Source organism: Micromonospora sp. CNZ295, assembly GCF_004217535.1.
Genome location: NZ_SHKZ01000001.1, coordinates 793,952 through 907,165 on the forward strand (window position 1 = coordinate 793,952; position 113,214 = coordinate 907,165).

103 protein-coding genes, 3 tRNA genes, 1 other RNA gene and 1 pseudogene (1 of these 108 running past the window's edge) are annotated in these 113,214 nt (G+C 73.0%); 46 read left to right on the forward strand and 62 right to left on the reverse strand.

Going from position 1 to position 113,214, the window contains the following annotated elements; all coding sequences use genetic code 11:
• On the forward strand, positions 1-555 hold the 3' portion of the coding sequence (locus tag EV376_RS03730; RefSeq protein ID WP_130320757.1) for an FtsK/SpoIIIE domain-containing protein. 2,082 nt of this gene lie to the left of the window's left edge; the window shows 555 of its 2,637 coding nt (coding positions 2,083-2,637); its start codon lies beyond the left edge, outside the window; it ends in the stop codon at positions 553-555.
• On the forward strand, positions 552-1,280 hold the full coding sequence (locus EV376_RS03735; protein ID WP_130320758.1) for a hypothetical protein: 729 nt from the start codon (positions 552-554) through the stop codon (positions 1,278-1,280). Before EV376_RS03730 ends, EV376_RS03735 begins: the two co-directional genes overlap by 4 nt.
• 3 nt (positions 1,281-1,283) lie before the next feature.
• Here the strand turns inward: EV376_RS03735 and folE are convergent, their stop codons facing one another.
• From folE to EV376_RS30055, 4 genes are all read right to left on the reverse strand, one after another.
• A complete protein-coding gene (folE, locus tag EV376_RS03740; RefSeq protein ID WP_130320759.1) occupies positions 1,284-1,949 on the reverse strand; it encodes a GTP cyclohydrolase I FolE in 666 nt (221 codons plus the stop codon).
• A gap of 35 nt (positions 1,950-1,984) precedes the next feature.
• A complete protein-coding gene (gene ftsH, locus EV376_RS03745) occupies positions 1,985-4,003 on the reverse strand; it encodes an ATP-dependent zinc metalloprotease FtsH (protein ID WP_130320760.1) in 2,019 nt (672 codons plus the stop codon).
• A gap of 356 nt (positions 4,004-4,359) precedes the next feature.
• A complete protein-coding gene (hpt, locus tag EV376_RS03750; protein WP_130320761.1) occupies positions 4,360-4,932 on the reverse strand; it encodes a hypoxanthine phosphoribosyltransferase in 573 nt (190 codons plus the stop codon).
• A 101-nt stretch (positions 4,933-5,033) separates the two neighbouring features.
• Entirely contained in the window at positions 5,034-5,171 is a 138-nt protein-coding gene (locus EV376_RS30055; RefSeq protein ID WP_165437946.1) for a hypothetical protein, read from the reverse strand.
• Between the two features lie 151 nt (positions 5,172-5,322).
• Here EV376_RS30055 and EV376_RS03755 point away from each other — a divergent pair, with 151 nt between their 5' ends.
• Positions 5,323-6,285, forward strand: coding sequence for a helix-turn-helix domain-containing protein (locus tag EV376_RS03755; RefSeq protein WP_130320762.1), 963 nt, complete (start codon positions 5,323-5,325; stop codon positions 6,283-6,285).
• 54 nt (positions 6,286-6,339) lie between these two features.
• On the opposite strand, the gene EV376_RS03760 is transcribed toward EV376_RS03755, so the two are convergent.
• From EV376_RS03760 to dacB, 4 genes are all read right to left on the reverse strand, one after another.
• Positions 6,340-7,971 (reverse strand): gamma-glutamyltransferase family protein, encoded by a 1,632-nt coding sequence (locus EV376_RS03760; protein WP_130320763.1) that lies wholly within the window; start codon positions 7,969-7,971, stop codon positions 6,340-6,342.
• A gap of 62 nt (positions 7,972-8,033) precedes the next feature.
• Positions 8,034-9,026: a tRNA lysidine(34) synthetase TilS gene (tilS, locus tag EV376_RS03765; RefSeq protein WP_130320764.1), complete on the reverse strand. Its 993-nt coding sequence runs from the start codon at positions 9,024-9,026 to the stop codon at positions 8,034-8,036.
• Positions 9,027-9,036: 10 nt separating this feature from the next.
• Positions 9,037-10,107: a zinc-dependent metalloprotease gene (locus EV376_RS03770; RefSeq protein ID WP_130320765.1), complete on the reverse strand. Its 1,071-nt coding sequence runs from the start codon at positions 10,105-10,107 to the stop codon at positions 9,037-9,039.
• Between the two features lie 212 nt (positions 10,108-10,319).
• Entirely contained in the window at positions 10,320-11,747 is a 1,428-nt protein-coding gene (gene dacB, locus EV376_RS03775; protein ID WP_486482858.1) for a D-alanyl-D-alanine carboxypeptidase/D-alanyl-D-alanine endopeptidase, read from the reverse strand.
• A gap of 710 nt (positions 11,748-12,457) precedes the next feature.
• Between dacB and EV376_RS03780 the strand changes: the two genes are divergently transcribed.
• A complete protein-coding gene (locus EV376_RS03780) occupies positions 12,458-12,964 on the forward strand; it encodes an inorganic diphosphatase (protein WP_130320766.1) in 507 nt (168 codons plus the stop codon).
• Between the two features lie 29 nt (positions 12,965-12,993).
• Here the strand turns inward: EV376_RS03780 and eccD are convergent, their stop codons facing one another.
• On the reverse strand, positions 12,994-14,397 hold the full coding sequence (gene eccD / locus EV376_RS03785) for a type VII secretion integral membrane protein EccD (protein WP_130320767.1): 1,404 nt from the start codon (positions 14,395-14,397) through the stop codon (positions 12,994-12,996).
• 103 nt (positions 14,398-14,500) lie between these two features.
• Here eccD and eccCa point away from each other — a divergent pair, with 103 nt between their 5' ends.
• The 3 genes from eccCa (at position 14,501) to EV376_RS03800 (ending at position 20,700) form a co-directional block, all read left to right on the forward strand.
• Positions 14,501-18,457, forward strand: a complete 3,957-nt coding sequence (eccCa, locus tag EV376_RS03790; RefSeq protein WP_130320768.1) for a type VII secretion protein EccCa — start codon at positions 14,501-14,503, stop codon at positions 18,455-18,457.
• Between the two features lie 74 nt (positions 18,458-18,531).
• A complete protein-coding gene (mycP, locus tag EV376_RS03795) occupies positions 18,532-19,875 on the forward strand; it encodes a type VII secretion-associated serine protease mycosin (protein WP_130320769.1) in 1,344 nt (447 codons plus the stop codon).
• Between the two features lie 60 nt (positions 19,876-19,935).
• Complete coding sequence (locus EV376_RS03800) at positions 19,936-20,700, forward strand: phosphatase PAP2 family protein (protein WP_130320770.1); 765 nt, start codon at positions 19,936-19,938, stop codon at positions 20,698-20,700.
• Positions 20,701-20,715: 15 nt separating this feature from the next.
• Here the strand turns inward: EV376_RS03800 and EV376_RS03805 are convergent, their stop codons facing one another.
• The 6 genes from EV376_RS03805 to EV376_RS03830 all read right to left on the reverse strand — a co-directional run bounded on the left by EV376_RS03805 (position 20,716) and on the right by EV376_RS03830 (position 26,097).
• Complete coding sequence (locus tag EV376_RS03805; protein ID WP_130320771.1) at positions 20,716-21,894, reverse strand: MarP family serine protease; 1,179 nt, start codon at positions 21,892-21,894, stop codon at positions 20,716-20,718.
• Between the two features lie 63 nt (positions 21,895-21,957).
• Entirely contained in the window at positions 21,958-22,650 is a 693-nt protein-coding gene (locus EV376_RS03810; protein ID WP_130320772.1) for an NUDIX hydrolase, read from the reverse strand.
• A 46-nt stretch (positions 22,651-22,696) separates the two neighbouring features.
• Positions 22,697-23,302: a TlpA disulfide reductase family protein gene (locus tag EV376_RS03815; protein ID WP_130320773.1), complete on the reverse strand. Its 606-nt coding sequence runs from the start codon at positions 23,300-23,302 to the stop codon at positions 22,697-22,699.
• On the reverse strand, positions 23,299-24,078 hold the full coding sequence (gene nth / locus EV376_RS03820) for an endonuclease III (RefSeq protein ID WP_130320774.1): 780 nt from the start codon (positions 24,076-24,078) through the stop codon (positions 23,299-23,301). The genes EV376_RS03815 and nth overlap by 4 nt, the downstream gene beginning before the upstream one ends.
• 61 nt (positions 24,079-24,139) lie before the next feature.
• On the reverse strand, positions 24,140-25,297 hold the full coding sequence (locus EV376_RS03825; RefSeq protein ID WP_130320775.1) for a CapA family protein: 1,158 nt from the start codon (positions 25,295-25,297) through the stop codon (positions 24,140-24,142).
• Between the two features lie 56 nt (positions 25,298-25,353).
• The gene (locus EV376_RS03830) at positions 25,354-26,097 is read right to left on the reverse strand and encodes an adenosylcobinamide amidohydrolase (RefSeq protein ID WP_130320776.1); all 744 of its coding nucleotides are present in this window, start codon (positions 26,095-26,097) and stop codon (positions 25,354-25,356) included.
• 217 nt (positions 26,098-26,314) lie between these two features.
• On the opposite strand from EV376_RS03830, the gene EV376_RS03835 reads away from it, so the two are divergent.
• The 9 genes from EV376_RS03835 to EV376_RS03875 all read left to right on the forward strand — a co-directional run bounded on the left by EV376_RS03835 (position 26,315) and on the right by EV376_RS03875 (position 37,227).
• Positions 26,315-26,992 carry a Crp/Fnr family transcriptional regulator gene (locus tag EV376_RS03835; RefSeq protein WP_088981720.1) on the forward strand — a complete coding sequence of 226 codons (678 nt, stop codon included), beginning with the start codon at positions 26,315-26,317 and terminating at the stop codon, positions 26,990-26,992.
• Positions 26,993-27,165: 173 nt separating this feature from the next.
• Complete coding sequence (locus EV376_RS03840; protein ID WP_130320777.1) at positions 27,166-27,915, forward strand: metallophosphoesterase family protein; 750 nt, start codon at positions 27,166-27,168, stop codon at positions 27,913-27,915.
• Between the two features lie 80 nt (positions 27,916-27,995).
• Positions 27,996-28,601, forward strand: coding sequence for a TetR/AcrR family transcriptional regulator (locus tag EV376_RS03845; protein ID WP_130320778.1), 606 nt, complete (start codon positions 27,996-27,998; stop codon positions 28,599-28,601).
• A gap of 40 nt (positions 28,602-28,641) precedes the next feature.
• Positions 28,642-29,439, forward strand: a complete 798-nt coding sequence (locus EV376_RS03850; RefSeq protein ID WP_130320779.1) for a TIGR03084 family metal-binding protein — start codon at positions 28,642-28,644, stop codon at positions 29,437-29,439.
• Complete coding sequence (locus tag EV376_RS03855) at positions 29,436-31,121, forward strand: acyclic terpene utilization AtuA family protein (RefSeq protein WP_130320780.1); 1,686 nt, start codon at positions 29,436-29,438, stop codon at positions 31,119-31,121. Before EV376_RS03850 ends, EV376_RS03855 begins: the two co-directional genes overlap by 4 nt.
• The gene (locus EV376_RS03860; RefSeq protein WP_130320781.1) at positions 31,118-32,284 is read left to right on the forward strand and encodes an acyl-CoA dehydrogenase family protein; all 1,167 of its coding nucleotides are present in this window, start codon (positions 31,118-31,120) and stop codon (positions 32,282-32,284) included. Before EV376_RS03855 ends, EV376_RS03860 begins: the two co-directional genes overlap by 4 nt.
• A 55-nt stretch (positions 32,285-32,339) precedes the next feature.
• Complete coding sequence (locus tag EV376_RS03865; RefSeq protein WP_130320782.1) at positions 32,340-33,941, forward strand: carboxyl transferase domain-containing protein; 1,602 nt, start codon at positions 32,340-32,342, stop codon at positions 33,939-33,941.
• Between the two features lie 113 nt (positions 33,942-34,054).
• Positions 34,055-36,067, forward strand: coding sequence for an ATP-binding protein (locus EV376_RS03870; RefSeq protein ID WP_130320783.1), 2,013 nt, complete (start codon positions 34,055-34,057; stop codon positions 36,065-36,067).
• Complete coding sequence (locus EV376_RS03875; RefSeq protein ID WP_130320784.1) at positions 36,064-37,227, forward strand: acyl-CoA dehydrogenase family protein; 1,164 nt, start codon at positions 36,064-36,066, stop codon at positions 37,225-37,227. Before EV376_RS03870 ends, EV376_RS03875 begins: the two co-directional genes overlap by 4 nt.
• A 276-nt stretch (positions 37,228-37,503) precedes the next feature.
• On the opposite strand, the gene EV376_RS03880 is transcribed toward EV376_RS03875, so the two are convergent.
• Positions 37,504-37,695, reverse strand: a complete 192-nt coding sequence (locus EV376_RS03880) for a MerR family transcriptional regulator (protein ID WP_130320785.1) — start codon at positions 37,693-37,695, stop codon at positions 37,504-37,506.
• A 288-nt stretch (positions 37,696-37,983) separates the two neighbouring features.
• Between EV376_RS03880 and EV376_RS03885 the strand changes: the two genes are divergently transcribed.
• The 3 genes and pseudogenes from EV376_RS03885 (at position 37,984) to EV376_RS30690 (ending at position 39,060) form a co-directional block, all read left to right on the forward strand.
• The gene (locus EV376_RS03885; protein ID WP_130320786.1) at positions 37,984-38,202 is read left to right on the forward strand and encodes a hypothetical protein; all 219 of its coding nucleotides are present in this window, start codon (positions 37,984-37,986) and stop codon (positions 38,200-38,202) included.
• A pseudogene (locus EV376_RS30685) lies at positions 38,199-38,474 on the forward strand (hypothetical protein); the annotation flags it as partial. The gene EV376_RS03885 and the pseudogene EV376_RS30685, both read left to right, overlap by 4 nt.
• Before the next feature lie 97 nt (positions 38,475-38,571).
• The gene (locus EV376_RS30690; RefSeq protein WP_486482508.1) at positions 38,572-39,060 is read left to right on the forward strand and encodes a hypothetical protein; all 489 of its coding nucleotides are present in this window, start codon (positions 38,572-38,574) and stop codon (positions 39,058-39,060) included.
• A 44-nt stretch (positions 39,061-39,104) separates the two neighbouring features.
• On the opposite strand, the gene EV376_RS03900 is transcribed toward EV376_RS30690, so the two are convergent.
• The 5 genes from EV376_RS03900 to EV376_RS03920 all read right to left on the reverse strand — a co-directional run bounded on the left by EV376_RS03900 (position 39,105) and on the right by EV376_RS03920 (position 44,197).
• On the reverse strand, positions 39,105-39,677 hold the full coding sequence (locus tag EV376_RS03900; RefSeq protein WP_130320787.1) for a PIN domain-containing protein: 573 nt from the start codon (positions 39,675-39,677) through the stop codon (positions 39,105-39,107).
• 4 nt (positions 39,678-39,681) lie between these two features.
• Entirely contained in the window at positions 39,682-40,212 is a 531-nt protein-coding gene (locus tag EV376_RS03905; protein WP_130320788.1) for a helix-turn-helix domain-containing protein, read from the reverse strand.
• A 109-nt stretch (positions 40,213-40,321) separates the two neighbouring features.
• Entirely contained in the window at positions 40,322-41,371 is a 1,050-nt protein-coding gene (locus tag EV376_RS03910) for a hypothetical protein (protein WP_130320789.1), read from the reverse strand.
• Complete coding sequence (locus tag EV376_RS03915; protein WP_130320790.1) at positions 41,368-42,291, reverse strand: transporter substrate-binding domain-containing protein; 924 nt, start codon at positions 42,289-42,291, stop codon at positions 41,368-41,370. The genes EV376_RS03910 and EV376_RS03915 overlap by 4 nt, the downstream gene beginning before the upstream one ends.
• Before the next feature lie 136 nt (positions 42,292-42,427).
• Entirely contained in the window at positions 42,428-44,197 is a 1,770-nt protein-coding gene (locus tag EV376_RS03920; RefSeq protein ID WP_486482509.1) for an alpha/beta hydrolase family protein, read from the reverse strand.
• 224 nt (positions 44,198-44,421) lie between these two features.
• On the opposite strand from EV376_RS03920, the gene EV376_RS03925 reads away from it, so the two are divergent.
• Entirely contained in the window at positions 44,422-44,757 is a 336-nt protein-coding gene (locus EV376_RS03925) for a hypothetical protein (RefSeq protein WP_130320791.1), read from the forward strand.
• Here the strand turns inward: EV376_RS03925 and EV376_RS03930 are convergent.
• The 7 genes from EV376_RS03930 to EV376_RS03960 all read right to left on the reverse strand — a co-directional run bounded on the left by EV376_RS03930 (position 44,737) and on the right by EV376_RS03960 (position 52,595).
• Positions 44,737-46,188 (reverse strand): serine/threonine-protein kinase, encoded by a 1,452-nt coding sequence (locus EV376_RS03930; protein WP_207228502.1) that lies wholly within the window; start codon positions 46,186-46,188, stop codon positions 44,737-44,739. The two genes, EV376_RS03925 and EV376_RS03930, sit on opposite strands and share 21 nt — an antisense overlap.
• Positions 46,189-46,257: 69 nt before the next feature.
• Positions 46,258-46,725 (reverse strand): hypothetical protein, encoded by a 468-nt coding sequence (locus tag EV376_RS03935; RefSeq protein WP_130320793.1) that lies wholly within the window; start codon positions 46,723-46,725, stop codon positions 46,258-46,260.
• Positions 46,726-46,930: 205 nt separating this feature from the next.
• Complete coding sequence (locus tag EV376_RS03940; RefSeq protein WP_130320794.1) at positions 46,931-50,506, reverse strand: adenylate/guanylate cyclase domain-containing protein; 3,576 nt, start codon at positions 50,504-50,506, stop codon at positions 46,931-46,933.
• Positions 50,503-51,324, reverse strand: coding sequence for an MBL fold metallo-hydrolase (locus EV376_RS03945; RefSeq protein WP_130320795.1), 822 nt, complete (start codon positions 51,322-51,324; stop codon positions 50,503-50,505). Before EV376_RS03945 ends, EV376_RS03940 begins: the two co-directional genes overlap by 4 nt.
• 118 nt (positions 51,325-51,442) lie before the next feature.
• Positions 51,443-51,904, reverse strand: coding sequence for a RidA family protein (locus EV376_RS03950; RefSeq protein WP_130320796.1), 462 nt, complete (start codon positions 51,902-51,904; stop codon positions 51,443-51,445).
• Positions 51,901-52,056, reverse strand: a complete 156-nt coding sequence (gene sp36, locus EV376_RS03955) for a Sp36 family protein (RefSeq protein ID WP_013736319.1) — start codon at positions 52,054-52,056, stop codon at positions 51,901-51,903. Before sp36 ends, EV376_RS03950 begins: the two co-directional genes overlap by 4 nt.
• 47 nt (positions 52,057-52,103) lie before the next feature.
• Entirely contained in the window at positions 52,104-52,595 is a 492-nt protein-coding gene (locus EV376_RS03960; protein WP_130320797.1) for a hypothetical protein, read from the reverse strand.
• Between the two features lie 344 nt (positions 52,596-52,939).
• Between EV376_RS03960 and EV376_RS03965 the strand changes: the two genes are divergently transcribed.
• The 3 genes from EV376_RS03965 to bagB are packed head-to-tail and all read left to right on the forward strand — an operon-like array spanning position 52,940 to position 55,737.
• A complete protein-coding gene (locus tag EV376_RS03965; protein WP_130320798.1) occupies positions 52,940-53,527 on the forward strand; it encodes an Rv0361 family membrane protein in 588 nt (195 codons plus the stop codon).
• A gap of 26 nt (positions 53,528-53,553) precedes the next feature.
• Positions 53,554-54,531, forward strand: coding sequence for an ATPase BagA (gene bagA / locus EV376_RS03970; RefSeq protein ID WP_130320799.1), 978 nt, complete (start codon positions 53,554-53,556; stop codon positions 54,529-54,531).
• Between the two features lie 54 nt (positions 54,532-54,585).
• Positions 54,586-55,737 carry an ArsA-related P-loop ATPase gene (gene bagB / locus EV376_RS03975; protein WP_207228035.1) on the forward strand — a complete coding sequence of 384 codons (1,152 nt, stop codon included), beginning with the start codon at positions 54,586-54,588 and terminating at the stop codon, positions 55,735-55,737.
• A 28-nt stretch (positions 55,738-55,765) separates the two neighbouring features.
• Here the strand turns inward: bagB and EV376_RS03980 are convergent, their stop codons facing one another.
• On the reverse strand, positions 55,766-56,086 hold the full coding sequence (locus EV376_RS03980; RefSeq protein WP_130320801.1) for a WhiB family transcriptional regulator: 321 nt from the start codon (positions 56,084-56,086) through the stop codon (positions 55,766-55,768).
• Between the two features lie 401 nt (positions 56,087-56,487).
• Here EV376_RS03980 and EV376_RS03985 point away from each other — a divergent pair, with 401 nt between their 5' ends.
• Positions 56,488-58,908 (forward strand): transglycosylase domain-containing protein, encoded by a 2,421-nt coding sequence (locus EV376_RS03985; protein WP_130320802.1) that lies wholly within the window; start codon positions 56,488-56,490, stop codon positions 58,906-58,908.
• Between the two features lie 74 nt (positions 58,909-58,982).
• Here EV376_RS03985 and EV376_RS03990 read toward each other — a convergent pair whose 3' ends face one another.
• Positions 58,983-59,438 carry a GatB/YqeY domain-containing protein gene (locus EV376_RS03990; protein ID WP_130320803.1) on the reverse strand — a complete coding sequence of 152 codons (456 nt, stop codon included), beginning with the start codon at positions 59,436-59,438 and terminating at the stop codon, positions 58,983-58,985.
• 25 nt (positions 59,439-59,463) lie between these two features.
• Here EV376_RS03990 and EV376_RS03995 point away from each other — a divergent pair, with 25 nt between their 5' ends.
• Both EV376_RS03995 and EV376_RS04000 read left to right on the forward strand, forming a co-directional pair.
• Positions 59,464-60,357 carry a metallophosphoesterase gene (locus EV376_RS03995; protein WP_130320804.1) on the forward strand — a complete coding sequence of 298 codons (894 nt, stop codon included), beginning with the start codon at positions 59,464-59,466 and terminating at the stop codon, positions 60,355-60,357.
• 230 nt (positions 60,358-60,587) lie between these two features.
• Positions 60,588-60,664, forward strand: a tRNA-Pro gene (locus EV376_RS04000).
• A gap of 97 nt (positions 60,665-60,761) precedes the next feature.
• Here the strand turns inward: EV376_RS04000 and EV376_RS04005 are convergent.
• Complete coding sequence (locus EV376_RS04005; RefSeq protein WP_130320805.1) at positions 60,762-61,484, reverse strand: VOC family protein; 723 nt, start codon at positions 61,482-61,484, stop codon at positions 60,762-60,764.
• Positions 61,485-61,685: 201 nt separating this feature from the next.
• Here EV376_RS04005 and EV376_RS04010 point away from each other — a divergent pair, with 201 nt between their 5' ends.
• On the forward strand, positions 61,686-62,594 hold the full coding sequence (locus EV376_RS04010) for an META domain-containing protein (protein WP_130320806.1): 909 nt from the start codon (positions 61,686-61,688) through the stop codon (positions 62,592-62,594).
• A gap of 182 nt (positions 62,595-62,776) precedes the next feature.
• Here EV376_RS04010 and EV376_RS04015 read toward each other — a convergent pair whose 3' ends face one another.
• A complete protein-coding gene (locus EV376_RS04015; protein WP_130320807.1) occupies positions 62,777-63,670 on the reverse strand; it encodes a PHB depolymerase family esterase in 894 nt (297 codons plus the stop codon).
• A 117-nt stretch (positions 63,671-63,787) separates the two neighbouring features.
• Positions 63,788-64,261 carry a hypothetical protein gene (locus tag EV376_RS04020; RefSeq protein ID WP_130320808.1) on the reverse strand — a complete coding sequence of 158 codons (474 nt, stop codon included), beginning with the start codon at positions 64,259-64,261 and terminating at the stop codon, positions 63,788-63,790.
• Between the two features lie 453 nt (positions 64,262-64,714).
• Between EV376_RS04020 and EV376_RS30695 the strand changes: the two genes are divergently transcribed.
• Positions 64,715-65,371: a peptidase inhibitor family I36 protein gene (locus EV376_RS30695; protein ID WP_486482510.1), complete on the forward strand. Its 657-nt coding sequence runs from the start codon at positions 64,715-64,717 to the stop codon at positions 65,369-65,371.
• An 83-nt stretch (positions 65,372-65,454) separates the two neighbouring features.
• On the opposite strand, the gene EV376_RS04030 is transcribed toward EV376_RS30695, so the two are convergent.
• The 6 genes from EV376_RS04030 to EV376_RS04055 form a co-directional block, all read right to left on the reverse strand.
• On the reverse strand, positions 65,455-66,033 hold the full coding sequence (locus tag EV376_RS04030) for a hypothetical protein (protein WP_130320809.1): 579 nt from the start codon (positions 66,031-66,033) through the stop codon (positions 65,455-65,457).
• The gene (locus tag EV376_RS04035; RefSeq protein ID WP_165437947.1) at positions 66,030-66,599 is read right to left on the reverse strand and encodes an RNA polymerase sigma factor; all 570 of its coding nucleotides are present in this window, start codon (positions 66,597-66,599) and stop codon (positions 66,030-66,032) included. The genes EV376_RS04030 and EV376_RS04035 overlap by 4 nt, the downstream gene beginning before the upstream one ends.
• A 149-nt stretch (positions 66,600-66,748) precedes the next feature.
• Complete coding sequence (locus EV376_RS04040) at positions 66,749-67,888, reverse strand: hypothetical protein (protein WP_130320811.1); 1,140 nt, start codon at positions 67,886-67,888, stop codon at positions 66,749-66,751.
• Between the two features lie 143 nt (positions 67,889-68,031).
• Complete coding sequence (locus tag EV376_RS04045) at positions 68,032-68,556, reverse strand: SigE family RNA polymerase sigma factor (RefSeq protein ID WP_130320812.1); 525 nt, start codon at positions 68,554-68,556, stop codon at positions 68,032-68,034.
• Between the two features lie 385 nt (positions 68,557-68,941).
• Complete coding sequence (locus EV376_RS04050) at positions 68,942-69,616, reverse strand: hypothetical protein (RefSeq protein ID WP_130320813.1); 675 nt, start codon at positions 69,614-69,616, stop codon at positions 68,942-68,944.
• Positions 69,617-69,670: 54 nt separating this feature from the next.
• Positions 69,671-70,279: a hypothetical protein gene (locus tag EV376_RS04055; protein WP_130320814.1), complete on the reverse strand. Its 609-nt coding sequence runs from the start codon at positions 70,277-70,279 to the stop codon at positions 69,671-69,673.
• A gap of 592 nt (positions 70,280-70,871) precedes the next feature.
• Between EV376_RS04055 and EV376_RS04060 the strand changes: the two genes are divergently transcribed.
• Positions 70,872-71,675, forward strand: coding sequence for an AfsR/SARP family transcriptional regulator (locus EV376_RS04060; protein WP_130320815.1), 804 nt, complete (start codon positions 70,872-70,874; stop codon positions 71,673-71,675).
• A gap of 343 nt (positions 71,676-72,018) precedes the next feature.
• Here the strand turns inward: EV376_RS04060 and EV376_RS04065 are convergent, their stop codons facing one another.
• Together EV376_RS04065 and EV376_RS04070 are read right to left on the reverse strand one after the other, a co-directional pair.
• Positions 72,019-73,725 carry a bifunctional metallophosphatase/5'-nucleotidase gene (locus EV376_RS04065; protein ID WP_130320816.1) on the reverse strand — a complete coding sequence of 569 codons (1,707 nt, stop codon included), beginning with the start codon at positions 73,723-73,725 and terminating at the stop codon, positions 72,019-72,021.
• Positions 73,726-73,890: 165 nt separating this feature from the next.
• Entirely contained in the window at positions 73,891-74,670 is a 780-nt protein-coding gene (locus tag EV376_RS04070; RefSeq protein WP_130320817.1) for a phosphodiesterase, read from the reverse strand.
• 202 nt (positions 74,671-74,872) lie between these two features.
• On the opposite strand from EV376_RS04070, the gene EV376_RS04075 reads away from it, so the two are divergent.
• Positions 74,873-76,294 carry a diguanylate cyclase gene (locus EV376_RS04075; RefSeq protein WP_130320818.1) on the forward strand — a complete coding sequence of 474 codons (1,422 nt, stop codon included), beginning with the start codon at positions 74,873-74,875 and terminating at the stop codon, positions 76,292-76,294.
• A gap of 37 nt (positions 76,295-76,331) precedes the next feature.
• Here EV376_RS04075 and EV376_RS04080 read toward each other — a convergent pair whose 3' ends face one another.
• Together EV376_RS04080 and EV376_RS04085 are read right to left on the reverse strand one after the other, a co-directional pair.
• The gene (locus tag EV376_RS04080) at positions 76,332-77,393 is read right to left on the reverse strand and encodes an aspartate-semialdehyde dehydrogenase (protein WP_130320819.1); all 1,062 of its coding nucleotides are present in this window, start codon (positions 77,391-77,393) and stop codon (positions 76,332-76,334) included.
• A gap of 4 nt (positions 77,394-77,397) precedes the next feature.
• On the reverse strand, positions 77,398-78,663 hold the full coding sequence (locus tag EV376_RS04085; RefSeq protein WP_130320820.1) for an aspartate kinase: 1,266 nt from the start codon (positions 78,661-78,663) through the stop codon (positions 77,398-77,400).
• Between the two features lie 221 nt (positions 78,664-78,884).
• On the opposite strand from EV376_RS04085, the gene EV376_RS04090 reads away from it, so the two are divergent.
• The 3 genes from EV376_RS04090 to leuA all read left to right on the forward strand — a co-directional run bounded on the left by EV376_RS04090 (position 78,885) and on the right by leuA (position 82,337).
• Entirely contained in the window at positions 78,885-79,688 is an 804-nt protein-coding gene (locus EV376_RS04090; RefSeq protein ID WP_486482511.1) for a hypothetical protein, read from the forward strand.
• An 84-nt stretch (positions 79,689-79,772) separates the two neighbouring features.
• Entirely contained in the window at positions 79,773-80,321 is a 549-nt protein-coding gene (locus tag EV376_RS04095) for a nitroreductase family protein (RefSeq protein ID WP_130320821.1), read from the forward strand.
• Between the two features lie 261 nt (positions 80,322-80,582).
• Positions 80,583-82,337 carry a 2-isopropylmalate synthase gene (gene leuA / locus EV376_RS04100; RefSeq protein ID WP_130320822.1) on the forward strand — a complete coding sequence of 585 codons (1,755 nt, stop codon included), beginning with the start codon at positions 80,583-80,585 and terminating at the stop codon, positions 82,335-82,337.
• 49 nt (positions 82,338-82,386) lie between these two features.
• Here leuA and EV376_RS04105 read toward each other — a convergent pair whose 3' ends face one another.
• Positions 82,387-83,826 (reverse strand): MFS transporter, encoded by a 1,440-nt coding sequence (locus EV376_RS04105; protein WP_130320823.1) that lies wholly within the window; start codon positions 83,824-83,826, stop codon positions 82,387-82,389.
• Between the two features lie 98 nt (positions 83,827-83,924).
• Here EV376_RS04105 and EV376_RS04110 point away from each other — a divergent pair, with 98 nt between their 5' ends.
• Together EV376_RS04110 and EV376_RS04115 are read left to right on the forward strand one after the other, a co-directional pair.
• On the forward strand, positions 83,925-84,587 hold the full coding sequence (locus EV376_RS04110; RefSeq protein WP_130320824.1) for an HNH endonuclease family protein: 663 nt from the start codon (positions 83,925-83,927) through the stop codon (positions 84,585-84,587).
• Positions 84,569-85,015, forward strand: coding sequence for a hypothetical protein (locus EV376_RS04115; RefSeq protein WP_130320825.1), 447 nt, complete (start codon positions 84,569-84,571; stop codon positions 85,013-85,015). The genes EV376_RS04110 and EV376_RS04115 overlap by 19 nt, the downstream gene beginning before the upstream one ends.
• A gap of 207 nt (positions 85,016-85,222) precedes the next feature.
• Here EV376_RS04115 and EV376_RS04120 read toward each other — a convergent pair whose 3' ends face one another.
• From EV376_RS04120 to ffs, 9 genes are all read right to left on the reverse strand, one after another.
• Complete coding sequence (locus EV376_RS04120; protein ID WP_130328512.1) at positions 85,223-86,326, reverse strand: oligopeptide/dipeptide ABC transporter ATP-binding protein; 1,104 nt, start codon at positions 86,324-86,326, stop codon at positions 85,223-85,225.
• 38 nt (positions 86,327-86,364) lie between these two features.
• Complete coding sequence (locus tag EV376_RS04125) at positions 86,365-87,480, reverse strand: ABC transporter ATP-binding protein (RefSeq protein WP_130320826.1); 1,116 nt, start codon at positions 87,478-87,480, stop codon at positions 86,365-86,367.
• Between the two features lie 5 nt (positions 87,481-87,485).
• Positions 87,486-88,454: an ABC transporter permease gene (locus EV376_RS04130; protein WP_130320827.1), complete on the reverse strand. Its 969-nt coding sequence runs from the start codon at positions 88,452-88,454 to the stop codon at positions 87,486-87,488.
• Entirely contained in the window at positions 88,451-89,455 is a 1,005-nt protein-coding gene (locus EV376_RS04135; RefSeq protein ID WP_130320828.1) for an ABC transporter permease, read from the reverse strand. The genes EV376_RS04130 and EV376_RS04135 overlap by 4 nt, the downstream gene beginning before the upstream one ends.
• 77 nt (positions 89,456-89,532) lie before the next feature.
• Positions 89,533-91,197 carry an ABC transporter substrate-binding protein gene (locus EV376_RS04140; protein WP_130320829.1) on the reverse strand — a complete coding sequence of 555 codons (1,665 nt, stop codon included), beginning with the start codon at positions 91,195-91,197 and terminating at the stop codon, positions 89,533-89,535.
• A gap of 278 nt (positions 91,198-91,475) precedes the next feature.
• Positions 91,476-92,069 carry a recombination mediator RecR gene (gene recR, locus EV376_RS04145; protein WP_130320830.1) on the reverse strand — a complete coding sequence of 198 codons (594 nt, stop codon included), beginning with the start codon at positions 92,067-92,069 and terminating at the stop codon, positions 91,476-91,478.
• A 7-nt stretch (positions 92,070-92,076) separates the two neighbouring features.
• Positions 92,077-92,385 carry a YbaB/EbfC family nucleoid-associated protein gene (locus EV376_RS04150; protein ID WP_486482859.1) on the reverse strand — a complete coding sequence of 103 codons (309 nt, stop codon included), beginning with the start codon at positions 92,383-92,385 and terminating at the stop codon, positions 92,077-92,079.
• Between the two features lie 176 nt (positions 92,386-92,561).
• Entirely contained in the window at positions 92,562-95,432 is a 2,871-nt protein-coding gene (locus EV376_RS04155; protein ID WP_130320832.1) for a DNA polymerase III subunit gamma and tau, read from the reverse strand.
• 188 nt (positions 95,433-95,620) lie between these two features.
• An RNA gene (ffs, locus tag EV376_RS04160) (signal recognition particle sRNA small type) lies at positions 95,621-95,711 on the reverse strand.
• 82 nt (positions 95,712-95,793) lie between these two features.
• On the opposite strand from ffs, the gene EV376_RS04165 reads away from it, so the two are divergent.
• The 3 genes from EV376_RS04165 to EV376_RS04175 all read left to right on the forward strand — a co-directional run bounded on the left by EV376_RS04165 (position 95,794) and on the right by EV376_RS04175 (position 97,554).
• A tRNA-Ser gene (locus EV376_RS04165) sits at positions 95,794-95,878 on the forward strand.
• Between the two features lie 540 nt (positions 95,879-96,418).
• Positions 96,419-97,033 (forward strand): hypothetical protein, encoded by a 615-nt coding sequence (locus tag EV376_RS04170; RefSeq protein ID WP_130320833.1) that lies wholly within the window; start codon positions 96,419-96,421, stop codon positions 97,031-97,033.
• A gap of 32 nt (positions 97,034-97,065) precedes the next feature.
• Positions 97,066-97,554 (forward strand): hypothetical protein, encoded by a 489-nt coding sequence (locus tag EV376_RS04175; protein ID WP_130320834.1) that lies wholly within the window; start codon positions 97,066-97,068, stop codon positions 97,552-97,554.
• Between the two features lie 99 nt (positions 97,555-97,653).
• Here EV376_RS04175 and EV376_RS04180 read toward each other — a convergent pair.
• Positions 97,654-97,743 (reverse strand) — tRNA-Ser (locus EV376_RS04180).
• A gap of 75 nt (positions 97,744-97,818) precedes the next feature.
• Here EV376_RS04180 and deoD point away from each other — a divergent pair.
• From deoD to EV376_RS04195, 3 genes are all read left to right on the forward strand, one after another.
• The gene (gene deoD, locus EV376_RS04185; protein WP_130320835.1) at positions 97,819-98,526 is read left to right on the forward strand and encodes a purine-nucleoside phosphorylase; all 708 of its coding nucleotides are present in this window, start codon (positions 97,819-97,821) and stop codon (positions 98,524-98,526) included.
• A gap of 161 nt (positions 98,527-98,687) precedes the next feature.
• Positions 98,688-99,326: a TetR/AcrR family transcriptional regulator gene (locus tag EV376_RS04190; protein ID WP_130320836.1), complete on the forward strand. Its 639-nt coding sequence runs from the start codon at positions 98,688-98,690 to the stop codon at positions 99,324-99,326.
• Positions 99,323-99,778 carry an acyl-CoA thioesterase gene (locus EV376_RS04195; RefSeq protein WP_130320837.1) on the forward strand — a complete coding sequence of 152 codons (456 nt, stop codon included), beginning with the start codon at positions 99,323-99,325 and terminating at the stop codon, positions 99,776-99,778. Before EV376_RS04190 ends, EV376_RS04195 begins: the two co-directional genes overlap by 4 nt.
• A 47-nt stretch (positions 99,779-99,825) precedes the next feature.
• Here EV376_RS04195 and EV376_RS04200 read toward each other — a convergent pair whose 3' ends face one another.
• The 4 genes from EV376_RS04200 to EV376_RS04210 all read right to left on the reverse strand — a co-directional run bounded on the left by EV376_RS04200 (position 99,826) and on the right by EV376_RS04210 (position 101,747).
• Positions 99,826-100,263, reverse strand: coding sequence for a nucleoside deaminase (locus EV376_RS04200; protein ID WP_207228504.1), 438 nt, complete (start codon positions 100,261-100,263; stop codon positions 99,826-99,828).
• A gap of 214 nt (positions 100,264-100,477) precedes the next feature.
• Positions 100,478-101,002: a tRNA adenosine deaminase-associated protein gene (locus tag EV376_RS04205; RefSeq protein ID WP_130320838.1), complete on the reverse strand. Its 525-nt coding sequence runs from the start codon at positions 101,000-101,002 to the stop codon at positions 100,478-100,480.
• Between the two features lie 119 nt (positions 101,003-101,121).
• The gene (locus EV376_RS30060) at positions 101,122-101,289 is read right to left on the reverse strand and encodes a hypothetical protein (RefSeq protein ID WP_165437948.1); all 168 of its coding nucleotides are present in this window, start codon (positions 101,287-101,289) and stop codon (positions 101,122-101,124) included.
• 95 nt (positions 101,290-101,384) lie between these two features.
• Complete coding sequence (locus EV376_RS04210) at positions 101,385-101,747, reverse strand: hypothetical protein (RefSeq protein ID WP_130320839.1); 363 nt, start codon at positions 101,745-101,747, stop codon at positions 101,385-101,387.
• Between the two features lie 62 nt (positions 101,748-101,809).
• On the opposite strand from EV376_RS04210, the gene EV376_RS04215 reads away from it, so the two are divergent.
• Both EV376_RS04215 and EV376_RS04220 read left to right on the forward strand, forming a co-directional pair.
• Positions 101,810-102,532 (forward strand): M23 family metallopeptidase, encoded by a 723-nt coding sequence (locus tag EV376_RS04215; protein WP_130320840.1) that lies wholly within the window; start codon positions 101,810-101,812, stop codon positions 102,530-102,532.
• A 73-nt stretch (positions 102,533-102,605) separates the two neighbouring features.
• The gene (locus tag EV376_RS04220; RefSeq protein WP_130320841.1) at positions 102,606-103,679 is read left to right on the forward strand and encodes a PHP domain-containing protein; all 1,074 of its coding nucleotides are present in this window, start codon (positions 102,606-102,608) and stop codon (positions 103,677-103,679) included.
• A gap of 94 nt (positions 103,680-103,773) precedes the next feature.
• Here the strand turns inward: EV376_RS04220 and EV376_RS04225 are convergent, their stop codons facing one another.
• Positions 103,774-104,763: a DMT family transporter gene (locus tag EV376_RS04225; protein ID WP_130320842.1), complete on the reverse strand. Its 990-nt coding sequence runs from the start codon at positions 104,761-104,763 to the stop codon at positions 103,774-103,776.
• A 167-nt stretch (positions 104,764-104,930) separates the two neighbouring features.
• Here EV376_RS04225 and EV376_RS04230 point away from each other — a divergent pair, with 167 nt between their 5' ends.
• On the forward strand, positions 104,931-106,601 hold the full coding sequence (locus tag EV376_RS04230) for a DUF885 domain-containing protein (protein ID WP_130320843.1): 1,671 nt from the start codon (positions 104,931-104,933) through the stop codon (positions 106,599-106,601).
• Positions 106,602-106,666: 65 nt separating this feature from the next.
• On the opposite strand, the gene EV376_RS04235 is transcribed toward EV376_RS04230, so the two are convergent.
• The gene (locus tag EV376_RS04235) at positions 106,667-108,166 is read right to left on the reverse strand and encodes a DUF6114 domain-containing protein (protein WP_130320844.1); all 1,500 of its coding nucleotides are present in this window, start codon (positions 108,164-108,166) and stop codon (positions 106,667-106,669) included.
• Positions 108,167-108,268: 102 nt separating this feature from the next.
• Positions 108,269-108,880 (reverse strand): DUF6230 family protein, encoded by a 612-nt coding sequence (locus tag EV376_RS04240; RefSeq protein WP_130320845.1) that lies wholly within the window; start codon positions 108,878-108,880, stop codon positions 108,269-108,271.
• 425 nt (positions 108,881-109,305) lie between these two features.
• On the opposite strand from EV376_RS04240, the gene EV376_RS04245 reads away from it, so the two are divergent.
• Positions 109,306-110,040, forward strand: coding sequence for a methyltransferase domain-containing protein (locus EV376_RS04245; RefSeq protein WP_207228041.1), 735 nt, complete (start codon positions 109,306-109,308; stop codon positions 110,038-110,040).
• A 112-nt stretch (positions 110,041-110,152) separates the two neighbouring features.
• On the opposite strand, the gene pgfA is transcribed toward EV376_RS04245, so the two are convergent.
• Positions 110,153-111,208 carry a cell envelope lipid trafficking protein PgfA gene (gene pgfA, locus EV376_RS04250; RefSeq protein ID WP_130320847.1) on the reverse strand — a complete coding sequence of 352 codons (1,056 nt, stop codon included), beginning with the start codon at positions 111,206-111,208 and terminating at the stop codon, positions 110,153-110,155.
• A 147-nt stretch (positions 111,209-111,355) separates the two neighbouring features.
• Here pgfA and EV376_RS30700 point away from each other — a divergent pair, with 147 nt between their 5' ends.
• Complete coding sequence (locus tag EV376_RS30700; RefSeq protein ID WP_165437949.1) at positions 111,356-112,825, forward strand: acyltransferase family protein; 1,470 nt, start codon at positions 111,356-111,358, stop codon at positions 112,823-112,825.
• The last annotated feature ends 389 nt before the right edge of the window (positions 112,826-113,214 follow it).

The following is a 113,214-nucleotide window of genomic DNA, read 5'->3' on the forward strand; positions in this document are numbered from 1 at the left end:
GTGCTCGGTCCGGGCGCGGAGGCGGCCGGTCTGCTGGTCAACGCGGCGCGCAGCGTGGCCGCCCACCATCCGCCGGGCTCCGCGCGGTTCGTGGTGGTGACGCCCGAGGACGACAGCCGGCCGCTCGCCGAGGCGCTCACCGTCGAGTTGGCCGCGCGGCACCCGGTCGAGGCGGTCGGCCGCGCCGAGCTGGCGGCCGCCGTGGACGCGGGCGAACCGGCGTACCTGGTCGCCTTCGACCTGGACGGGCCGAGCGCTGAGCAGCTCCCGCCTGAGCGGCTCGGCGCGCTGCTCCGGGAGGGCCCGCCGGCTGGCCGGCACCTGCTGGGCCGGTGGCGCACGGTGCCGTCGTTCGCGTCCCTGCTCGAACCGGAGGGTGACGTGGCCAAACTCGCCGCCGTCGCGGTCGTGGACGTCCCCGGCGCGCAGCTCGCGACGATCTTCGGCCGGCCGGTGGACTGGCGTCCCCGGGAGGCTCGGGCGGCGCTCTGGGACGGGCACGGCGATCAGGGCGTCGTCCTGGTGCCGTTCGAGGTGGACGGAGCGCCGGCGTGAGCCGGGCACGCACCCGGGGTCCGGGGCCCGGCCAGCAGCGCACGGCTTCCGACGCAGCGGAGGACGTGGCGGAGGCGGTTCGCGAACCGGTCGGGGCGGCCTGGACGGACTACCTCGGGGCGGCCCGCCAGCTCGACGGCGTCCGCCGCGATGCCGCCACCGCGGCGGGCGAGCAGGCCCGCGCGGTCCAGGCCGCCCGGGAGGAGCTGGCCACGGTACGCACGCGGCTGGCGGCGCAGGAGGCGCGGTTGCGGGAGGCGGGCGTACCGCCGATCTCGCTGGTCCCGACGCCGCCGGAGCTGACCGAGGCGACCCGGTCGATGGCGAGCGGGCCGGCGGCGGTGCTGACCGCGCTGCGGGTTGCGCGCGCCCGGGTGGACGCGGCGGAGGCGGCGCTGGCCGCGCGTGGGCTGGTCGGCGCGGCCGGCTGGCCGACCGCCGCCCGCAACCTCCTCGTGTACGCCCCGCTGGCCCTCCTGGTGCCGGTTGTCCAGCTGGTGCTCCTTGTCGTCGCCGGGCCGGGCCCGGTGACCGTCGCCGCGCTGGTCGGCGGGCTGGCGATGCCGGCGGTGGCGTTCGGAGCGGCATGGTGGGGCGTCGGTCGGCTCTTCCCGCCGGGTGCCGGCGGCCGGCCGGACCGCACGCCGCGGCTGGGCGTCCTGGTCTGCCTGGTCCCGGCCGTCCTGACCAGCGCCGTACTCCTGCTGGCCCTGTTGGCCGGCTGACCGTCAGCGTGAGTTGATCAGGGCCATCGCCTCGGCGCGGGACTTCGCGTCCCGCTGCAGGGTGCCGCGCACCGCCGACGTGATGGTCTGCGCGCCGGCCTTCTGGATACCGCGCATCGCCATGCACATGTGCTCGCATTCGAGCACGACGATCACGCCACGCGGCTCCAACCGGTCCATCAGCAGGTCGGCGATCTGCGAGGTGAGTCGCTCCTGCACCTGCGGACGGCGCGCGAAGACCTCGACGAGGCGGGCCAGCTTGGACAGGCCGGTGATCCGGCCGTCCGGCCCGGGGATGTAGCCGATGTGCGCGCTGCCGCGGAACGGCAGCAGGTGGTGTTCGCAGAGGCTCATCACGTCGATGTCCCGGACCAGCACCAGTTCCTCGTGGTTGGCCTCGAAGGCCGTGGTGAGCACCTGGGCCGGGTCGACCCGGAGCCCGGCGAACAGTTCGGCGTACGCGCGGGCGACCCGGGCCGGAGTCTGCTGGAGCCCGTCGCGGTCCGGGTCCTCTCCGACGGCGATCAGGATCTCGCGTACGGCCTTCTCGATCCGGGCGAGGTCCATGGTCTCCTCGACCGGGCGGCCGGTGAGCTTGCCGCTGATGAGTCGGGCGGCGACGTAGTCCAGCGCCTCGTCGCCGTCCGGCTCGGTAGCGGAGGCGGCCAGCCCCCGGTGGGTGCTGGCCGCCGCGTCATCGGTGCTCAGTGTGGACCGTCCGAGTTGTTCGAGGCCGGGCCGCCGCCGACCGAAGCACCGTCGGCCTGGGCCTGCGCCTTGAGCGCCTCCTTCTCGGCCGGCGTGAGCACCGGCGGCTCGGTGGAGGGCTGACGCTTGCCGAAGCCGTTGTACGGGGCCATCGGCGGCCGCTTGGCCACCCGGGCGCAGATCCGGGCCATGTCCTGGGTGGACAGGGTCTCCTTCTCCATCAGCTCGAGCACGATGTTGTCGAGGACGTCCCGGTACTCGACCAGGATCTCCCAGGCCTCGTCGTGCGCCAGCTCGATCAGCGCCCGCATCTCGGCGTCGATCTCGGCGGCGACCGCGTCGGAGTAGTCCCGCTCGTGGCCCATGTTGCGGCCCAGGAACGGCTCGTCGCCGCTGGTGCCGTACTTGATCGCGCCGAGCTTGGAGCTCATGCCGTACTGCGTGATCATCGCGCGGGCCAGCTGGGTGGCTTTCTCGATGTCGTTGCCGGCGCCGGTGGTCGGCTCGTGGAACACCAGTTCCTCGGCGGCACGGCCGCCCAGCGCGTACGCCAGGGTGTCGACCATCTCGGCGCGGGTCTGGGTGTACTTGTCCTCGGTGGGGAGGACCAGGGTGTGGCCCAGCGACCGGCCCCGGGACAGGATCGTCACCTTGTGCACCGGGGCGGCGTGCGGCAGCGCCCAGGCGACCAGCGCGTGCCCACCCTCGTGGTACGCGGTGATCTTCTTCTCCTGGTCGCTCATCACCCGGGTGCGACGCTGCGGACCGGCGATCACCCGGTCGATCGACTCCTCCAGGGAGTCGTTGGTGATCGCCCGCTGGTCCTTGCGGGCGGTGAGCAGCGCGGCCTCGTTGATCACGTTGGCCAGGTCGGCGCCGCTGAAGCCCGGCGTGCGCCGTGCCACGGCGTCGAGGTCGACGTCCGGCGTGAACGGCTTGCCCTTGGCGTGCACCCGCAGGATGGCCTTGCGGCCCTCCATGTCCGGCGCGTCCACCGGGATCTGCCGGTCGAAGCGGCCCGGCCGCAGCAGCGCCGGGTCGAGGATGTCCGGCCGGTTGGTGGCGGCGATCAGGATGACGCCGCCCTTGACGTCGAAGCCGTCCATCTCGACGAGGAGCTGGTTGAGGGTCTGCTCGCGCTCGTCGTGGCCGCCGCCCATGCCGGCGCCGCGGTGGCGGCCGACGGCGTCGATCTCGTCGACGAAGACGATCGCCGGGGCGTTCGTCTTGGCCTGCTCGAACAGGTCCCGGACCCGGCTGGCGCCGACACCGACGAACATCTCGACGAAGTCGGAACCGGAGATCGAGTAGAACGGCACGCCGGCCTCGCCGGCGACCGCCCGGGCGAGCAGGGTCTTGCCGGTGCCGGGCGGGCCGAAGAGCAGCACGCCCTTGGGGATCTTGGCGCCCAGCGCCTGGTACTTCGCCGGGTTCTGCAGGAAGTCCTTGATCTCGTGCAGCTCCTCGACGGCCTCCTCGGCGCCGGCCACGTCGGCGAACGTGGTCTTCGGCGTGTCCTTGGTGATCATCTTGGCCTTGGACTTGCCGAAGTTGAGCACCCGGGAGCCGCCGCCCTGCATCTGCGACATGAAGAACAGCAGCAGGAGCACCAGCAGGGCGATGGGGAGCAGGTTGACCAGCAGGCTCACCCAGATGCTGTCGGACGACACCTTGGTGTCGGCCGGGCCGGTGACCCGGTTGTTCGCCTTGGCCTCGAGGACCTCGTTCCAGACCTCGTCACCGACCTCGTAGGGGAACTGGGCCTCGATCCGGTCGGTCTCGGTGTCACCGAACTTGACCTTCTCGGCCAGATCGAGCTGGATCGTCTGCTCCTTGTCCGCGAAGACGACCTTGTCGATCTTGGGCGTGCCGGTGTTGAGGTGGTCGAGCGCAACGGAAGTGTCCACCCGGTGGTAGCTGGGACCAGCGGTGAACAACTGACTGAGCACAACGGCGCCGAGGATGACCAGGATGATCCAGACCACCGGTCGGCGGAAGAAACGCGTACGTTCCATGCTGTTGTCGAGCGCCGTGACGCCCGCATCCTCCTGATCGACGTCCTGACCGTCTGATGGTGTCGCCGCCAGCGCGGCGGCCGAGCCGCCGTGCGGGCCGGCCTCGACCCCGGGGCGCCGAATCGCGCCACGGTTATTCGACGGTACACCGTTCGTGCCAGATGCGAGCTTGCCAGCCCGGCACTTACGCGTAGGGCGAACCAGGGTTTCGGCCGACGCGACGGGAGCTCCGCACCCGGCCACCCGACCGCCCGGTCACGCGGTTCGAGGGGTCGGGCGTGGAGGAAGCCTCCACGCCACCGGCCTCCACGGTAGTCCGGTTGCCTGAGAGTCCGCTGAACGTCGGCCGGCCCCCGCTACCGGGCGTAGACCTCGGGCTTGAGCACGCCGACGTAGGGCAGCTCGCGGTACCGCTCGCCGAAGTCGAGGCCGTAGCCGACGACGAACTCGGTCGGGATGTCGAAGCCGACGTACTTCACCTGGACCGGCACCTTCACCGCGTCCGGCTTGCGGAACAGCGCGACGACCTCGACGCTGGCCGCCGACCGGGACTCCAGGTAGCGCAGGAGCCAGGAGAGGGTCAGGCCGGAGTCGACGATGTCCTCGACCACGACCACGTGCCGGCCGGCGATGTCCCGGTCCAGGTCCTTGAGGATCCGCACCACGCCGGACGAGGTGGTGCCCTGGCCGTACGAGGAGACGGCCATGAACTCCAGTTCGGCCGGCGGGCCGTGCCGGCCCAGCGCCCGGGCGAAGTCGGCCATGAACATGACCGCGCCCTTGAGGACGCAGACGAGCAGCAGCCCGTCCTCGACGTCGGCGTAGTCCGCCGAGACCTGCTTGGCGAGCTCCGCCGTCTTCTCGCGGATCTGCGCCTCGGAGATGATCACGTGGTCGATGTCGGCGTCGTACCAGGAGCCGTCAGCCATGGCTCCTAGCCTGCCGTACGCCGGTTGGCCGTCGGCGGCGGGGCCGCCCCTTTCGGGCGCGGCCCCGCCCCGGATTTTTCGGACAACGGCCATCAGAACGCTCAGTGGGCCCGGGACCGCCAGCGGAAGCCGCCGTCGGTCGGCTTCCAGTCGGCCGAGTCCCGGCTGTCGGCGGTCAGGCCGGCGGCCGAGGCCGCCGCGAGCAGGACGAAGAAGAGCAGGAACAGCAAAAACTCCATGGCGGCGCTCACTTTCGCGAGGTTCGTATTGATTTCGCCGCCGGTGCGCACCGGACTGTCCCCAGTCTCCGCCGCGACCATCGCACCCGCCCAGTGGCAGGAATGCCACCCTGCCTCGAATTTCTGCCACCTCCTGGGTTACCCTCGTCACATGCTCCGTTCGGTCGCCGTCATCGCCCTGGACAACGTCGCCACGTTCGAGCTCGGCGTGCTGGCCGAGGTCTTCGGCACCGACCGCACCGCCGACGGCTTCCCCGGCTACCGGTTCTCCGTCTGCACCGTCGACGGAGGCCCGGTCCGCACCTCGTCGGGGTTCCAGCTCACACCGCACGCCGACCTGGCGCCGGTCGACGAGGCCGACCTGGTGGCCGTGCCGGCCCACACGCGGGGCACGCCGGTGCCAGCGGCGGCGCTCGACGCGCTCCGCCGGGTGGACGAGCGGGGCGCGTACGTGTTCAGTGTCTGCTCGGGCGCGTTCGTGCTGGGCGAGGCGGGGCTGCTCGACGGCCGGGAGTGCACGACCCACTGGAAGTACGTCGACGACCTGCAACGCCGGCACCCCGCCGCGAAGGTGCGGTGCAACTCGCTGTACGTCGCGGACGGGCGGCTGCTGACCAGCGCCGGCACCGCCGCCGGCATCGACGCCTGCCTGCACCTCGTCCGGCAGGAGCACGGTTCGGCCGTCGCCACCCGGCTGGCCCGCCGGATGGTGGTCCCCCCGCACCGCGACGGCGGGCAGTCGCAGTACATCGAGGCGCCGATCCCGAAGGCGCCCGAGGCGGCCACGCTGGAGCCCGTGCTGGAGTGGCTGATGGGTCACCTGGACCGGCCGCTGACCGTGGACGACCTCGCCGCCCGGGCCGAGATGGCACCCCGGACGTTCGCCCGGCGGTTCCGGGCCGAGACCGGCACCACGCCGCACGACTGGCTCACCAACCAGCGGGTGCTGCTGGCCCGGCGGCTGCTGGAGGAGACCCGGCTCACGGTCGACGAGGTCGCCGACCGGTCCGGCTTCTCCGACGCGGCGGCCCTGCGCCACCACTTCACCCGCCGGGTCGGCGCCACCCCGCACGCGTACCGCACCACCTTCCGGGACCGCACGCCGGCGCACTGATCCGGCTCCCCGACGCGCCGGTCAGCCGCCGGAACGACGGCCGCGCGCCGGACGTCAGAAGCCGGCGACGCTGCCGTCGACCCGGGACTCGGAGCCGGCGACGTACCCGCCCGCCGGGTGCCGCCAGATCGCCTGCCCGTACCCGAAGACCGACGGCTGGCCCGGGACGGCGACCTCGTGCCCCCGGGCGCGCAACCCCGCGACCAGGCCGGGCTCCGCCGCGAGACCGGGCTCGACGAGCAGCGTCCGCCCCACGTGCCAGTACCAGCGCGGCGCGTCCAGCGCCGCCTGCGGGTCGAGCCCCCGGTCGAGGGTGGCCGACAGGAGCTGCACGTGGCCCTGCGGCTGCATGTGCCCGCCCATCACCCCGAACGGGCCGACCGGGGCGTGGTCGCGGGTGAGGAAGCCCGGGATGATCGTGTGGAACGGGCGCTTCGCGGGCGCCACCACGTTCGGATGGTCCGGGTCGAGGCGGAAGCCCAGACCCCGGTTCTGCAGCGCGAAGCCGTACCCGGGCAGCACCACGTGCGAGCCGAACGCCAGGTAGGTGGACTGGATGAGGCTCACCATCATCCCGTCCGCGTCGGCGACGCAGAGGTAGACGGTGCCGCCCCGCTCCGGCTCACCCGCGACCGGATCACCGGCCCGGTCGGTGACCAACGCCCGCCGGGACGCGGCGTACGCCGGGTCGAGCAGCGCCTCCGTCGGCACGGCCGCCCGCTCCGGGTCCGCGACGTGGGCATGCGCGTCGGCGAAGCCGAGCTTGACCGCCTCGACCTGGCGGTGCAACCGCTCGGCCGGCGGTCCGGTGAGGTCCAGGCCGTCCAGGATCTGCAGGGCGAGCAGCGCGGCGAGCCCCTGACCGGGTGGGGGCAACTCCCACACCTCGTGCCCCCGGTAGCGGGCGTGCACCGGCGTCACCCAGGTCGAGGTGTGCCGGGCCAGGTCGGCACCGGTGAGCAGGCCACCGGTGCGGGCGGCGTGCGTGGCCAGCGCGTCGGCGATCTCACCCCGGTAGAAGTCGTCCGCGCCGGTCTCGGCGATCCGCCGCAGCGCCCGGGCCGCGTCCGGGTTGCGCCAGCGCTCACCCGGCCGCGGTGCCCGGCCGCCCGGGGCGAACACCCGGGTGAACTCCGCGTACTCCTCGCCGGTCAAGCCGGCGTGCCCGGCCAGCGCCCGTTCCCACGCCGCTGCCACCCCGGTGGAGACCGGGTGACCGTGCTCGGCGTACCCGATCGCGTCGGCGAACAGGTCGGCGAACGGCAGCGACCCGAACCGGGCGTGCAGGTCCCGCCAGCCGGCCGGGACGCCGGGCACGGTCACCGGCAACCAGCCCCGGGCCGGCATCGCCGCGCCCCGGCCCTGGGCGCCGCCGAGCGCGGCCGCCGGCTCGGCGCCCGCGCCACCGGTCGCGGCGAGCACCGCCTCGCGGGTCAGCGCCGCCGGGGACCGGCCGGAGGCGTTCAGCCCGTACAACCGGTCGCCGTCCCAGACGATCGCGAACAGGTCACCGCCGATGTCGTTGGACGGCGGCTGGACGACGGTCAGTGTGGTCGCGGTGGCCAGCGCCGCGTCGACGGCGTTGCCGCCGCGCCGCAGCACGGCCAGGCCGGCGGCCGCGGCGAGCGGGTGGCTCGTCGCTACCGCGCCGCGCGGGGCGAAGAGGGGCATGCGGGGGTACGCCATCCGCCATGTCTACCGCCTCCGGCGCTCCCGGTCACCCCGCGCCGATCTTCCACCGAGGCGGGTCAGCGGAGGCCGACCGCGGCGAGGCGGCCGTCGCGGCGGAGCACCCGGATCCCCCCGGGCAGGTACGCGGCACCCTGGCCGTGCCAGCCGCTGATCAGGGCCTCCAGCGCGGTCACGTGCCGGTACGACAACGCGGCCGGCGGCGCACCCAGCTCGCGGGCCCAGGCGTGCAGCACCCGTCCCCGCACGGCGGGCGCGAGCCCGGTCAGCGCGGGAACGGAGAGCCCGCCGTCCGGGTGGCGGACCTCGTCCAGCGCGGCGGTGGCGAGGTCGTCCAGGGCGGCGTTGTCGTCGGCGACCAGCCGGGCGGTGCGGGCCAGGTTGTCCAGCACGCCGGGCCCGAGCGCCCGCACCAGCGCCGGCAGCACGTCGGCCCGGATCCGGGCGCGGGCGTACGACGGATCGGCGTTGTGGGGGTCCTCCCACGGGGTGAGCCCCAGCATCGCGCACGCCTTGCGGGTCTGTTCCCGGCTCACCTCGAGCAGCGGCCGCAGCAGCGGCACCCCGTCCAGATCCCGCCGGGCCGGCATGCCGGCCAGCCCGCGCGGACCGGCGCCCCGCGCCAGCGCGAGCAGCACCGTCTCGGCCTGGTCGTCGCGGGTGTGCCCGACCAGCACCGCCGCCGCCCGGAGCCGGCCGGCGGCCTCGGCCAGCGCCTGGTAGCGGGCCTCGCGGGCGGCGGCCTCCGGTCCTCCGGGCCGGCCGGAGACGTCCACCCGGACCGCCTCGACCGGGGCGAAGCCCGTCTCGCGGGCCCACGCCGCCACGGCGGCGGCCCGCTCCGCGGAACCCGCCTGGAGGCCGTGGTCGACGGTCACCAGGCCGGCGGCACGGCCCAGGCGCGGTGCCACGAAGGCGGTGGCCGCGGCGAGCGCCAGCGAGTCGGCGCCTCCCGAACAGGCGACCAGCACCGGCCCCGGGCCGGGCAGCCCGGCCAACGCGCGGCGGACCGCGACCCGGATCGCGGCGACCGACGGGGCGAGCGCGGCCACGGGCGGGCGGTCAGCCGGCGGCCGGGATCGGGCCGGCCGGCCCGTGCACCCGGGCCACCCAGGCGTCCGGGTCGCCCAACTCCTCCAGCCGGGGCAGGGTCAGCGGTGAGGCGAAGATCCGGTTGAAGCCCTCCATGCCGACCCGGTCGACCACCCCGTGCACGAACTTGCGGCCCTCGGCGTACTGGCGCAGCTTGACGTCCACGCCGAGCAACCGGCGGATCGCCTTCTCCAGCGGGTTGCCCGACTCGCGGCGGCGGTTGAACGACGCCCGGATCCGTTCGACGCTGGGGATCACCTGGGGGCCCACGCCGTCCATCACGAACTCGGCGTGCCCCTCCAGCAGCGTCATCAGCGCGGTGAGCCGGTCGAGCACCGCCTTCTGGGCCGGGGTCTGGACGATGTCCAGCACGCTGGCGCGGCTCTCCGGGTCCTTCACGGCGTCCGAGAGGGTCGCCACGCCCCGGCGCAGCCGCTCGATCAGGTGGTCGCCACCGCTGGCGGAGGCGTCGACGAACGCCTGCACCTCGCTCAGGAAGTACGCCCGCATCCACGGCACGGCGGTGAACTGGGTGCGGTGGGTGACCTCGTGCAGGCAGACCCAGAGGCGGAAGTCCCGGGAATCCGCCTGCAGCTTCCGCTCCACCTCGACGATGTTGGGCGCGACGAGCAGCAGTTGGCCCGGCTCGCCGGAGAACACCTCGTACTGCCCGAGGACGCGGCCGGAGAGGTACGCCAGCACCGTCCCGGCCTGCACGCCGGTGATCCGGGAGCCGACCGCCTCGGTCAGCGTGCCGGGCTGCTTGTCCTTCGTGAGCCGGCCGACCAGGGGGCCGATGACCTCGCGCAGCCCGGCGATGTTGGTGGCCGCCCAGTCCCGCCGGTCCACCACGCGCACCGGCGGGTGCGGCACCTGCGACCGGAGCCCGGTGAAGTCGGCGACGTGCCCGGCCGCCTCGTCGGTCAACCGTCGCAGGTCGCTGACCACCTCGGTGGCCTCCGCGTACGACACGCGCGGGCCCGTCTTGCCCAGCGCCCCCGCGGTCGCGGCGGCCAGATCCCAGTCCACGAACTGCGCCATGGACCCACCGTACCCGCGCCGCCACAACCCGGCCCGGGCTCGCGACCCCGGCCCCGCGCCGCCGCGGGCCCGATCCGCCCCGCGCGGACGCGCGCACCGGCCCGGCACCGTCCCGGCCCCGGGAGCCCGCGTCCCGCGCCGTCGTCACCCGGCCCCGGCCCGGGCTCGCGTCCCGCGCCGTCGTCACCCGGCCCGGGCTCGGGGGCGGCGGCTCAGCGGCAACCGCAGGTGGCCAGCCGGGCGGCGATCCGGTCGAGCGCGGACCGGGCCGCCTCCAGCCCGTCGGCGGGCACCCGGTCGGTGAGCACGGCGAAGCTCAGGAGGCGGCCCTCGGCCGTGGTCACCACACCCGCGATCGCGTGCACCCCGGTCAGCGTGCCGGTCTTGGCCCGGACGACGCCGGCACCGGCCTTCGCCGCCGCGCCCGCGTACCGGTCGGCGAGGGTGCCCGACCAGGCGGCGACCGGCAGGCCGCCGAAGATCGCGGCCAGCTCAGGGCGGCTGCCGTCGCCGGCGAGCGCGATGAGATCGGTCAGCAGCGACGGGCTGATCCGGTTCTTACGGGACAGGCCGCTGCCGTCGGCCAGGGAGAGTTCGTCCGCCGGCAGCCCCAGCTCACCGGCGACCGCGTCCGTCGCCTTCGCCGCACCGGCGAACGACGCCGGCTCGTTCCGCGCCAGGGCGACCTGCCGGGCGAGGGCCTCGGCGATCACGTTGTCACTGTCGCTGATCATGATGTCGACCAGCCGCACCATCGGCAGCGACTGGACCACGCCCAGCTCGCTGCCGGGGGCGCCGGGCGTCGCGTCCGCGCCGGCCTCGGGCGCCTCGCCCCGGTTGACCGCGTCCGCCGGTACGCCCAGCAGCCGCGCGAAGGCCCGGCCCGCGGCGAGATCCGGCTGGTTGGACCGCTCCGCCGCGTGGTTGCCGTTGGCGTGGTCCTTCTTCGCCTGCTTCACGTCGCTGCGCGCGCCGTCGGTCATCAGCGCGGTGATCGTCGCGCCGTAGCCGCCGGTCGGGATGTCGTCGTCCCAGCCGGGCTCGTGCACGGGACCGGTGTACAGCGACGAGTCGACGACGACGCGCGTGGGCTCGGCGCCACCGAGTGCGGTCTTCACCTGCGCGGCCAGGTCGTCGAGGCGGGCCGCACCGGGATAGAAGCCGTTGCGGTCCACGGCGAGGGTCGGGTCGCCGCCGCCGACGAGCACCACCTCGCCCGGGGCCGACCCGGCGACCGCCCGGGTGGGGATCCGGTACCCGGGACCGCGCGCGGCGAGCACGGTCACGCCGGTGACCAGCTTCGTCACCGATGCGGGCACCGTGCCGTCGTCCGCGCCCCGGCCGTAGAGGGCCTCGCCGGTGGCGACGTCGGTCACCGAGACGTTGACCCGGTCGCCCAGCGCGTTCGCCCGCACCAGCGGGTCGAGCGCCGCGCGTACCCCGGCGGCCGTGGGCGGCGGTGCGTTCGGGTCGGTGGCGGCCAGGACCGGCACCGGCGCCGGCTCCGGGGTCTCCGCGGCGGCCTGCTCACCGGCCGGCTCGTCACCCAGCCAGTCCGCGACCGGGCCCGGGCGTACGACGACGACGCCGGCGGCGGCCAGGACGAGGACCAGCACCGAGGCCAGCACGACCGGCAGCAGCCGGCGGCTCCGGGGCGCGGGTACGGGTGCGGCGGCGGACGGCGACCCGGACGGCGGCGGCCCGGCGGACGGCGGCGGCCCGGACGGCGGCCGGGACGCGGCGGCCGCCCAGAGGTCGAGCGGCTCGGGGCGCGGGGTGCCGTTCGGCGTCACGGCGGCCCGGCCGTATCCCGAGCCGCCGGGGACGGGGCCGCCGCCCGGAACGGGAGAGCCGTTCGGGACCGGGCCGCCCCCCGGGACCGGAGCGCTACCCGAGGCCGGGCCGGTGGACGGGACGGAACCGCGGGCCGGCAGGGGACCGCCGGCCTGGTCCGGCCGGTCCAGGGCGGGGAAGCGGCCCGGGGTCGGGCCGCCCGGGGGCGACCACGGTGGTTGGGCGGGCCGGTCGTCGCCGGACCGGTCCGGCGACGAACCGTAGACGCGGCCCGGGGCCGGCGGGCGGGACGGTTGCGCGCCGGGCACCGGGACCCGCCCCGTGGCACCACCGCGACCGGATCCGCCGGTCCCCGCGCCGGCGCCCTCCTCCGGGCGGTAGTGTGAATCTTCCCTCCCCACGACCCCCTCCTCCCCCCGCGAAAATCTGCTTGGGTGACACTACTTCGGTCCGAACACTATGCGGCGGCCGGAGCGCCGGGCTGCTGTTCAGCTTGTCCGGAGACCGACGACGCCGCTGGTCCGTTGCCAGCGTGGGCAAACGAGGGAGCGTGCAGATGGATTTCGACGTCACGGTTGAGATCCCAAAGGGTCACCGCAACAAGTACGAGGTCGACCACGAGACCGGCCGGATCCGGCTGGACCGCACCCTCTTCACCTCCACGCAGTACCCGGCCGACTACGGCTTCATCGAGGGCACGCTCGGCGCGGACGGCGACCCGCTGGACGCCCTGGTGCTGGTCCCCGAGCCGACCTTCCCCGGCTGCCTGATCCGCTGCCGCACCATCGGCATGTTCCGGATGACCGACGAGAAGGGCGGCGACGACAAGGTCCTCTGCGTGCCGTACGAGGACCCCCGCCAGGAGCACCTGCGCGACATCCACCACCTCGGCGAGTTCGACCGGCTGGAGATCCAGCACTTCTTCGAGGTGTACAAGGACCTGGAGCCCGGCAAGTCCGTCGAGGGCGCGACCTGGGTCGGCCGGCAGGAGGCCGAGGCGGAGATCGTCGCGTCGTACCGGCGCGCGCGGGAGGCCGCCGAGCGCGGCGAGTCCACGCACTGACATCGACGTCGACCGGGCCCGGGGGCCGCTCAACCGAGCAGCCCCCGGGCCCGGTCGTACAGGCCGAGCACCGCGCAGGCGACCGGCACCACCGAGACCACCAGGGCGGTGTCGGCCAGGTCGGCGACCCGCCCGACATACGGTGAGACCGGCCGGCGCGCGTACGTGGCGCCGGCCGCGGCGGTGACCAGGGCCAGCACCAGTCCGCCGAGGGTCAGCGCGAGCAGCCCGCCGGCCCCGGTCCGGTCGACGAGCACGGCGCCCACCACGGCGTGACCGGCGAGACCGGCGACCACGGCCGGCACGCGGTGGCGCACCGCGACGAAGAGCCGGGCCCGCAGCAGCAGGACCGTCGCCGTGACGGCGACCAGGACCTGCCCCGCGACGCCGCCGGCGAGCCCGAGCAGCACCGCGGCCACGACGACCAGCACGGCGTGCCCGAGGAGCATCCCGGTGAGCATCTCCTCGGTGCGGGCGACCGCCGCGTGGACGCGCTCGCGGTCCGGCAGGTCCCGGGCCCGGGCGAGCCCGTCGCCGGGGGCGCCGACCGGCAGGCTGATCGGCGGCAGCGGCACCTTGCCGAGCCGGATGGCCAGCAGCGGGATCGCCCCGACCGCGAACACGAGCACGCAGAGCAGCACGGCGGCAGCGCCGGCCGGGTCGAGCACCATCCCGCCGACCGCGCCGACCGCGCCGGCGAGCCCCACCACGGTGCCGGCGACGAAGACCCGGACCCGGGTCGCCACACCGACCAGGGCGAGCACCGAGACCAGCAGCAGCGCGGTCGCGCCGGCGAGCAGCTCGGGTACGCCGAGCCAGCGCAGGCCGGGCAGCGGGCCCACCGGATCCCCGCTGCTGACCGCCAGCGCGCCGGCCACGGCGGCGAACGGCAGCGCGTACCCGCCGAGGGCGGCGCCCGCCGGGCCGTCGCCGTACGCCCGCGCGGCGGCCGTCGCGGCCAGGACGAGCAGCAGCGCGACGACGGCGGCGGCCGGCCAGCCCGCCGGGTGGCCCGGACCGCCGGCGAGCACGGCGAGCAACCCGACGGCGAGCGGGACGGCCGCGCCGGCGAGGGCGGCGACCCGGGTGGCGCCCGACGACCAGGCTCCGCCCCGCCGCCGCGCCCCGTCGGCGATCGCCTCGACCACGTCGTCGTACTCCAGTTCCGGCCACTGCGCGCGGGCCGGTACGAGGTGCAGCACCTCGCCGTCGCGGATCCCCTGCGGCAGCAGCGCCTGCGCGGTGGCCAGCGGGGCGCCGTCGCTGCGCCGCAGGATCCAGCCGCCGTGCCGCTCGCCGTCGTCGGCGAGCCCTTCACCCGCGTGACGCAGCACCTCCGGCAGCAGCTCGGCCAGCGGAACCTGCTCCGGCAGGGCCACGTCCAGCCGGCGGCGGGGCGCGTTGATGGTGACCCGGGCCAACCCGATTGTCATCGATTGATCTCCATATCGAACGGGGTTGGTGGCTGCGCGGACGACAGGACTTTACCTACCATGAGCCAGGCTCGGATCACGGAGCGCAGTCGGGAGGGAACGAGTGTCCACTGTCGTCGTCCGGCGGCCACCCCGGCCACCGGCGCCGGAGATCCCGACCGGCGAGCTGCCGGTGGCGGCCCCGCCCGAGATCCCGCCGGTCACCGGCGCCCGCTGGCAGCAGCTGCTCATGGTGTTGCCGATGCTCGGCGGCACGGTGGCGATGGCGATGATGTTCGGTCGCGGCGGGGGCACGTACTCCTACGTGGTGGGCGGGATGTTCGGGCTGTCCTCCCTGGCCATGCTGGTGACGTCCTGGGGCAGCGCCGCGGGTACCCCGAAGAAGTCGGAGATGATGGCCGCCCGGCGGGAGTACCTGCGGCACCTGAAGGGGCTGCGCCGGCGGGTCCGGGAGGCCGCCGGGCGGCAGCGGACCGGCCTCTACTACCGGCACCCCGACCCGGACCGGCTCTGGTCGACCGTCGCCAGCCACCGCGTCTGGGAACGCCGGCCCGGCGACCCCGACTTCGCGGTCGTCCGGGTCGCCGTCGGGCCGCAGACCCTGGCCACCCCGCTGGTCCCCCCGGTCACCCGGCCGCTGGAGGAGCTGGAGCCGATGACCGCCGGAGCGCTGCGCCGGTTCCTGGACGCGTACTCGGTCGTGCCCGACCTGCCGGTGGCGCTCTCGCTGCGCAGTTTCGCCCGCGTCCACGTCCGGGACACCGCCGCCGGGTCCGGCGGCCGGCCCGCCGCCGCCCAGGCGCTGATCCGGGCGATGCTCACCCAGCTCGCCGTCTTCCACGCTCCCGACGAGCTGCTGATCGCGGTGTGCGCCGGGCCGGAGCGGCGGGCCGACTGGGACTGGGTTAAGTGGCTCCCGCACGCCCACCACCCCACCCGCACCGACGCCCTCGGCCCGGTCCGGCTGGTCACCAGCGCGGCGGCCGAGCTGGAGGCGCTGCTGGACGAGGTGCTGGCGAGCCGGTCGCGGTTCAGCCCGTCCGGGCCGGCCACCGACGGTCCGCACCTGGTGGTGGTGCTCGACGGGGGCGACCTGACCGGGGCGGCCGGCCTGACCGGGGAGAGCGGCGTGGACGCGGTCACCGTCATCGACCTCGACACGCCACCGCCCCGCCTGCTCGACCGGTTCGCGCTGCTGCTCGAACTGCGATCGGACCGGCTGCACTCGCACTCCGCCGAGGGCCATGCCGAGGTCGGCACTGCCGACCGGCTGGACGTGGCCGACGCCGAGGCGGTGGCCCGCCGGTTGGCGCCGCTCCGGCTGGCCGCCGCGGTGCACGGCGGCGACGCGTCGCCGGGGGCCGAGCTGGGGCTGCTCGACCTGCTCGGCCTCGGCGAGCCGGAGAGCTTCGTCGTCGAGCAGGGTTGGGCGCCGCGCGCGCCGCGGGACCGGCTGCGGGTGCCGATCGGCGTCGGCGCCGACGGCGGCGCGACCGAGCTGGACCTGAAGGAGTCGGCGCAGGACGGGATGGGACCGCACGGCCTGCTCATCGGCGCCACCGGCTCCGGCAAGTCCGAGCTGCTCCGCACACTGGTGCTCGGGCTGGCCGCCACGCACAGCTCGGAGCAGCTCAACTTCGTGCTTGTCGACTTCAAGGGCGGGGCCACGTTCGCCTCGTTCGACCGGTTGCCGCACACCGCGGCGGTCATCACCAACCTGGCCGACGCGCTCCCGCTGGTCGACCGGATGGTCGACGCGATCAACGGCGAGCTGGTCCGTCGCCAGGAACTGCTCCGCCGGGCCGGGAACTTCGCCAGTGTGCGCGACTACGAGCGGGCCCGGGCCGCCGGCACGCCGCTCGCGCCGCTGCCGTCGCTGCTGCTCGTGTGCGACGAGTTCTCCGAACTACTGTCCGCCAAGCCCGACTTCATCGACCTGTTCGTGCAGATCGGCCGCCTGGGCCGGTCCCTCGGCGTACACCTCCTGCTGGCGTCGCAGCGCCTGGAGGAGGGCCGGCTGCGCGGTCTGGACACCCACCTGTCGTACCGGATCGGGTTGCGGACCTTCTCGGCCCTGGAGTCCCGGACGGTGCTCGGCGTGCCCGACGCCCACGAGCTGCCCCGCTCGCCCGGGCACGGCTACCTGCGCTCCGGCACCGATCCGCTGGTCCGCTTCAAGGCCGCGTACGTCTCCGGCCCGGTCCGCCGGCGCGCGGCGGCACCGGGTGGCGACGTCCCCGGGGCGCCCCGGATCCGCCCGTTCACCTCGCACCTCGTTCCCGTCCCGGAGCCGGTCGGCCCGCCGGCCCTGCCCTCGACCGAGGAGGAGGGCGGCACGACCCTGCTGGACCTGCTGGTCGGGCGCCTGGCCGGGCAGGGCCCGCCGGCGCACCAGGTCTGGCTGCCGCCACTCGGCGACCCGCCGGCGCTGGACGAGCTGCTCGGCCCGGCCACCGTCGACCCGGTGCGCGGCCTCACCGTCGGCAACCCGGAGCTGCACGGCGGGCTCCAGGTGCCGGTGGCCACCGTGGACAAGCCCTTCGAGCAGCGACGGGACCTGCTGTGGCTGGCCCTGGACGGCGCGGCCGGGCACGTCGCGGTGGTCGGGGCGCCACAGAGCGGCAAGTCGACGGCGCTGCGCACGCTCATCTGCGCGCTGGCGCTCACCCACACGCCGGCCGAGGTGCAGGCGTACTGCCTCGACTTCGGCGGCGGCGGCCTGACCGCGCTGCGGGAGCTGCCCCACGTCGGCGGTGTGGCCGGCCGCGCCGACCCGACGGCCGTCCGGCGGACCGTCGGCGAGGTCGCCACGCTGCTGGCCGACCGGGAGCGCCGCTTCGCCGACCTCGGGGTGGAGTCGATGGCCGCGTGGCGGCAGCGGCGGGCCGCCCTGGCCGGCACCGACCAGGCGGCCGTCGACCCGTTCGGCGACGTGTTCCTGGTGGTCGACGGCTGGGCCACGCTGCGCGGCGAGTACGACGACCTGGAGCCGTTGATCACCGACCTGGCCACCCGTGGCCTGTCGTACGGGGTGCACGTGGTCGGGACGGCCGTGCGTTGGCTGGACTTCCGGCCGGCGATCCGGGACCTCTTCGGCTCACGGTTGGAGCTGCGCCTCGGCGACCCGGTGGATTCGCTGGTCGCCCGGCGCGCCGCGGCGAACGTGCCGGAGCAGACCCCCGGCCGGGGGATCACCGCCGAGAGCCTGCACTTCCTCACCGCCCTGCCGCACCTCACCGCCGGCGCCGACACCGCCGACCTGGTCAAGCGCGTCGCCGCCGGGTGGCGCGGCCCGGCCGCCCCGCCGGTGCGGCTGCTGCCGCCGGTGCTGCCGTACGCCGACCTGGACCCCACGGCCGCCACCGGGCTGCGGATCCCGGTCGGCGTCGCCGAGGCGGACCTGCGCCCGGTGCTGCTGGACTTCGCGACCGAGCCGCATTTCGTGGTCTTCGGCGACGCGGAGTGCGGCAAGTCCGCCTTCCTCCGCGCCCTGGCCACCTCGATCATGACCCGGTTCACGCCGGAGCAGGCCCGGCTGATCCTGGTGGACTACCGACGCAGCCTGGTGGATCTCACCGGCTCGGCGCACGTCATCGGCTACGGCACGGCGGCCGCGCACACCACCGACCTGATCGAGTCGGCCGCCGGTTACCTGCAGGCCCGGGCGCCGGGCCCGGAGGTGACCCCGGCCCAGTTGCGGGAGCGGTCCTGGTGGACCGGGCCGGAGCTGTTCGTGCTGGTCGACGACTACGACCTGGTCGCGAGCGGCCCGGCGAACCCGTTGCGGGCGCTGGAGGAGCACCTGCCGCACGCGCGGGACGTGGGGCTGCACCTGGTGGTCGCCCGCCGCACCGGCGGCGCGGGGCGGGCGCAGTACGAGCCGATCGCCCAGCGGCTCCGCGAACTGTCGACCGCGGGTCTGGTGATGGCGGGCAGCCCGGACGAGGGCGCTCTGGTCGGTCCCGTACGCCCCGGACCGCTGCCACCGGGCCGCGGGCGGCTGGTCACCCGACGCGAGGGCGTACGGCTGGTGCAGCTCGCCCATCTGCCGCCGCCGTGACCGGACTCGCCGGAACGTCCCGTAGCGGGCCCGGGAACCGGTAATCTCCCATCGTTGTGTTCGTGTCGAGGTGAATGGCCGGGGATGTGACCAGGGTGCGGCGAAGCGGCGCCTCCGCCGGGCGGCGGGGTGCCGGCCGGGCGTTGCTCGGGCTCGCCGCCGTCGCCGCGGCCGTCGCCGTACCCGTCGCGCCGGCCGCCGCCGGGCCGGAGCCCACCGGGCCGGTCGCCGCGTCCGTGACAGGCGACGGTGGCTGGTCACCGGTCCACGCTCCGGATCGGACCACGCGCCCCGACCAGATCCGCGACGAGCAGTGGCAGCTGGACGAGCTGCGGGCCAGCACCGCGTGGCGCACCTCCACCGGTTCCGGGGTGATCGTCGCGGTCATCGACTCCGGTGTGGACGGCTCGCACCCGGATCTGGTCGGCCGGGTGCTGCCCGGTCTGGACCTGGTGTCGCCCGAGGGGGCCGCCGAGCCGGATCCGGTCGGTCACGGCACCACCGTGGCCGGGCTGATCGCCGGCCGCAACGACGACAAGGAGGGCGTGGTCGGCCTCGCCCCGGACGCGCGGATCCTGCCGGTGCGGGTACTCGACGCCGACAACCGCTACGACGACGCCTTGGTCGTCGCGAAGGGCGTGCGCTGGGCCGTCGACAACGGCGCCCGGGTGATCAACCTGTCGCTCGGCGGGAGCAGCGACAGTCCGGCGTTGGCCGCCGCGCTGGACTACGCGTTCGCCCGGGACGTGGTGGTCGTCGCCTGTACCGGCAACGTGGCCACCTCGACCAACAAGAAGGTGTGGTACCCGGCGCGGGAGCCCGGGGTGCTCGCGGTGTCCGGGCTGGACCGGGACAGCGAGCACCTGTGGTCCGGCGCGATCACCGGCCGGCAGACGGTGCTCACCGCGCCCGCCACCGGGCTGGTCGGCGCCCGTCCGCCGGAGGGGTACTGGCGGGTGCAGGGCACCAGCTTCGCCGCACCCCTGGTCGCGGCCACCGCCGCGCTGGTGCGGGCCCGGTACCCGCAGATGTCCGCCGGTGACGTGGTCAACCGCCTGCTGGTCACCGCCCGCGACATCGGCCCCACCGGGCGGGACGATCGCTTCGGGTACGGGCTGGTGGACCCGGTCGCGGCGTTGACCGCCGAGGTGGAGCCGGTCGGGCGCAACCCGCTGGACGACCAGTCCTCGCCCGGGGTGGTCGGCTTCGGCCCGGCACCGGGAACGGCCGACGGCGACGCCAACCGCGAGGCGCTGGGCCTCGACCCGCCGCAGCAACAGACCCGGTGGTCGGCGCAGCCGGCCGGCGCCGAGCACGACTCCACCTCGGAGCGCCTGTGGACCGGGGTGGCACTTGCCGTCGCGCTGCTCACCGGCACCGCGCTGGTGGTGCGCCGGTTCCGCCAGCCGGGTCGCTGACCGCTCCCGATTCCGCGGAGGCGGGACTGACGAGGCGACGTTCCGGGTAGAACGGACGTCATGACCGCGCCCGGCTCCCGTACCCTCGGCCTGCCGTCCCGGCCGTCGTGGCGCGACCGCCGCCTGCACCCCGACCACGCGCGGGGCCTGCGGCTGACCCTCGCGGCGGCGGCCGCGTTCCTGGTGCTGGTGCCGTTCGCGCTGATCGCGCTGCTCGTGCTGTCGTCCTGGCCACCGCTGCGGCGGCTGGATCTCGCGGTGACCGACGCGCTCGTCGGTCACGGCCTGGAGAACCCGTCCTGGGTCCGGCTCCTGACCGTCTGGACCGACGTGTTCGGGCCGATGCCGCTGCGGTTGGGCGCGCTGGTGCTGGTGGTCTGGCTGGTCCGGCGCGGGGCCCGGCAGCTCGCGCTCTGGGTGGCCACCACCATGACCGTCGGCGGGCTGCTGGGGCCACTGCTCAAGCTGACCGTCGGGCGCTCCCGGCCGGACTTTCCGGAGCCGCTGGCGCGGGCGGTCGGACTGGCGTTCCCGTCCGGGCACGCCCTGAACGCAACGCTGGCCGCCGGCGTGCTGCTGGTGGTCTTCCTGCCCCGGGCGGGCCGGCCCGGCGGACGGTACGCGGTCTGGGCGGCGGCGCTCCTGCTGGCCGTGGTGACCGGGTTCAGCCGGGTCGCCCTCGGCGTGCACTGGACCAGCGACGTGGTGGCCGGCTGGCTGCTCGGCACCGCCGTCGTGTCCGCGACCGCCGCCGCGTTCACCGTCTGGCGGACCACCCCGCCCGCGGCCGGTCCACCGGGTCGGGCCGGCACGTCCGACGGCTGACCGGGCGGGCCCGGGTCAGGTGCACGCCCCGGTGGCGACGGAGCGGGTGCGCTCGGCTCCGGCCAGGGCGACCGGGCGGGCCTCGGCGGCGGTCACCGCGAAGCCGGTGTTCGGGTCGTCGGCCGCCGCCGCGAAGATCACCCCGAGGACCAGGCCGTTCGAGGACACCAGCGGACCGCCGGAATTGCCGCTCTGCACGAGGGCCCGGATCGTGTAGATCTCCCGGGTCACGTTGCCGGCGGAGTAGATGTCCGGTCCGGTGATCCGGTCGACGTCCCGGATCCGCGCCGACTGCGCGTTGTACGGGCCGTCGAGCGGGAAGCCGAGCACGATGGCGTCCGCCCCGCTGCCCGCGTTGCCGGCGGCGAACCGCATCGACGGGCCGGGCAGCCCGGGCGCGTACAGCACAGCCAGGTCCCGGTCCGGGTCGTACACGACCACCCGGGCGTCGTACCGGTCGCCGTTGAGCTCCACGACCGTCGAGCGGGTGCCGGCCACCACGTGCGCGTTGGTCATCACCCGGTCGTCGGCGTACACGAAGCCGGAGCCCTCGATCCGGCGGGAGCAGCTCGGTGCGGAGCCGAGCACCTTGACCACCGACCGCCGGCTGTTGGCGACCACCTGCGAGCCGGCGAGGGCCGGGTCGGGCGGGGCGACCTGCCGGGCGCGGGTGGGCGCCAGGTCACCGAAGACGTCGGGGAAGCCGTTCGTGTCGACCGTGTCCCGCAGTGCGGTGGACAGCTCCTGCGCCCGGTCGGGCAGCACCCGGTCCACCACGGTGAGCAGCGCGCTGTTGCGGACCGAGGAGGCCAGCCACGGCAGCGACGACGAGCCCAGCGGCACCGCCACCAGCCAGGCGACCAGGAGCACGGCGAACAGCGAGACGAACGCGCCGCCGATGTCGTCCGCCTGCCGCCCGGCTTCGCTGGTGATGGTGCGGCGCAGGTGGGAGCCGAGCCAGCCGGCGAGCGCCTGGCCGAGCACCGCCAGCCCGAAGACCGCCACCAGTGAGATCAGCACCCGGGTGCCGCTGTCGAGGAACTGCTGCGCGAGCAGCGGCCCGACCTGCAGACCGACGAGGGCTCCGAGGAAGAAGCCGGAGAACGACAACACCCCGATGACGAAGCCCTGGCGGTATCCGCTGATCGCGAACACGAGCATGAGCAACAGCAGTACGAGATCCACGGCGGACACGCGTCAAGCGTACGGGCAGCGCGCCCGCGAGATGACCATCGCCAGCGGAAGGTGACCGCGGAGTCAGCGCACGGCGCTCTCGTCCACCTCGTCGGTGCCGGCCGACGGAGCCGGGCTGGCGCCGACCGGTGGGAGGTCGACCAGCCGTCCCCGGTGCCAGGGGCGGGCCCAGCCGCCCATCTCCAGCAGGGCGGAGAGCACTCCGGCGGTGAAGCCCCAGACGAGCATGCCGCGCACCGAGAAGGCCGGCCCGATCCAGCCGCTGGGGTGGCGTACGCGCACCCGGTTCTCCGGGTCGACCAGTTCGGCGATCGGCAGCCGGGCCACGTGGGCGACCTCGGCCGGTTCCCGGGGGTGCACCGGATGCGGCGCGTGCCACCAGCCCAGCACCGGGGTCACCACGAACTCGCTGACCGGGATCCACAGCTTCGGCAGCTCGGCGAGCACGGTCACGCTCGCCGGGTCGAGGCCGACCTCCTCGTTCGCCTCGCGCAGGGCCGTCGCGGAGGCGTCCGCGTCCTCCGGGTCGGCGGCGCCGCCGGGGAACGCCGGCTGGCCGGCATGGGTGCGCAGCGTGGCGGCCCGCTGGAGGATCAGCACGTCGGGGCCGGTGCCGGACGCCTCGCCGAGGAGCACCAGCACGGCGCTCTCCCGCCCGCCGCGTTCCGGCGTGGTCAGCCGGGTGAAGTCCTCGGTGCGGGCGCTGCCGAGCCGGGTCAGCAGCGGATCGAGCCAGGGTGGCGGCTGTCGGGTCACGCCGGCACCGCCCTCCCGCGCCGGGCCTTCGACGGTCGCGCTCCGGTCACGCCGGCACCGCCACACCCAGGTGCTCGCGGACCAGCTCGGCGAGGCGGGCGTCGTCGAGCGCACCGGAGGCGTCGACGTGCCGGATCCGGCCGTCGCCGTCGACGAGGACGGTCAGCGGGATCGCGTTGCGGCCGAGCGCCCGTTGCAGCGACTCGCCCTGGTCGACCAGGCTCGGGAACCGGACGCCGAAGTCCTCGCCGATGGACTGGGCGCCGGCGCGCGTGTCCCGCGTGTTGACCCCGAGCACCGTCAGCCGGCCCTCGGCCCGGTCGCTGAGCCGCTGGAACGCGGGCAGTTCGGTGCGGCAGGGAGCGCACCAGGAGGCCCACAGGTTGATCACGGCAGGGCCCTTGACCTCCCGCAGGGCGACCGGTGCGCCACCGGTGAAGCAGGTCAGCGTCAGCTCCGGCAGGGGGTCGCCGCCCGGGGCGGCACTCGGCGCGCCGGACGGCGCCGTGGTGAGGCGGGCGCAGTCCTGGAAGGGGGACGGCCGGCTCTGCGCCGCGCTCTCCCGGGCGGTCGGGGCCTCCTCCCCGCCGCCGGTGCAGCCCACCAGCGCGAGCAGGACCGGGACGAGCAGGGCGGCGAGCCGGGTCCTCACGGTGCCTCCGCCTTGACCGCCTGGACCGGCACCAGCTCCGGATCGACCCCGGCGGCCGCCGCCAGGTCCCGGGCGCGCGGGCCCTTGAGCAGCTTCGCGGCCGCCGCCGGCTCGGTCGGGCCGGTGCCGTACGACGGGCAGAGCTTCGCGAGTGTGCACGCCCCGCAGGCCGGCTTCCGGGCGTGGCAGACCCGCCGCCCGTGGAAGATGATCCGGTGCGACAGCATCGTCCAGTCGCGCTTCGGGTAGAGCGCTCCGATCGCGTGCTCGATCTTGACCGGGTCGGTCTCGGCGGTCAGCCGCCACCGCTGCACCAGCCGCTGGAAGTGCGTGTCGACGGTGATCCCGGGCACGTCGAAGGCGTTGCCGAGGATGACGTTGGCGGTCTTCCGGCCGATCCCGGGCAGGGTCACCAGATCGGCGAGCTTGCCCGGCACCCGGCCGTCGTACCGCTCGACCAGTGCCTGGCCCAGCTTGATCAGGGAGTCGGTCTTGTTGCGGTAGAAGCCGGTGGGCCGGATCAGCTCCTCCAGCTCCGCCCGGTCGGCGGCGGCGTAGTCGGCCGCCCGCGGGTAGCGCGCGAACAGCTTCGGGGTGACCTCGTTGACCTTCTTGTCCGTGCACTGCGCGGAGAGGATCGTCGCGACGGCCAGCTCCAGCGGGTTGGAGTGGTTGAGCTCACAGTGCGCGTCGGGGTGGGTCTCGGTCAGCACCCGCCCGATCCGCCGGGCGCGGCGCGTCCGCCCGAGGTCGGTCTCGGTGAAGCTCGTGGTCACGCGGGCCAGCCTACGTCGCCGGCCCGACAGACTGTCGGGGCACGCTCCGACGTCGGGACGCTCAGCCCTCGTCGGGTGGGCTGATCTTCCCGGCGTCGTCGAGGACCGCCCCGGTCTTCGGGAAGTCCCGGCCGCTCAGCTCCCGCACCAGCGTCAGGCCGCGGTCGTCCCGGTCCATCGTCGGCAGTCCGGCCCCGTTCATGTAGGTCGAGGTGAACGACCCGCCGGCCCAGGTGCCGTCCGGCTTGAGCGACACCTTCAGCACGCCGCCCCAGCCGAGCCGGCCGCTGTTGTTGAGCATCTTCCCGCCGCCGGCGAAGTTTCCCAGGCTGTACGCGATCAGCCGGCCCTGGTAGAACTCCATCCCCCGCAGCACGTGCGGGCCGTGACCGACGATGAGGTCGGCCCCGGCGTCGATCATCGCCTTGGCGAACCGGACCGGGTCGCCCCGGTTCTCGCCGAGGTACAGCTCGGTGCCCGGCTTCACCCGGGTCTTGTCGGCGCCCTCGGCGCCCATGTGCACCTGCACCACGACCAGGTCCGCCTGCTCGGCCGCCTCGGCGACGACCTCCTTCGCGGCCGGGATGTCGGTGAGCGGGTTCGACCACGGGTACGACGAGAAGCCGGCGACCGCGACCTTGACGCCCTGCACGTCGACGACCGTGATCTGGCCGGGTGCCCCGGTGTGCGCGAGCTCGTACTTCTCGAGCGCAACCTGCGTGTTCTGGTAGCCCTTCGCGCCGTAGTCGTGGCCGTGGTTGTTGGCCTGGTTGAGCAGGTCGAAGCCGGCGTCGCGCAGGTGTGCCGCGTACTCCGGCGGGGCGCGGAACTGGAAGCAGCGGGTGGAGTTGGCCCCGCACTTGCCGGTGCCGGTGTCGGCGGTGAGCGGCTCCTCCAGGTTGCCCATCACCAGGTCGGCGGCGAGCGCCTTCTGCACGTCGTCGAAGAAGCCCTTGCCGTTGTTCGCCGGCAGCCGGTTGGGGGCGTTGCCCATGATGATGTCGCCGGTCGCGGAGAGGGAGATCGCCGCGGCCTCCGACGGCTCGGCCGAGGGGACCGGGGCGCCGGTGGCGCCACCGCCGATGCCGGGCTGCCAGATCCCGCCGGACCTCGGCTCGGCGCCGCCGCAGCCCGCCGCGAGCAGGACGGCGACCAGCACGCCGACCGCCGGCAGCAACCGGCGAAGCGGACGGGACCTGAGGGGGGTGGCAGCGTACATCGCCCGCGACCCTACCGGGAGGTGGACGCGCCGACGAGGCCCGATCGGACAGATGTTCAGGTTTCCGGTCGGTCCGACCACGGCACCACGGTGCCGGCGCCGCCGTGCGTGACGGCCGCGTGCACCGCCCGGGCCAGCGGGGATCCCCAGATGGAGCGGGGGCCGCCGTACGCCGCCGCCGGCCCGTCGGCCGGGCAGAGGACGGTGACCGCGTCGGTCGGGGTGCCGGTGCCGGGCACGCCCAGCTCGGCGAGCGCCTGCGCCTTCGCCTCGGTGGCCGTGGCCACCGCGTTGACCAGGGCGGCGGGACCGAGCCGGGCCGGCACGTACGCCACGATGTTGACCGTGCCGACCCGCTCCACGAGCGCGGTCCGCGCGTCGGCCGCTGCGGCTGCCGGCTCGGCCGCATCGGTCGCTGTCGTTGTCGCTCTCGCTGCCGCTGCCGCTGCCGCTGCCGGATGCTCCGCGGCCCAGACCGGGGTGCCGAGCCCGACCGTCGCCCAGACCCGGATGCCGCCGTCGTCCCGGGCCACCACCTCGGCGACGTCCACCCCGGTCAGCAGGCCCACCCCGGGCCCGTCGAGGCCGAGCCGGTCGGCCAGTTCGGCCAGGTGGTCGGCCGGGTCGTCCCGGTCGTACGACATCGGCACGGTCGCGTTGACGACCCAGTGCCGTACGCCCAGCCCGCCGCCGAGCGGCGCGGAGCTCACGGTCAGTAGCGGACGGCTGGCCCGCCAGACCAGCATCGGGACGTCCCGCCCGGCCTCGCGGCGGGTGGTCAAAGACGGCTCGTTCAGCACGTGGCGACCCTACGACCTGCGGTTCCGGCCGGCGTGCCGCCCTCGGGCGGGCGCGCGATCATAGCCCCTGATCACGTCGGTTGCGTTACGCCCAACGATCAAGATTCCAGGGGTGCACCTCGGATAACCGCTCAGGTGCGCCTAGACTGGCGACGCGCGAGGGATCAGCGGACGGCGGACCCGGCCGACACACGGCACGCGCAGGCGGAGGTGCGCGATGGACGAGGTACTGGCCCGCAGCGGGATCTTCCAGGGCGTCGACCCGGAGGCTGCCGAAGCGCTCGCCAAGGAGATGGAGACGCTCGAGGTCCGGAAGGGCGAGGTCGTCTTCAACGAGGGCGAGCCCGGCGACAGCCTCTACATCCTGCTGTCCGGCAAGATCAAGGTCGGCCGCCGGGCGGCGGACGGCCGGCAGAACCTGATCGCGGTCATGGGGCCGTCGGACATGGTCGGCGAGCTGTCGCTCTTCGACCCGGGTCCGCGTACGGCGACCGCCACCGCGGTGACCGACACCCGCCTGGTCCGGCTGCGCAAGCAGGCGCTGCGCCCCTGGCTGAACAACCGGCCCGAGATCGCCGAGCAGCTGCTTCGGGTGCTGGCCCGCCGCCTGCGCCGCACGAACGACTCGCTGGCCGACCTGATCTTCACCGACGTCCCCGGCCGGGTCGCGAAGAACCTGCTCCAGATGGCCGGCCGGTTCGGCACCCGCGACGGCGGCGTGCTCCGGGTGACCCACGACCTGACCCAGGAGGAGATCGCCCAGCTGGTCGGCGCCTCCCGCGAGACGGTCAACAAGGCCCTCGCCGACTTCGCCTCGCGGGGCTGGCTGCGCCTGGACGGCAAGAGCATCATCATCCTCGACCCGGAGCGCCTGGCCCGCCGCGCCCGCGTCTGACCGAGCCGCCCACTTCACCGCCGATCATGGACTTGTGGTGGCCGCTTCGCCCCCATAAGTAGCTTTCGTCAGGCACCACAACGCCATGATCGACAGGACGCGTAGCGCGCGGGACGGTCTGCCGGTAGCAGAATGCGTGGACGGGTAGGGCGGATGCCGTGCAGGGTGGGCTGATGCTGGACCGGGTCGCCGTCCTCTCCGACATCCATGGCGCGCTGCCGGCGCTGGAGGCCGTACTGGCCGAGCCGGACGTGTCCGCCGCCGACCTGATCGTGCTGCTCGGTGACATCGCGAACGGCCCGCAGCCGGTCGAGGTGCTGGACCTGCTGGGCACGCTCGGGGACCGCGCGTGCTGGGTCGGCGGCAACGGTGAGCGGGAACTGGTCTCGGCCCACGCCGGCCAGGCCGCCTCGTACGACGTCTCGAACTGGGCGGCGACCCAGCTCCGCGAGGACCACGTCGCCCGGCTGGCCGATCTGCCGTTGACCGTCACCCTGGACGTCGCCGGGCTCGGCCCGGCCCTCTTCTGCCACGCCACGCCCCGGGACGACGAGGAGGTCGTCCTGGTCGATTCCCGGCTGGAGCGCTGGGCGGAGGTGTTCGCCGGTGTGCCAGCCGAGGTCCGCACGGTCGTCTGCGGGCACACGCACATGCCGTTCACCCGCCTGTTCGACCGCCGGCTGGTCGTCAACCCGGGCAGCGTCGGCATGCCGTACGGCGGCCCGGGCGCGTACTGGGCCCTGCTCGGGCCGGGCGTACAGCTCCGCCGCACCGCGTTCGACGTGGACGCCGCCTGCGCCCGGGTTGCCGCCGAGTCGAGCTATCCGGACGCCGCCGCCTGGGCCGACGAGTACCTGCGCTCGGAACACTCCGACATGGCCGCCCTCGCCGTCTTCGCCCCCCGCGACGGCCGCGCCACCTGAGCGGGTCGAAGGCGGCGTGAAGGGCTTCCGCAGAAAAAGTCAGGCTTGACTGTTTGTTTCGAGGGCGGCAGGCTGGGACCGTGCCCGCCGCATCGACCCGCGTCCCCCAGCAGGAGCGCAGCCGCGCCACCCAGGCCCGCCTGCTCGAGGCGACCGTGGAGTGCCTGGTCGAGCACGGCTGGTCCGGCACCACCACCACGGTCGTGGCCGCCCGGGCCGGCGTCTCCCGGGGCGCCCAGCTGCACCACTACCCGACCAAGGCGGCGCTGGTCACCGCCGCCGTCGAGCACCTGGCCGAGCGCCGGGCCGAGGAGCTGCGCACCGAGGCCGAAGCCCTACCGGCCGGCCCGCGGCGCCTCGACCGGGTGGTCGACCTGCTCGCCGCCGCCTTCACCGGGCCGCTCTTCGTCGCCGCCCTGGAGCTGTGGGTCGCCGCCCGCACCGACCCCGAGCTGCGCCGGGCGCTGGTGCCGCTGGAGGCCAAGGTCGGCCGGGAGATGCACCGGCTGACCGTCGCGCTGCTCGAAGTCGACGAGCGCCGGCCCGGCGTACGCGAGGCGGTGCAGGCCACCCTCGACCTGCTCCGCGGCCTGGGCGTGGCGAACCTGCTCAGCGACGACTCCGCCCGCCGCACCGCCCTGCTCGCCACCTGGAAACGCCAACTCGCCCACCTGCTCACCCCCTGACGCACGGCCCCTGCCCCACCGCCGCACCCCCGGAGGCACCATGGTCGACCTGACGGATCTGCTCACCGATCTGGCCACCGAGTCGGAGCAGCTGGACGCCCTCGTGTCGCCGCTGTCCGCCGCCGGTTGGGCCCGTCCCACGCCCGCCCCGGGCTGGACGATCGGTCACCAGATCGCGCACCTGGCCTGGACGGATCACGTCGCGCTGCTCGCGGCGACGGACGCCGACGCGTTCTACGCGTCGGTGACCTCCGCACCGGACCCGACCCGGCTGGTCGACGCGGGCGCGGAGGAGTTCCTCACGCCGCCGGCCGAGCTGCTGGCCCGCTGGCGGGCCGGCCGCGCGACGCTGGCCGCCACGCTCGCGGCGGCCCCGCCGGGCGAGAAGCTGCCCTGGTACGGCACCCGGATGTCGCCCGCCTCGATGGTCACCGCCCGGCTCATGGAGACGTGGGCGCACGGGCAGGACGTGGCCGACGCGCTCGGCGTCGACCGGCCCGCCACGGCGCGCCTGCGGCACATCGCGTACCTCGGCTTCCGTACCCTCAAGCACTCCTTCGTCGCGCACGGCCGGGAGGTGCCGGCGGCGCCGGTCCGGGTCGAGCTGGTCGGACCCGACGGGACGACCTGGGCGTACGGCCCGGAGGAGGCCGTCGACCGGGTCACCGGGCCGGCGCTGGACTTCTGCCTCCTGGTGACCCAGCGCCGGCACCGCGCCGACCTCGCCCTCACCGCGACCGGGCCGGTCGCCGACGCGTGGCTGGACGTCGCGCAGGCCTTCGCCGGCCCGCCCGGCGGCGGCCGCGAGCCCCGGTCGGCCCGGGAGGTGCCCGCGTGAGCGACGGGCTGCGCATCGGCAACGCGTCCGGCTTCTACGGCGACCGGTTCAGCGCCTGGCGGGAGATGCTCGACGGCGGCGAGTTGGACGTGCTGACCGGGGACTACCTGGCCGAGCTGACCATGCTCATCCTCGGCCGGGACCGGATGCGCGACCCCGGTCTCGGGTACGCGAAGACCTTCCTCCGCCAGCTCGAGGGCACGCTCGGCACCGCGCTGGACCGGGGCGTCCGGATCGTCACCAACGCCGGTGGGCTGAACCCGGCCGGCCTGGCCGCCGCCGTCCGGTCGCTGGCGGAGCGACTCGGGCTCGACGTCAAGGTCGGGTACGTCGAGGGCGACGCCCTCCAGCGCCCGGACGCGCTGACCGCGAACGCGTACCTCGGGGCGTTCGGCATCGCCGCCGCCCTCGACGGTGGCGCGGACGTGGTGCTGACCGGCCGGGTCACCGACGCCTCCCTGGTGGTCGGCCCGGCGGTCGCCCGGTTCGGGTGGGGCCGTGGCGACCTGGACGCGCTGGCCGGGGCGACCGTCGCCGGCCACCTGCTGGAGTGCGGGGCGCAGGTGACCGGCGGCAACTTCAGCTTCTTCACCGAGCTGCCCGACGGCGCGCACCGGCCGGGCTTCCCCGTCGCGGAGCTGCACCGGGACGGCTCGTCGGTGATCACGAAGCATCCGGGCACCGGGGGCGCGGTCACCGTCGAGACGGTCACCGCGCAGCTCCTGTACGAGGTGGGCGGGCCCGCGTACCTCGGCCCGGACGTGGTGACCCACCTGGACACGGTGGCCCTCAGCCCGGACGGGCCGGACCGGGTACGCGTGTCCGGCGTCCGGGGCACGCCCCCACCGGAGACGTTGAAGGTGGGCGTCAACAACCTCGGGGGCTTTCGCAACTCGATGACGTTCGTCCTCTGCGGACTGGACATCCCCGCGAAGGCCGCCCTGGTACGCGGCCAGATCGAGGAGGCGGTCGGCAAGGACGGGCTGGAGTTCGTACTCGCCCGCACCGACCACGCCGACGCCCCCGACACCGCGGCGGCGAGCGCGCTGCTGCACGTACACCTGCGGGACGGCGACAAGGCACGGGCCGGGCGGGCGTTCTCGGCGGCCGCGGTGGAGCTGGCCCTGGCCTCGTACCCGGGTTGCACGCTGACCACGCTGCCCGGCGACGCAACGCCCTACGGGGTCTTCACCGCCGACACCGTGCCGCAGGCCGAGGTGCCGCACGTGGCGGTCCTTCCCGACGGCACCCGCGTGCCGATCCCCCCGCCGCCGGTCACCCGGGCTCCGGAGCCGGCGGCGCCACCGGAACCGATGGCCGGCCCGTCCTCGTACCCGACCCGGCGTGGCCCGCTGGGTGAGCTGGTGGGCGCGCGGTCGGGTGACAAGGGCGGCGACGCCAACCTGGGCGTCTGGGCGCGGACCGACGCGACCTGGGCCTGGCTGCGCGGCTGGCTGACCGTCGAGCGGCTGGCCGAGCTGCTGCCGGAGACCGCCCCACTGACCGTCGAGCGGTACGAGCTGCCGAATTTGCGAGCGATCAACTTCGTCATCCGCGGCCTGCTCGGGCAGGGGGTGGCCGCGTCCACCCGCTTCGACCCGCAGGCCAAGGCGCTCGGCGAGCTGCTGCGCTCCCGGGTGGCCGACCTACCCGCCGAGCTGATCCCGGGAGTGCCGTCATGACCATCCTGGACACTCCCGAGCGCCGCCAGCTCCGCGACCTGACCCGCGCCTTCGTCACCAGGGAGGTGCTGCCGCACCTGGACGACTGGGAGCGGGCCGGCGAGGTCCCCCGGGACCTGCACGCCACCGCCGCGAAGCTCGGCCTGCTCGGCATCGGGTTCCCCGAGGAGTTCGGCGGCGGCGGCGGGAACCTCCTCGACTCGGCCGTGGTCACCGAGGAGGTGATCCGGGCGGGCGGCTCCTCCGGCCTGATCGCGGCGCTGTTCACGCACGGCATCGCGCTCCCGCACATCGTCGCGGCCGCGGCGGACAGCGCCGCCCGAGCCGCCGGCGGCCGCGACCTCGTCGACCGGTACGTCCGCCCGACCCTGGCCGGCACGATGATCGGCTCGCTGGCCGTCACCGAGCCGGACGGCGGCTCGGACGTCGCCGGCCTACGCACGACCGCCCGCCGCGACGGCGACCACTACCTCGTGAACGGTGCGAAGACCTACATCACCAGCGGCCACCGCGCCGACTTCGTGACCACCGCCGTCCGCACCGGCGGACCGGGCGCGGGTGGCATCTCCCTGCTGGTCATCGACAAGGGCACGCCCGGCTTCACCGTCGGGCGGCGGCTGGAGAAGCTCGGCTGGCACTGCTCGGACACCGCCGAGCTGTCCTTCGCCGACGTCCGGGTGCCGGCGGCCAACCTGGTCGGCGAGGAGAACAGCGGCTTCCTCGCCATCATGCGGAACTTCGCCGCCGAGCGGATCTCCCTGGCCGTCCAGGCGTACGCGACCGCGCAGCGCTGCGTCGAGCTGGCCACCCGCTGGTGTCGGGACCGGGAGACGTTCGGCCGCCCCCTCACCAGCCGCCAGCTCGTGCGGCACCGGCTGGCCGAGATGCACACCCGCGCCGAGGCCGCCCGCGCGTACGTGCTCGCGGTGGCGGAGCGGGTCGCCGCCGGCGAGCCGGCGATCACCGAGGTGGCGATGGCGAAGAACGTCGCCGTGGCCGCCTGCGCCGAGGTGGTCGACGCCGCGCTGCAACTGCACGGCGGCTTCGGCTACCTGCGCGACGCCGAGGTCGAGCGGCACTACCGGGACCAGCGCATCCTCGGCATCGGCGGCGGCACCACCGAGATCATGAACGAGATCATCGCGAAGGGCATCGGGCTGTGAGTGCGAGGAGTGAGCCGGGTCCGCGAGCCCCGCAGTCACGAACGAAGGAGGCTCCGTGACCACACTGGACAGCGCGATCGACCCCTCCTCGCCCGGGTTCCAGGCGAACCGGGAGGCCCTGCTGGAGCGCCTCGCGGAGCTGGACGCCGCGCTGGGCCAGGCCCGGGCCGGTGGTGGCGAGAAGTACGTGGCCCGGCACCACAAGCGCGGCAAGCTGCTCCCCCGGGAGCGGATCGAGCTGCTGCTCGACCGGGACAGCCCGTTCCTGGAGCTGTCGCCGGTCGCCGCGTACGGCACGGACTTCCCGGTCGGGGCCAGCGTGGTCACCGGCATCGGCGTGGTCGAGGGCGTCGAGTGCCTGATCATCGCCAACGATCCGACGGTACGCGGCGGCGCGGTCAACCCGTGGTCGCTCGCCAAGACCCGGCGGGCGGGTGAGATCGCCCTGGCCAACCGGCTGCCGATGGTCAACCTGGTCGAGTCGGCCGGTGCGGACCTGCCCACCCAGGCGGAGATCTTCATCCCCGGCGGGCGGGTGTTCCGCGACCTGACCCGGCTCTCGGCGGCGCGGATCCCCACGGTCAGCGTGGTCTTCGGCAACGCCACCGCGGGCGGCGCGTACGTGCCGGGGATGTCCGACCACGTGATCATGATCCGGGAGCGGTCGCAGGTCTACCTGGCCGGGCCGCCGTTGGTGAAGATGGCGACCGGCGAGGACGCCGACGACGAGTCGCTGGGCGGCGCGGCCATGCACGCCACCACGTCCGGCCTCGCCGACCACCTCGCCGAGGACGAGCGGGACGGCATCCGGCTGGCCCGGCAGTGCGTACGCCGGCTCAACTGGCGCAAGCACGGCCCGCCGCCGCGGACGGCCGTCCCGCAACCACCGAAGTACGACCCGGAGGAGCTGCTCGGCATCGCCAGCGCCGACCTGAAGGTGCCGTTCGACCCGCGTGAGGTCCTCGCCCGGGTGCTGGACGGCAGCGAGTTCGACGAGTTCAAGCCGGCCTACGGCACCGCGCTGGTCACCGGCTGGGGCGAGCTGCACGGGTATCCGGTCGGCGTCCTCGCCAACGCCCGGGGCGTGCTGTTCAGCGAGGAGGCGCAGAAGGCGGCGCAGTTCATCCAGCTCGCCAACGCGGCGGACACCCCGCTGATCTTCCTGCAGAACACCACCGGCTACATGGTCGGCACCGAGTACGAGCAGCGCGGCATCATCAAGCACGGGGCCCTGATGATCAACGCGGTCTCGAACTCGACGGTGCCGCACCTGACCGTCAACCTCGGCGCCTCGTACGGCGCCGGCAACTACGGCATGTGCGGCCGGGCGTACGAGCCGAGGTTCCTGTTCACCTGGCCGAACGCCAAGTCGGCGGTGATGGGCCCGGCGCAGCTCGCCGGTGTGCTGTCGATCGTCGCCCGGCAGGCCGCCGCGGCGAAGGGCCGGGAGTACGACGAGGAGTCCGACGCCGCGATGCGGATGATGGTCGAGCAGCAGATCGAGTCCCAGTCCGGGGCGCTCTTCCTCTCCGGCCGGCTCTACGACGACGGCGTGATCGACCCCCGGGACACCCGTACCGTCCTCGGCCTCTGCCTGTCGGCGATCCACAACGGACCGGTGAAGGGCGCCGACGGCTTCGGCGTCTTCCGGATGTGAGCTGTGAGCGCGAGGAACGAGCATTCCTGGGCGGCTCGCGGGGGACGCGGCCGCGCAGGAACGCGAGCAGTAGCGGAGCGGAGTCCCGCAGTCGCGAACGAAAGGCAGGCTCAGTGATAAGCAGGCTTCTGGTCGCCAACCGGGGCGAGATCGCCCGCCGGGTCTTCGCCACCTGCCGGGCGCTCGGCGTGGAGACGGTCGCCGTGCACTCCGACGCGGACGCCGACGCGCCCTTCGTCGCCGAGGCCGACCACGCCGTCCGGCTGCCCGGGAACACGCCGGCCGAGACGTACCTCCGGATCGACCTGATCCTCGACGCGGCCCGCCGGTCCGGCGCGGACGCCGTCCACCCCGGCTACGGCTTCCTGGCCGAGAACGCCGAGTTCGCCACCGCGGTCACCGACGCCGGCCTGACCTGGGTCGGGCCGCCCGCCAAGGCGATCGCCGCGATGGGCGACAAGATGGCGGCGAAGACGCTGCTCGCCGAGGCGGGCGTGCCGATGCTGCCCACCTGGACCGACGCCGACCGGGTGGCCAGCTTCCCGGTGCTGGTCAAGGCGTCCGCCGGGGGCGGCGGGCGCGGCATGCGCGTGGTCCGCGACCCTGACGGGCTCGCGGACGCCGTCGCCAGCGCGCGCCGCGAGGCGGCGTCGGCGTTCGGCGACGGCACGGTCTTCGTCGAGCGGTACGTCGAACGCGGCCGGCACGTCGAGGTCCAGATCTTCGGCGACGGGTACGGGACGGTGGTCGCCCTCGGTGTCCGCGAGTGCTCGATCCAGCGCCGCCATCAGAAGATCGTCGAGGAGGCGCCCGGCGTCCTCCCGGACGGCGTGCGGGAGCGACTGCACGAGGCGGCGGTGGCCGCCGGCCGGGCGGTCGAGTACGTGGGCGCGGGAACGGTCGAGTTCCTGCTCGCGCCCGACGGGGAGATCTACTTCCTGGAGATGAACACCCGCCTCCAGGTCGAGCACCCGGTCACCGAGCTGACCACCGGCCTGGACCTGGTCCGGCTGCAACTCCTCGTCGCCGAGGGTGCTCCGCTGCCGGTGACGGCGACCCCGCCGGCCGCCGGGCACGCGATCGAGGTACGCCTCTGCGCCGAGGACCCGGCCCAGGGCTACCGGCCGGCGACCGGCACCCTGCACCGGTTCGCCCTGCCCGGTGTGGCGACCGAGTTCGGGCCGCTGCCGGCCTCCGGCCTGCGCCTGGACTCCGGCGTGGTCGACGGCTCGGTGGTGGGCGTTCACTACGACTCGATGCTCGCCAAGGTGGTCGCCTGGGCGCCCACCCGCGCCGAGGCGGCCCGCGCCCTGGCCGGCGCGCTGGCCCGGGCCGAGCTGCACGGCGTGGCCACCAACCGGGACCTGCTGGTACGCGTCCTGCGCAGCCCGGAGTTCGCCGCCGTCGACGTCGACACCGGCTTCCTGGACCGCCACCCGGAGGTGTTCGAGCCGCTTCTGCCGGCGGATCAGCTCCCCCTGGTCGCGCTGGCCGCCGCGCTCGCCTCGGCCGCCGGCCGTCGCGCGTCCGCGCCGGTGCTGGCCGGGCTCCCGTCGGGCTGGCGCAACGTGCCCGCGTTCCCGCAGGTCACCCGGTTCACCGCCGCGGGCGGCGCCGAGATCGAGGTCCGCTACCGGCTGGATCGCGCCGGCGGTCTCGCCGAGTGGTCGGTGACGCCGGCCGCCTCCGCCCCGACAGCCGAAGGCGAGGCCGCCGAGCCGGTCGTCGCCCTCGTCGAGGCGTACCCGGAGCGGGTCGTGCTGGACGTGGCCGGGGTGCGGCGGGCGTACCGCGTACACCGGGTCGGGTCGGAGGTCTTCGTGGCCGGCCCGGAGGGGGCCGCGAGCCTCACCGAGCTGCCGCGCTTCCCCCTGCCCACCGCGGAGTTGGCCGCCGGGTCGCTGCTCGCGCCGCTGCCCGGCGCCGTGACCCGGGTGCACGTTCAGGTCGGGCAGCGGGTCGCCGCCGGTGACCTGCTGCTGACGCTGGAAGCGATGAAGCTGGAGCACCCCGTGCTCGCCCCCACCGACGGCGTGGTCGCCGAACTGCCCGTCCCGGAAGGCGGCCAGGTCGACACCGGAGCCGTGCTGGCCGTGGTCAATCCCCTTGAGGAGGCTCAGTCATGAACTTCGACCTCACCCCCGAGCAGGAGCAGTTGCGCGACGCCGTGCGGGCGCTGGGCAAGCGGTACGGCCACCGGTACTTCGTGGCGAAGGCCAAGGCCGGCGAGCACACCACCGAGCTGTGGAACGAGGCCGGCCGGCTGGGCTACCTGGGCGTGAACATCCCGACCGAGTACGGCGGCGGGGGCGGCGGCATCACCGACCTGGCGATCGTCTGCGAGGAGCTGGCCGCGGCCGGCTGCCCGCTGCTGCTGCTCGTGGTCTCCCCCGCCATCGCCGCCACGGTCATCAACCGGCACGGCACCGAGCAGCAGCGCAAGCGGCACCTGCCCGGACTGGCGGACGGCTCCCAGAAGATCGTCTTCGCGATCACCGAGCCGGAGGCGGGGTCGAACTTCCACCGGCTCGCCACGGTGGCCCGCCGGGACGGCGACGACTGGGTGCTCTCCGGCCGCAAGTGCTTCATCTCCGGCGTCGACGAGGCCGGTCATGTCCTGGTCGTGGCGCGCACCGAGGACGCGGCGAGCGGCAAGCTCAAGCCGGCGCTGTTCATCGTGCCGACCGACGCGGCCGGGCTCACCTGGTCCAAGCTGGACATGGAGATCCTGTCCCCGGAGAACCAGTTCCTGCTCTATTTGGACGACGTACGCCTGCCCGCTGACGCGCTGGTCGGCGAGTCACTGGACGCCGGCCTGCCGGCACTCTTCTCCGGGCTGAACCCGGAACGGATCACGGTCGCCGCGATGGGCGCCGGCACCGGCCGGTACGCGATCGAGCGCGCGTCGGAGTACACCGCCACGCGGAAGGTGTGGGGCGGGCGGACGATCGGCTCCCACCAGGGGGTGTCGCACCCGCTGGCGCACGCGGCCGTGCAGGTGGAGCTGGCCCGGCTGATGATCCAGAAGGCTGCCGTGCTGTACGACGCCGGGCGCGACCTGGAGGCCGGCGTCGCCGGCAACATGGCGAAGTACGCGACCGGGGAGGCCGCTGCACTGGCGGTGGACACGGCGGTGCAGGTGCTCGGCGGTGCCGGCATGACGACGGAGTACGGGGTGGCGACGCTGCTGGGGGCGGTACGGGCAGGGCGGATCGCGCCGGTCAGCCGGGAGATGATCCTCAACTTCGTCGCGCAGCACGTACTCGGCCAGGACAAGTCGTACTGACATCGGATCAGGCTGGTGAGGCACCGCATACCAAGGCTCACCTATGCCCGGCCTTCTCGTTGGCGGGCTTGGTCTTCTTCGACCCTGACGCCGACGTCGGGCGCCAGCGATCTGACCGCCAGGCCAGGATTGGCAGCCGGTTCAGGTTGCCCGCGCCCAACGGCCAAGTTCCTTGCGCTCGGAGCTTCATCTGGAGGGACCGCTGCACGGCCACCAGCTCGTACTCCTGCCCCAGCCCGTCCTGACGCTGAGCGGGTTGCCGCCAAAGCGCGCAGATTAACCCGGGGTGTCGTCCTCGGTCGGGCGCGGCTGGCGGTACTCCTTGATCCAGCGCTCGATGTCCTCGGCTAGCCACACCTTCATGCCTCGAAGTTCCTGGTACGGCTTGGGGAAGGTGGGGTACCGGGCGAGCTGCTGGAACCGCTGCCGCGAGACACCCAGGCGCTGGGCGATCTCGTATGGCCCCATTAGACGCCCTGGGCCTCGGTCCATGTCCCGAAGGTAGGTGGGTAGAATCTAGTCTGATGGCTATTGCCAGTTGACTAACACGATGGTTGACGGGCATGGTTACCGCATGCCGCGAAGCGTGCAATATCAGGACCAGCCGCCCACCATAGATCTCGTCCCGGTTACCAGGCAACGGACTGTGCAGGCATGGCATGGACGGCGGTGGGTCTGCCGGTCCGCGACTAGCCAGCCCTATACCTCAAGGCAGCGGGTCCCGATCAACCGCGGGCACTGGCCGGGTGAGGGCCGATGACGACGCACGGCCCGGTCCTGCCCATCTGGACGTGCGGCGGCTGCGGCGCCCCCTGGCCCTGCCGCACCCGCCGCAGCGAACTCAGAGCCGAGTACGAGGACGCCCCGGTCTCCCTCGCCCTCTACCTCGGCTCCTGCCTCGTGGCCGCGACCCAGGACATGGCCTGGGCGCCCGCCGGACTGCTCCACCGCCGCTTCCTCGGCTGGCTCCCATGACCGAACTCCGAGCCGGCATACTGCTCCACATCGGCCGAGCCGCCAGCGTGCAGTTCGTGGCCCCGATCTGGTTCCGCCTGATCCGAGTGCTCGACTGGGTGACGTACGACGGCTGGGTCTGGTTGGACGGCTACCAGCTCGATGCCAAGGGCGACGCCATCGCCCGCCGTACGATCTTCGTGCAGAAGGCAGGACTCCATAGATCTGCCGCCCCAGCCCGTCCAGCAGCGAGTCCTCGGCGCGGAAGCGGTAAATCCGCAGCGGACGTCGCTGCAACGCCTCCTCCGAAGGACAGAGCACCTGCCCGCGTACCTGATCGATCGGCACGCAGCGCACGCCGCCGCGCTCCTCAAGGAGGTCGAGACACCAATGAGCCGCCCGTACAAGCTGACCCGCAACCAACTCAAGTCGCTGTGCCTGCATCAAGCGGTGGCGGACCGTCTGGTCGCCGATTCGGATGAGGTACTGGGCAAGGCCAGAGCGAATCTCGATCGGCTGCTCAAGCAGCACCGGGCGACAACGACCGAGATCTGGCTGAAGCGCTGGCAGAACAAGATCGACGAGGGTGTCGGGGCGGTGCTCGAGGCGCTGACATCGGAAGATTCGGAAGCTGTCGAGCTACGCCAGAACTCGCCCTTCGCTGGGGTGCTCCCCGAACCGCACCGCCAGCAGATCCTCGCGTCCTTCAGCGCAGCGACTCGTGCGGCGGCCAAGACCGCTAGCGCTTCCCGACAGCAGGACGGCGAAGCTGTCCTCGACACCGCCGACGTGCGGGCATGGCTGGCCGAAGCTGCGGTGGATGAGCGAGGGACACACGAAGACAGTGTCGAAACCCTCCGCGCGAGACTGGTTTACTGATGTTTGACGCTGTGAGCCGACGCGGGCATCCGAGATCCAGCCGCTTAGCGCGCCATCATTTCCACCGCAGATGTCATCCCGTATCGCTTGACGAGCGCTTCCAAGATATCTTCTTCGGTCCTAACGGGCCCCGCCCTGCCTGACCGTGCCGCAATGGCAGCCACGGCAGCGCGAGCCCTTACCGGATCGAGGGAAACCGTATTTGCGGCGAACTCCTGCGGCGTGATTACCTGGACCCCAGGAGGCACCCTGCTCGTGGGCAGGTCACGTATGTTGTGCGTGACGATGGCACCGGCGCTGGCGACAACGGCTGCTGCGACCAGATGCTCGTCATCGGGGTCGGGAAGGCCGTAGGTGCCCTCCAGCCCTTCCCAACCCGTGACCTCGGCGTCGTCGAAATGCTGGCGCATCTGTTCGATGAGGTGCCGCGCCCGCCTCGTCGCATCACTGTGCTCCACACCCCGCTCGATTAGCTTTGCCCGCTCCCCGTACTCCAGCTCTTCGAGCACGACACTGCTCCATACCGGTCGGTACATGCCCTCGGTGGCAAGGGAGAGGAGGAAGTCGCGCTGCAAGCTGGGCCATAGAACGCAGGTGTCGAGGAGGGCGGTGAACACGGCTCTATTCTTTCAGGCCCCTCCGTCCACGTGCGACAGCGCGACGCGCCTCCCGCAGTCTCCGCAACACAACATCAAGATCCTCTTCGTCATCGATGTCCACGGAGGTCGCCTCGAGTGCGGCGTACTGCTCGGCTCTGCGCCTTTCCCGGTAGGCAAGCAGGTCCGGCAGCCGTACCCGCCGGTGAGTCCCCACTCGTTCAAACGGGATCCTGCCCTCATCGAGCAACTTGACCACCGTAGGACGGCTGACTCCCAACAGGTCGGCTGCCTGCTGGGTCGTCAACGTCAGGGTCCGCGGGGCGACAGTCACCGCAAACCCCTGCTGGAGAGCCTCGACGACCTGACGAAGCACGCCGTATATCTCGGCGGGAAGTTCCACCCGGTCGCCGGGAGCGGCCCCAGCCAGAAAGTACCGAGGCTCCAACGGGCCCCGGCCGGCCCTTTCGTGAGCCTGCATGAAGTCATGGACCTGAGCCAACCGCTCGTCGGCTTCCGGCAGGTAAGTCTCTTCCTTCAGAGCAGTCGCAGTCATGATCCCTCCTATCGCAGGAATCGTAACCCATATTCGTTTCTTTCGCCTACCCCACTCGCGATGTTCGGTGTCACGGCGAGCCGATCGTTCTAGCAGCCTCTTTCACAGCTCACCGGCACGCCGCGTCCACCCGGTGGACCGGGCGTACCCGCCGCCCCAACCCCTCCAGCAGCGAGTCCTCCACGTGGAAGTCGTGGATGCGCAGCTGGTGTCGGGGCAGTTCCGCCTCCGAGGGGCAGAGCACCTGTCCGCGTACCTCGTCGACCGGCACGTAGCGCACCCCGCCGCGCTCCTGGAGGATCACCATGTTCACGTCGTCGGTCGTCACCACGTGCCCGCGGATCTCCTCTGAAGAGCCCGAAGGGCCGCCAACGGTGGTCACGGTCAGCGGCAGCACCGGTGTGCTGATCACCGGCAGCGCCGCCCACACCAGCACCACCAGCACGGCCGCCTCGGTCACCGAGGCGAGCGGCCGGATCACCACCAGGGACAGCGGCCCGGCGACGAAGAGGGCCAGCAGCGGGGGTACGACCAGCAGTACGATCGGCAGCGCCCCGCCCTGCCGCCACGCGACCCGGAGGGTTGGCACGAGCAGCCACAGGTAGCCCGTGTACGCCGCCGCGACCAGGAGAGCCCGGACCAGCGGGCGCTCGTGCAGCCGTTCCGGCTTGAGCTGGAACGCCGCGACGAAGGCGGGCAGGAGCAGCGGCAGGTACAGCAGCGGCCAGGTGACCAGGGCCATCAGGAAGCTCGCCGCCATGAACCAGCTCGGCGTGATGTCCATCCACCGGGCGAAGAGCGGCCGGCGGTTCATCCCGGCCACGCTGGCGGCGAGCACCCCGCCGAGCGCGAAGATCGCGACGAGCGCGGTGGAGAGCAGCCGGGCCGCCGTGGTGAGGAAGCCGGCGAGGAGGTTGACCGGCCCGACGTTGGCGACCAGCAGCAGCGTGGTCTGCAACTCGCCGCCGGCCTCGACGCCGAGTCGGAGCACCGAGAAGATCGCCGGTACGCCGACCACGGCCGTCCAGAACGACTGGCTGGCCCGCGCCCGCCGCTCGACCTGGTCCCACCCGCCCCTGACGGCCGGCGGGACATCGGACGACGGCGCCGGATGAAGAACCTCCGGATCACTGCCGGTGGTCGCCGCAGCCGTGCTCATCGCCGGGGCACCTTGTCGTCGAAGTCGACCAGCTTCGGTACGTCGAGCGGTGGCGGTTGCCGCTTCTCCAGGCGAAGCCACGGTCCCAGCGTCCGGTTGTACGCGGTCTGCCACGGGCTGGCCTCCCCTTTGAGCCCCTGCTGGTAGCTCTTGTCGAGGAAGTACGCCACCAGATCGCGCAGCGCCGGGTCGCCGATCGGCACGCCGACGCCGAGCAGTTCGCTGGTGCCGAACGGCATGTCGACGATCTCGAACTCGGTCGGGTAGCGGGCCAGGAAGCCGGCGAGGATGGTCTCGTCGGAGCTGACCGCGTCGTACTTCCCGGCGCGGATGCCCTCGACGCAGTCCCAGACGTCCTTGACCACCAGCGTGCGGACCTGGTGTTTCTCCAGCTCCGCCTCGGTCGTGGAGCCGCCGCTGGTGCAGATCTTGTACTTCGGGTCGCGCAGGTCCTCGATGGTGCGGATGGCGTCCTTGTGCCGGGTCGGGACCAGCACCTCCTGGGTGGTGACAAAGTACGGCCCGGCGAAGCTGACCGACTTCTTGCGTTCCTCGGTGATGGAGAAACTGGACACCACGAGATCCACCACGCCGCCCTGCAGCGCGGGAATCCGGTCCTCGGTGGACACCGGGAAGAACTCCAGCCGGTGCTCGCCCTCGTAGCCGAGGGAGGCCGCGAGGTAGCGGGCGATCTCGACGTCGAAGCCGACGTACCCGCCGTTGCGCACCTCGCCCATCAGCGGCTCGTCGTCGGCCACCCCGATCCGCAGGACGGGCTGGCCCCAGATGTGCGACTCGCGGAGCTTCTCCTGCACCGACGGCAGCTCCGGCTCGCGCTGGCTGTCACAGCCGGCGGCCGCGGCGAGCAGCAGGGTCAGGGCGACGGCCACGGTGGTGGCGACCGAACGGAACCGCGACATGGATCACCTCGTTACGGGGTGGAACCTATGGGCCACCGAGAGTAGCCACCGCCGTCGAGGGGCACCATCGGAGAAAGAGCCGGGGTACGGCGGGCGCCCGATCGCCCGCCGTACCCCGGGGTCTGTCAGCGGACGGTCAGCGAGCCGACCGCGGGCAGCGGCGCCACCACCGGCGGGAGCCGCCGCTTGGGCGTACCCCGGGCGGGGAGCGCACGAGCGTCCGCGGAGGCCGACGCCCGCTCGGTCGCCACCGGCTCCTCGGGCAGCGGCGCGAACGGCTGGATGTCACCGGTGCAGACCGTGCCCATGGCCGGGAGCGCGCCCCGCACCAGGTACGCGTCGACCGCGCCGCGCACGCCGACGTCCCGTACGCGGTGTGGCCCCAGCTGTCGCTGCTGAGCAGCCGGCTGTTCGGCAGCAGCTTCGCCGAGGCGACCGCGCCCCGGTAATTGGTGGCCGGGTCCCAGTAGTTGCCGACCACCAGCACCGGGCTGCTGGTCCGCCGGTTGAACGGGCCGGTGAACCGGTCCTCGTCGCGCACGGTCCAGGTGTCCCGGGCGCACGGCGAGGTGGCCCACGACCACACCCGACCGAAGTACGGGTCCCGCTTGTCGGCGGCCGCCGCCCGGGCCGGCCACGAGGCCGCGTTCCTCGGATGGTTGCCGTCGGTGCAGTCCACGGTCAGGAAGGTCTCCAGCCCGTTGTCGTACGGAAAGTCGAACCTGCGCTGCTGCTGCCGGGCCTGCGCGGCGAGCCGGGCCACGCTGGCCCGCGCCGCCTGCCGGGCGGCCGGGGCCGCGGCCGGGTCGGTCAGCACCAGCAGGTCGGCGGTGACCCCGACGACGTCCTCGTAGCCGAACGGGCCGTAGAGGGCGCTGAGGGTGAACGCCACGAAGTCCGCGTAGGTCACCCGGAACTCGCCGCCCTCCGGGTCCACGATGACCAGCGGGTTGGCGCGCAGCCGCTTGGCCACCAGGTCGTACGAGGCGACCGGGTCACCGGCCGCCAGGACACACGACTCCGCGCCGGCCTTCGCGCACCGGTCCAGGATCTCGCGGAGCGCCTGGTACGCGCCCTGGGCGCTGCGCATCCGGTCCTCCTGGGTGACGTCGCGGGCCCGGCCCTGCCCGACCCAGGCGTTCGGGTCGAGCACGCCGTCGATGACGAGGGCGCGGACCCGGTCGGGGAACATGTTGGCGTAGTACTGGCCGAGGATGCTGCCGTAGCTGAACCCGAGGTAGGTCAGCTTCCGGTCGCCGACGGCCCGCCGCAGCACGTCCATGTCGCGGGCGACCTCGGCGGTGGACATGGCGCCGGTGAGCGGCTTACCCGCGGTGGAGCAGCCCTTCCCGACCGCCTTCGACGAGGTGACGTACGCCTTCTCCTCGGCCTTCGTCCACGGGAACGCGACGTTCAGCCCCGCGTACGCCCGGGTCTGGTCCTTCACCGAGGGGAAGCAGCGCACCTGCTCGCTGGCGTTGACGCCACGCGGGTCGACGCCGACCACGTCGAAGCGGTCGAGTATCTCGTCCCCGAGGAAGAACGGCGCGGCCAGGGCGATGTCGGTGCCGGAGCCACCCGGCCCGCCCGGGTTGACGAAGAGGCTGCCGATGCGGTTTTGCTGGTCGCGCGCCTTGACCCGCAGCAGGGCGACCTCGGTCGTCGCGCCCTTCGGCCGGTCGTAGTCGAGCGGAAGGTCCACAGTGGCGCACTCGGCGTACTCGTAGCAGGGGTACCAGTCCAGTTTCGGCGTCGGGACACGGTCGACGCGGCGGGCCTCCTGCGGGCTGGTGCGGTCGGCGGTGACCGGCCGCCCCCAGCCGGCCTCGGCCGGTGTGACAGCCAATCCGCCGAGGAGGATGCCGGCGATGCCGGCGGCGGCGAGGGACCGGGTTCGTCGTGGCATGTGGACGCCTTCCGGTGGACGACAGGGAACTCGTCGAGGTACGGCTCGACCCCCGCCACTTTAGATATCGCGAGCAATGAATGTGCGTCGAGAAAGGCCGTGTATCGGACAACCCACGCGGCGGTGTAACGAAAAGTTCATTGCCGGCGCTGTTTTCTGTCCGTTCCCGACGAACCGCCGGGCGGTGGGTTGACAGCGCGCCCCGGGTCGACATCCTTGGACGGATGACGGTACGCAGGCCCGACGCACGGGTGGTGGCCCTCCTCGCCGGAGTGGGCGCGGCCGCGCTGCTGGTGACGCTGCTCGTACTGCGCCGGCAGGACCTTCTCGCGGTCGTCCTGGCGTTGCTCTGCGTCCTGTTGGCGGCGGTCTGCGCGGTGGCGGTGGCCACCGTCCGCGACGGCCGGGAGCCGCCCGCCGTCCCCGTCTCGCCCCAGCCGGCCGACGGACTCTACGGCGTCGACGCGGACACGCTGGAGTCGATCGACAACCGGGACGCGGTGCGCGCGATGCGGGACCAGTACCGGAGCCGGGAGCTGTCAGCCGACGAGGGTCGGTGACGCGAGCGCGCCCAGCCCGCGGCCGGCCAGGCAGCGGTACGTCCCGTCGGCGCCCGCGGGCGGCAGCACGGCCAGCTTCCACTCCTCGGCCTGCCGGACGCCGCTGGCCAGCCGGAAGGTGACCGGGTTGCAGACCTGGCGGACCGCCGGGTCGCCCGCGATCTCCGCGTAACCCGCCCCGCGCAACGCGTCGGGCAGTTCGCCCTCGGCGTAGCTCTCCCAGGTGTGCTCGCCCGAGCAGGGCACCTGCTCCGCGCGGGCCTGCGCTCCCCGGACCTGCAACGGCCCGAAGCACTCCAGCTCGTCCCCGCACCGGGCGCCCCCGGGCAGCTCGGCGGCCTGCGCGCAGGCCGGTCGCGGGCCGGCGCCGGCGACCAGGTCGGCGTGCGACGGTGGCACCGGCGTGGCGAGGGCGGTGGCCAGCCAGGCGCCGGCACCGGCCGCCGCGGCGAGCGCGACCACCCCGGCGCCGCCGAGGAACCAGCGCCGCCGTCGCCGACCGGCGACCGGCACGGTGGGGTGCTGATCCTCGACCGGCTGGCGCGGTGCCGGCCGGCTCGACCGGCCGACCGCGTACGGGCCGGGCTGCCCGGTTCCGGCCGGGCCACCGGAGAACGGGGCCCCGGCATGGCCGGACACGGTGCCGACGAGCGGGAGGTGGGCCAGCATGTCCCGGAGCTGGGCGGCGGACGGCCGCTCCGCCGGGTCGTTCGACATGCCGGCCCGGAGGATGTCGACCAGTTCCTCCGGCACGCCGGGCAGGCCGGGGATCGGCTGGTGGAACATCTCCAGCACGGTGACCAGGCTCGGGTTGCGCTCGGACCGCCAGCGGGGCGGCCGGCCGTGCATCACGGCGTAGAGGGTGGCGCAGAGCGCGTACACGTCCACGGCCGGCGAGGGCGGGGCGTGGTTGAACATCTCCGGCGGCGCGTACGCCGGGGTCAGCACCTCGAGGGCGACCGACGCGTCGCGCATCTCGGCGACGACGGCCAGCCCGAAGTCGGCCAGCACCGCCGAGTTGAAGTGCGAGTAGAGGATGTTGGCCGGCTTGACGTCGCGGTGCAGCACGCCGGCCGCGTGCGAGTGGGCGATCGCGTCGGCGATCTTGACACCGAGATCGCGGGCCTCCACCGGGCCGAGCGGGGAGGTGCGCATCCGTTCGGCGTACGACCCGTCGCACAGCTCCATGATCAGATAGGGGTGCTGGTCGACCGTGACCCCGACGTCGAAGAGGTCGACCACGTGGGGGTGCGACGACATCCGGCCGGCCGCGCGCGCCTCACGGAGGAACCGGGCCTGGTCCCGTTCGCTGTCGAGCGTGCGGTTCTCCACCTTGACCGCCACCTCGCGCCCGACCGAGATCTGCGTCGCGCGGTAGATGGTCGCGTAGCCACCCCGGGCAAAAACCTTCAAATCGGTCAGACCGGGCACGATCGGCAGCGGCAGGGCGCCGGGCGGGGTCTCGGTCACAGGTCGAAAATACCGAACCGGGAAGGCCGCTCAGCGAACCGCGTCCGCGGCGGGCGAGGAATCGGCCGGGTGATCGCCTGCAGCTGGCGCGGCGACGGGCGCCCGGCGGGCGTCCCACCAGAGGCCGGCGGCGGTCGCCACGGCGCCGAGCCCTTCCCAGGCGGCCACGCCGAAGAACCGGCCCGGCGCGACGTCGGACAGCACCGCGATGGTGAACACGGTGAACGTGACCAGCCGGAACCAGACGGTGAAGCGGTAGAAGGCACGCCACTCGGTGGCCGTCGCGACCAGGTAGTAGACCCCCATGTTGAACGACGCCATCGAGGACGCGGTCAGGAAGGTGCCGGTGTGGTCGCCGGGCGCGCGGGCAGCGGGCACCTCGAAGCCGAGCATCCGCAGCAGCGCCTCCGGCCAGATCAGCCCGACCGCGCCCATGATCAACGCGAGGACGCCGAAGACCGCGATCGTCCAGCCGGCGACGGAACGCGGCAACTTCATCGGATTCCTCCCCGCCCGGCGCGGTCGCACCCCGCGTCCGGTCCCCACACGCTAGCGAGCACCCCCGACACCCAACATCACCAAAACCGCCAATCCTCCCCACCCCCACCCCGGTGATCATGGAGTTGTGGTGCCTCAGGACGGGGCGAAAAACGGCGTAGCGCCCACCACGACTCCATGATCGACGCAGCGGCGGGGGGCGGGCTCAGGGGGGTGGGAGGCGGGTCAGGAGGGCGTCGGCGTTGCGGCGCTCGCTGCGCTGCTCGGTCGCGTACGCCAGGCGGACCGCCTCCTCCGCGCTGGCCCGCGCCTCGGCCGGCCGGCCACACGCGGCGAGCGCCTCGGCCAGCACGCTGGCCGCGATCACCTGGCTGCGCACGTCCTCGGCCGGTGCCGTGACGGCTCGGCGGGCCCAGTCCAGCGCCTGCTCCCGCTGGCCGTAGGCGAGCAGGGCGGAGGCGTACCGGGCCATCGTCTGCCGCCGGGAGAAGAGCATCGCCGGGGCGTGCATCGCGGCGGTGGCCACCGGGGCCAGCAGCCCGACCGCGGTGGCCGAGTCGCCGGCGGCGAGCCGCGCGGTCGCCAGCAGCACCCGGGGTCCCACCTGCGCCGGCGCCTGCGGGTTGTGCGGTTCGACCGCGGTCAGCACCGCCCGGGCGTCCCGCTCGGCGAGGTCGAAGTCGCCCATCTCCAGCGCCACGAAGCCGCGCAGCGTGCCGGCCATGCCGGTCAGCAGCGGGTGCGAGGTGCGCCCGGCGTACGCCAGCGCGTCGGTGAACAGGTCGGCGGCGTGCGCCGGCTCGCCCAGCCCGCGCGCGATGACACCCCGCACCACGAGCGCGAAGCCCCGCCCCCAGTCGTCCGAGACGACGGCGAAGTCCCGGTACGCCCGGCGGGCCAGCCGGTCCGCCTCGGCCAGGTCACCCAGCTCGGCGGTGGCGAACGCCTCCACCGCGCGCAGCGTGCCGACCGCCCACTCCTCGCCGACCCGCTCGCCGAAGGGGAGGAACACCTGGGCGAGGCGGCACGCCTCCCGCAGCCGGCCGGCGAGCAGCCGGGCGAACGCGGTGGTGCCCCGCAGCCAGGCCCGCCCGTACGGGTCCTTCAGCTCCGCGAAGAGCCGCGCGGCCCGGCCGAGCACCGCGTCGGTGCCGGCGAAGTCGCCCCGGGTGGTGGTGACCCAGGCGAGGTTCTGCAGCGACCACGCCTGCCCGCGGCGGTCCTGTACCGCGAGGCTGGTCTGGTACGACGCGGCGAGCCGGCTGCTCGCCTGCCCGAGCCGCCCGGCGATGAAATCGGCCATGCCGAGCCGGCGCATCGCCGAGGCGCGCAGCGTGGGCAGCCCCTGCGCCGTGGCGACCTGCAACGCCTCCTGCCAGCAGGACACCGCCCGGCCCAGATCGCCCATGGTCTGGTGCGCCTGGCCGGCGAGGAGCAGGGCGCTGGCCCGGGTGGCCGCCTCGTCGCCGGCGTTCGCGGCGATCTTCTCGGCGGAGGCGAGCGCGTCGGCGGGGCGGCCGATCTGGAGCAGCGCCCGGGCGTGCACCACCCGGTCGACCGGCGGGACGCCGTCCCGGGCCAGTTCGGCGGCGCGTTCGGCGTACTCGACCGCCAGCGCCGGCTCCCCGACGTGCATCGACCGGCGGGCGGCGCGGCCCAGGGCGGCGACCCCCAGCGGGACCACGGTCCGCGCCGCCGCGTCCGGGCGGAGGCCGACCGCGTCGGCGAGCGCGGTGGCCCGCTCGACGTGCTCGGCCACGAAGTCGTCGCGGGCCGCCTCGGTGAGGCCGCCGGGCGCGGGGGCGCCGGCCGGCGGCTCGGTCGCCGCCCAGCGGGCGAGCGCGGCGTGCCGTTCGGCGAGCTCGGCTTTGCTGACACCGGCGTACGCGGCCTCCCGCATCAACGGGGTGGCGAAGGCGTAGCCGGACCGGCTGCGGTGCAGCATCCGGCGTTGCAGCAGCTCCTCGACGGCGCGTTCCAGTTCGACGGCGACCACCGCCGCCGGGCGGCCGTCCCGGCCGATCCGCTGTTCGCGCAGCGCCTCCAGGGCACCCGGCGGCACGGTGTCGCCGACCACCGCCGCGTCCCGCAGCGCGGAGCGGGCCTGCGGCGGCAGCGCGTCGATACGCGCGGCGAGCACGGCGGCGAGGTCCCGGGAGAGCAGCCGGCTGCCGAGCGAGCCCGGCGCGAGCCGCCAGCCGTTGCCGGTGCCGGCGGTCAGCGCGCCCCGCTCCATCAGGAGGGTGACCAGCTCGGCGAGGTAGAACGGATTGCCCTGGGCGGTGGCGAGCAGGCGGTCGGCGTCGGCCTGCGGCAGCTTCCCGCCGCCGAGGTAACTGGTCAGCAGCCGCGCGGCGTCCGCGCCGCGCAGCGGCGGCAGCGCGTGGACCTCGGCGTCCGCCACCCGGGTCAGCGCGCCCGCGGTGCGGACCAGCTCCGGGCGGCCGAGCAGCAGCACCAGCACCGGCCCGGTGAGGCGGGACAGGGTCACGCCCAGCGCGCGGATGGTCTCGGCGGTGGCGTCGTGCAGGTCGTCCACGATGACCGCCAGCGGCGCCTCGCCGGCGAGGGCGCTGAGCAGGTCGGCGACCGCGTTCGGCACCGCGTCGGAGTCGGCGGCCGGGGCGGTGGTGGTGCTCCACTCGCCCTGGTCCGTGGGGCCCCCGCTGGGCAGCTCCGCATACCCGAGAAGGGCCAGCAACTGCTCGGTGGCGATCGGTGCGGGTTCACCGCCGGCCCGGCCGAGGCGCTGGCCGAGGCGGCGCAGCCGCTCCTCGACGGCGGGGCGGGTGAGCGCGGTGGCCGGATCGGTGGGCAGGCCGACGGCGGCGCGGACCAGGTCCGCGAGGGGCCCGAGGCGGCGCCGCTCGCCGAACGCGGCACAGCGCACGGAGAGCACCCGCGCCCCGGTGTGCGCCGCGAACCGGCCGGCGCCGACGTCGTAGCCGGCGGCGAGGCGCTCCACCTCGGCGGCGAAACGGGACTTGCCGATGCCCGCCTCGGCGGTCATCAGCAGCACCCGGGGCTCGCCGCGGTCGACCACCTCGGCCAGCCGGCCGGCCACCCGCCCGATCTCGGTCTCCCGGCCGACGAACGGCGCCTCGTCGCCGAGACCGGACCGGGTGCCCGGGGCGTCCAGCAGGCCCAGCAGCTCGTACGCCTCGACCGGCTCCCGCTTGCCCTTGAGCCGCAGCGGGCGCAGCGCCCGCCAGGACGCGACGTGCCGGGTGGCGGCGGCGGTCCGCGCGCCGGCGTAGACCGCGCCGACGGCCGCCGCGTCGGCCAGCCGGGCCGCGGTGTTCACCGTGTCGCCGATGACCGTGTACTCGATGGCGGCCTGGATGCCGGCGATCACGTCCCCGGTGTTGAGACCCACCCGGAGACCCAGCGGGGCGCCGCCGCCGCGCTCGTCGTCGAGGACCCGGCGGACCGCGCGCTGCATGGACAGCGCCGCCCGGACCGCCCGCTCGGCGTCGTCCTCGTGCGCGACCGGCGCGCCGAAGACCGCCATGATGCCGTCGCCGGTCAGCTTGTCGACGTGGCCGCCGAAGGTCTTGACCGCGCCGGCGAGCGCGGCGAGCACCCGGTCGGTGACCGCGCCGACCCGCTCCGGGTCGAGGTCCTCCGACCAGGAGGTGAAGTCGGACAGGTCGCCGAAGAGCACGGTCACCACGCGCCGCTCGGCGGCCGGGAGGCTCGCCGCGGCCGGCAGCGCGGCACCGCAGTTGTGGCAGAACCGCGCGCCGGGCACGGCGACGGTTCCGCACACGGGGCAGGTCACGTCTGCTCCAACCCCGCGCGGTCGCCGTCGGATTCCCGGCCCAGGTACTCCAGCTGCGCCCGGACCGACCACTCCGCGGCCCACCACAGCGAGCGGTCGACGTCGGCGTACACCATGGCGACCACCTCGGCGGCGGTGCTGGCGCCGGCGTCCAGCGCGGCCCGGACCTGATCGAGCCGCGCCCGCCGGTGGGCGAGGTAGAACTCCGCCGCCGCGCCGCAGTCGGCCAGCGCCGGGCCGTGGCCGGGCAGGGCCGGGATCCCGGCGTACGTCGAGAGCAGTTCCAGGCTGTCCAGGTAGTCCCCGAGATGCCCGTCCGGATGGGCGACGACGGTGGTGCCGCGGCCCAGGATCGTGTCGCCGGTGAACACCACCCGCTCGCCGCCGTGCTCGGCCAGGAAGCAGACGGAGTCACCGGTGTGCCCGGGCGTCGGGACGAGCCGCAGGTCGATGCCGGGCACGGCGGGCGGCGTACCGCTGCCCACCGGCTCCGCGGCGATGGTGTGGGCGGCGTCCGCGGCGCGCACCGGCACCCCGCCGAGCAGGTCGTGCAGGGGCGCCGAGCCCTCGGTGTGGTCCGGGTGGCCGTGGGTGATCAGGACCAGGCCGATCGGGCCCTGGGCGGCGATGGCGGCGAGGTGCCCCTCGTCGGCCGGCCCGGGGTCGACCACCACGGCCGGCTCGCCGGGGGCGCGCAGCACCCACGTGTTGGTGCCGTCGAGCGTCATCGGCCCCGGATTCGGCGCGCGCAGCAGCGTGACCCACCCCGGCAGCGAGTCCGCGAGAGCCGCCGCCGGTGCCGTGAAGTGCCCGCCCATGGCTGCGATCGTACGACCACCCCCGCCACCCTCCGCGATCTTGCACTCTCGGCCCTTGCTTCCTACCCGTTCAGGGCCTTTGTCGGGCGGAAGTGCAAGATCGCGGAGGAGCGCGGTGCTAGGCCGACACCTCGACGATGACCTCGACCTCGACCGGGGCGTCCAGGGGGAGCTCGGCCACGCCCACCGCGCTTCTGGCGTGCTGGCCCCGCTCGCCGAAGACGGCGGCGAAGAGGTCCGAGGCGCCGTTGATCACGCCGGGCTGGCCGGTGAAACCGGGGGCGCTGGCGACGAAGCCGGTCAGCTTGACGACCTTGACGACGTTCTCCAGGCCGACCAGCGAGTCGATCGCGGCGAGCGCGTTGAGCGCGCACCGCCCGGCCAGGTCCTTGGCCTGGTCGGCGGAGACACCCGCGCCGACCTTGCCGGTGGCGAGCAGCTTGCCCTCGGCCATCGGCAGTTGACCCGACACGTACACGTGCTGGCCGGACTGCACCGCCGGCACGTAGCTGGCCACCGGGGGCACCACCTCGGGCAGCTCGTGCCCCAGCTCGGCGAGCTTCGCGTGCGGCCCGGTCATGCCTTCGGCCGCTTCAGGTAGGCGACGAGCTGCTCGGGGTTCGGGCCGGGAACCACGGAGACCAGCTCCCAGCCGTCCTCGCCCCAGTTGTCGAGGATCTGCTTGGTCGCATGGACCAGCAGCGGGACCGTGGCGTACTCCCACTTCTGCATCGCTGGAAGGCTCTCTTTCGGCGGAGTTCGGCTCTTTCCAGCACAGCCTACGATCCGCCGACGGACCCCGGTGCGGGACGCTGCTCCGGAGCCACCGCCAGGTCGCCGCACGGGCCGGTGTGCTCGTACGGCTGGGGGCACCGGGACCGGTCCGGCAGCAGCAGGTCGCAGAACACCCGGTGCCGGTTGTTCTGGTCGTCCGCCGTGGACACCGTGGTCTCCCCGGCGTCGACCTCGCCGAGGAAGCTCAGCGAGGTGGCGATCGTGCTCGCCAGCGAGGTGGCGGCGGCCAGGTCGGCGACGCGGATCGGCAGGTGCACCACGTACCCGGGTCCCTCCTCGTCCCGGGCGCGGCCGCCGGTCCCGGCGAGGGGATCGCCGGACCGGGCGGGGGCGGGCGGCAGGTCGACCGGCTCGGCGAGCCGGCGATACGACCGCTCGTTCATCGGCAGCCCACCCCCGTCGCCGCCGACGGGCACGCCGAGCCGCCGGACCGCCGGCGGGTACTGGATCCGGGGGATGTTCTCCACGTCGCGCATGCCCTGCCTCCGGCGGTCGTACCTGGTCGAGTCCTCGTCTGTCGGCCCGGCCCCCCGGCCCGGTCCCGCGCCACTTCGAAACGTAGGACGGGGTCAGGAGTCCCGCCAACAGGACGCGCGGCATCGACGAACCAGAAGTCACATATGCGACACGCTGCAGGTGGGAACGGTGATCGCGGCCGGCGCCGACGGCGGCCGTACGGCGGTGACCCGAGCGCGGGACCGACGCCGCGCCGGACCGCCGGTACGACCGCTACCCTTCCGGTCGGAACCGGCGGTTCCACCGCCACCACACGACGCCCGTCGTCTCGCCGAGTCGACGCGGTCCCACCCCCGGGGGAACGATGACCCAGCCACCCAGCGGCGAGCCGGCCGGCCAGCCCAGCGCCCCGGCCGAGGCGGCCACCCCCGCCGTGCCGCGACAGGACCCGTCGGCGATCCCACCGCCGCCCGAGCCCTACCCCCCGCACCAGGGCCCGGAGGCGCCGCGGCGGAAGCGCGGCGTGGTGGTCGCGTCGGTCGCCCTCGCGGTCATCCTGGTCCTGTGCGTCGGCGGCGGCGTCGCCGCCTTCCTCACGCTGCGCACGGCGGAGGCCGGCGAGGGCGCCGAGGAGCCGACGGTCGCGGTCGAGGAGTTCCTCACCGCGGTCTACAAGGACCGCGACGCCGGCAAGGCGTCCGCCCTGGTGTGTTCCGCCGCGCGGGACGACGGGAAGATCGCCGCCAAGGTCGCCGAGGTGGAGAAGTACGCGGCCGGCTACCAGAACCCGCGCTTCCGGTGGAGCGCCCCGAAGGTCGACAACCAGACCGGCGACCGGGCCACCGTCACCACCAAGGTCACCATGACCACCGCCGACGAGAAGATCGCCGACCTCCCGCTGCGCATCACCGTGATCAAGAAGACGGGTTGGTGGGTCTGCGAGGTGGCCTGACCGCGATGCCTGGATAGGCTCGACGGGTGGGAGCAGCGCAGCGAGCGGCCGAGCCGGCCGGCACGGGGTGGCCGGCCCGCCTCCACGTGGTGACCGGAAAGGGCGGCACCGGCAAGACGAGTGTGGCGGCCGCGCTGGCCCTCGCGCTGGCCACCGGCGGCCGGCGCACACTGTTGGTCGAGGTGGAGGGGCGCCAGGGCATCGCCCAGCTCTTCGGCACCGACCCGCTCCCCTACGCCGAGCGGCACCTCACCGACGCTCCGGGCGGCGGTGCGGTGCGGGCCCTCGCGGTGGACGCGGAGGAGGCCCTGCTCGAGTACCTGGACATGTTCTACAAGCTGGGCGGGGCCGGCCGGGCGCTACGCAAGCTCGGTGCCATCGACTTCGCCACGACGATCGCGCCCGGGCTGCGGGACGTGCTGCTCACCGGCAAGGTCAAGGAGGCCACCACCCGCACGGTCGGCCAGCGGCGCGCGTACGACGCGGTGGTGCTGGACGCTCCGCCGACCGGGCGGATCGGCCGCTTCCTGAACGTCACCGCCGAGACGGCGCGGCTGGCCCGGGTCGGCCCGATCAAGACGCAGAGCGAGGGGGTCGCCGCGCTGCTGCGGTCCCCGATGACCGCCGTGCACGTGGTGACGCTGCTGGAGGAGATGCCGGTCCAGGAGACGATCGACGCGATCGCCGAGCTGACCTCGCTCGGCTTTCCCGTCGGGCGGGTCATCGTCAACGGCACCCGGCCACCGCTGCCGGTCGGGCACGCGGTCACCCCGGCGGAGCTGTCCCGCGGGCTGCTCGCCGCCGGCCTGCCCGCCGACGAGCGGACCGTGGCCGGGCTGGCCGCGGAGGCGCGCGACCAGGTGGTCCGCCGCGAGCTGGAGGACTCGTTGCGGACCGACCTGGTGGAGTTGGGGTTGCCGCTGGTGGAGTTGCCGCTGCTGCCCGACGGGGTGGACCGGGCCGGGCTGGACCGGCTGGCCGAGGCGCTCCTCGGGGCGGATTGACGCACACCCTCCGCCGGCCCGGACGCGCGGGCGGACCGGGCCCGATACGCTCGATTGGTGCCTTCCGACAACGTGGCGCCGCCGCTGGACGTCGACCGGATCCTCGCCGATCCGGGCGTACGGATCGTGGTCTGCTGCGGGGCGGGCGGGGTGGGCAAGACGACCACCGCCGCCGCGCTCGCGCTGCGGGCCGCCGAGGAGCACGGCCGGCGCACCGTGGTGCTCACGATCGATCCGGCCCGCCGGCTGGCCCAGTCGCTCGGGCTGACCGAGCTGGACAACACGCCGCGCCAGGTCAAGGGCATCGACGCGGAGGCCAGCGGCGGCGAACTGCACGCCATGATGCTGGACATGAAGCGCACCTTCGACGACGTGGTGCTCCAGCACACCGATCCGGCGAAGGCGGCGGAGATCTTCGCCAACCCGTTCTACGCGGCCATGAGCTCCACCTTCGCCGGCACCCAGGAGTACATGGCGATGGAGAAGCTCGGGCAGCTGCACGCCCGGGGGGAGTGGGACCTGATCGTGGTGGACACGCCGCCCTCCCGGTCGGCGCTGGACTTCCTCGACGCGCCGGCGCGGCTCTCCCGCTTCCTGGACGGCCGGATGCTGCGGCTGCTGCTGGCCCCGGCCCGCACCGGCGGCCGGAGCATGTTCACGTTCGTCACCGCGGGCTTCGGGATGTTCTCGAAGATCGTGCAGAAGGTGCTGGGCGCCCAGTTGCTGACCGACCTCTCCGGTTTCGTGGCCGCGCTCGACTCGATGTTCGGCGGCTTCCGGCAGCGCGCCGAGCAGACGTACCGCATCCTGCAGGCCCGGGAGACGGCGTTCCTGCTGGTCGCGGCGCCGGAGCCGGACGCGGTCCGGGAGGCCGCGTACTTCGCGGGCCGGCTGCGGGAGGAGAAGATGCCGCTGGCCGGCCTGGTGCTGAACCGGGTGCACCGCCCGGCCGTGCCGGAGCTCGGCCCGGTCGAGAGCCTGGCCGCCGCGGAGCGGCTGGCCGGGCAGGCGGGCCACGAGGGCACCGCCGAGGTGCTGCGGGCCCACGCCGTGCTGGCCCAGCAGGCGGTACGCGAGCAGCGGGTGGCGGCCCGCTTCTTCGAGGCGTTCCCGTCCGTGCCGATGGTGTCGGTGACGGCGCAGCCCGCCGACGTGCACGACGTCGACGGGCTACGGACGATCGGCGCGGCGATCAGCCAGCCGTGACGCGGCCGGCGGGCCGGCCGCGCCGGGCTCAGCCGACCGTGGCGGCCAGGACCTTGTCCTTGGCGGCCTTCTCCTTGGCGTTCTTCCGCATCGCGGCCTCGAACATCTTGCGCCAGCTCGTGACCTGCGGGTGACGGCGCAGCAGCGCCCGCCGTTCGCGTTCGGTCATGCCACCCCACACACCGAACTCGATCCGGTTGTCGAGCGCGTCGGCCAGGCACTCGTACCGGACTGGGCAGCTCCGGCAGATCCGCTTGGCCACGTTCTGTTCGGCGCCCTGTACGAACAACGCGTCCGGGTCCCCGTTCTGACATGCCGCCAGTGACGGCCAGTCAGTGATCATGCCCATGTGTACACGTCCCCCCTTGCAGTACTACCGACCCCGTCGCGGACCAGCCGGCTGTTTCCCCCCGATCGCCCGGCCTGCCTTCCCCAAGGCGACACGGACGACATATGGCACGTCGCCGCCCCCATCATGCTCTGTAGTCACCCGATTACGCAACGTTGTCGGCCAAATCCATCATTCCGGACACTCCCGGCTTCCCGGGCTGGTGCCCGCCGCTTACCCCGGCCGGGTCGCCGAAAACGCTGCGCGCCCTCCCTTCGGCGAGGGAGACTCGGCCCCGGATCACGCAACCTCGCACCGGGGGTCGTGCGTTTAGCACAACGAGGACGGCGCGCGCAGGAAATGGGGAAAAGACGCCCCGCGCCCCTCGTTGCCTGTTCGCGTACCCTGTCGAGGTGACCTGGATGCGGAAACGTGACCACAATGTGCTGACCAACGCCGCATCGCTACTCATCTGTGGCCTGTTGGCCGGCGTGGTGGTGGCCGCGGCGGCCTTCCCCGCAGTGGCGATGTCCGGCCTGGCCGCGAAGGCCGGTGCCGAGACGTTCGGTGCGCTGCCTACCGAGCTGACGGTGAAGCGGGCGCCGCAGATCAGCTACCTGTACGCCGCGGACGGCAAGACGCCGCTGGCGACGATGTACGACGAGAACCGCCGCGACGTCAAGCTCAAGGACATCGCCCCGGTCATGCAGAAGGCGATCATCGCCGCCGAGGACCACGACTTCTACAAGCACAACGGGGTCGACCTCAACGGCGTCGCCCGGGCCTTCGTCAACAACAGCTCCGGCACCGCCGACCGGCAGGGCGCCTCGACGCTGACCATGCAGTACGTCCGGCTCGCCATCGCGTACTCGGCGACCCACCCGGCCGACGTCGTCGCCGCCACCGAGGACACCAGCGCCCGCAAGCTGCGCGAGATGCGCTACGCCATCCAGATCGACAAGGAACTCTCCAAGGACGAGATCCTCGAGCGCTACCTGAACATCGCCGCGTTCGGCAACGGCGCGTACGGCATCTACGCCGCCAGCCAGGTCTACTTCGCCAAGCCGCCGAGCAAGCTCACCGTCCCCGAGGCGGCGATGCTCGCCGGCCTGGTCAAGGCGCCCAGCGCGTTCAACCCGACCACGCGTAGCGGCCACCCCCAGGCGGTGGCCCGCCGCAACTACGTCATCGACAACATGGTCGAGACCGGCGCCATCAGCAAGGAGGAGGCCGAGCAGGCCAAGGCCACCGAGCTGAAGGTGGTCGGCAAGCGGGCGCCGAACGGCTGCGTCGACACCACCAAGAAGGAGTGGGGCTTCTTCTGCGACTACTTCTACCGCTGGTGGATGGGGCAGGAGGCGTTCGGCTCGACCTCGTACGACCGCGAGCGCCGGCTCAAGAGCGGCGGCTTCACGATCATCACCACGATGGAGCCGCAGGCCCAGAACGCCGCCGACCGCGCCGTCCGCAAGAACCTGCCGGTGACCAGCAAGGCCGCCCGGATGGTCGCCGTGGTCGAGCCCGGCAGCGGCAAGGTGCGCGCGCTCTCGGTCAACCGCAACTACAAGCTGGACGACCCGAAGAAGCCAATCAACAAACCGCACAGCGACCCGAAGAAGCGGAAGGCGGGCCTGCGGGGCAACTACCCCAACACCGTCAACCCGCTGCTCAGCGGCGGTGACGGCATCACCGGGTACCAGGCCGGCTCGACGTTCAAGATGTTCACGGTCGTCGCCGCGCTGGAGAAGGGCATCCCGCTCAGCTACACGATCAACGCGCAGAAGCAGTTCCGCTCCGACTACATCATCCAGCGGAACTCGCCGGCGGCCTGCCCGGGCACGCACTTCTACTGCCCGACCAACGCCGCCGACAGCATGGCCGGCGTGCACAACATGTGGAGCGCGTTCGGCCGCTCGGTCAACACCTACTTCGTCCCCCTGCAGCAGCAGGTGGGCGCGGAGAACGTCGTCAAGGCCGCCAAGAAGCTCGGCATCACCTTCCGTGCCCAGGAGGACCTGGACCTGGAGAAGGGTGCCCACCAGTGGGGCGCCTTCACCCTCGGCGTCTCCCAGACCATGCCGCTGGAGCTGGCAAACGCGTACGCCACCCTCGCCGCCGACGGCAAGTACTGCGAGCCGATCCCGGTGCAGGAGATCCGCGACCCGGAGGGCAAGAAGCTCGACATCGCCAACCCGCGCTGCGAGCAGCGGATCAGCACCGAGGTCGCCCGGGCGGCCGTGGACGCCGCCCGCTGCCCGGTCGGTGACCGCTCGTCGACGTCCCGCTGCACCGGCGCGACCGCCGGCGAGGTCAAGAACATCGTCAAGGCCCCGGTGGCTGGCAAGTCCGGCACCACCGACAAGGACAAGACGTCCTCGCTGGTCGCGATGACCAAGCAGTACGCCGTGGCCGGCATCATGGCCGACCCGGACTGGCCACAGACCAACCAGAGGATGGGCCACAAGGAGCCGAACGGCATCAACCGACCGGTGCAGGAGACCCTGCGGGACGCCATGCAGGGCAAGGAGCGGATCAACTTCACGCCGCCCGGCAGCAAGATCCGCGACGGTGACCAGCGACGGATCCCGGACGTCAAGTGCGTCAGCGTGGAGCAGGCGAAGTCCCGCATCAAGGGCGCCGGCTTCGACCCGGTCGTCTCCAACAACAAGGTCCCGTCCAGCTGCCCGGCGAACACCGCCGCAGGCACCAGCCCGCAGGGCCGCACCATCAAGGGCGGCGTGGTCATGATCGAGGTCAGCTCCGGCCAGGGCGGGACTCCGCCGACACCGGGCACCGGGCAGCCGCCGACCAACCCCGGTCGCCCGCCCGGCCGCGGCGACTAGCGCACCCGCACGACGAACGGGCGGGCACCCGCTGAGGGTGCCCGCCCGTTTCGCGTTACGTGGGATGCGGAAGCTCAGACGGCGAGCTGCCGGCGTACCTCGGCGGCCACCCGGCCACCCTCGGCCCGGCCGGCCACCGCGGCCTGGGCGGCCTTCATGGCCGGGCCCATCTGGCCCTTACCGGCGAAGCCGCCCGTGGCGAGCGCCCCCGCGACCACCTCGGCCAACTCCTCGTCGGAGAGCTGCTTCGGCAGGTACCGCTCCAGCACCTCACCCTCGGCGGTCTCCTTCGCTGCCTGCTCGCCGCGCCCGGCCTCGGCGAACGCCGCCGCGGCCTCGCGCCGCTTCTTGGCCTCCCGGGTGAGCACCGCGAGCACCTCGTCGTCGGTCAGCTCGCGCTTGGCCTTGCCGGCGACCTCGGCGGTCCCGACGGCCGCGAGCGCCATCCGCAGGGTGGAGGTGGTCAGCTCGTCGCGCGCCTTCAGCGCGGTCCGCATGTCCGCGGTGAGGCGGTCCTTCAACGTGCCCATGGACGGTCAAACTACCCTGATCGCCATGCGAAAGCGCACCCTATTCCGGCTCGCCGCCGGGACCGCCGCCGTGGGCGCGGCCACCCTGGCGTACGCGTCGCTCGTCGAGCGCAACTTGTTCACCCTGCGGCGGTACGACGTGCCGGTGCTGCCGGCCGACGCCGAGCCGCTGCGCATCCTGCACCTGTCCGACCTGCACATGACGCCCGACCAGCGACGCAAGCAGGGCTGGGTGTCGTCGCTGGCCGGGCTGGACCCCGACCTGGTGGTGGTCACCGGCGACAACATGGCCCACCCCGCCGCGGTACCCGGCGTGCTGCGCGCCCTGCAGCCGCTCCTCGACTACCCGGGCGCCTTCGTCTTCGGCTCAAACGACTACACCGGCCCGGTCTGGAAGAACCCGTTCACCTACTTCCTGCCGGACCGGGAGTACACCGAGGGGGCGGAGCTGCCGTACGACGAACTGCGCGACGTGTTCACCGGCGCCGGCTGGGCCGACCTGAACAACGCCCGCACCACCCTGAAGGCCGGCGGGCGGCTCGTCGAGCTGGTCGGCGTCGACGATCCGCACATCGAGCGGGACGACTACGCCTCGGTCGCCGGCCCGGTCTCGCCCTCGGCGGACCTGTCGATCGCGCTCAGCCACTCCCCGGAGCCGGCGGTGCTCGACCAGATGGCGGCGGACGGGTTCGGGCTGCTGCTCGCCGGGCACACCCACGGCGGCCAGGTGTGCGTACCGGGCGTCGGGGCACTCGTGACGAACTGCGGGCTTCCCCGCTCGATGGCCAAGGGCCTGCACCGCTGGCCCGGCTCGGACGCGTGGCTGCACGTCTCGGCCGGCCTGGGCACCCACCCGACGGCCCCGGTCCGCTTCGCCTGCCCACCGGAGGCCAGCATCCTCACCCTGATCCCCCGCTGACACCGCCCGTCCCGCCGCCTGTACCGGCGCCCGGTCCGTCCCGGGCCCGGCGCCCGGTCTGTCCCGGACCCGGGCCCGGGACGGGGCACTACTTCGGGGAAGTGGTGGCCTCCTGGCGTCGCCGAGACCACTGCTTCCCCGAAGTTGTGCGGATCTTGCGGGTCGCCGGGCGGCGGGGGGTACCGAGTTTGACCCGTCGAGCAGGTGGGCTACTATTTGTCGGCACGCCTCGGGGTGTGGCGCAGTTTGGTAGCGCGCTTCGTTCGGGACGAAGAGGTCGTCGGTTCAAATCCGGCCACCCCGACCAGAGGTAATCGCAGGTCAAGGCCCCTCCGCAGAGGGGCCTTGATTCGTTTCCGGCGACGACGGCGCGCCCGTCGAACGTCGGAACGGGACGGCGACCGTCACCCCTGATCGAGGTTCCACACCAAGCAGAAGGGCTTGCCGGCGGGATCGGCGTACACCCGCCAGTTGTCGCCCTCGCCGGGCAGCCGGGTGGCGCCGAGCGCGAGCGCGGCCGGCTCCGCCGCTGCCACGTCGTCGACCCGCACGTCGAGGTGGATCTGCTGCGGGTGGGCCGGATCGGGCCAGCGCGGCGGCGAGTACTCGGCCACCTGCTGGAACAACAGCGGCTGGGCGCCGTCCTCGCCGATCATCGCCATGCCGTCGCCCTCGTAGGTCACCGGCTTGCCGAGCAACTCCGCGTAGAACACGCTCAGCGCCTTGGCGTCGGGGCAGTCCAGCATCACGCCCATCAGGGTGGTGCGTGGGTCGTCGGGGTTGAGGCACAGGTCGAACGGGTGCCCGGCCGGGTCGGCCATGGTGTGCCACCGCTCGTTGCGACGCAACAGCGTCGCGCCGAGCTCCTGCGCGCGGTCGGTGGCCGCCGCCAGGTCGGGCACTCGCAGGTCGAGATGCGCCTGCTGGGGGTGGGCGGGATCCGGCCACCGGGGTGCCACGTGATCCGGTGCGAGCTGGACCGCCGTCCGCCAGCCGTCGTCGGTGGTCATCGTGATCCACTCGTCGTCGGCATAGACCTGCTTCCACCCGGCCAGCTCCTGGTAGAACCGGGCCAGGCCGGCGATGTCACGGGTGTCCAGGACGACGGTCCGCAAGGTGCCGATCATGGTTTCCTTCCCTCCGTTGGGCGTCTGCACATGATTGCCCGCCGGTACGACAGGTAACCGGTGCGGCAGCCGCCGGCCGGCTCGAGCGGCGGTCGTCGTCCCGGCTCCGCAGCCTCGTCCCGGAACCGTCCGACCGGCGGCAACGTCACAACACCGGGGCGCCGAGCGGGTGCCAGGCGACTGAACGGGCTGGAGGGGTCGATGCGCCGGAACAGCTACCTCATAGCGACCATCACCGGAATCGCGTTGCTGCTCGCCGGCTGCGGGGGCGACACCGGTCCGGTCGTGCCCGCCCCGGCCGACCCACCCGGCGCCGCGCCGGTGCCCCGGCAGGAGCCGACCGGGCTGGTCGGGATGTGGGCGGTGACCGGGCGCGGCGTCGAGGCGGACACCGTACTGCGGCTCGCGGACGACGGCCTCATGGTGTTCCGGGGGTGCGAGATGCTCTTCGGGCAGTGGCGGGCCGACCAGAGCGGGCTCTTTCTCGCCGACGTCCACGGTGCCTCGACAACTGACGACGGCCGGTGCGGCGCGGCCGGGCGCCCGCGGACGCCGGACTGGCTGGCGCGGGCCGAGGGGTTCCGGGCCGACGGCCAGGCCCAGCTCCTCCTCGGCGTCGACGGCACCGAGCTGGTCCGGCTGCGGCCGGGCGCACGGCCGCAGGGCGGCCCGGACGTCTACCAGCCGTGGCTGGAACCGCCGACGGTGACCGAGGAGCTACGCCGGCAGCTGGCGGTCGCCCCGGCGCTGTCCGCCGGCCTGGTCGCTGCCGACCGGAGGGCACTGGTCGGCCGATGGCTGCCGGTCAGCGGGGCCGACGGCCGGAAGCCGGCGCCCGGGCCGGGCGGCTGGCCGGTGCCGCCGTACGCGGAGTTCGCCGCCGACGGCACCTGGCAGGCCTCCGACGGCTGCAACCGCACCGGTGGGCGCTGGGCGGTCGGCCCGGCCGGCGCACTCGCCGTGACCGGCGGGGTGAGCACCTTGATCGGGTGCGAGAACGTGCCGGTCGGCACGTGGCTGACGACTGCCCGACAGGCCGCCCTCGACGGCGAGATGTTGGTGCTTCGGGACGCGGCGGGTGCGGAGACCGGCCGGCTGCGGCGCGGCTGACCGGCCCGGCCACGGCGGGCCGCCCGCCGAGCCGCGGTGCGCCGGCGGCCCGGCTGCGGCGCGGCTGACCGGTCCGGCCGCGGTGAGCCGCCCGCCGAGCCGCGGTGAGCCGCCGCGCAGCCGCAGTGAGCCGGCCGCACGGCGTGGTGTGAGTCAGCCGGCCCGGGAACCCCGCCGGACGATCAGCGCTTCGGATGCGCCACGAAGAATTCCCAGATCACGTCGGTGGCGTTGAGGGCGGGCGCCGGATCGCCCAGCCCCACCTCGGCGCCGCCCGGCCAGCGGTGGCCCATGCCGTTGACCGTGTACCCGACGATCTCCATACCACCCGGGCAGGTCGACGTCGTGCGGTTGACCGTCTTTCCCTTGTCGACCCAGACCGGTGGCCCGTCGGTGCAGCCGTACGCGCGGCGCCATTGGCCGAGGCGGATCTCCAGCGCGTTCGCGGTGCGGTCGTCGGCGCCGATGATCGACAGTAGGGAGACGGCGCGGGCCGGCCGCTCCGCGGTGGAGTCCGGCTTCTGGCCGCTGATCAGGCCGCCGCTGACCGGCGCGACCGCCGCGAACAGGTCGGGTGCCTCGGCGGCCAGCCGGTACGACATGGTCGCACCGGCCGACATGCCGGTCGCGTAGATCCGGCTCGGGTCCGCGTCCCACCTCTCGACCAGGTGCTCGACCATGGCCCGGATGAAGCCCACGTCCTCGCTGCCGCCGCAGCACGGGTAGGCGACCAGGAAGTCCTCCGCGTCGGCCTTGGCGTCGAGGCGCGTCATCCGCCGCATCATCGCCGGGTCGGCGGCCCGGTAGTGGACGGCCACCACCAGGGGCAATTTCTGCCCGGGACGGTAGCCGGGCGGGGCGTGCAGCTCGTAGCCGCCCGGCCGCCCAGCCAGCGCGAGGGTGTGGTCGCCGGGTCCCGGCTTCTCGGGCGGGGCCGGCGGTGCCGCGCTGGCCGGTGCCCCGGCGGTGCTGGCACCGGTTCGAGGCTCGGCGTCGTCACCGCACGCGGCCGGTGCGAAAAGGACGGTGGCGACGAGCGCCGCGGCAAGGAATCTCCGTGGTCGGACCGGTCCCATCGTGTCTCCCCCGTGGTCGTTGTTACGCGGAAACTAGCTTCGGCCGGGCCTGCCCGCTGTCCCGGTCGGCAACGATCCGGCCACATCCGGACGGCGATCGCGTGCGGTCCCCCGGGGTCAGTCGTGCAGCTCGGTGCGCCGGATCTCGGCGAACGCCGCGGCCAGGTGCGGCTCGAGCGGGGCGCCGGTGGCCGCCAGCAGGTCGGCGACGAGCAGCGGGGCGTGCCGGGCGTACGCGTCGGGGGCGGGCGGGGCCTCGTCGGCGTCCGGGTCGTACAGGCCGAGCGCGCTGGCGAGAAGGACCAGCACCACGTGCGGGTCCACCTCGGCACGCCAGGAGGCGGCACCGCGCACGCAGCGCTCCAGCACCTGGCGTACGTCGTCGCCGGCGAGCCCGTCCGGGTGCCCCAGCTCCAGCAGGGACCGGACCACCGCACCGAGGACCAGCCCGGACCGTTCGGCCGCCGCGAGGCGGCCGGTCGCCAACTCGTACGCCTCGACGTCGCGGCCCTGCGCGGCGCGGACCGCGTCGGCCGCCGCGGCCGCGATCTCGCGGGCCGGTGCGGGCAGGTGCCGCCAGCTCGTGGTCATCGCGCCAGCATCGCAGACCCCTCCGACGGGCCCGCTCCGGTCACCACGCCGATCCGGATTTCTTACCTCGAGCGGGCGACTACTTTCCGTTGGCCGCCACCGGCATCCATCAGGGAATGGGTTCCTCGCGCGGTCACCATCCGTGAAAGCAGAACGGACATTACTCCTCAATGGCTCGCGCACCCAATGTGGTGGGCTCGGAGCGGGGCAGCAAGGGATCGATCGTCATGCTAGAAATAGGCACCCACGTATTTCGGCGACCGTCAATACGTGGGCGTGGCTCACAAGCAGGGAGGAGGGATGGCTACACGGGGGTCCCCATTCCGGAGTGTCGTGTGAAAAACGGCCGCCAAGTGCGGGCGGGCGCTGCTCTCGGTGCCCGTTTCTCTTACTCCAGATGAGAGGAAGGCAAATCCCTTGCGAATTGCATTGAGCAGGTCCGTCAGGACCGGTGTGACCGTGCTGCTGGGCGCTGGAATGCTGCTCCTCGGCGCGCCCGGCACCGGGCACGCCGCGCCTGCCGGCCCGTCCGGGCCGCCCGCGGCCCCCAGCGTCGGCTACAACTGGGACCAGACCGCGACGCCGCCTACCGCAGCCCAGCGGCAGCGGGGCATCGATGAGATCCTCACTCGTATGCCCGGTGCTCGTCAGCTCGACGCACGGACCGTCGAGCTTCAGCCCGGCCTGCGGATGAAGTTCCGGGACACGGCTGAGGAGCGGGCGACAGGGGAGTTCGCTGCCGCCGCCTTTGTCTGCAACGTCGGAAACACCTGCGCGTACAGCGATCGACAGTACGGTGGGGAGGAGCTCAACTTCTATTACTGCAGCCGGCGGTACAACCTGGGCAACGTTCCATTCCCGGGTGGCGGCTGGTGGAATGACAAGATTTCCTCGATCAAGAACAATCAGACCAGTGGCACCTGGTCCTACTTCTACAACTACGTCGGCGGCGGCTCGTGGAAGCGGATCCTGTCCCTCAAGTCGGGCAACCAGCTGTCGAATCTGGCGCTGGACAAGGTCGAGGGCGGTACCGGTAGTCCGAACGACATGATTGATGGCGTGCACACCTGCGGCGCCGTCCCGTCACCGTGGACCCCGAACTACCCCTGAGCCTTCCGGCCCAGCACGTGCCCGGACGATCCCTGCATCGTCCGGGCACGTGCGTGCCGAGCACCGAGCCGAGCCGGTGGAGATCAGGCCGGCGGGCTCGCGTTCGGTTCGGGCGCCACCAGCATCCCCACGGACCCGCATGTCTCGGCGGCATTGCCGAACTGGTCACCGTCGACGACGAGCACCAGGGCGCCCCAGCCGACGGCGGGCCCCGTCGAAGCGAAGGGAGTGCGGGCCGGCTCGATCTGCTTGACGCAGGCGAACAGGTGCTTGGGTGCGTTCTCGCCGAACACCCTCTGCCAACCCCGGCGGCAGGCGTCGACCGGTGACTCCCCGTCCCGCGCGACGGCCTCGCCCATCCGGTGCATCCCGGCCGTGGCGCACATGAACGAGCCGGACTCGGGCAGGGCCTCCGGCGGAGCGGTGGCCGCCTGGTACCCGCCGAGGGCCGCCGTCGCCCCGCCGGCCAACAGCGCACCGAGCGTCACCGCTGCGCCGACTGTCCACCGTCGCGCCACCCGTCGGCGGCCGGTGGCCGGTCGCGGCTGGTCCAACACCGTCCGCAGCAGGCGTTCACCCTCCGGGGTGCCGACGAAATCGACGTCCGGCCGGGGACGGATCGCCCTGACCAGGTCTTCCACGCGGTTCGTACCGACCTTCATCGCTGCTCCCCCAGACGAATGACAAGACGAGGATCGTTCGCGCCACGCTCGTCGGCGGCGTCCTGGGCTTCGTAGGCCGCACGAAACCGGCGCCGGGCCCGGTGCAGTCGGACAGCGAACGTCGGTCCCGTGCACCCGAGGACCCTCGCGGCCTCCGTGGCCGTCAGGTCGTACCAGTAGCGGAGCAGGAGGACCTCGCGGTAGCGCTCCGGCATCGCGGCGAGCACCGCGGCGACCTCGGCGCCCTCGACGAAGCCGTGGCCGCCGTCGGTGCGGTCGACCGCCGCGTTGGCCCGCAAGCGCTCCCGAAGAGCCAGGTGGTCGATGCCGCGTCGGTGCTGGGCCTGGATGATCCGCCGCGCCACCCCGAACAGCCAGGCCCGTTCCTCGCCGACCCGCACTTCGGCCAGTCGACGCCAGGCGACGGTGAAGACCTCGGCGACCACGTCGCGGGCGTCCTCGACCGGGAGCCGGTGACAGGCGTACGCGAAGATCGAGTTGCCGTGCTGGTGGAACAGGTCCGCCAGCCGCTGTCGATCAGGAAGTTTCTCGTCTCCGTCCGGCACCATTCCTCCAGTTGGTGAGCTGACACCAGTACTTGTCGCCGCCGGCACGAACTCTTACCGAATGGCCCTCCCGGTCTGACAGATCGGGCACGATCTTGACGGTTCGAAACGGAGACGGGCCCCGGAGCGACGCTCCGGGGCCCGCACCGTCAGTAACGACCGATCCAGGTTGCCGCGCGCCACTTTCCTTCTTGCGCGTTGTCCGGCAACGTCGTGCAGGTGCCGGCCGTCAGGTCGCAGCGTGCGGTGGCGCTGCTGCCTTCGGCGTTGTCGGTGAGCAGGACCTCGGATCCGGTGAGCCAGGAAGGGTTCTTCCCGTCCGCGGGCCAGGTCCGGACCTGGTTCTGCGTGACGTCGAGGACACCGTAGTGCTGCGGGTTGTCGCCGCTGCCCCATTCGACTGCCACGAACCGGCCATCGGGCGAGACGTTGCTGATGGAACGCCAACTGTCGCAGTGTGCGGCGGTCAGTTTCGCGTCGGTGTCGAGCTTCTGGAGGCAGCCTTTGGTTTCGTCGATGGCGACCAGGCCGCCGTTGACGGCGATCGCTCCCCCGTGCACGTTGATGGGCTCGCCCCTGCCGGTCCACGGGGCACGCCAGGCGAGGCTGGCCGGGTCTTGGGGGGCGCCGGTGAGCAGGATGGCGTGGTTGGACGCCCAGGCGGCCTGGGTGAAACGGCCGGGGAGCCGTTGCCTGACCTTGCCGGTGGTGACGTCGACCAGTTCAACGGCCGGTTCGATGCCCGGTGTGCCCTTCCCGACCCAGGTGCTGACGGCGATCAGGGCGCCGTCCGGGGAGACGGTGACGCTGCTGGCCTGCGTGGCGTGGTGAACGTCGCGGCGGGTGTTGTCGGGCGCTACGAGCACGATGTGCACGTCGTGCAGGCCGTCTGCGCCGTCAGTTCCGGGGCCGGTCAGGGCGACGAATGTTCCCTGGCTGCGCTGGGCGAGCAGGTGCACGGCCTTGGTGGTCTTGTTGCTGAAGCGGATGGGTCCGGTTGCCGTGACGAGGGTCGGGTCGGTGGCGACGTCCGGGCCGAGGCCTGGGTCCAGGGTATGGGGGACGGGCGGGTCGGCGGGCTTGCCGGCGCTGAGCTGGCTGAAGCTGGCCGGCTTGGGGTCGGTGACGTTCAGGGCCCACAGGGGGTGCGTGCCGTCGGTTGCCGCCCGGGTCGAGCCGGTGGGCGAGGGCGGTCCGGCAGTCCGTGTCTGCTGGCTCAGGTGCGGAACGCCCACGGTGATGCCGACCACGACGCCGGTTACGGCCAGGCTCGACGCCGCGACGAGCACGGCGGGGTGCAGGCGACCGAGACCGAACCCGGCGGTCTTGCGTCGCGCGGTCTCGGCGGGGTTCCGCAGCCGCGAGGCTTCGGGCTCGACGTGCTCGGTTGCCCTGGTCAGCATGGTCCGCAGTCGCCTCTCAAGTTCGTCCATCACTTTGCTCCCTCTCGTGCCCGGACCATGTCGTGTCCGGCCAGCGCTGCCGCGAGTCGGGTGTGCGCGCGGTGCCCGCTGGATTTGACGGTGCCCGCGCTGATGCCGAGGACGCGGGCGATGTCGGCTTCTCCGAGGTCGCACCAGTACCGGAGCACCACCACTTCGCGCTGCCGTCGTGGCAGGGTCTGGACCAGATCCCAGAGCCACCGGTCTGGCAGGTCGGCGGCGGGTCCGGTGTCGTCGCGCTGCGCCAGACGCGGAGCGAAACGTCGGGCTACGGCGCGGCGGCGTTGCAGGCTGCGAGACCGGTTCACCACCGCGGTCCTGGCGTACGCCACGGCGGTGTCTTCGCGGACATCGACCCACTTGCGGTAGATCTCGATCAGCGTTTCCTGGGCGATGTCTTCGGCGTCCGAGAGGTTGCCGATGAGCAGGTAGGCCAGACGTACCAAGTGTTTGCCGTTGTGCTGGAAGAAGCGGGTAAACGTGACGCGCTCCTCCACGGAGATGTCACCTGCCATCCTCAACCACCCTGCCTCTTCGACCTCATGTAACCGTTACGCCCGAGCGGGAGTTCGAGTTGTCGCCGGTTCGGAGAATTTTCGATTTGTTTCTGGGGAAGGCCGCCGGGGCGTTGGGCGCGGCAGCGGCCGGTTGGCGGCCCTGGCGGTGCGTCGCGGCCGGCGCGGCCCGATTGTCGCGGTCAGTGCACCGCGGACGTGCCGTGCCGGGTGGTACGGGCGCATCGTGTAAGCGAAGCCGACGCCGGCCCGGGTGACCCGCCGGGTGGGCACCGGTCCGGTTGGTGAAACGGCCGCGTCCCCCGGCTGCTGTCCGCGATGACGCGAACGGTAGCCAAGGGACTCGACACTCGCCGTCCATGGTGAGTGGTTCAGGGGGCTGGGTTCAGCCGAACAGCTTCTGGTCGAAGGCTTCCTGCCACGGCTGCACGCATCCGCGCCAGGCGGTGTCGTACCTCGCTACGGCCGCGATGGCGGTGGCGGTGGCACCGTGCTCGGCTTCGGCGATGTCCTGCGGAACCACGAACGGGTTGGTGTCGACCGCGAAGCCCGCACGCTGCATGCAGGTCACATAGTCCTTCGCCGCGGCCTTGACCTCGGGGCTGTTCGCGGCGGCGCGCTGCAGCTCGGCGATCTTGGCCTGCCCGGCGGCCCCGCCCGACGCCTCGAAGTCGATCTTCGCGCTGCAGTCGTTCACGGCGTCACCCCATGCACCCTGCTCCGCGACGGACATCTTCGCGACCACGGCGGCGTTGGGGTCGTCGGGGGTCGCCGCGGTGCGCGCGGCGATGTCGTTGCGGATCTTGTCGGTGAGCTCGCCCTTGTCGACGACGCTGAACGCGTCGATGATGTCCGACTTCGCGAGACCGCCGTTGAAGGGCAGGCCCTTCTCCTTCATGCAGGAGGCGAGCTTCTGGTTGGTCTGTCCGTAGGAGTCGAGCAGCTTCTCGGCCTGTGCGGTCGGGCCTGGCGCCGGGTCCGCGGTAGCAATTCCCGCAAATGCCATCAGACCGACGGCCGCAGCAATTCCGGAAAGAGCCAGCACGTTACGAATTGTCATTTACCACTCCAGATTCAGGTACGACACAGAATTGGGATGCTGACCTGGTCCCGGTTAGCTCTGGACCGTCATCTTGGTGCTCGACGCCCCGTAGATCGGCTGGTCGTAGAGGCTCTTCAGGTAGGTGCGGTCCGTCTGGTTGATCTTGATGCAGCCGGCGGACTTGTAGTTCGCTTCCGTCCAGCTGCCGCCGTTGCCTCCCTGCGAGTGAATGAACAACTCGGTACGGGTAACGGTGCCTTTCGAGCACAGCTTGTTGCCCAGGTTCCAGACGGAGCCCTTGACCACGGTGCTGCTCGTCTGGTGATTCACCTCGTACCGCGGGGTGTAGGAGCCGTTGGGCAGCCATCCCTTGTTGCTCACGCAGTCATCGCTGGTCCCGTCGCCGGAGCCGGCCTTCATCGTCACCTTCCGCCGGGTCGCCAAGAGCATCGACCCGCAGTAGGCCGCTCCCGAGTAGTAGGTGTAGAGGGTGCCGTACGGAGCGGCGCCCTTGTCGAACGTCATGGTCGGGTTGGCCTTGGCCGCCTGGCAGTCCGCCTGCAGCACATCGGTGTAGGCGCTGGCCGGCGTACCTCCCGTCGTGAGAAACGTCGCGACGGCCACAACGGCAACCAACAACGCGTTCGACAGTTTTTCGAGCGGACCTCTGCTTTGCGACAATGTGCTTCCCTTTCTCGAGCCCAGCTACGGACGATTGCAAATCTTCCAGGTCCCTTGTCTTGCGGGGACTGCAGCATAAAAGAAGGCCGGCGGTTGTCCCGCCGCAAACTCCGCCGGCATCGATGTTAATAAAATGTCCCAGCCGCAAATATCTCAACCTGACGGCTGCGTACCCAACCGCCGGACACGGTCAGCTGAATTCGGCGGCGGCACGAGCCAGCTCCGCAAGCTGCGGGTTGAGCTCCAGGAACGACTTCTCGGCGCGACGACCAGCTTGAACCGTGTCTTCACCTACAGCCCCTTCGGAGCGGGTCGTCACCCCCGTGGCGCGACTCGATGTTCATAGTTGCAATCGTTCGCATAGGGCTCGCACATCGATGGATATAAGTTTCTACCCGGGTTGTCACCACCGCGGCCGCAGGGGCCGGCCACGCCGCGCCGCAACCCAAACCTGCCGAAAGCCCACTGGGTGGACATTTACCGCAATCTAATTCTTGTCACGGGGGGAGGCAGCTCCGTATGCTCCATCCGCCACAGGCTGAACGGGGGAAGCGTGGACTGTGACGTGGCGCATCTGCGCCTACTTGGACCAGTGGAGATCGTCCACGACCGATATGTTGAGAATATTCGGCTGCGCGGCGTACGCGCCATGTTGGTCGCGCTCTGCCTGCAGGCTGGGTCCACGACTCGAGTACGCCAGTTGGTCGAGCAACTCTGGGCGGATCCGCCCGCGTCCGCCGACCGCAATCTCCGCACCTACGCGACGGTTCTCCGGCGCACCCTCGACCGATCCTGCCACTGCCTGCGGGACACCCTGCGGACGCGTCGGTCGCAGTGCGGAGACGGGACGGGCGGATACTCGTTGGCCATCCGGCGCGACCGGTGCGACGTGTTCCGTTTCCGCAACGCCGTCCAGCAGGCCCGGAGCTGCGTGCGGGCCGGCTCGATCGATGAAGCCGTCACCGCCTTCGACACCGCCCTGGGCATGTGGCGGGGCGACGCGGGGGAGGATCTGCCCCCGGTGGGCTTCGCATTGTCCGTGGCCATCTCGGCGCTCAACGCCGAACGGGAGTCGGCGATCGAGGAACGAGCCCGACTGCTGCTCGTCCGGGGCGAGGCCTGGGCGGTCGCCGAGCAGATGGAGGACCACGTAGCCCGCAATCCACTGCGGGAGCGGCCCTGGCAGCTCCTCATGCTCTCGCAGTACTTCTCCGGTCACGTCAGTGATGCCCTGCGCACTTATCAGAAACTCCGCACCATCTTCGCCCGCGACCTCGGCGTCGACCCGGGCTTGCAACTGGACCGCATCCACGTCGCGATCCTGCGGCGCGAGGACGACTACCTGCGGGACCTCTTGTCGGTCCCGCGCACCACGGTGAGGGCGGCGGACGGCTGACAGCAGAGGCGCGCAGCCCCGGCGCTCACCTCGCACCGGCATCCTCGTGGCGGCCGTCGCCGGGATCGTCGTCACGATGACCGCCGCGTCGGTCGTGCTCGGTGAACGACTCAAGTCACCGGAGCAGGCCTTCGCCCGCGGTCGCCGCCTCGGCCGCTGGCACGGTGTCCGGAGCCCTCGCCGACCTGTTCCCGCGGTCCGGGCGATTCACCCAGCCGATCGCCGGGCGGGCACCACCCAGGAGCCGTGGCCGGTACCCTGATCCGACCGGCACGAAATGCGGAAAGAGTGGCTGTTCGATGCCGAACAGCCACTCTTTCCCGGTCGGGCTACCGCCTCGGGGTTACGCCCCCGCGACCTCCGCGGTGGTGCGGATCCGGTCCAGCGCCGGGGCGGACACCGGCGAGTTCGCCGTCAGGTACGCCACGAACGCGTCCAGGTCGATCTGGCCGGTCACCAGGTTGGTCCCGCCGGTGAGGACGGTGAAGCCGTCACCGCCGCCGGCGAGGAAGTTGTTCACCGTGACCCGGTAGGTGTCACCGGTCTCGACCGCCACGCCCCCGAAGGTGAGGCTGCCGCGCACCACGCGGGTGCCGGCGCACGGGTCGTCGGCCGGCGCGGTGCTACCGGCCGGGTCGACCACGTAGTTGACCGTCGACGACGGGTAGAGCACCCGCCCGGTGACGAACTGCTGCTCCAGCATGCAGTAGAGCTGCTCGCCGGTGAGGTCCAGGGTCGCCAGGTTGTTGGCGAACGGCTGCACCGTGAACGCCTCCTCGTAGGTGATCGGGCCGGCGTCGATGTCGGCCCGGACACCGCCGGGGTTCATGAAGGCGGCGACGGCGCCCTGCTCGTCGTCGGTGGCCCAGAGCTGGGCGTCCGCGATCAGGTTGCCGAGCGCGGACTCGCCCCGGACGGCGTCGAAGAGGGTCTCCTGGTTGCGGGTGAGCGCCTCGGTGCTCTCCCCGACCTGCCGGCCGGCGACCGGGCCGAGGACGGCCTTGTAGCGGTCGATCAGCGCGGTCTGCTTCGGGTCCTTGGCCACGTCCCGGGTGACCACGATGTTCTCGGCGGTCGCGCTGAGCACGTCACCGGTACGCCGGTCGATCTTCAGGTCGATGTCGGTGACCAGGCGGCCGAACGAGCTGGCGCTGGTGACCAGCTTGTTGTTGATCTCGCAGTTGTACGCCTGGTGGGTGTGCCCGCTGACGATGACGTCGATCGACGGGTCCATCCGGTCGGCGATGTCGACGACCGGGCCGGTGAAGTCGACGCAGTCGTTGATGCCGCCGGCGCCGGCCTGGGTGCCACCCTCGTGCAGCAGCACGACGATCGTCTCCACGCCCTTGCGGCGCAGCTCGCGAGCGTACCGGTTGGCGGTCTGCGCCTCGTCGGTGAAGGTCAGGCCGGCCACGCCCTGCGGGCTGACGATCTCCGGCGTGCCCTCCAGCGTCATCCCGATGAAGCCGATCTTGACGCCCTGGACCTTGTGGATGGCGTACGGCGGCAGCAGCGGCTTGTCCGTCTCGTCCACGAAGGCGTTGGCGGACAGGTACTGGAAGCCGGCGCCCCGGTACGGGGTGCCGTCGGCGCAGCCGTCGACCGGGTGGCAGCCACCGTTCTGGATGCGCAGCAGCTCGTCGGAGCCCTCGTCGAACTCGTGGTTGCCGACGCTCGCGTAGTCGAGCCCGGCCATCGAGAGCGCCTCGATCGTCGGCTCGTCGTGGAACGCGGCGGAAAGCAGCGGGGAGGCACCGATCAGGTCACCGGCGGCGACCGTGATGGTGTTCTTCTTCTTGCTGGCCTTGCGCAGCTCGGCCAGGTGGGTCGCCAGGTACTCCACGCCACCGGCGGACTGGCCGGCGATGGTGCCGCTGGAGCCGCTCGGCGGCTCGAGGTTGCCATGGAAGTCGTTCAGTGCGAGCAGGGTGACGTCGACCGGCTTCGGCCGGGCGTCCGCCTGATCGGGGGTGGTCGCGACCGCGCCGAACGCGGTCACGGCGAGCGCGGTCAGACCGATGGCGGCCCGACGCATCCCGGGGATGGACATGGAACTCCTCGTGGGAAGCCGGCGCGGACGTCCGGGCGATGGGTCACGCCGGGCCGTGCCACGCCGTCGGCAGGTTTCGGTCGCGGTGGCGGCGATGGGGGACCGCCGCCGGCGTCGGTGACAGCCTCTCATCGAGGACCGCCCCCAGTCGACCGGGGCAGCACATCAGAACGTGCAGGTGATCCCGGCCGAGTGGCTGACCTGGACGAGGTGCGTGACGCAGGCCGTGCCGTCGATCCGGTGCAGCAGCAGTGCGGTGGGCTCGGCGACCCAGCCGATCTGCTCGGCCGGGTTCATCGTGAGCGAACTCTGCTTCCAGGTGCTCGGCGCGGTGGTGAGCACGGTGCCGGCGAAGGCGGCCGTCACCGGGCGGTGCAGGTGCCCGGCGGCGACCCGGACCACGTGCGGGTGCCGGCCGATCACCTCGGCCAGCGCGTCGGCGTCGGCGAGCCCGACCGCGTCGGCGGCCGGGATGCCGACGGCGACCGGCGGGTGGTGCAGGCAGACCAGGGCGGGGACGTCGGGCCGCCCGGCGAGCACGCCGTCCAGCCAGCCGAGCTGCTCCGGGCCGACCCGGCCGCCGCCCGACCCGGGGACCAGCGTGTCCAGCACCACGACGGTCAACTCCGGGTGGTCGACGTGGTAGTACGCCGAGAAGCCGCCGCCCAGCCACGGCGTCCCGCCGAAGGCGTCGAGCAGCGACTCCCGGTCGTCGTGGTTGCCGGCGACGAGGTGCACCGGGAGCGGGAAGCGCCCGATGATCTCGCGCAGCGCCGCGTACTCGTCGGGCCGCCCGCGGTCCACCAGGTCGCCGGTGATGACCACGCAGTCGGGCCGGGGATCGAGCGCGAGCACCCGGCCGAGGGCCCGGTGCAGCCCCGCGGCCGGCTCGGCGGCGAGCACGCCGGTGGTCACGTGCGGATCACTGAGCTGGGCGATAAGCATGCGGCCTCCACTCGCCGGGGCCCTCACGCTATCGCCAGCGGGCGGCGCGCGGGGGCCCGCTCGCGGGGACGCACAGGCCGCGTCCACAGCCTGTGGATAGCACATGTGTACGAAGCTCGCGAGCCGCCGTCACCTGCTGGCTACGCTTGATCGCGGAGGTCCGGTAGCCGCCGGACCGCTGCCTACCTGGGACGACGTACGAGTGGATCACGATCGAGTCATCCGGGACGTCACGGTCCGCCTGCCGATGGCGTCGACCGCCGTCGAGGCGTGCCAGTGGGCCGTCACCGCCCTGGCCCGGTACACGCCGGCCACCATCTCGGTGCTCCTCCAGGTCCACGACCGGCTGCGCTGCGTCGCGGCCACCGGCTCCTGGCAGGTGTACTCGACCGTCCCACCGGCCACCGGGATCGTCGGGCGGGTCTACGCCGTCGGCCGCGGCGCGGTCGTCCCCGACGTCGCGGCGGACCCGGACTACATCCCGGTACGCCCGGATGTCACGAGCGAGCTGTGCGTGCCGGTCCTGGACCCGGCCGGCCGGCCGATCGGCGTCCTCGACCTCCAGTGGAGCGGACCGGCGGACCTGGCGGCCTGGCGGGACACCGCCGAACGCCTCGCGGACCGGCTCGGTGCGCGGATCGTCGCGCTCGGCGGCCCGCCGGAGGAGAGCCGCAGCGAGAAACTGCTCCGGCACGCGGCCGCGCTGGCCTCCGCCCCCACCGAGTGGGACCTGATGCACGCGGCGATCACGGCCGCCCGGGACGTGTCGGCCCTCTCCGCCGCCGTTCTCGTGCTCGCCGGCCGGCGGGGGCCCCGGCTGGGCGCGCCGACCGCCGAGCCGGGCGAGTTGGAGTCCCGCATCCGGGCCGAGCTGACCGAAACCGGCACCGAGGCGCTGAGCCGGATGGTCGACCTCGCCCACCGCTACGGCGCCGGCTACACCCTCGGCGAGACCGGGCACCCACCGACCGCCGACCACGCCCCGCTGACCCGCGCCGGGGTGCGCACCCTGGTGGCGGTGCCGGTCGGCCCGACCGACGGCGGTGGGCTGCTGCTGGTCGCCGACGAGCGGCAGCTCCGTCCCGATCCGACGACGGTCAACCTGGTGGAACTGCTCGCCGGTCAGGCCTGGAACGCCCTGGAACGGTTGCGCACCCTGGCCCGGCTCCGCGAGCAGGCCAGCTCCGACCCGTTGACCGGGTTGCGGCACACCGGGCCGTTCGGCCAACGCATCGCGGCGGCCACCCCGGGCCGTACGGCCCTGCTCGCGATCGACGTGGACGGCTTCAAGAGCGTCAACGACACGTACGGCCACCAGGCCGGCGACCGGGTGCTGGTCGGCCTGGCCCGTGCGCTGGAGGGTGCGCTGCGGCAGGGCGACGAGCTGTACCGCGTCGGCGGCGACGAGTTCGTGGCGGTGATCGAGGTGAACCGCCCGGAGGAGGCCGTCCGGATCGCCGAGCGGCTGGCCGAGGCGGCCCGGCGGACCGGCCGCACGATCAGCGTCGGCGTCGCCCTGCCCCGCCCCGGCGAGTCCCCGGACCGCACGCTCCGCCGCGCCGACCAGGCCCTCTACCGGGTCAAGCGGGAAGGCCGCGACGGCGTCCACCTGGCCGCCGCGTAATCCCACCCCCCGCCACCCCGCCGGTTGGTGGGTGCGGTCACGGGTGGGTCAGGTCCTGGGCCAGGAGTTCGGCGATCTGGGCCGTGTTCAGGGCGGCGCCCTTGCGGAGGTTGTCGCCGGTGACGAAGAAATCCAGGGCACGGGGGTCGTCGACGGCGCGGCGGATGCGGCCGACCCAGGACGGGTCGGTGCCGACCGCGTCGATCGGCATCGGGAACTCGCCCGCCGCCGGGTCGTCGACCAGGATCACCCCGGGGGCGTTGCGCAGCACCTCACGCGCCCCCTCGGCGTCGACCTCGGTGGCGAACACCGCGTGCACCGCCACCGAGTGCCCGGTGACCACGGGTACGCGTACGCAGGTGGCGGAGACCTTGAGGTCGGGCAGGCCGAGGATCTTGCGCGACTCGTTGCGCAGCTTCATCTCCTCGGAGGACCAGCCGCCCTCGGCCACCGAGCCGGCCCACGGCACCACGTTCAGCGCGAGCGGTGCCGGGAAGGGGCCCAACTCGTCGCCGACCGCCTGCCGCACGTCACCGGGGCGGGAGCCCAGCACCCGATCGCCGGCGATCTTGGTGAGCTGCGTGTGCAGGGCGTCCACGCCCGCCTGACCGGCGCCGGAGACCGCCTGGTACGACGACAGGACCAGCTCACGGAGGCCGTACTCACGGTGCAGCGGCGCCACCGCCACGATCATGGCGAGCGTCGTGCAGTTCGCGTTGGCGATGATGCCCTTCGGCCGGTCGCGTACCTGCTCCGGGTTGATCTCGGGCACGACCAGCGGGACGTCCCGGTCCATCCGGAACGCGCCGGAGTTGTCCACCGCGACGGCGCCCCGGCGCACGGCGACCGGCGCCCACTCCGCCGACACCTCGTCCGGCACGTCGAACATCGCCACGTCGACGCCGTCGAACACCTCCGGGGTGAGCGCCTGGACGGTCAGGTCCTCCCCCCGGCACCGCACCACCTTCCCGACCGAGCGGGCGGAGGCGACGAGCCGGATCTCGCCCCACACGTTCCGGCGCCCGGTGAGCAGCTCGCACATCACCGTGCCGACGGCACCCGTCGCCCCGACCACGGCCAGGGTGGGCAGCGACGCCATGGGCCTACCGCCCGGTCCCCGCGTACACGATTGCCTCGGACTCACCGCCGAGGTCGAAGGCTTCGTGGATGGCGCGCACGGCGGCGTCCAGGTCGGTGTCCCGGCAGACCACCGACACCCGGATCTCCGACGTGGAGATCATCTCGATGTTCACGCCGGCCTGGCCGAGGGCGGCGAAGAAGCCGGCCGCGACACCCGGGTGCGAGCGCATCCCGGCGCCGATCAGCGACACCTTGCCGACGTGGTCGTCGTAGAGCAGGCCCCTGAACTTGACCACGTCCTCGATCTTGCTGAGCGCCGCCATCGCGGTGGGGCCGTCGGTCTTGGGCAGCGTGAACGAGATGTCCGTCCGGCCGGTGCCCTCGGTCGACACGTTCTGCACGATCATGTCGATGTTGATCTCCGCGCCGGCGACCGTGTCGAAGATCCGCGCCGCCGCGCCGGGCTCGTCGGGCACACCGACGATCGTGATCTTGGCTTCGCTGCGGTCGTGGGCGACCCCGGTGATCAGCGCCTGTTCCACGGGAAGGTCCTCCATCGATCCGGTGACCATCGTGCCGGTGTTGGTCGAGTATGACGAACGGACATGGATCGGCAAGCCCGCCCGGCGCGCGTACTCCACGCTGCGCAGGTGCAGCACCTTGGCGCCGCAGGCGGCCAGCTCCAGCATCTCCTCGTACGTGATCCGCTTGATGTGCCGCGCGTTCGACACGATGCGGGGATCCGCGCTGTAGACGCCGTCGACGTCGGTGTAGATCTCGCAGACGTCCGCGTTCAACGCCGCGGCGAGGGCGACGGCGGTGGTGTCCGAGCCGCCCCGGCCCAGCGTGGTGACGTCCTTGGTGTCCTGCGAGACGCCCTGGAAGCCGGCGACGATGACCACCGCGCCCTCGTCCAGCGCGCCCTTGAGGCGCCCGGGCGTGACGTCGATTATCCGGGCCCGGCCGTGCATCGACGTCGTGATCACGCCGGCCTGGGAACCGGTGAACGAGCGGGCCTCGTACCCCAGGTTGTGTATCGCCATGGCGAGCAGCGCCATGGAGATGCGCTCACCGGCGGTGAGCAGCATGTCCAGCTCGCGGCCCGGCGGCAGCGGGCTCACCTGGTTGGCCAGGTCGAGCAGTTCGTCGGTGGTGTCGCCCATCGCGGAGACGACCACCACGACGTCGTCGCCGGCCTTGCGGGCGGCGACGATCCGCTCGGCCACCCGCTTGATCCGCTCCGCGGTGGCGACGGAGGACCCGCCGTACTTCTGCACTACGAGTGCCACGACGGTGCACTCCCTCCCAGCGACCCTGAGCGTGCCGACGCCGCCGGGTGTGGGCCGGCGGCGCATGTCCAGACGCCCTCAGCGTATCGGGCGGTCCCGCCCGCCGGGCCGGGTGATCCCACCATCCGGCCCCCGCCGCCGGGCCCGGTGGCGTACGACACGCCGCTCCGGCACGCACAACGGGACGGCGGAACACGTACCGCGCACCCGAGAATGGGCGGGTGCCCGCCCACCTTCGCCCGGTCGTGCCCACCCGGCACCCGGCGGCGCCGCCCACCCGGCGGCTGACCCGCCTGCTCGCGCTGACCCTGCCCGCCCTCCTGGCCGCCTGCACCGCCGGCCAACCGACCACCGCGCCCCCGACGTCGCCGCCGGCCGCCCCCGCGGACGCCGACGCGGCCCGCGACGAGCTGGCCGCCCTGGCGGCGGCCGCCCAGGACCGTCATCTCGTCGCGAGCTACGTCCTGCGGGCGGGGGACCGCCCGGACCGGACGGTCCTGGTGTCCACCGCCGACGACGGCGGCTGGCGGGTCGACGTGGCCGGTGGGGCGCTGGGTGGCACGGTCGACGTGTCGGTCGCCGCCACCGCGGACGGCCTGTTCCAGTGCTCCCTCCCGTCGGCCGGCAACCCGGAGCCGCCCCGCTGTGTCCGGGTCGGCGACGCCGACGACATGCTGCCCCGCCGCGCGGACCCGCGGGTCCAGCACCCCTTCACCGACTGGCTGGACGTGCTGACCGACCGCCGGTCACCGCTGTCGGTGTCCTCCGCCCAGCCGGCGGACGGCGCGACCGGCAGCTGCTACTCGGTGGAGACCACGTCGGCGTCCATCAACGCGCCGCTCGACGCCGGCATCTACTGCTTCGAGGCCGACGGGACGCCCACCGCCGTCCGGACCGGCGGCTGGACGCTGACGCTCGCCGCCCCGCCCGCGCCCGGCCCGGCCCGCGTGGAGCTCCCAGGGCCGGTGGTGGACGACGAGCTGCTGGGCACCGCAGCCCCGGAGCCGACCGTCGGAACGCTCTAGGCCGCGATCCGTTACGGGTGCGATTGCCCACATTCGCCGCACCCTGACTGAGACAGCAAATCGCCCATACGGGACGCTTGCTCCATGACCGACCTCACCCCGTTGCTGGCCTTCCGGTGGAGCCCACGGTCCTTCGACCCGGGCGCGGACCTCGACCCGGCCGAGGTCGACGTCCTGGTGGAGGCGGCCCGCTGGGCGCCCTCGGCCGAGAACCGGCAGCCGTGGCGGTTCGCCGTCGGCCACCGGGACGACGAGACGTGGAAGCGGATCATGGTCAACCTGCCGGGCCGGGACCAGCGGTGGGCCGGCCGGGCCTCGGCCCTGCTGCTCGCCGGGCACCTCACGCCCGACGCCGACCCCACCGGGTACGCGCCCTACGACCTCGGGCACGCCGTGGCGCAACTGACTGTGCAGGCCACCGCGCTCGGGCTGCACGTACGCCAGTTGCGCGACCTGGACCGCGCCGGCCTCAGCGCGGACCTCGACCTGCCGGACGACGTCCGACCGGCCGTGGTGCTGGCCGTCGGCCGGCTCGGCGACCCGCTCAGCCTGCCCGCCGACCTGCTGGAATCGGAGACCGGCCTCCGCCGCCGCCGTCCCCCCGCCGACCTGCTCCTGCACACCCACGGGTGACTCTGCTCCCAGATGTTGGACCGACCTTCCCGCGGACCGTCCCACCACGTAGGGTGACCTGGTCATGTGGCAGGCGCTCCTCCTCCTTGGTCGCCGCGACGAGGCCTGAAGGCCGGCACCTCGTCGCGGAGTCGAACCGCGCCGCCCGCAGCACGCTCTGACTTCTCTTCGGCACCGTCGCCGACTCTGGCCCCGTCGCCAGCTCCGGCACCGTCGCCGACTCCGACTGCTGACGTCACATGACCACGGAGGCACTCCGCCATGGCTAATCCGGCCGGCACCACCGACCCTGACACCGATCCGATCGCCCGGCAGCTGCCCAGCCGCATGCCGTTCCGCCGCTACCAGCCCTACCAGCAGCAGTTCCGCATCGACCTGCCCGAGCGCGCCTGGCCGACCCGGCACGTCACGGCCGCGCCCCGCTGGTGCGCCGTCGACCTGCGGGACGGCAACCAGGCCCTCATCGACCCGATGTCGCCCGAGCGCAAGCGGCGGATGTTCCAGCTCCTGGTGCAGATGGGCTACAAGGAGATCGAGGTCGGCTTCCCGTCGGCGAGCCAGACCGACTACGACTTCGTCCGGCAGCTCATCGAGCAGGACCTGATCCCGGACGACGTCACCATCCAGGTGCTGACGCAGTGCCGGGAGCACCTGATCGACCGCACCTTCGAGTCGCTGCGCGGCGCCAAGCGGGCGATCGTGCACTTCTACAACTCGACGTCGACCCTGCAGCGCCGGGTGGTCTTCGGGCTGGACCGGAACGGCATCACCGACATCGCGACCACCGGCGCCCGGCTCTGCCAGAAGTACGCGGAGATCCACACCCCGGACACGGACATCCACTACGAGTACTCGCCCGAGTCGTACACCGGCACCGAGCTGGACTACGCGCTGGAGGTCTGCGCGGCGGTGATCGAGGTGGTCGACCCGACGCCCGACCGCAAGCTGATCGTCAACCTGCCGGCGACGGTCGAGATGGCGATGCCGAACGTCTACGCCGACTCGATCGAGTGGATGCACCGACGCCTGCCCCGCCGGGACAGCCTGGTGTTGAGCCTGCACCCGCACAACGACCGGGGCACCGGCGTGGCCGCCGCCGAGCTGGGCCTGCTGGCCGGCGCGGACCGGATCGAGGGCTGCCTGTTCGGCAACGGCGAGCGCACCGGCAACGTGGACCTGGTGACCCTGGGGCTGAACCTGTTCTCCCAGGGCATCGATCCGATGATCGACTTCTCGAACATCGACGAGATCAAGCGCGCCGTCGAGTACTGCAACCAGCTGCCCGTGCACGAGCGCCACCCGTACGCCGGCGACCTCGTCTACACCGCCTTCTCCGGCTCCCATCAGGACGCGATCAACAAGGGCTTCGCCGCCCTGGCGGCGGACGCCGCGGCGGCCGGCGTGCCGGTCGACGAGCACCCGTGGGCGGTGCCGTACCTGCCGATCGACCCGAAGGATCTGGGCCGTACCTACGAGGCGGTCATCCGGGTCAACTCGCAGTCCGGCAAGGGCGGCGTCGCGTACATCATGAAGTCCGAGCACCAGCTCGACCTGCCCCGCCGGCTCCAGATCGAGTTCTCCGGGGTGGTCCAGCAGGTCACCGACAACGCCGGCGGAGAAGTCGACCCGCGCGCCATGTGGGAGATCTTCGCCGGGCAGTACCTGCTCGACCACCAGAGCGACCCCGCCGTGGCCCTGGTCGACTACACGATCGGCACCGTCCAGGGCAAGGTCGAGATCGAGGCCCACGTCGGTCACGGCGGCACCCGGCAGGCCATCAGCGCGGTCGGCAACGGCCCGGTCGACGCGTACGTCAACGCGCTGCATTCGCTCGGCATGAACGTCCGGGTGCTCGACTACCACGAGCACGCCCTCTCCTCCGGCGGCGACGCGCAGGCAGCGGCGTACGTGGAGTGCGAGGTCGACGGGCGTACGGTCTGGGGCGTCGGCGTGGACGCCAACATCGTCACCGCCACCATCAAGGCCGTGACCAGCGCCGTCAACCGAGCCCGCTGAGCGGTGGGGAAGGCCCTTTCACAACGCCCGGCGACGTGAAAGGGCCTTCTCAACGCCCCTCCGGTCGGGCCGGCCGGTGGATCAGCACGGCGGCCAGCGCCGCGCCCGCCAGCAGCAGCCCGGCGCACCAGAGCAGCGCGCCGCGGTAGGCGGCGGTCAGCTCGTCCGCCTGCTGGTAGCCGGTGCCGGACAGGCCGACCAGCAGCGGCAGCGCGGCCACCGCGAACAGGCCGCCGGCCCGCGACGCGGCGTTGTTGAAGCCGCTCGCCACCCCGGCGAAGCGGTCCTCGACGGCGGCCAGCACCGACGCGGTCAGCGGCGCCACCACCAGGGTCAGCCCGACCCCGAACAGCGTCACCCCCGGCACGACGTCCCGCCAGTACGACGCGTCGGGCCCCACCCCGCGCAGCAGCAACAGCCCGGCGGCGGCGACCACCGGGCCGACGGTCAGCGGCAGCCGCGGCCCGATCCGGGCCGCCAGGTCACCGGCTCGCGGTGACCCGACCAGCAGCAGGACGGTCATCGGCAGCAGCGCGAGCCCGGTGCGGAACGCGGACCAGCCGGCCGCGTTCTGGAGGTAGACCGAGAGGAAGAAGGTGAAGCCGCCGAGCGCCGCGTAGACCACCACGGTGAAGACGTTCAGCACCGAGAAGAGCCGGCTGGTGAAGAGCCCGGTGGGCAGCATGGCGGTGTCTCCCCGGCGCCGCTCGACCAGCACGAAGACCACCGTGCCGAGCACCCCGGCCAGGGCGGCCAGCAGCACCGGGAGGGAAGCGAAGCCGCGGGCCGGCGCGTCGATCAGGGCGTACGTGACACCGGCCAGGGCGAGCGCCCCGAGCAGCCCGCCCAGAACGTCGAACCGGCGACGGTGGCGGCCCGGACCCTCGGTACGCGAGACGTCCTCGTCCCGGCTCTCCGGTACCCAACGCAGCGCGGCCAGCGTCACCAGCACCGCCAGGGGCACGTTCAGGAAGAAGATCCACCGCCAGGAGAGGGCGTCGATCAGCCAGCCGCCGACGAACGGACCGAGCGCGGTCGACACGCCGGAGAGCCCGGACCAGGCACCGATGGCCTTCCCCCGGTCGTCCGGGTGGAAGCTGGCCTGGAGGACGGAGAGCGAGCCCGGGGTCAGCAGGGCCGCCCCGGCGCCCTGGAGGAACCGGGCCGCGACCAGTTGCCCGGTGTCCTGGGCCAGCCCGCAGAGCAGCGACGCCGCGGTGAACCACACCACCCCGAGCAGGAACACCCGCCGTCGACCGAACCGGTCACCGAGCGCGCCGCCGAGCAGGACGAACGCGGCGAGCATCAGCAGGTACCCGTTGACGGTCCACTGGAGACCGGCCACGGTGGCGCCGAGGTCGGCACCGAGGCGGGGCAGCGCCACGTTGACGACGGTCGTGTCGAGGAAGACCATGCCGGAGGCGAGGACCGCGGCGAGCAGCGTGCCGCGGCCCGCGGGGGTGCCGAGCCGGAGGGCGGGTGGCGTCATCGCCCCAATCTGCCCTGCACCATGTGGGAGACGCCACGAAACGCCGAAACCGTACCGGGGTACTGTGCGGGATCGCCGGGAGCCCGCAAGCTGGAGAGGTGTCGTCTGTGCGTACCAGATCAGGACCGCTCGCCGCGGTGGCGCTCGCGGCGGCGGTGGCGCTCGGCGTGGCCGGCTGCGTCCCGGTTCCGGAGCCGGAGGCGACGCCGACCAGCGACGGCGGTACCGCCGTGGAGAAGCTGGCCGAGCTGACGGTGGCCAAGGCCGGGTCGATGCGGGGCTACAGCCGCGACCGGTTCCCGCACTGGCGGTCGACCGGCAAGAACTGCGACGTCCGGGACACCGTGCTGAAGCGCGACGGGGAGGGCATCAAGTTCTCCGGCTGCAACGTGGTCGGCGGGCGCTGGGAGAGCGTGTACGACGGCCGCGTCCTCACCGACCCGTCCGAGGTGGACGTCGACCACATGGTGCCGCTCGCGAACGCCTGGCGTTCCGGCGCGGACGAGTGGACCGACGCGAAGCGGGGCGATTTCGCCAACGACACGGAGCTGCCGCAGCTCTTCGCGGTTTCACGCAACTCCAACCGGGCAAAGGGTGATCAGGATCCATCCCAGTGGCGGCCGCCGAACCGGTCGTACTGGTGCCACTACGCCGAGAGCTGGGTCGCGGTCAAGCATCACTGGCGGCTCACGGTGACCAGCGCCGAGAAGGCCGCCTTGGCCGAGATGTTGGAGGGCTGCAGATGGGCGAGCAAGCCGTGACCGGCGACGACCCGGCGGCGACCGGCGGTCCCGCCCCGACCACGGCCGGCATGGCGGCGGACGGTGCGGCCGGAGCCGCCGTACCGGGCGCCGGCATGAGCGCGGACACCCCGGACGCCACCGCCGGCGGCACGCCGGGCGCCGGGATGAGCGCCGACGCCGGCAGCCCCGCCGCCCGACCGCAGTCCCGGACGGCGGACATCGTCCCGGGGCCGGGCGGGGTGATGACCGACGAGGTCGGCGTGGTCACCGGCGAGCTGACGCTGCGCACCGAGTACGCGGACGGCCAGGTCACGCTGCGCGTGCAGTATCGCGAGGCGGACGAGTGGTACGCGGTGACCGGCGGGCGGGTGGCGCTGGCCGACCCGGCCGGCCTCGACGCCGTACACACGATCGCCGTCGCCCTGCTGAACCGCCCGGAGGGCTGACCCGGGCGCGGGCGGGTGGCCTGCCGCGCCCGGACGCTCGCGTTGCCAGCCCCCGTTGCCAGCACCGGACCCCTACCTGCCGCTCGGTTCCCTTTGCTCTGCTTCAACGGGCGCAACGAAATGGTGGCGAAACCTGTGCGCGGGTTGAAGCAGAGCAAAGGAGGCTCGAGCGACACCTTGGCCCGGGGCCCGGGGCCACGACGGCGACTAGACGTACGAGCCGGGCTCGCTCGGCGCCGAGACCGTGTGCGGGTCCTCGCCCTCGTCCAGCGGGCGCGTGATCTGCACGTCGACCTTGTGCGGCCGGAGTTCCCCGCTGGCGATCCGCTCGGCCCAGTGGCAGGCCACCCGGCTGCCGCCGATGTCGCGCAGCGCCGGCCGCTCGTCGGCGCAGCGGGTCGGCTGCGCCCACGGACAGCGGGTGTGGAACCGGCAGCCCGCGGGCGGGTTGGCCGGCGAGGGCAGGTCACCGGCGAGCAGGATGCGCTCCCGACGGTCCTCCACGTCCGGGTCCGGCACCGGCACCGCCGACATGAGCGCCCGGGTGTACGGGTGCAGCGGTTCGGTGTAGAGCCGCTCGCTCGGCGCCTCCTCGACGAGGGCGCCCAGGTACATCACACCGACGGTGTCGGAGATGTGCCGGACGACGGCCAGGTCGTGCGCGATCACCAGATAGGTGAGGCCGAGGTTCTCCTGTAGCTCGTCGAGGAGGTTGACCACCTGGGCCTGGATCGACACGTCCAGCGCGGACACCGGCTCGTCGGCCACGATCAGGTCGGGGCCGAGGACCAGCGCCCGGGCGATGCCGATGCGCTGCCGCTGGCCGCCGGAGAACTCGTGCGGGTAGCGGGACAGCGCCCAGCGGGGCAGGCCCACCTTGTCGAGCGTCTCCCCGATGATCTTCCGCCGCTCGTCCCGGTTACCACCGATGCCGTGCGTCTGGAGACCCTCGGTGAGGATCGACTCGACGTTCTGCCGGGGATCCAGGCTGGACATCGGGTCCTGAAAGATCATCTGCATCCGGCGGCGCGTCGACCGCAGCCTGCCCGCCGGCAGCCGGGTCAGCTCGACGCCGTCGAAGACGACCGCTCCGCCGGTGGGCGGGGTCAGCTGGAGCAGCGCCCGGCCGAGCGTGGACTTGCCGCACCCGGACTCGCCGACCAGGCCGTACGTCTTCCCGCGCGCGATCCGCAGGTCGACCCCGTCGACCGCCTTCACGTGGCCGATCGTGCGGTCGAAGAGCACTCCCCGCTTGATCGGGAAGTGCACCTTCAGGTCGCGGACCTCGACGAGGACGTCGTCCGTGCTCATCTGGGCCGCCGCGCCGCCGGCCGGGACGGTTGTTTCGCTCACGGCTTCTCCTCCTCGCTCGGGGCCGGGCCGAAGCCCGGCGCCACCGGCGGGTCGTCCGGGACGGCCTGCGCCGGCACCGCGCCGGGTTCGGCGTCCGCCGGCACGACACCCCGGATCTCCTCGGGCGGCGTCATCCCGGGCAGCGGAGCCGGGTTGACACAGCGGTAGCTGCGGCCGTCGTGGGTGAGCACCATCGCCGGCGGCTCGCCGACGCAGGCGTCCACCCGCCGGGCGCAGCGCGGGGCGAACGCGCAGCCGTCCGGCCACGGCAGCACGTCGCGCACCGAGCCGGGAATCGGGTTCAGGCGCTCGCCGCGCCCGCCGTCCAGGCGGGGCACCGAGCCGAGCAACCCCACGGTGTACGGGTGCCGCGGCTCGCGGAACAGCGGCCGTCGCCGTGCCGTCTCGACCACCCGGCCCGCGTACAGCACGTTGATGGTGTCGCACATGCCGGCCACCACGCCCAGGTCGTGCGTGATCATCACGAGGGCGGTGCCGGAGTCCCGGACCAGTTCCTTGAGCAGCTCCAGGATCTGCGCCTGGATGGTGACGTCCAGCGCGGTGGTCGGCTCGTCCGCGATCAGCAGCCGGGGCTGGCACGCCACCGCCATGGCGATCAGGGCGCGCTGCCGCATGCCGCCGGAGAGCTGGTGCGGGTACTCCTTCAGGCGGCGCTTCGGGTCCGGGATGCCGACCCGGTCGAGCAGCCGGGCCGCCTCCTTCTCCGCCGCGTCGCCCTTCATCCCCCGGTGCCGCGTCAGCACCTCGGTGACCTGCAACCCGATCGGGATGACCGGGTTCAGCGAGGAGAGCGGGTCCTGGAAGATCATCGCGACGTCACGGCCGCGGATGTCCCGCCGGGAGCGGTCGTCGAGTTGGAGGAGATCGGTGCCGTCGAAGACGGCCTTGCCACCGACCCGGGTGCCGGGCTGCTTGGGGAGCAGGCCCATGATCGCCAGGGAGGTGACGCTCTTGCCGCAGCCGGACTCGCCGACCAGGCCGACCACCTCGCCGGCGTCCACCGAGAACGACACGCCGTCGACCGCGTGCACCGTACGCTGCCCGCGCCGGGCGAAGGTGACGGAGAGGTCTTCAACTTCGAGCAGTGCCATGAGACCTACTTCCGCAGCTTCGGGTCGAGGGCCTCGCGCATCGCCTCACCGAGCAGGGTGAAGCCGAGCGCGGTGATGATGATGCCCACCGCCGGGTAGATCGCCAGCGCGGGCCGGATGCCGAGATACGGCTGCGCGTCGGCGAGCATCACGCCCCACTCGGGCACCGCCGTGTCGGGGTTGCCGAGGCCGAGGAACGAGAGCGCGGCGGCCTCGATGATCGCGGTCGCCAGGGTGAGCGTGGCCTGCACGATCACCGGGGCGAGCGAGTTCGGCACCACGTGGGTGAGCGCGATCTTCGGCTTCCGGACCCCGAGCGAGGTCGCGGCCAGCACGTAGTCGCTGTTCGACTGGGCGATCATCGAACCACGCAGCAGCCGGGCGAACACCGGCACCGAGACCACGCCGACCGCGATCATCACGGTGGTCAGGCTCGCGCCGAGCAGCGCCGCGATGCTCACCGCGAGCAGCAGGCTGGGCAGGGCGAGCATCATGTCGATGACCCGCATGAGGGCGTTGTCGATCGCTCGGCCCCACCGTCCACCGAGCCCGGCGGCGGCACCGGCGACGCCGCCGATCACCGCGCCGACGGCCAGACCGATCAGGGTGGCGACGACGCCGACCAACAGGGTCTGGCGGGCACCCACGATCATCCGGCTGAACACGTCCCGGCCCTGGTGGTCGTAGCCGAACCAGTGGTCCGCCGAGGAGCCAGGGATGATGCCCTGACCCGACTTCACCACGCCCTCGCGGATGCCCATCGCGTCGGTCGGCCCGTACGGGACGAAGAACGGCCCGATCAGCGCGACCAGGACGAACATGGCCAGGATCACCGCGCCGATGATCGCCGCCGGGTTGCGGCGCAGGCGGCGGAACGCCTCCTGCCAGAGGCTGACGCCCCGCTCGTCGTCCCGGCTGGCCAGCTCGGCGAGCCGGTCCAGCTTCTCCTTCTTCTTTCCGGCGGTGATCGTCATCGGACCCTCACCCTCGGGTCGATCAAGCTGTAGGAGAGGTCGACCAGGAGGTTCACCAGCACGTACACCACCGCGATGATCAGGATGAAGCCCATCAGCACCGGGTAGTCGCGCTGACCGATCGCGTCGTAGATGAACGCTCCGATGCCGGTGAAGGCGAAGACGGTCTCGGTCAGCACCGCGCCGGAGAGCAGGCCGCCGGTGAGCAGGCCGATCGAGGTCACCACCGGGAGCAGCGAGTTGCGCAGCACGTGCCGGGTCCGGACGGTGCGCTCGGTGAGGCCCTTGGCCTCGGCGGTACGCACGAAGTCCTCGTTGAGCACCTCGAGCACGCTGGCTCGGGTGATCCGGACGATGATCGCGAGCGGGATGCTGGCCAGCGCGACGCCCGGTAGCACCAGGTGCCAGATGGCGTCGGCGGCAGCGTCCCACTCCCGCGTCATCAAGCCGTCGAGGACGAAGAAGTTGGTGACACGGGTGGCGTCGATGGTCGGGTCCTGGCGGCCGCTGGACGGGAACCAGCCGAGGTTCTCCGAGAAGATCGCCTTGAGCACGTACGCGAGGAAGAAGACCGGGATGCAGATCCCGATCAGCGATCCACCGACCGAGAGGTGGTCCAGCCACCGGCCACGGCGGCGGGCGGCCAGGTAGCCCAGCGGGATGCCGACCCCGATCGCGATCACCAGCGCGGTGATCGTCAGCTCGACGGTGCCGGGGAAGCGCTCCAGGAACTCGCTGACCACCGAGCGCTTGGTCGAGGTCGAGGTGCCGAGATCGAGGCTGACCAGCCGCCGGACGAACCGGCCGTACTGCACCAGGATCGGCTCGTCGAGGCCCATGTTGCGGCGGATCGCCGCGCGCATCTCGGGCGTGCCGCGTTCGCCGAGAATGGCCGTCTCGGGACCGCCGGGCAGCCGGCGGAGCCAGATGAAGAGCAGGAGGGAGAGCCCGAACAGCGTCGGTATCAGCTGCAGCAGGCGTCTGACGATGAACCGGAACACGGTGGCCTCGAAGGGTGTGCGGAGGGGCGCGGGCGGACGCTGCCGAAGCAGCGCCCGCCCGCGGTCCTTGCCTCAGGTCAGGACTTGAACTCGGCGGAGGCGTACCGCTCGTCGGTGAGCGGGCTGGCCTTGATGCCGGTCACGTCCTTGCCGAACACGATCGCCGGCGGCGAGTGCGAGATCGGCACGCCCGGCAGGAAGTCCATGATGGCCTTGTTCAGGGCCTTGTACTTCTCGGTCCGGGCCGCGATGTCGGCCGTGGTGTCGGCGTCCTTGAACTGGGCGAAGAGGGCGGGGTTGTTGAAGCCCCACTCGTCCTTCTGCCGGTCGAAGAAGGTGCCGATGAAGTTGTAGCCGTCGCCGTAGTCGCCGGTCCACCCCAGGAAGTGGATGTCGTGCTTGTTACCGGAGGTGGTGGCGTTCAGGTAGTCCGGGCTCCACTTCAGCGGGATCGCCTGGATCTTGATGCCGGCCGCCTGCAGGTCCGCCGAGAGCAGCTCGAACAGGTCCTTCGGGTTCGGCATGTACGGCCGGGTGACCTCGGTCGGGTAGTGGAACCGCAGGGTCAGGTTCTCGGCCCCGGCCTCCTTGAGGAGCGCCTTGGCCTTCTCGACGTCGTACTCGTACTTGGTGACGTCGCCGTTCCAGCCCTCGACGGTGTCCGGGAAGAAGTTCACCGCGACCTTGGCGCCCGGGGGCAGCTTCGAGTCGACCAGAGCCTGGCGGTTGAGCGCGTGCGCGATCGCCTGCCGGACCTTGAGGTCCTTCAGCTTCGGGTTCCCGTTCTGGTTGATCGCCAGGTACAGGATGTTGAACGCCGGGCGGGTCAGGACGTTGAAGCCCTCGTTCTTCAGCGGCTCGACGTCGGCCGGGCCGACCAGGTCGTAGCCCTGGATGTCACCGGAGCGCAGCGCCTGCTTGCGGGCGTTCTCGTCCGAGATCGTCTTGAAGATGAGGGTCTTCAGCTTGGCCTTGTCGCCCCAGTAGTCGTCGTTGCGCTCGATGGTGAGCGTCTTGTTGGCGACGTCCCAGGTCTTGAACTTGAACGGACCGGTGCCGGTCGGGTGCCCGGTGGCGTACTCCGGGTACTTGATGTCCTCCGCGGTGCCGCCGACGTTGCTGGCGTCGTACTGCTCCAGCGCCTTCGGGCTGTGGATGGAGAACGACGGCAGCATCAGGGCGGCCGGGATCTTGCTGGACACCCGGGTGAAGGTCAGGTCGACCGTGGTGGCGTCCTTGGCGGTGCAGGACTTGAAGAGGCTCTCCGGGAGGGTGTCGTCCTCGTTCTGGGCGAAGCCGCCCATGACGTCCTGCCAGTACGCGGTCACGTCCGGGCTCTGCATGAGGCCCTTGGCGTTGTACCAGCGGTTGAAGTTGACGCAGACGGCCTCGGCGTTGAAGTCGGTGCCGTCGTGGAACTTGACGCCCGAGCGGAGCTTGAAGGTCCAGGTGGTGCCGGCCGCGTCCGGGGTCCAGGACTCGGCGAGACCGGGGCTCACCTTGGTGCCGCCCTCCTCCGGGCGGACCAGCGTCTCGAAGATCTGGCGCGCCACGCGCAGCGACTCACCGTCGCTGGCGAAGCTGGGGTCGAGCACCTTCGGATCTCCGGCTACGCCGAAGACGAGGGTGTCCTTCTTGCTACCACCGGAAGAATCATCGCGGTCGCTCTCGGCGCAGCCGGCTACCGCGAGGGCCGCGACCGCGACAGCCGCGACAGCGACCTTCGGCCTGGATGCACGCATGGGTGCTTCACCTCGTCCTTAGGGGTACGGACAACGCGGTGACCGGGGCCACCGATGGCCGGAACCTTAGCTCCCACGCCGACCAGGCGGAAACAGCCGGATGGACGGTTGGTATCGGATCGTGTCTTATCCGCGATCTGACCGACGAATCAAAGGTGAACAGCGGGCAGCGCCGAATGATCGGCATACGCGATGCCAAACTGTTACGTCGAACCGACGCCTCCGGCCGCCAGGTGTCATGACCATCGTGCGAGGTCAGCGACGTACGTGGAACCGCGTCAGACCGCCCGACGTCCCTCGAAGGCACGGCCGAGCGTGATCTCGTCCGCGTACTCCAGGTCGCCACCCACCGGCAGGCCACTGGCCAGGCGGGTCACCGCGATGCCCATCGGCTTGACCATCAGCGCGAGGTACGTCGCGGTCGCCTCGCCCTCCGTGTTTGGGTCGGTGGCCAGGATCAGCTCGCGCACCGCGCCCCCGCCCAGCCGGGTCATCAACTCCCGGATGCGCAGGTTGTCGGGCCCGATGCCCTCCAGCGGATTGATCGCGCCGCCGAGCACGTGGTAACGGCCACGGAACTCGCCGGTGCGCTCGATGGCCACGACGTCCTTCGGCTCCTCGACCACGCAGAGCACCTCGTCGGTGCGGCGGGGATCGCGGCAGATCCGGCACTGCTCGGCCTCGGCCACGTTGTAGCAACTGGTGCAGAAGCGCACCAGTTCCTTGACCTTGCGCAGCGCGCCGGCCAGCCGGTTGACGTCGGCCGGGTCCGCGGACAGGACGTGGAAGGCGATCCGCTGGGCGCTCTTCGGGCCGACACCCGGCAGCCGGCCCAGCTCGTCGATCAGGTCCTGGATGGCGCCCTCGTACATGGACGGCTCAGAAACCGGGCAGGCCCAGGCCGCCCATGCCGCCCGCGACCGGGCCCATCTTCTGCTCGGTCAGCTCGCGGGCCGCCTCCGCCGCGTTGTGCACCGCCGCGACGACCAGATCCTCCAGGGTCTCGACGTCGTCCGGGTCGACCGCCTTCGGGTCGATCTTGATCGACTTGAGCTCACCCGTGCCGGCGACGGTCGCGGTGACCAGGCCGCCGCCCGCGGTGCCGGTCAGCTCGGCCTCGGCCAGCTCGGCCTGCGCCTTGGCGATCTGCTGCTGCATCTTCTGCGCCTGCTTCAGCATCTGCTGCATGTTCGGCTGTCCACCTGGGCGCACGGATGGCTCCTTCTCGCACTCGTCTGCTCGACCGCCGCCCAGCCTAGCCCTTGGGACCGACCCCGCCCCGCCCGGCGCTTCGCGTGCGCCACCCGGCTTCAGCGCCGGGCAACCGCCGCTACCCGAACCCGTGAAGTCGGAACCACCACCGGCTAACGGGCGTCGACCTCGTCGATCTTCTCGGCGCCGAGCGCCTCCCGGAGCAGCCGCATCGCCTGCTCCTCACCGGACTGACGGGCCGTCTGCTCGTCGATCACCTCGTCCAGCGGCTCGTCGCCAGGATCGAACCCCTCGTAGACGGGCGTCGGAGCACCGCCCCGCACCGGACCGTCGTAGTCCGGGTCGTACGGCGGCTCGCCGGCCCAGTCCGCGTCGGCGGTCCTCCGGGCGGGCGCGGCGGAGCGCTGACCCTTGCCGGCGCCGGCGGCGGCCGCGCGGGCGGCGGCGATCGCGCTGCTCACCGGCGGACCGCCGGCCGCGGCCGGCGGTCCGCCGGGCGCGGCCGGTCCGGCCGGTTTCGGTACGGCGGTCGGCGCGGCTCCGGACGCCGCCGGGGCCGGGCGGACGGCCGCCACGGACGCGGCGCCGGCACCCGCCGCTCGGCCCGCCGGAGCGGGCCCGGCACCAGCGGCTGCTCCGCCCGTCGAAGCGGGCCCCACACCAGCCGTCCCGGTCGAGGCAGGTCCGGCACCGGCCGCCGCGCCGATCGAGGCGGGCGCGGCACCGACAGCACCGGCCGCGGCGCTCGTCGGGGCAGCGCCGGAGCCGCCGTCGACTGTCTGGACCCGGCCGGTCGCTGACTCCCCACCGGGGCGCGCGGGCTCCGGCCAGTCTTCGTCGCCACCCGGGCGGGCCGGCTCGGGCCAGTCCTCGTCGTCGCCGCCGTCCGACCCGGAGACCGCCCGCTCGCCGGTGGGGAGGCCACCCCGGTCAGCCCGACCGCCGGCCGAGCGGTCGCCGGCCCGGGTCGGCGAGCCGTCGGACCCGCCCGCCCGGCCGCCCTGCGCACCCGCAGGGGCCGGTGTCGGCGGGACCGGTCGGGACTGGCCGCCGAGCGGGGTCCCGCCCCGCTCGCCGGCCACCTCGCACCGGATCTGCCAGCGCCCGCCGAGTTCCTCGTAGAGCGCGTCGGTGAGCACGGCGGCGTGGTCGGACATCATCCGGGCCAGCACGGACGACTTGACCGTCAGCACGAGGGTGTCGCCGTCCAGGTCCCGGACGACCGCGTCGCGCATCAGCGCCGCGATCCGCTTGTTGGTGCGGTTGACCATGCCGACGATCTCCGGCCAGACCCGGCGTACCGCGACCGCGTCCAGGGCGCCCGGTGCCGCCGCGCCGGGGCGGGGCGGGGCCGGTGTCGCCGGATCGGGCATCACCGCCGGCGGCGGGACCGGGCGGCGGGCCGGAGCGGCGGCCGCCGGGCCGGCACCCGAGAAGGGTACGCCGGCGGTCCGCTGACCACCGCCCGGACCATCCGCGCCGGGCACATCGTCACCCGCACCGGTGGCGCCACCCGGGCCGGGCACGTCGCCACCCGCACCGGGCACGTCGGGCGAGCCGGGGCGGGGAGCCGTGCCCGCACCGGTGGGCGCGGCGGAGGTGGGTGGGTCGTCGGCACCGGCGCCGGACGAGTGCGCCGGGGCGTCCTTCGCGCGGGAACCCGCGGTGCGGGCACCGGCGGTCGCGGCGACGGCGCGGGCGGCGGCCACCCCGGACGGGGCGCCGGCAGCCGCCGGCGTGCCGGCGGAGTCAGTCGGGATCGCGGCGGCAGCCGCGGGCGCGGCGGGAGGCGCCGGGCGTACCGCCGAGGGGTCGGCGACCGGCGCGGAGCCGGCGGCGGCCGGCGGCGCGTCGGTGCCGGCGAGGGTGAGCCGGCGCTCCATGCGTTCGAGGCGCTGGAGGAGGCCGCCGGTCGAGTCGTCGACCCCGGGCAGCAGCATGCGGGCGCAGATCAGCTCCAGCAGCAGGCGGGGGGCCGTGGTGCCGCGCATCTCGACGAGGCCGTCGTGCACGATGTCGGCGCACCGGGACAGCGTGCCCGGCCCGAGCCGCTGGGCCTGGGCGGTCATCCGCTCGATCTGGTCGTCCGGGCCGTCGATCAGGCCCTTCGCCACGGCGTCCGGCACCTGCTGCAGGACGATCAGGTCGCGCAGGCGCTCCAGCAGGTCGGCGGCGAAGCGGCGCGGATCGTGGCCGGCCTCGGCGACCCGGTCGACGGTGGCGTACGCGGCAGCACCGTCACCGGCGGCGAGCGCGTCGCACATCTCGTCGATCAGCGCCGAGTCGGTGACGCCGAGCAGCGCGGCGGCCCGGGCGTAGGTCACGCCCTCCGGGCCGGCGCCGGCGATGAGCTGGTCGAGTACGGAGAGGCTGTCCCGGGCGCTGCCGCCGCCGGCCCGCACCACCAGCGGGAAGACCGCCGGCTCCACCTGGACGCCCTCGGCCTGGCAGAGCTGCTCCAGGTAGGGCCGGAGCACCTTCGGCGGGATCAGCCGGAACGGGTAGTGGTGGGTCCGCGACTTGATCGTGCCGAGGACCTTCTCCGGCTCGGTGGTGGCGAAGATGAACTTGACGTACTCCGGGGGCTCCTCGACCAGCTTGAGCAGGGCGTTGAAGCCGGCCGACGAGACCATGTGCGCCTCGTCGATGACGTAGATCTTGAAGCGGCTCTGTGCCGGCGCGAAGAACGCCTTCTCGCGCAGTTCGCGAGCGTCGTCGACGCCGCCGTGACTGGCCGCGTCGATCTCGATGACGTCGATCGAGCCGGCGCCGTCGGTGGCGAGCGCCCGGCAGGAGTCGCACGTGCCGCAGGGCTCGGGCGTCGGGCCGTGCTCGCAGTTGAGCGAGCGGGCCAGGATGCGGGCGCTGGAGGTCTTGCCGCAGCCGCGCGGGCCGGAGAAGAGGTACGCGTGGTTGAGCCGCCCGCTGCGCAGCGCCTGCGACAGCGGCTCGGTGACGTGCTCCTGCCCGATGACCTCGGCGAAGGTGCGCGGCCGGTACTTGCGGTAGAGCGCCAGTGCCACGGCGTCCCGCCTCCTCTCGACCGAGCCATTCTGCGCCGGTCGGGCGTGGGTGACCACCCACCACCCCGTACCTACGCGCCGGACCTACTCGCCGCCGTCCCGTGATCGAGGTTGCGGCATCCGGCGGCATCCGCGGGCCGGGACACCCCGACGTCCCGCATCCCGAGTGGATCACGGCCGACCGACAGAAAGGCCCCCCGTGCACCCGTCAGAGCCCGCTTATCCTTGCTGCCTTCCGGCCCTGGGGAGGTTCACGAGATGCACGCCGCACGGGGGGTACGCCAAGCCTACCCGACCGGGCGGTGGATCATCAGGGGGTGGTGGGGTGGGCGATTCCTGCCGGGCCTGTATCCTGTTCGGCGGAGGATTCGCCTAGAGGCCTAGGGCGCACGCTTGGAAAGCGTGTTGGGTTAACACCCTCACGAGTTCGAATCTCGTATCCTCCGCTCTCTTGTGCAGCGCAAACGGAAGGGCCGGCCCGGTCAGGGACCGGCCCTTCCGCCGTCTCTACGGTCGCTCTCGTCCCAGCTGTCGCCCTATTTGCCCCGTTCCGGCTGCTCTGGCGGTGGGCCGCCGCCTGTTCCCCGGGTCAGCGTCATTGCCGGGGCGGGCGATGATGGGTGCCGTGAGTCCTGGTGCCCGTCGTGTGGTCTCCCACTGGCGTAGCAGGGGCCCGACCACGTCCGCGCGCGTGTGCTGGTCCGTGATCTTCTGCACCGGCTACGCCGCCTGGACGTGGATGGTCTACGACTGGGCCGCGGAGCGCGGCCACCGACTCCTGCTTGACGGTTACCGTCCGTGGTATGCCGCCGTGGCGGCGGTGACGTACTGGCCGGCGGCCTGCTTGCTCTGGTGGTCCGTGTACTCCAAAGCCGGCGGTCTCGTGCCGTGGAGGCGTGGTTGATCGGGACCCGGCACCGCCCACCCGGGCGGGCGACCACCATCCCGTCGTACACATGTTCCATCCACAGCCTGTGGAGGGCACGGTGAGTTACCAGCTCAGCGCGGTCGTCGCGGACGCGGAGCTGCTCCGCGAGGAGACCCGCGACCTGGACCACGCCGTCCTCGCCGCCCTGCGGCAGGACTTCGCGCTGCTGCCGGTGACCCCGCAGATCGTCGAGGAGTTGACCGGGGCACCGCCGGACTACGCCGGCGCGGATCCCGACCCCGAGCACCCGTTCGCGCTGGTGCTCTCCCCGGCGCTGACCGAGGTGCTGGCCCGCTGGTCGCGACGGGGGCCGGTGGCGTACCTGGAGGCGGAGTTCGCCGGTGGCCTCGGCCACCAGGCGGCGGCCGTGTGGCTCGCCGGCGAGCGCTCCTGGGGACCGCGGTTCGACTCGGCGCTCGACCGGCCACGCGGGCAGTGGCCGATCAACGCCGCCCTCGTCGAGCTGGGCGTCGAGCCCGGTGGGTGGATCGACCCGTTCGCCGAGCTGGGTCTGCACGTCGAGCGGGAGACCGCCGGCTGGCTGGCGCACGGGCGGCGCGGGCTGAGCGTCGACTACTGGGACGAGCTCGCCGAGGAGTGGGAGCAGCAACAATCCGGCGACGGCCAGCAACCAGACGCCCCCGGTTCCGTTGTGGACTGGGGGATTCGATGAAATTGCGACAATTCGGCTTCATTGCCGCACTGATGACCGCTGCCTGGATCTCGGGCAGCGGTGCTGTTCCACCGGACCGGACGGCCGTCCGCGAACCGGCCGCTGCCGTGGTCGACCTCGACGGGCTGGCCGACGTCGACTTCGGTGACACCGAGGACGAACTCACCCGGCGCGGCATCCTCCGCACGGACGTCGACGCCTGCGGCCCGACCCTGGCCGGGCACGGAACGGTCAGCCCGATCTTCGTCGACGACCGGCTGGTGCTGCTCTGGGTCGGCGACGCCATCCGCACCCCCGAGGGCGTGACGGCGGGCACCCCGGTCGCCGAGGTCTGGTCCCGCTACCCGTCGGTCCGCGAACTCGACGCTCCAGAAGGGACGTACCGGTTCGACGGGCTGCTCGCCCGCGACGGCGACCGGGCGTACCTCTTCCTGCACGACGGGCGGACGGTCCGCAAAATCATCGCCGGCTACGCCGACTGGGCGCAGCGGGCCTTCGACGAGGGCCACGCCCCCTGCTGAGGCCCGCCGGCTCGCCACCCGGGCCCGGACAGCGTCGCCCGGAGAACCGGAGTACAGGATGACGAAGCGCCCGGGGACATCCCCGGGCGCTTCGTCGATTGGCGGTGGCGGAGGGATTTGAACCCTCGGAGGGCGTGAACCCTCACACGCTTTCGAGGCGTGCTCCTTAGGCCGCTCGGACACGCCACCGCCGAGTAGGGTACAGGACCGCGGGATCGGACGCCGAACCGGTATGCCGCCGGACGGCCTGGCAGGATCCTTGCCATGAGTACGCACATCGGCGCGAAGCCGGGAGAGATCGCCGAGCGGGTCCTGATGCCGGGTGACCCGCTGCGGGCCAAGTGGATCGCGGAGACGTACCTCGAGGGCGCGCAGTGCTACTCGACGGTTCGCGGGATGCTCGGCTTCACCGGCCGCTGGAACGGCGTGGACGTGTCCGTCCAGGGCTCCGGCATGGGCATGCCGTCCGCCTCGATCTACGCGCACGAGCTGGTCAACGAGTACGGCGTGAAGTCGCTGATCCGGGTCGGCTCCTGCGGCGCGCTCACCGAGGACCTCCGGCTGCGTGACGTGGTGGCGGCCATCGGCTCCTCGACCGACTCGAACATGAACCGGATGCGGTTCGACGGCCTGATCGACTACGCCCCGGTCGCCGACTTCGGGCTGCTGCGTACCTCGGTGGAGGTGGCCGAGCGGCGCGGCATCACCATGCGGGTCGGACCGATCCTGGCCGCGGACGCCTTCTACACCGACCGGCCGGACCTCTACGACACGCTCGCCGACTACGGCGTCCTCGCGGTCGAGATGGAGTCGGCCGCGCTCTACACGATCGCCGCCCGGTTCAAGGCGCGCGCGCTGACCATCCTGACCGTCAGCGACCACATCCGCACCGGCGAGAAGACCACGTCGCAGGAGCGGGAGCAGACGTTCAGCCAGATGGTGGAGATCGCCCTCGACACGATCACCGCCTGACCCCGTCGCCCCGGGCGAACCCTCGAACGCGGAAAGAGTGGCTGTTCGGCGCCGAACAGCCACTCTTTCCGTGCCGGTGGGATGCGGAAGCCGAGACAGCACCGGGGTGACGTCGGGCACAAAGAATACGACCGGTCGTTCTTATTCAGTACGCTGCCCGCATGACCGTCGACGGCCGCCTCGCCCGGGGCGAGCGCACCCGCACCGCCGTGCTGGACACCGCGGTGGTGCTCGCCACCGAGGCCGGTCTGCACGGCCTCTCCCTCGGGCAGCTCGCCGACGCGCTGGGGGTCAGCAAGTCCGGCCTCTTCGCGCACTGGCGGTCGAAGGAGGCCCTTCAACTCGCGACCGTCGACCGGGCCGCCGAGCAGTGGCAGGAGCTGATCGTCGCACCGGCCCTGGCGGCGCCCCCCGGCGTACGCCGGCTGTGGGCCCTGCACGACGCCCGGATCGCCTTCTACGCGGCCGGCACGCTCCCCGGCGGCTGCTTCTTCGCCAGCACCGAGTTCGAGTACAACGCCCGCCCGGGCCCGGTCCGCGACCGGCTCGCCGAAGTCTTCGCCCGCTGGACCGCCTTCCTGGAACGGCTGGTCGGCGAGGCGGTCGACGCCGGTGAGCTCCCCGCCGGCACCGACGTCGCCCGGCTGGCGTACGAGATCGACGCGCTGGGGATCGCCGCGGCCGTCCGCTCCCGGCTGCTCGACCCCGACACCACGTACGCGCACGCGCGGCACGCCGTGCTGACCCGGCTCCGGGCGCTCTGCCCGGACCCGACCCTGCTACCGGAAGGCCCGAAATGAGCCACGCCCTCGCCGACCCGCCCGCCGTCGACTTCGGCCACGTCGAGCACGTCACCGTGCACTTCGACGACCTCGACGCCCTCGGGATCCTGCACAACGCCCGGTACGCGGTGCTGCTGGAGCGCGCGCTCACCGCGTACTGGGCCGAGCGGGGGGTCGCCTTCCAGGCCGGGAACATCGCCCCGGACGTCTTCCACGCCGTCCGCGAGTTCAGCATCACCTACCGGGCGCCGGTCACCGGCACCGGCCCGGTCGCCGTCCACTTCTGGCTCGACCGGTTCGGCACCAGCAGCGGCGAGTACGCCTTCCAGTTCCGTTCGGTCGACGGCACGACGGTGTACGCCGAGGGCCGGCGGGCGATCGTGCGGCTCGACCCGGCCACCATGCGCCCGGCACCGTGGACGGACACGGCACGCGCGGTGGCGGCGGGTCTGCTGCGCCCCGCGGGCTGAGCGCACCCGCCAACGGGGACGCCGCTACCGGACGAAGGTGTGCCCGGCTACCGGAAGAAGGCGCGCAGGACCGCCCCGGTCTCGGCTTCGAGGACACCGCCGTACACCTCGGGTCGGTGGTTGAGGCGGCGGTCGCGCAGCACGTCCCAGAGCGAGCCGGCCGCGCCGGTCTTGGGTTCCCAGGCACCGAAGACGACGGTCGAGACGCGGGCCAGCACCAGCGCGCCGGCGCACATCGTGCAGGGTTCGAGCGTCACCACCAGGGTGCAGCCGTCGAGCCGCCAGCGGCCCAGCCGGTCGGCGGCCCGGCGCAACGCCAGCACCTCGGCGTGCGCGGTCGGGTCGCCGGTCAGCTCCCGCTCGTTGCGCCCGGTGGCCAGCTCGCTGCCGTCCGGGCCGTACAGCACCGCGCCGACCGGCACGTCGTCCGGGGCGGCGCCCGTACTGGCCGCTCCGGTCACCGCGATCTCCAGCGCCCGGCGCATCCACAGCTCGTGGCGCTGCCGGCGACCCGCGCCGTCCGGGTCGGCCAGCCCTTCGTCCGCGCCGGGCCCGACCCGGCCGGCCCGGCCGGGCGTCGGCTGTCCGGGCCGGACGGTCTCCAGCGCCGGGTCGGTCGCGTCGACCGGCTCACCGCCGTGCGGCAGGAGCGGCTCCCCGGCCGGGCCGTGCGGGCGCGCCGCGCCGGATCCGGACGGCTCAGACCTCACGCAGTTCCTCGACCTCGTCGGTGCAGCCCAGCACCGCGCACAGCTCCGCGGTGACGTCGGCCGGCAGCATTCCCTCATGGGTGCAGAGCGCGAGCAGCTTCGGCGCGGAAACGCCCAGGTCGGCGAGGAGGTCCGCGTCGCCCACCGGGTCCGCCTCGGGGTCGACGGCCGGCTGCTCGCCGTCCTCGTCGCCGCCGGCCGGGCGGGGCTCCTCGATCTCGTCCAGCCCGGTCACCGAGGTCTTGAGGTCACCCACCAGCAGCGCGCCCAGGCGGGACTCCTCCGCGTACGCCGAGTCGGAGCCGAACACCCGCAGGTCCGCACCCTCGTCGAGGCGCAGGATCACCAGGTACGCGTCCTCCGCCTCGACGAAGAGCAGCGACAGGTCGGCATCCGGGTCGACGTCACGCAACCGGTCGGCGACCTCGTCGACGTCGGTGGCCCCGCGCAGGTTCACCTCCGCGGCGCTCCACCCGCTCTCGTCGCGAACCACCGCCGCCGCGAAATACGACACGGTCCCCCCAAATCGCCTCGGTGCCGCAACCGACCCGTTACGCGTGCACGTTAGCCGGTCGGGTCGGCAGGCGACCGGTCAACGCCCCGAAGGGCCGGCCAATCCTGGGGAAGGTCGGGTCATCCGGCGACGCGTCGCCGGGTGGCGATGAGCTGCCGCAGCCGTTCGCTGCGGAGGCGCTGCGGCCGTTCCCGTTGGCGTACCGCCCGCGCGCCCGCCAACTCGGAGAGGAGTTGCAGGCGGCGACGGCTGCGCTCAGGGTCGAGCCGCGGAGTGGTCCAGGCCATAACGCCGAGGGTGCGCCAGCCCCGTCGGCAAGTCAAGACGGGCTTCGCTGCGCAGCCGACCGACGACCCAGCGCGACCCGCGCCGGCCGGAACCCTCACCAGAGCGGCCAGTCGCCCCCGGCGGCCCAGCGGGTCACGACGATCGCCGCGGCGATGCTCCACCCGCCGCCGGTGACGATGGCGATCCCGGTGCCGACGCCCCGGTCACCGTGCCGGACCAGCAGGAGAGCGACCAGCCACGCGAGGCCGCCGGCGAGGACCGTCCACCAGACATACGTCCGGACGCTCGTGCCGAGCAGCCCGAACAGCAGCAGCCAGGCGGCGGCGCCGGCACCCCCGATCGCGACCCCGGAACCGGAGACGGGATGCGGCTCACGGTAGGTGGGACGCGAGGGCGGACCGGACGGGAAGAGCCCCGACGGGCTGCGCGGGCGGAACCCGCCGTACGGGTCGGTCACGGTCGCCTCCCTCCAGCCACACGCCTCTCGTCCTCACGGTACTGGTCTGCCAGGATGGCCGGATGCCCCTGCCGCCGACCCGTCGCCGCTCCGCGTACCCGGTGCTGCTGCTGATCGTGTCGGTGCTGGCCGGCGGCTGCGCGACGACCCGGCCCGGGGCGGACGCCGGCACGCCGGCCGGCCCGGCCACCGCCGACCAGCCGGCCGCGTCGACCACCGGCCCGACCGCCGGCGGCCCGTCGGCCACGCCGACCCGCGGCGCGGGCCGGCACGTCTTTCCGGTACGCGCCCGCAAGGTCGGCTACCACCCGACCCACTCGGCCTACCCCGGCACGGACATCTTCGCCGACTGCGGTGAGCCGGTCGTGGCGGTCACCGACGGTACGGTCCTGGAGGTGAGCCGGGTGGACCGGTTCGACCGGCGTGGTCCACGCGGCCCCTACAACGGTGGGCTGTCGGTCTCGGTGCTGGGCGACGACGGCGTGCGGTACTACGGATCCCACCTCACGAAGGTGGCCGCCGGCATCGACCCGGGGGTGCGTGTGCGGGCCGGCCAGCAGCTCGGCACGGTCGGCCGCACCGGCAACGCGAACAACGTGTGCCACCTGCACTTCGGCATCTCTCCCCCGTGCCCCGGGCAGGACGGCTGGTGGATCCGGCGGGGCGTGGTCTGGCCGGCGCCGTACCTGGACGCGTGGCGACGGGGCGTGGACCGGTCGCCCGCGGCGGAGGTGGCCGCCTGGCACCGCCGGCACGGCTGCCCGAAGGCGCCGGCCACCCGCTAACCTTCGCGGCCGGCACCCGCCCGCCGGCTCGTCTCCGCGGCCGACGGTCCGGGCCGTCGCGTAGGTTGCAGGCATGACCGCCCGGGACCCGATCGCCGACCTGCGCCGGATCGCCTTCCTGCTGGAGCGGGCCAACGAGGCCACCTACCGGGTCCGGGCCTTCCGCTCGGCCGCGAACGCCCTGGCCGCACTGCCGTCGGCCGAGGTCGCCGAGCGGGCCCGGGCCGGCAAGCTGACCGAGCTGTCCGGGGTCGGCGACGTGACGGCCCGCTGCGTCGCCGAGTCGCTGGCCGGCGAGGAACCGGTCTACCTGCGCCGGCTGGTCGCGACCGAGGGGTCCGACCTGGACGCGGAGGCGACCGCCCTGCGTACGGCCCTGCGCGGCGACTGTCACACCCACTCCGACTGGTCCGACGGCGGTTCTCCGATCGAGGAGATGGCGCTCGCGGCGGTCGAGCTGGGCCACGAGTACCTGGTGCTGACCGATCACTCGCCGCGCCTGAAGGTGGCCCGCGGCCTCACCGCCGATCGGTTGCGCCGCCAACTGGACTACGTGGCGAAGCTGAACGAGGCGCTGCCGGAGGGCTTCCGGATCCTCACCGGCATCGAGGTCGACATCCTGGCCGACGGCTCGCTCGACCAGGACGAGGAACTGCTCGCCCGCCTCGACGTGGTGGTCGGCTCGGTGCACAGCGGCCTCAACGACGAGCGCGGGAAGATGACCCGCCGGATGCTCGCCGCGATCGCGAACCCGCACCTGGACGTCCTCGGCCACTGCACGGGGCGGATGGTGTCGTCCCGCCCGGTGGGGGTGACCGGGCCCGGCGACCGGGCGCACCGGCCGCGTACGCGGAAGGAGAGCGACTTCGACGCGGACGCCGTCTTCGCGGCCTGCGCGGAGCGGGGCGTAGCGGTCGAGATCAACTCGCGGCCGGAGCGGCAGGACCCGCCGAAGCGGCTGATCCGGCGGGCGCTGGAGGCCGGCTGCCGCTTCGCGATCAACACCGACGCGCACGCCCCCGGTCAGCTCGACTGGCAGCGTTTCGGCTGCGAACGCGCCGCGCGCTGCGGCGTCCCGGCGGACCGCGTGGTCAACACGTGGCCGGCGGAGCGACTGCTGGCGTGGGCGACCAGCCGCACCGGTTGAGCACGGCCCCTCCTCCGGGCGGCCGCGCCCCACCCGGCCCGGGCGCTGGCCCGGGCGCGGGCGCTGACAATGGGCCCTTCCTCGACCCGAGGCGTCAATGAGCCCGTGCTTGCACGACGGGCTCGGGGGTGGGGACGGCGGGCGTGGCGGCGGGGATCGGTGTGGCGCGGCGGCGGCCGAGCAGGCCCTGGGTGACCGCGACGCCGAGGAGCACCACCAGCGCGCCCACCGGCTGGTGCCAGGTCAGCCGCTCACCGAGCACGAGCGCGCCGATCGCGACCGCGAACACCGGGATCAGGTAGGTCACCGTGGAGGCCGTGCTCGCGCCGACCACCCGGATGTTGCGCATGTTGATCACGAAGGCCACCCCGGTGCCGAGTGCGCCGAGCGCGAGCACGCTGGCGAGAACCTCGCCGGAGAGGGCGGTGGGCAGCGGCGGCGGGCCGGCCACGAGCGGGGTGACGACCGCGAGCTGCGCCGTCGCCATCAACACCTGCGCGGCGGACAGCGACAACCCGGAGTACGAGCTGCCGGCCACGAACCTCTTCTGGTACGGGATGCCCACGCCGTAGCAGGCCGCCGCGCCGAAACACATCAGCTGGCCGGTGAAGTGGGCTCCGCCGACGCCCTTCCAGACCCCGAGCACGATCAGCACGCCGGCGAAGCCCAGACCGAGCCCGACGGCCCGGCGGACGGTCAGCCGCTCGGTGCGGAAGACCAGCACCGCCATCGGCAGCACGATCAGCGGTGTGGTGGCGTTCCAGATGCCCGCGAGCATCGACTCGACGCGCTGCTCGCCGTAGCCGAAGAGGGTGAACGGCAACGCCACGCCGAGCCCCCCGATCACGAACAGGTGGGCCCAGACCCGGGGCTCGCGGGGCAGCCGGTCGCGGAGCAGGGCGAGCACGATCAGCAGCGTCACCGCGCCGGCCGTGACCCGGTAGAGGGTGAGCTGCAGCGGGTGCAGCTCACGGATCCCGACCTTGATGAACAGGAAGCTGGAGCCCCAGATCGCGGCCAGCGCGACGAACCCGGGCAGCCAGCTGCGAAGAGCTGCCCGGTCAGGAGTGAAGTCGGCGTTCACTCGTGACACTCTGCCGCAGACGTACGACGGAAGTCCCGCGCTTTCCGGACGTCGTGTCGACCGTCACGGTGGCCCGGACGCGGTACCCGGCGAACCGCCCGAACCGCCGCGCCCGACACCGCAAACCGTGTCGACAACCAGGCCCGGTGGTCACGTAGGGTCGCAGCGTGGGACGAATCGACGACATCGCCAACCGGTACGTGGCGGACTGGGCCGTGCTGAGCCCGACCGGCGCCACCTATGTCGGGATCGCGGGCTACGACGACCAGCTCGACGACCTCTCCCCGGACGGGTACGCGGCGCGCGCCGACCTGACCCGACGGGCCCTGGCCGACCTCGACGTCACCGAGCCGGAGTCGGAGGCGGAGCGGACGGCCAAGGAGGCCATGCAGGAACGGCTCGGCCTGGACCTCGCCCGCTACGAGGCCGGCGAGGTGGGCCGGGGGGTCAGTGTCATCACCAGCGGCCTGCACGACCTGCGGTCCGTCTTCGACCTGATGCCCACCGAGGGCGAGGACGCCCGGGCCAACATCGCCGCCCGCCTGAACGGGTTCGCCGGCGCCCTGGAGGACTACAAGACCACGTTGCGCGCGGCGGCCGAGGCCGGCCAGGTCAGCGCGCGGGGGCAGCTTCTTGAGGTCGCCAAGCAGTGCGACATCTGGGTGGACCCGGCCGGCGACAACTTCTTCCACGGCCTGGTGGAGCGGCTGGCCGAGGAGGGCACCCTCGGCGCCGAGCTGCGCCGGGGCGCCGCGGCCGCCACCGCGGCGACCGCCGAGTTCGGCCAGTTCCTGCGTACCGAGCTGGCCCCGCTCGGGGGCGAGAAGCAGGCCGCCGGCCGCGAGCGCTACGAGCTGGCGTCGCAGTACTTCCTCGGCGCCCGGGTCGACCTCGACGAGACGTACGCCTGGGGGTTCGAGGAGCTGGCCCGGCTCGAGGCGGACATGCGGGCGGTGGCCGCGCGGATCGTCGGGCCGGGTGCCGGCATCGACGAGGCGGTGGCGGCGCTCGACGCCGACCCGGCCCGCACCATCCAGGGCAAGGAGGCGTTCCGCGACTGGATGCAGGCGCTCGCCGACAAGGCGATCAGCGAGCTGCACGGCACCCACTTCGACATCCCGGAGCAGGTCCGCCGGATCGAGTGCTGCCTCGCTCCGACCAGCGACGGCGCGATCTACTACACCGGCCCGAGCGAGGACTTCTCCCGGCCCGGCCGCATGTGGTGGGCGGTGCCGCAGGGCATCACCGACTTCTCCACCTGGCGCGAGGTCACCACCGTCTACCACGAGGGCGTGCCGGGCCACCACCTGCAGGTCGCCCAGACGGCGGTCCGCGCCGAGACGCTCAACCGCTGGCAGCGGCTGCTCTGCTGGGTCTCCGGGCACGGCGAGGGCTGGGCGCTGTACGCCGAGCGCCTGATGGACGAGCTGGGCTACCTGGAGGACGCGGGCGACAAGCTGGGCATGCTCGACGGTCAGGCGTTCCGGGCCGCCCGGGTGATCGTCGACATCGGTATGCACCTGGAGCTGGAGATCCCGGCGGACAATCCGTTCGGCTTCCACCCCGGCGAGCGCTGGACGCCGGAGTTGGGCTGGGAGTTCATGCGGGCGCACTGCCGGGTGCCGGACGAGAACCTGCGCTTCGAGCTGAACCGCTACCTGGGCTGGCCCGGCCAGGCGCCGTCCTACAAGGTCGGTGAGCGGATCTGGCTGCAGGCCCGGGCCGACGCGATGGCCCGCAAGGGCGCCGACTTCGACCTGAAGGAGTTCCACCGGCAGGCACTCGACCTGGGTGCGCTCGGGCTGGACCCGCTGCGCCGGGCGCTGGCGCGGCTCTAGCCGCAACGGTCGTCGGGTGCGGGGCCGGTGGACTGCCGGCCCCGCACCCGCTGGTGGTGGAGGGGTCAGGCCAGGGTCAGCCGCAGCCGCGGCTTCGCGGTCAGCGTGTCGCTGGTGACGAACGCCAGGTCCATCTCCGGGTCGGTGAAGGAGATCGGGATCGGCGACGTGATCGGCAGGCCGTCCGGGAAGGGCAGGTCCGGCGTCAGGGTCAGCCTGATGCCGAGCAGTTTGCCGCTGAAGCGGGTCGCGTAGAAGTCGACGTCTCCCTGGACGGTCAGCTGGCCGGTGGCGAAGCTCATGGTCCGACCCGCCGGGCCGGGTACGCGGAGCAGGAAGTCGTCGGTGACCGCCCGAGCCATGCTGAACTTCAGCGCCTTGAGCGTCCCGACAGCGGTCGGCAGGTCGACGATGCCCTCGAACCGCAGCCCGGTCATCGTCACCTTCGAGCCGGTGAGCTTCGACGGGACCGCGTTCACCAGCGGCTGACCCGAGTCGGCGGCGACGCGCGGCAGCGGCATGCCGGGCTCGACCTCGCTGGCGCTGGGCGTCGGTCGCGGGCAGCCGCTCGCGGCCGGTCGGGGCTTCGGCGTCCCCCTCGGGGTGGGTCGGGCGGTGGCCGTCGGCGACGCGCTCGGCGAGGCGGCCGGCGCTTGCTCGGCGTCGCCGCCGAGACCGAGCAGGTCGGCGATGCCACCCAGGATGTCCGTGATGATGTTGCCGTCGTCCTCGTCGGCGTCCGGGCTCGGGCTGGCCGAGGGGGACGCGGTCGGCCGGGGCGTCGGCGGCCGGCTCGGGCTCTGCGACCCGGCGGGCGCCGGCCGGGTCGGGCAGGCGGTGGGCGTCGCCGGGGCCGGCGCGGCCCACCCCACCGACGCTCGCGCCGGCGCGGGTGCGGCGAGCGCCGCCGCCGCGGAGAGCCCGACCAGCCCGAGCAGCACTGCCAGGAGCCGCGGGTCGCGTGGGCCCGGGGCCGGCGGCTCGCCCTCCGGCCGGTGCGGTCCGTTCTCGGCCTGCGCCGGCTGGGCCGCCCGCAGCGGGGGGTCCGCCGGGGTCGTCTCGTCGACGAGGGTGAGCCGCGGCCGGTCGTCGGGGCCGGGCTGCGCCGGCGGCACGTACTCCAGGGTGGGCTCGTCCGAGCCGGGCAGGTCGGTGGCGGGCGCCGCGGGGGTACGCGGGTCCGGTGCCCAGGCGAAGGCCAGGGCACTGCCGACCATGCCGAGCAGGAGCCCGATGAAGAAGCCGCCGAGGTTGACCCCGATCAGCGAGTAGAGCGCGGTGACCGCCGCGACGACGGCGTAGAAGGCCCGCTGTTGCGGACTGAACCAGATCAGCAGGCCACCGGTCACCAGGATCGTGGGGATCAGCCAGGAGAGGAAGCCGGTCGGTCCCATCTGGAAGCTGAGCCCGCCGAGCGACATCTGGGTGGTCCCGAAGATCTCCAGGCCGGCCAGCACGGTGAGCAGGCCACCCCAGAACGGGCGGGCCCGACGCCACCTGCGGAAGCCGCGCCACGTCTCGCGGACACGGCTGGGCCGGGCGTGCTGCGGTTCGGGGGTTGTCACGTACGCCTCCTGCCGGATGGGGGACGTTGTCGCATCTGCCGGCGGAGCCGGCGGGGCAGGGAGGAGGCCCGCGGAGCGTGCCCGCGGGCCCCGATGGTCAGGTCAGAAACATTCCTTGGCGTCCGCGCCCACGTTGACCGCCAGCCGGAGGCCGGTCAGGTTGAAGGTGCCGGCGTGGGTGGAGCGCGCCACCTGGCGCAGGTTCTTGATGACGACCGTGTCGGACTGCTGGCCGAACGCCTTCTTCTCGCCGGTGGCGCCCTTCGGCCCGCCGGTGAGGGTGGACGCGTCCTGGCCGATGTTGATGTTCTTGAACTCGGCGTCGCCCTCCAGCGAGTCCATGTCGATGAGCAGCTCGGTGGCGGTGGCCGGCTTGCCGCCCCCGCCGGCGTTGATGGTGAGGACCACGGGCGCACCGGGCACCTTCACGGACTGGCACAGGTCGTACAGCTTCGCGTCCCGGATGCCGGAGACGGCCACCGGGTGGCGCGTGCCGTTCTCCTCCTCGGCGATGCCGCCGTACTGGACGAAGCCGGTCCCGCGCAGCTCGCTCGCGGACACCTTGAAGGTCTGGCCGGAGACGGCGAACGACGCCGCGATCGCACCGTTGGACATGCCGAAGACGATCGCACCGGCGACAGCGGTCGCCGGCACCATGAGCGCGGCGAAGCGCCGCCACCGGGTACGACCCGGGTTGTCGAAGCGATCCTGCACGGGGCCCTCCTCGGGGTGGTTGGCGCGGGTGACCGATCGACGGGATGGACGGCCCGGACCGGACCCCGCCACCTGTTACCGGCGGGTAACGAACGTGTGCCGATGATGGTGCACCGCTGGGACCCCGGTCACAAGAGGGAAGTTACCTCGGAGTAACAGCACGTACGCAATCCGACGTCGGAGCGTCACAGCCGACGCCGCCGCCCGCCCCGCCCGAGGCCGCGTTACCGCAGCCAGCTCGGGTTTTCGTCGACCGCGCGGCGATGGGCCGGGGCACTCCGATCGACGCATTACAATCAGATAACGGCTGTAAAGTAGCGATGTCGCAATTGGACCTTCCGGCCAGATCTGGCTGTCCGTTCGGCCGGTCGACGGCGGGACGTACGGCCTGCCGGCGGCCGGCCCCGATGACCTACTGTTTGCCGGTGAGCTTGAACGACGTACGCCGCGACTGGACCACGCTCGGTGCCGAGGACCCGCTCTGGGCCGTCCTGGTCCAGCCCGGCAAGCGCGGTGGCCGGTGGGACGTGGACGAGTTCCTCGCCACCGGCCGCGCCGATGTCGAGGAGACGGTCGGCTGGCTGGAGCGGCTCGGGCTGCCCACCCGCTGGGAGCGGGCGCTCGACTTCGGGTGCGGTGCCGGCCGGCTGTCCCAGGCACTCGCCGCCCACGCCCAGCAGGTGACCGGCGTCGACATCGCCCCGTCCATGCTCGAGACCGCACGCCGGCTCGACCCGACGGGCGGGCGCATCGAGTTCGTCCTCAACGACGCACCCGACCTCAGCCGGTTCCCCGACGGGCACTTCGACCTGGTCTACAGCGCCCTGGTGCTGCAGCACCTGCCCCGGCCGGCGGTCGACCGTTACCTGGCCGAGTTCCTCCGCGTCCTCCGCCCGGGCGGCGTCGCCGTGGTGGGGCTGCCCACCGAGCCCGCCCGCACCCTCAAGGGCCTGATCTGGCGGTTCGCGCCGTTCCGGCTGATCGGCTGGGCCCAGCGCCGGGTGCTGGGCTACCCGGCCCCGATGCGGATGACGCCGGTGCCGCACACCGACCTGGCACGGCTGGTGGCCGCGCACGGCGGGGAGATCGTCGACCGGCGACCGGACCTGCCGTACACCGAGGACTGGCTGTGCAGCCGGTACGCGCTGCGCCGCCGCTAGCCATCCGCACGATCCGGTACGCGCCAAGCCGCCGGTAGCCTTCCCCGGACAGCCGTCGGGCCGGTCGACCCTCAGGTCGACCGGCCCGATGTGCAGTACGGCAGGGTACGGGTCAGGCGTCGGTACGCTCCGCGTGCTTGCCGCCCTGAGCCGGCACCCTCGGCTCGTCGACCGGCTCGTCCGCGGCCTCGGTCGGACCGTCCTCGATCGGCCGGTCGTCACCGGCGGCCGGCGCCGCGGCCGCCCCGCTGCGCTTGGCCCGCAGGATGATGAGGAGCCCGAGCAGCGCCAGCAGCACGCCCAGCACGGCGAGCGCGATCGGCGCCACGACGGTCAGCAGGTTGATCTGGCGGCGTGCGTCCTTGGCGACGTCGGCCTGCTGCTTCTGGGTGTCCTCGGTGAAGGTCAGGGTCGCGTCGATGATCTTGATCCGATCGGTACCGCCCGGGTCCCGCAGGGTCTGGAGCTGCTTCTCCTGGCCCTTCACGATCACGCCCGACACCGGCTCGACCCAGACGGTACGGGTGTTGGCGTAGTACCGACCCGCGGTCACCATCGGCTCGGTCGAGCCGACCAGGTGCCCCGGAACGTCGATCTGGCTGATCTGGACCGGCTCGACCGTCATCTCGAACTTGTAGACGGTCAGGCCCTGGATCTCCTCGGTCCCGACGTAGTCGATCGGGTACTTCTGCCGGGCCGTGTTGTCGAAGTACTCGTAGGTCTTCTTCTCCGTACCGAACGGGAACGTGTACGTCAGGCCCTCGTGCTTGGCGGCCGTGCCGTTGATGTTCTCCCCGCAGCAGGCGATCGCCTCGGCGGTGCGCCGGTCGAGCGCCACCCGGTCCGAGCTGTAGGTGATCGGGTCGGCGGCGGGGTCGGCGGCGGCGTCGTCGGTCACGGTGACACCGACGTCGAAGACCGCCCGTTCCGAGTTGCCGGCCTCGACGTCGCCGCGCACCGCGCGGGAGGCCGTCAAGTTCACCCCGGTCCGCTCGGAAAGGGTGGCGAAGTCGAGGACGGTGGCGTTCTCGGCCTTCGAGTGGGTGACCGATTTCTGGTCGAGGGGCACCTTGACGAGCGCCGGCGCGACGTACAGCGGCATAGCCAAGGCCCCTACGATCAGGAACGTGCCCGCCGCCACCAAGACGGCACCCGGCGCAGGTCGCATGGAGCTCCTCCTTACTGTCCAGTAGTCGGCCGGCTGACAGTACCTGATGCGCGTGATTTCGGATATGGTCCGACGCGTCTTCCTGCGCTATACGGCCCCTCGGCCGTAAGCATTCGTCCGGTCGTACGATCATGAATTCGAGGAACAGTGGGCGGACCTGTCACGCCGGTCCCGGCCGGCCGGGAGGCGGGGCCGGGCGGTCCGCGTACCGGCTGGTCGCCGGCGCTCGAGGGGCTACGTGCGGTGGCCGTCCTCGCCGTCCTCGTCCACCACGTCTCCTACCTGAGCGGCCTGACCAACTCGCTGGGGCACTTCGGCGGGCTGCTCGCCCGGCTGGATGTGGGAGTGGCCCTCTTCTTCGCCCTCTCCGGCTTTCTGCTCTACCGTCCGTTCGCGAGCGCGACCATTCACCGGCACCCGCAGCCGTCCGTCCGGCGCTACCTCTGGCACCGCGCGTTGCGCATCCTCCCCGGTTACTGGGCGATGGCCGCCGTCGCGCTGGTCTGGCTCAACATCGACTACCTGCGGTCGCTCTGGGACTGGGCGATCCCGCTGCTGCTGTTGCAGGTCTATCAGCCGTTGCGGCTGCCGGTCGGCATGGAGCAGACCTGGAGCCTGGCCACCGAGGTGGCGTTCTACCTCGCGTTGCCGCTGCTCGCCGCCCTCGGGCGGGGGCTGGGCGGCCGGACGCCCCGGGCCCGCGCCCGGCGGCAACTGCTGCTCGGCGTGCTGCTCATCCTGGCCGGGGCGGTCTGGAACGCGTACGCCCACGCGCCGGACTCCGCGCTGCCCGGGCTTTCCGTGGTCTGGCTGCCGGCCTATCTGGACTGGTTCGGTCTCGGCATGGTGCTCGCCGTCCTCGCGTCCTGGCCGGTCGGCGCCGAGGCGACACCGTTCATCACCGGGCTCCAACCGGGGACCGTCCGGGACGACGGGGACCTGTGGCTCACCACGCCGCGCGGGCTGCGGGTCGTCACGTTCGCGCCCGGGACGTCCTGGCTCGTCGCCGGCGTGCTGCTCTGGATCGCCAGCACCCCCATCGCCGGCCCCCGGGCGCTCGAACCCGCCACCGCCGTCGAGTCGCTGACCGAGCACCTTCTGTTCGCCCTGGTCGTCTGGTTCGCGGTCGCGCCCCTCGTCGGCCCGCGGACGGCCGGGCTACCGCATGCCTTCCTCGGCCATCCGGTGATCCGGTTCCTCGGTCGGATCTCGTACGGCATCTTCCTCTGGCACCTGCTCGCCATCGAGGCCTGCCTCCGGCTGCTCGGGTTCACCCGGTTCGACAGCTCGTTCTGGGGTCTCCTGCTGGTCAGCTTCGTTCTCACCGTCCCGGCCGCCACCCTCAGCTACTACCTGATCGAGCGGCCGCTGCAGCGGCTGCGTCGGCGCGTCGACAGCCGGCCCCGGCAGGCGGCCGACCTCCCGGAGCCCGTCGTCCCGCCGCTGGTCGAGGTCGACGTCCCGGCCCGCGTCCCCGCGCTTCAGGGCGCGGCGTCGGCGCCAGCGGGCCAGGCGGCGCTCCCGGCGGGTCTCGTAGCGACCGCGGACCCGCCGGTACCGCAGCACGAGCGCGGCGACGGCGAGGAGCAGCAGGCCGGCGGGGACCGCGCCGACTAGCTCGGCGAGCGGCTCCGAACCGATCCGGACCGACCACCACCGCTCCGTCGCGTGGGCGGTGAGGCCGAGGAGCGCCGGCAGCCAGATCCACGCCGGCCGGGGCACCCGGCGCGGGTGCAGGGCGACGACGAGCAGCGCGCACCCCAGACCCACCGGCCCGCCGAGCAGCGCCGGAACGCCGACCGCCAGCAGCGGCGCGGTGGGCATCGTGTCCGGCACCACCGGGTACGCCGGCCGGTGGCGCCGCCCCGGCACGACCGCCGCGATCAGCAGCACCACGAGCAGACCGGCGGCGATCCGCAGGATGAGCTGGTACTGCTCACCCGGCGTGAAGAGCAGCTCGACCCGGCCACCGGCGCCCGCCGGCACGATCCAGGCCTGCTTCCAGC

What these genes read in the sequence shown, in the direction of transcription:
- ftsH (WP_130320760.1), bottom strand. Translation starts at nt 4,003, where the DNA reads ATGGAACGTACGCGTTTCTTCCGCCGACCGGTGGTCTGGATCATCCTG.
- hpt (WP_130320761.1), bottom strand. Translation starts at nt 4,932, where the DNA reads ATGGCTGACGGCTCCTGGTACGACGCCGACATCGACCACGTGATCATC.
- EV376_RS30055 (WP_165437946.1), bottom strand. Translation starts at nt 5,171, where the DNA reads ATGGAGTTTTTGCTGTTCCTGCTCTTCTTCGTCCTGCTCGCGGCGGCC.
- EV376_RS03755 (WP_130320762.1), top strand. Translation starts at nt 5,323, where the DNA reads ATGCTCCGTTCGGTCGCCGTCATCGCCCTGGACAACGTCGCCACGTTC.
- EV376_RS03760 (WP_130320763.1), bottom strand. Translation starts at nt 7,971, where the DNA reads ATGGCGTACCCCCGCATGCCCCTCTTCGCCCCGCGCGGCGCGGTAGCG.
- EV376_RS03770 (WP_130320765.1), bottom strand. Translation starts at nt 10,107, where the DNA reads ATGGCGCAGTTCGTGGACTGGGATCTGGCCGCCGCGACCGCGGGGGCG.
- EV376_RS03780 (WP_130320766.1), top strand. Translation starts at nt 12,458, where the DNA reads ATGGATTTCGACGTCACGGTTGAGATCCCAAAGGGTCACCGCAACAAG.
- eccD (WP_130320767.1), bottom strand. Translation starts at nt 14,397, where the DNA reads ATGACAATCGGGTTGGCCCGGGTCACCATCAACGCGCCCCGCCGCCGG.
- mycP (WP_130320769.1), top strand. Translation starts at nt 18,532, where the DNA reads ATGGCCGGGGATGTGACCAGGGTGCGGCGAAGCGGCGCCTCCGCCGGG.
- EV376_RS03800 (WP_130320770.1), top strand. Translation starts at nt 19,936, where the DNA reads ATGACCGCGCCCGGCTCCCGTACCCTCGGCCTGCCGTCCCGGCCGTCG.
- EV376_RS03825 (WP_130320775.1), bottom strand. Translation starts at nt 25,297, where the DNA reads ATGTACGCTGCCACCCCCCTCAGGTCCCGTCCGCTTCGCCGGTTGCTG.
- EV376_RS03835 (WP_088981720.1), top strand. Translation starts at nt 26,315, where the DNA reads ATGGACGAGGTACTGGCCCGCAGCGGGATCTTCCAGGGCGTCGACCCG.
- EV376_RS03840 (WP_130320777.1), top strand. Translation starts at nt 27,166, where the DNA reads ATGCTGGACCGGGTCGCCGTCCTCTCCGACATCCATGGCGCGCTGCCG.
- EV376_RS03850 (WP_130320779.1), top strand. Translation starts at nt 28,642, where the DNA reads ATGGTCGACCTGACGGATCTGCTCACCGATCTGGCCACCGAGTCGGAG.
- EV376_RS03860 (WP_130320781.1), top strand. Translation starts at nt 31,118, where the DNA reads ATGACCATCCTGGACACTCCCGAGCGCCGCCAGCTCCGCGACCTGACC.
- EV376_RS03875 (WP_130320784.1), top strand. Translation starts at nt 36,064, where the DNA reads ATGAACTTCGACCTCACCCCCGAGCAGGAGCAGTTGCGCGACGCCGTG.
- EV376_RS03880 (WP_130320785.1), bottom strand. Translation starts at nt 37,695, where the DNA reads ATGGGGCCATACGAGATCGCCCAGCGCCTGGGTGTCTCGCGGCAGCGG.
- EV376_RS03885 (WP_130320786.1), top strand. Translation starts at nt 37,984, where the DNA reads ATGACGACGCACGGCCCGGTCCTGCCCATCTGGACGTGCGGCGGCTGC.
- EV376_RS30690 (WP_486482508.1), top strand. Translation starts at nt 38,572, where the DNA reads ATGAGCCGCCCGTACAAGCTGACCCGCAACCAACTCAAGTCGCTGTGC.
- EV376_RS03905 (WP_130320788.1), bottom strand. Translation starts at nt 40,212, where the DNA reads ATGACTGCGACTGCTCTGAAGGAAGAGACTTACCTGCCGGAAGCCGAC.
- EV376_RS03910 (WP_130320789.1), bottom strand. Translation starts at nt 41,371, where the DNA reads ATGAGCACGGCTGCGGCGACCACCGGCAGTGATCCGGAGGTTCTTCAT.
- EV376_RS03915 (WP_130320790.1), bottom strand. Translation starts at nt 42,291, where the DNA reads ATGTCGCGGTTCCGTTCGGTCGCCACCACCGTGGCCGTCGCCCTGACC.
- EV376_RS03920 (WP_486482509.1), bottom strand. Translation starts at nt 44,197, where the DNA reads ATGCCACGACGAACCCGGTCCCTCGCCGCCGCCGGCATCGCCGGCATC.
- EV376_RS03925 (WP_130320791.1), top strand. Translation starts at nt 44,422, where the DNA reads ATGACGGTACGCAGGCCCGACGCACGGGTGGTGGCCCTCCTCGCCGGA.
- EV376_RS03935 (WP_130320793.1), bottom strand. Translation starts at nt 46,725, where the DNA reads ATGAAGTTGCCGCGTTCCGTCGCCGGCTGGACGATCGCGGTCTTCGGC.
- EV376_RS03945 (WP_130320795.1), bottom strand. Translation starts at nt 51,324, where the DNA reads ATGGGCGGGCACTTCACGGCACCGGCGGCGGCTCTCGCGGACTCGCTG.
- EV376_RS03950 (WP_130320796.1), bottom strand. Translation starts at nt 51,904, where the DNA reads ATGACCGGGCCGCACGCGAAGCTCGCCGAGCTGGGGCACGAGCTGCCC.
- sp36 (WP_013736319.1), bottom strand. Translation starts at nt 52,056, where the DNA reads ATGCAGAAGTGGGAGTACGCCACGGTCCCGCTGCTGGTCCATGCGACC.
- EV376_RS03960 (WP_130320797.1), bottom strand. Translation starts at nt 52,595, where the DNA reads ATGCGCGACGTGGAGAACATCCCCCGGATCCAGTACCCGCCGGCGGTC.
- EV376_RS03965 (WP_130320798.1), top strand. Translation starts at nt 52,940, where the DNA reads ATGACCCAGCCACCCAGCGGCGAGCCGGCCGGCCAGCCCAGCGCCCCG.
- EV376_RS03980 (WP_130320801.1), bottom strand. Translation starts at nt 56,086, where the DNA reads ATGGGCATGATCACTGACTGGCCGTCACTGGCGGCATGTCAGAACGGG.
- EV376_RS03985 (WP_130320802.1), top strand. Translation starts at nt 56,488, where the DNA reads ATGCGGAAACGTGACCACAATGTGCTGACCAACGCCGCATCGCTACTC.
- EV376_RS03990 (WP_130320803.1), bottom strand. Translation starts at nt 59,438, where the DNA reads ATGGGCACGTTGAAGGACCGCCTCACCGCGGACATGCGGACCGCGCTG.
- EV376_RS03995 (WP_130320804.1), top strand. Translation starts at nt 59,464, where the DNA reads ATGCGAAAGCGCACCCTATTCCGGCTCGCCGCCGGGACCGCCGCCGTG.
- EV376_RS04005 (WP_130320805.1), bottom strand. Translation starts at nt 61,484, where the DNA reads ATGATCGGCACCTTGCGGACCGTCGTCCTGGACACCCGTGACATCGCC.
- EV376_RS04010 (WP_130320806.1), top strand. Translation starts at nt 61,686, where the DNA reads ATGCGCCGGAACAGCTACCTCATAGCGACCATCACCGGAATCGCGTTG.
- EV376_RS04015 (WP_130320807.1), bottom strand. Translation starts at nt 63,670, where the DNA reads ATGGGACCGGTCCGACCACGGAGATTCCTTGCCGCGGCGCTCGTCGCC.
- EV376_RS04020 (WP_130320808.1), bottom strand. Translation starts at nt 64,261, where the DNA reads ATGACCACGAGCTGGCGGCACCTGCCCGCACCGGCCCGCGAGATCGCG.
- EV376_RS04030 (WP_130320809.1), bottom strand. Translation starts at nt 66,033, where the DNA reads ATGAAGGTCGGTACGAACCGCGTGGAAGACCTGGTCAGGGCGATCCGT.
- EV376_RS04045 (WP_130320812.1), bottom strand. Translation starts at nt 68,556, where the DNA reads ATGGCAGGTGACATCTCCGTGGAGGAGCGCGTCACGTTTACCCGCTTC.
- EV376_RS04050 (WP_130320813.1), bottom strand. Translation starts at nt 69,616, where the DNA reads ATGACAATTCGTAACGTGCTGGCTCTTTCCGGAATTGCTGCGGCCGTC.
- EV376_RS04065 (WP_130320816.1), bottom strand. Translation starts at nt 73,725, where the DNA reads ATGTCCATCCCCGGGATGCGTCGGGCCGCCATCGGTCTGACCGCGCTC.
- EV376_RS04070 (WP_130320817.1), bottom strand. Translation starts at nt 74,670, where the DNA reads ATGCTTATCGCCCAGCTCAGTGATCCGCACGTGACCACCGGCGTGCTC.
- EV376_RS04080 (WP_130320819.1), bottom strand. Translation starts at nt 77,393, where the DNA reads ATGGCGTCGCTGCCCACCCTGGCCGTGGTCGGGGCGACGGGTGCCGTC.
- EV376_RS04095 (WP_130320821.1), top strand. Translation starts at nt 79,773, where the DNA reads ATGACCGACCTCACCCCGTTGCTGGCCTTCCGGTGGAGCCCACGGTCC.
- leuA (WP_130320822.1), top strand. Translation starts at nt 80,583, where the DNA reads ATGGCTAATCCGGCCGGCACCACCGACCCTGACACCGATCCGATCGCC.
- EV376_RS04105 (WP_130320823.1), bottom strand. Translation starts at nt 83,826, where the DNA reads ATGACGCCACCCGCCCTCCGGCTCGGCACCCCCGCGGGCCGCGGCACG.
- EV376_RS04115 (WP_130320825.1), top strand. Translation starts at nt 84,569, where the DNA reads ATGGGCGAGCAAGCCGTGACCGGCGACGACCCGGCGGCGACCGGCGGT.
- EV376_RS04120 (WP_130328512.1), bottom strand. Translation starts at nt 86,326, where the DNA reads ATGAGCACGGACGACGTCCTCGTCGAGGTCCGCGACCTGAAGGTGCAC.
- EV376_RS04125 (WP_130320826.1), bottom strand. Translation starts at nt 87,480, where the DNA reads ATGGCACTGCTCGAAGTTGAAGACCTCTCCGTCACCTTCGCCCGGCGC.
- EV376_RS04130 (WP_130320827.1), bottom strand. Translation starts at nt 88,454, where the DNA reads ATGACGATCACCGCCGGAAAGAAGAAGGAGAAGCTGGACCGGCTCGCC.
- EV376_RS04140 (WP_130320829.1), bottom strand. Translation starts at nt 91,197, where the DNA reads ATGCGTGCATCCAGGCCGAAGGTCGCTGTCGCGGCTGTCGCGGTCGCG.
- recR (WP_130320830.1), bottom strand. Translation starts at nt 92,069, where the DNA reads ATGTACGAGGGCGCCATCCAGGACCTGATCGACGAGCTGGGCCGGCTG.
- EV376_RS04150 (WP_486482859.1), bottom strand. Translation starts at nt 92,385, where the DNA reads ATGCAGCAGATGCTGAAGCAGGCGCAGAAGATGCAGCAGCAGATCGCC.
- EV376_RS04175 (WP_130320834.1), top strand. Translation starts at nt 97,066, where the DNA reads ATGACCGCTGCCTGGATCTCGGGCAGCGGTGCTGTTCCACCGGACCGG.
- deoD (WP_130320835.1), top strand. Translation starts at nt 97,819, where the DNA reads ATGAGTACGCACATCGGCGCGAAGCCGGGAGAGATCGCCGAGCGGGTC.
- EV376_RS04190 (WP_130320836.1), top strand. Translation starts at nt 98,688, where the DNA reads ATGACCGTCGACGGCCGCCTCGCCCGGGGCGAGCGCACCCGCACCGCC.
- EV376_RS04195 (WP_130320837.1), top strand. Translation starts at nt 99,323, where the DNA reads ATGAGCCACGCCCTCGCCGACCCGCCCGCCGTCGACTTCGGCCACGTC.
- EV376_RS04200 (WP_207228504.1), bottom strand. Translation starts at nt 100,263, where the DNA reads ATGCGCCGGGCGCTGGAGATCGCGGTGACCGGAGCGGCCAGTACGGGC.
- EV376_RS30060 (WP_165437948.1), bottom strand. Translation starts at nt 101,289, where the DNA reads ATGGCCTGGACCACTCCGCGGCTCGACCCTGAGCGCAGCCGTCGCCGC.
- EV376_RS04215 (WP_130320840.1), top strand. Translation starts at nt 101,810, where the DNA reads ATGCCCCTGCCGCCGACCCGTCGCCGCTCCGCGTACCCGGTGCTGCTG.
- EV376_RS04220 (WP_130320841.1), top strand. Translation starts at nt 102,606, where the DNA reads ATGACCGCCCGGGACCCGATCGCCGACCTGCGCCGGATCGCCTTCCTG.
- pgfA (WP_130320847.1), bottom strand. Translation starts at nt 111,208, where the DNA reads ATGCGACCTGCGCCGGGTGCCGTCTTGGTGGCGGCGGGCACGTTCCTG.